Source organism: Corynebacterium sp. sy017, assembly GCF_017918135.1.
Lineage (GTDB): Bacteria > Actinomycetota > Actinomycetes > Mycobacteriales > Mycobacteriaceae > Corynebacterium.
Genome location: NZ_RZUE01000002.1, coordinates 403,701 through 519,043, shown reverse-complemented (window position 1 = coordinate 519,043; position 115,343 = coordinate 403,701). Strand labels below are relative to the sequence as shown.

Annotated in this window: 106 protein-coding genes and 1 tRNA gene (1 of these 107 only partly in view); 28 read left to right on the top strand and 79 right to left on the bottom strand. The window is 47.7% G+C overall.

The annotated features are described in order from the left end of the window. Positions 1-24: 24 nt before the first annotated feature. Entirely contained in the window at positions 25-3,870 is a 3,846-nt protein-coding gene (gene eccCa / locus EML15_RS05770; protein WP_185967190.1) for a type VII secretion protein EccCa, read from the bottom strand. Between the two features lie 281 nt (positions 3,871-4,151). Between eccCa and eccD the strand changes: the two genes are divergently transcribed. Both eccD and EML15_RS05760 read left to right on the top strand, forming a co-directional pair. Continuing rightward, positions 4,152-5,549: a type VII secretion integral membrane protein EccD gene (eccD, locus tag EML15_RS05765; RefSeq protein WP_144273892.1), complete on the top strand. Its 1,398-nt coding sequence runs from the start codon at positions 4,152-4,154 to the stop codon at positions 5,547-5,549. A gap of 17 nt (positions 5,550-5,566) precedes the next feature. Next, positions 5,567-6,808 (top strand): S8 family serine peptidase, encoded by a 1,242-nt coding sequence (locus EML15_RS05760; protein ID WP_185967189.1) that lies wholly within the window; start codon positions 5,567-5,569, stop codon positions 6,806-6,808. A 12-nt stretch (positions 6,809-6,820) separates the two neighbouring features. Here the strand turns inward: EML15_RS05760 and EML15_RS05755 are convergent, their stop codons facing one another. The 25 genes from EML15_RS05755 to EML15_RS05635 form a co-directional block, all read right to left on the bottom strand. Further along, entirely contained in the window at positions 6,821-7,240 is a 420-nt protein-coding gene (locus tag EML15_RS05755) for a TIGR02611 family protein (protein ID WP_144273890.1), read from the bottom strand. Between the two features lie 144 nt (positions 7,241-7,384). Further along, entirely contained in the window at positions 7,385-8,737 is a 1,353-nt protein-coding gene (gene eccB / locus EML15_RS05750; RefSeq protein ID WP_185967188.1) for a type VII secretion protein EccB, read from the bottom strand. Positions 8,738-8,972: 235 nt separating this feature from the next. Then, positions 8,973-9,824, bottom strand: a complete 852-nt coding sequence (gene truA, locus EML15_RS05745) for a tRNA pseudouridine(38-40) synthase TruA (protein ID WP_144273888.1) — start codon at positions 9,822-9,824, stop codon at positions 8,973-8,975. Next, on the bottom strand, positions 9,817-10,611 hold the full coding sequence (locus EML15_RS05740) for a hypothetical protein (RefSeq protein ID WP_144273887.1): 795 nt from the start codon (positions 10,609-10,611) through the stop codon (positions 9,817-9,819). Before EML15_RS05740 ends, truA begins: the two co-directional genes overlap by 8 nt. A 198-nt stretch (positions 10,612-10,809) precedes the next feature. After that, positions 10,810-11,331: a 50S ribosomal protein L17 gene (rplQ, locus tag EML15_RS05735; RefSeq protein ID WP_144273886.1), complete on the bottom strand. Its 522-nt coding sequence runs from the start codon at positions 11,329-11,331 to the stop codon at positions 10,810-10,812. 97 nt (positions 11,332-11,428) lie between these two features. Beyond that, a complete protein-coding gene (locus EML15_RS05730; RefSeq protein WP_144273885.1) occupies positions 11,429-12,445 on the bottom strand; it encodes a DNA-directed RNA polymerase subunit alpha in 1,017 nt (338 codons plus the stop codon). 120 nt (positions 12,446-12,565) lie between these two features. After that, entirely contained in the window at positions 12,566-13,171 is a 606-nt protein-coding gene (rpsD, locus tag EML15_RS05725; protein ID WP_144273884.1) for a 30S ribosomal protein S4, read from the bottom strand. A 21-nt stretch (positions 13,172-13,192) separates the two neighbouring features. After that, positions 13,193-13,597, bottom strand: a complete 405-nt coding sequence (gene rpsK / locus EML15_RS05720; RefSeq protein WP_144273883.1) for a 30S ribosomal protein S11 — start codon at positions 13,595-13,597, stop codon at positions 13,193-13,195. A gap of 3 nt (positions 13,598-13,600) precedes the next feature. Next, a complete protein-coding gene (gene rpsM, locus EML15_RS05715; RefSeq protein WP_144273882.1) occupies positions 13,601-13,969 on the bottom strand; it encodes a 30S ribosomal protein S13 in 369 nt (122 codons plus the stop codon). A 158-nt stretch (positions 13,970-14,127) separates the two neighbouring features. Beyond that, the gene (gene infA, locus EML15_RS05710; RefSeq protein WP_144273881.1) at positions 14,128-14,352 is read right to left on the bottom strand and encodes a translation initiation factor IF-1; all 225 of its coding nucleotides are present in this window, start codon (positions 14,350-14,352) and stop codon (positions 14,128-14,130) included. A 246-nt stretch (positions 14,353-14,598) separates the two neighbouring features. After that, the gene (locus tag EML15_RS05705) at positions 14,599-15,291 is read right to left on the bottom strand and encodes a L,D-transpeptidase (protein ID WP_144273880.1); all 693 of its coding nucleotides are present in this window, start codon (positions 15,289-15,291) and stop codon (positions 14,599-14,601) included. Between the two features lie 166 nt (positions 15,292-15,457). Continuing rightward, complete coding sequence (gene map, locus EML15_RS05700; protein ID WP_144273879.1) at positions 15,458-16,252, bottom strand: type I methionyl aminopeptidase; 795 nt, start codon at positions 16,250-16,252, stop codon at positions 15,458-15,460. A 104-nt stretch (positions 16,253-16,356) separates the two neighbouring features. Next, a complete protein-coding gene (locus EML15_RS05695; protein ID WP_144273878.1) occupies positions 16,357-16,902 on the bottom strand; it encodes an adenylate kinase in 546 nt (181 codons plus the stop codon). Beyond that, on the bottom strand, positions 16,902-18,224 hold the full coding sequence (gene secY / locus EML15_RS05690; RefSeq protein WP_144273877.1) for a preprotein translocase subunit SecY: 1,323 nt from the start codon (positions 18,222-18,224) through the stop codon (positions 16,902-16,904). Before secY ends, EML15_RS05695 begins: the two co-directional genes overlap by 1 nt. Positions 18,225-18,571: 347 nt before the next feature. Then, positions 18,572-19,018, bottom strand: a complete 447-nt coding sequence (gene rplO / locus EML15_RS05685; RefSeq protein WP_144273876.1) for a 50S ribosomal protein L15 — start codon at positions 19,016-19,018, stop codon at positions 18,572-18,574. A gap of 3 nt (positions 19,019-19,021) precedes the next feature. Beyond that, complete coding sequence (rpmD, locus tag EML15_RS05680; RefSeq protein ID WP_144273875.1) at positions 19,022-19,207, bottom strand: 50S ribosomal protein L30; 186 nt, start codon at positions 19,205-19,207, stop codon at positions 19,022-19,024. Between the two features lie 2 nt (positions 19,208-19,209). After that, complete coding sequence (rpsE, locus tag EML15_RS05675) at positions 19,210-19,836, bottom strand: 30S ribosomal protein S5 (RefSeq protein ID WP_144273874.1); 627 nt, start codon at positions 19,834-19,836, stop codon at positions 19,210-19,212. A 40-nt stretch (positions 19,837-19,876) separates the two neighbouring features. After that, positions 19,877-20,284: a 50S ribosomal protein L18 gene (rplR, locus tag EML15_RS05670; RefSeq protein ID WP_144273873.1), complete on the bottom strand. Its 408-nt coding sequence runs from the start codon at positions 20,282-20,284 to the stop codon at positions 19,877-19,879. Positions 20,285-20,287: 3 nt separating this feature from the next. Further along, positions 20,288-20,824: a 50S ribosomal protein L6 gene (rplF, locus tag EML15_RS05665; RefSeq protein ID WP_144273872.1), complete on the bottom strand. Its 537-nt coding sequence runs from the start codon at positions 20,822-20,824 to the stop codon at positions 20,288-20,290. Positions 20,825-20,837: 13 nt separating this feature from the next. Beyond that, positions 20,838-21,236, bottom strand: coding sequence for a 30S ribosomal protein S8 (gene rpsH / locus EML15_RS05660; RefSeq protein ID WP_144273871.1), 399 nt, complete (start codon positions 21,234-21,236; stop codon positions 20,838-20,840). 269 nt (positions 21,237-21,505) lie between these two features. Next, positions 21,506-22,282 carry a glucosamine-6-phosphate deaminase gene (gene nagB / locus EML15_RS05655; RefSeq protein WP_144273870.1) on the bottom strand — a complete coding sequence of 259 codons (777 nt, stop codon included), beginning with the start codon at positions 22,280-22,282 and terminating at the stop codon, positions 21,506-21,508. 166 nt (positions 22,283-22,448) lie between these two features. Beyond that, the gene (rplE, locus tag EML15_RS05650; protein WP_185967187.1) at positions 22,449-23,027 is read right to left on the bottom strand and encodes a 50S ribosomal protein L5; all 579 of its coding nucleotides are present in this window, start codon (positions 23,025-23,027) and stop codon (positions 22,449-22,451) included. A 2-nt stretch (positions 23,028-23,029) separates the two neighbouring features. Beyond that, positions 23,030-23,344 (bottom strand): 50S ribosomal protein L24, encoded by a 315-nt coding sequence (gene rplX / locus EML15_RS05645; RefSeq protein ID WP_144273868.1) that lies wholly within the window; start codon positions 23,342-23,344, stop codon positions 23,030-23,032. A gap of 3 nt (positions 23,345-23,347) precedes the next feature. Then, on the bottom strand, positions 23,348-23,716 hold the full coding sequence (gene rplN / locus EML15_RS05640; RefSeq protein WP_144273867.1) for a 50S ribosomal protein L14: 369 nt from the start codon (positions 23,714-23,716) through the stop codon (positions 23,348-23,350). A gap of 337 nt (positions 23,717-24,053) precedes the next feature. Beyond that, positions 24,054-26,042 (bottom strand): sucrose-specific PTS transporter subunit IIBC, encoded by a 1,989-nt coding sequence (locus EML15_RS05635; protein WP_144273866.1) that lies wholly within the window; start codon positions 26,040-26,042, stop codon positions 24,054-24,056. A 287-nt stretch (positions 26,043-26,329) separates the two neighbouring features. Between EML15_RS05635 and EML15_RS05630 the strand changes: the two genes are divergently transcribed. Beyond that, entirely contained in the window at positions 26,330-27,523 is a 1,194-nt protein-coding gene (locus tag EML15_RS05630; protein ID WP_144273865.1) for an acetyl-CoA C-acyltransferase, read from the top strand. Continuing rightward, positions 27,524-29,806, top strand: a complete 2,283-nt coding sequence (locus EML15_RS05625) for a 3-hydroxyacyl-CoA dehydrogenase/enoyl-CoA hydratase family protein (RefSeq protein ID WP_144273864.1) — start codon at positions 27,524-27,526, stop codon at positions 29,804-29,806. Positions 29,807-29,935: 129 nt separating this feature from the next. On the opposite strand, the gene EML15_RS05620 is transcribed toward EML15_RS05625, so the two are convergent. Continuing rightward, positions 29,936-31,111 (bottom strand): acyl-CoA dehydrogenase family protein, encoded by a 1,176-nt coding sequence (locus EML15_RS05620; RefSeq protein ID WP_144273863.1) that lies wholly within the window; start codon positions 31,109-31,111, stop codon positions 29,936-29,938. A gap of 397 nt (positions 31,112-31,508) precedes the next feature. On the opposite strand from EML15_RS05620, the gene EML15_RS05615 reads away from it, so the two are divergent. Next, on the top strand, positions 31,509-32,981 hold the full coding sequence (locus EML15_RS05615) for a 3-oxoacid CoA-transferase (RefSeq protein WP_144273862.1): 1,473 nt from the start codon (positions 31,509-31,511) through the stop codon (positions 32,979-32,981). A gap of 75 nt (positions 32,982-33,056) precedes the next feature. Here the strand turns inward: EML15_RS05615 and EML15_RS05610 are convergent, their stop codons facing one another. The 6 genes from EML15_RS05610 to EML15_RS05585 all read right to left on the bottom strand — a co-directional run bounded on the left by EML15_RS05610 (position 33,057) and on the right by EML15_RS05585 (position 39,827). Continuing rightward, a complete protein-coding gene (locus EML15_RS05610) occupies positions 33,057-33,380 on the bottom strand; it encodes a hypothetical protein (protein ID WP_144273861.1) in 324 nt (107 codons plus the stop codon). A gap of 179 nt (positions 33,381-33,559) precedes the next feature. Next, the gene (gene phoA / locus EML15_RS05605) at positions 33,560-35,167 is read right to left on the bottom strand and encodes an alkaline phosphatase (RefSeq protein WP_144273860.1); all 1,608 of its coding nucleotides are present in this window, start codon (positions 35,165-35,167) and stop codon (positions 33,560-33,562) included. 150 nt (positions 35,168-35,317) lie between these two features. Next, positions 35,318-36,691: a glycoside hydrolase family 32 protein gene (locus EML15_RS05600; protein ID WP_144273859.1), complete on the bottom strand. Its 1,374-nt coding sequence runs from the start codon at positions 36,689-36,691 to the stop codon at positions 35,318-35,320. Positions 36,692-36,704: 13 nt separating this feature from the next. Next, entirely contained in the window at positions 36,705-37,769 is a 1,065-nt protein-coding gene (purM, locus tag EML15_RS05595) for a phosphoribosylformylglycinamidine cyclo-ligase (RefSeq protein WP_144273858.1), read from the bottom strand. Between the two features lie 95 nt (positions 37,770-37,864). Continuing rightward, positions 37,865-39,394, bottom strand: coding sequence for an amidophosphoribosyltransferase (gene purF / locus EML15_RS05590; protein WP_144273857.1), 1,530 nt, complete (start codon positions 39,392-39,394; stop codon positions 37,865-37,867). Positions 39,395-39,440: 46 nt separating this feature from the next. Beyond that, complete coding sequence (locus EML15_RS05585) at positions 39,441-39,827, bottom strand: sterol carrier family protein (RefSeq protein WP_144273856.1); 387 nt, start codon at positions 39,825-39,827, stop codon at positions 39,441-39,443. A gap of 64 nt (positions 39,828-39,891) precedes the next feature. Between EML15_RS05585 and EML15_RS05580 the strand changes: the two genes are divergently transcribed. After that, a complete protein-coding gene (locus EML15_RS05580) occupies positions 39,892-40,878 on the top strand; it encodes an acyl-CoA thioesterase (RefSeq protein ID WP_144273855.1) in 987 nt (328 codons plus the stop codon). Positions 40,879-41,000: 122 nt separating this feature from the next. Here EML15_RS05580 and purL read toward each other — a convergent pair whose 3' ends face one another. The 7 genes from purL to purD form a co-directional block, all read right to left on the bottom strand. Continuing rightward, positions 41,001-43,292, bottom strand: a complete 2,292-nt coding sequence (gene purL, locus EML15_RS05575) for a phosphoribosylformylglycinamidine synthase subunit PurL (RefSeq protein ID WP_144273854.1) — start codon at positions 43,290-43,292, stop codon at positions 41,001-41,003. A gap of 8 nt (positions 43,293-43,300) precedes the next feature. Beyond that, positions 43,301-43,972, bottom strand: coding sequence for a phosphoribosylformylglycinamidine synthase subunit PurQ (gene purQ / locus EML15_RS05570; protein ID WP_144273853.1), 672 nt, complete (start codon positions 43,970-43,972; stop codon positions 43,301-43,303). Beyond that, positions 43,972-44,214, bottom strand: coding sequence for a phosphoribosylformylglycinamidine synthase subunit PurS (gene purS / locus EML15_RS05565; RefSeq protein ID WP_144273852.1), 243 nt, complete (start codon positions 44,212-44,214; stop codon positions 43,972-43,974). Before purS ends, purQ begins: the two co-directional genes overlap by 1 nt. A gap of 707 nt (positions 44,215-44,921) precedes the next feature. After that, a complete protein-coding gene (locus EML15_RS05560) occupies positions 44,922-47,051 on the bottom strand; it encodes a S9 family peptidase (protein ID WP_144273851.1) in 2,130 nt (709 codons plus the stop codon). Positions 47,052-47,150: 99 nt separating this feature from the next. Continuing rightward, a complete protein-coding gene (locus EML15_RS05555) occupies positions 47,151-48,044 on the bottom strand; it encodes a phosphoribosylaminoimidazolesuccinocarboxamide synthase (RefSeq protein WP_144273850.1) in 894 nt (297 codons plus the stop codon). Positions 48,045-48,137: 93 nt separating this feature from the next. Next, a complete protein-coding gene (gene purB / locus EML15_RS05550; RefSeq protein ID WP_168195017.1) occupies positions 48,138-49,577 on the bottom strand; it encodes an adenylosuccinate lyase in 1,440 nt (479 codons plus the stop codon). Between the two features lie 99 nt (positions 49,578-49,676). After that, positions 49,677-50,954 (bottom strand): phosphoribosylamine--glycine ligase, encoded by a 1,278-nt coding sequence (gene purD, locus EML15_RS05545; RefSeq protein WP_144273848.1) that lies wholly within the window; start codon positions 50,952-50,954, stop codon positions 49,677-49,679. 32 nt (positions 50,955-50,986) lie between these two features. Between purD and EML15_RS05540 the strand changes: the two genes are divergently transcribed. Next, on the top strand, positions 50,987-51,415 hold the full coding sequence (locus tag EML15_RS05540) for an HIT family protein (RefSeq protein ID WP_144273847.1): 429 nt from the start codon (positions 50,987-50,989) through the stop codon (positions 51,413-51,415). Positions 51,416-51,475: 60 nt separating this feature from the next. On the opposite strand, the gene EML15_RS05535 is transcribed toward EML15_RS05540, so the two are convergent. After that, positions 51,476-53,008 (bottom strand): HAMP domain-containing sensor histidine kinase, encoded by a 1,533-nt coding sequence (locus tag EML15_RS05535; RefSeq protein ID WP_246858137.1) that lies wholly within the window; start codon positions 53,006-53,008, stop codon positions 51,476-51,478. A gap of 49 nt (positions 53,009-53,057) precedes the next feature. Beyond that, entirely contained in the window at positions 53,058-53,771 is a 714-nt protein-coding gene (locus tag EML15_RS05530; protein WP_144273846.1) for a response regulator transcription factor, read from the bottom strand. Between the two features lie 184 nt (positions 53,772-53,955). Here EML15_RS05530 and EML15_RS05525 point away from each other — a divergent pair, with 184 nt between their 5' ends. The 4 genes from EML15_RS05525 to EML15_RS05510 all read left to right on the top strand — a co-directional run bounded on the left by EML15_RS05525 (position 53,956) and on the right by EML15_RS05510 (position 59,520). Further along, positions 53,956-55,401: an MFS transporter gene (locus tag EML15_RS05525; RefSeq protein ID WP_246858136.1), complete on the top strand. Its 1,446-nt coding sequence runs from the start codon at positions 53,956-53,958 to the stop codon at positions 55,399-55,401. Next, positions 55,388-55,924 (top strand): TetR family transcriptional regulator, encoded by a 537-nt coding sequence (locus EML15_RS05520; protein ID WP_185967186.1) that lies wholly within the window; start codon positions 55,388-55,390, stop codon positions 55,922-55,924. Before EML15_RS05525 ends, EML15_RS05520 begins: the two co-directional genes overlap by 14 nt. Before the next feature lie 87 nt (positions 55,925-56,011). Beyond that, positions 56,012-58,024, top strand: coding sequence for a gamma-glutamyltransferase (gene ggt / locus EML15_RS05515; RefSeq protein ID WP_144273844.1), 2,013 nt, complete (start codon positions 56,012-56,014; stop codon positions 58,022-58,024). Positions 58,025-58,110: 86 nt separating this feature from the next. Then, positions 58,111-59,520 (top strand): threonine/serine exporter family protein, encoded by a 1,410-nt coding sequence (locus EML15_RS05510; RefSeq protein ID WP_144273843.1) that lies wholly within the window; start codon positions 58,111-58,113, stop codon positions 59,518-59,520. Positions 59,521-59,564: 44 nt separating this feature from the next. Here the strand turns inward: EML15_RS05510 and EML15_RS05505 are convergent, their stop codons facing one another. Next, complete coding sequence (locus EML15_RS05505; protein WP_185967185.1) at positions 59,565-60,668, bottom strand: AIR synthase-related protein; 1,104 nt, start codon at positions 60,666-60,668, stop codon at positions 59,565-59,567. 373 nt (positions 60,669-61,041) lie between these two features. Here EML15_RS05505 and EML15_RS05500 point away from each other — a divergent pair, with 373 nt between their 5' ends. Further along, on the top strand, positions 61,042-63,516 hold the full coding sequence (locus EML15_RS05500) for a DUF2156 domain-containing protein (protein ID WP_144273841.1): 2,475 nt from the start codon (positions 61,042-61,044) through the stop codon (positions 63,514-63,516). A gap of 140 nt (positions 63,517-63,656) precedes the next feature. Here the strand turns inward: EML15_RS05500 and EML15_RS05495 are convergent. After that, a tRNA-Thr gene (locus tag EML15_RS05495) sits at positions 63,657-63,729 on the bottom strand. 277 nt (positions 63,730-64,006) lie between these two features. On the opposite strand from EML15_RS05495, the gene EML15_RS05490 reads away from it, so the two are divergent. The 5 genes from EML15_RS05490 to otsB all read left to right on the top strand — a co-directional run bounded on the left by EML15_RS05490 (position 64,007) and on the right by otsB (position 68,810). Next, entirely contained in the window at positions 64,007-65,566 is a 1,560-nt protein-coding gene (locus tag EML15_RS05490; protein ID WP_144273840.1) for a threonine/serine exporter family protein, read from the top strand. Positions 65,567-65,677: 111 nt separating this feature from the next. Then, positions 65,678-66,028: a hypothetical protein gene (locus tag EML15_RS05485; RefSeq protein WP_144273839.1), complete on the top strand. Its 351-nt coding sequence runs from the start codon at positions 65,678-65,680 to the stop codon at positions 66,026-66,028. A gap of 5 nt (positions 66,029-66,033) precedes the next feature. Then, a complete protein-coding gene (locus EML15_RS05480; protein WP_144273838.1) occupies positions 66,034-67,500 on the top strand; it encodes a trehalose-6-phosphate synthase in 1,467 nt (488 codons plus the stop codon). A gap of 12 nt (positions 67,501-67,512) precedes the next feature. Further along, positions 67,513-68,019 carry a hypothetical protein gene (locus EML15_RS05475; protein ID WP_144273837.1) on the top strand — a complete coding sequence of 169 codons (507 nt, stop codon included), beginning with the start codon at positions 67,513-67,515 and terminating at the stop codon, positions 68,017-68,019. A 17-nt stretch (positions 68,020-68,036) separates the two neighbouring features. Continuing rightward, positions 68,037-68,810 (top strand): trehalose-phosphatase, encoded by a 774-nt coding sequence (otsB, locus tag EML15_RS05470; RefSeq protein ID WP_144273836.1) that lies wholly within the window; start codon positions 68,037-68,039, stop codon positions 68,808-68,810. Here otsB and EML15_RS05465 read toward each other — a convergent pair. From EML15_RS05465 to EML15_RS05435, 7 genes are all read right to left on the bottom strand, one after another. Continuing rightward, positions 68,807-69,205, bottom strand: coding sequence for a hypothetical protein (locus EML15_RS05465; RefSeq protein ID WP_144273835.1), 399 nt, complete (start codon positions 69,203-69,205; stop codon positions 68,807-68,809). The two genes, otsB and EML15_RS05465, sit on opposite strands and share 4 nt — an antisense overlap. A gap of 10 nt (positions 69,206-69,215) precedes the next feature. After that, entirely contained in the window at positions 69,216-70,304 is a 1,089-nt protein-coding gene (locus EML15_RS05460) for a LacI family DNA-binding transcriptional regulator (protein WP_185967184.1), read from the bottom strand. Positions 70,305-70,368: 64 nt separating this feature from the next. Then, positions 70,369-71,310 carry a 23S rRNA (guanosine(2251)-2'-O)-methyltransferase RlmB gene (gene rlmB / locus EML15_RS05455; protein ID WP_144273834.1) on the bottom strand — a complete coding sequence of 314 codons (942 nt, stop codon included), beginning with the start codon at positions 71,308-71,310 and terminating at the stop codon, positions 70,369-70,371. Positions 71,311-71,435: 125 nt separating this feature from the next. After that, on the bottom strand, positions 71,436-72,824 hold the full coding sequence (gene cysS, locus EML15_RS05450) for a cysteine--tRNA ligase (protein ID WP_144273833.1): 1,389 nt from the start codon (positions 72,822-72,824) through the stop codon (positions 71,436-71,438). A gap of 4 nt (positions 72,825-72,828) precedes the next feature. Then, complete coding sequence (ispF, locus tag EML15_RS05445; RefSeq protein ID WP_144273832.1) at positions 72,829-73,341, bottom strand: 2-C-methyl-D-erythritol 2,4-cyclodiphosphate synthase; 513 nt, start codon at positions 73,339-73,341, stop codon at positions 72,829-72,831. Further along, positions 73,338-74,102 (bottom strand): 2-C-methyl-D-erythritol 4-phosphate cytidylyltransferase, encoded by a 765-nt coding sequence (gene ispD, locus EML15_RS05440; protein ID WP_246846935.1) that lies wholly within the window; start codon positions 74,100-74,102, stop codon positions 73,338-73,340. Before ispD ends, ispF begins: the two co-directional genes overlap by 4 nt. Further along, positions 74,089-74,673 (bottom strand): CarD family transcriptional regulator, encoded by a 585-nt coding sequence (locus EML15_RS05435; protein ID WP_144273830.1) that lies wholly within the window; start codon positions 74,671-74,673, stop codon positions 74,089-74,091. The genes ispD and EML15_RS05435 overlap by 14 nt, the downstream gene beginning before the upstream one ends. Positions 74,674-74,861: 188 nt before the next feature. On the opposite strand from EML15_RS05435, the gene EML15_RS05430 reads away from it, so the two are divergent. Next, complete coding sequence (locus EML15_RS05430; protein ID WP_144273829.1) at positions 74,862-75,458, top strand: hypothetical protein; 597 nt, start codon at positions 74,862-74,864, stop codon at positions 75,456-75,458. Between the two features lie 72 nt (positions 75,459-75,530). Here EML15_RS05430 and EML15_RS05425 read toward each other — a convergent pair whose 3' ends face one another. After that, the gene (locus EML15_RS05425) at positions 75,531-76,796 is read right to left on the bottom strand and encodes a hypothetical protein (protein ID WP_144273828.1); all 1,266 of its coding nucleotides are present in this window, start codon (positions 76,794-76,796) and stop codon (positions 75,531-75,533) included. A gap of 282 nt (positions 76,797-77,078) precedes the next feature. Here EML15_RS05425 and radA point away from each other — a divergent pair, with 282 nt between their 5' ends. After that, on the top strand, positions 77,079-78,500 hold the full coding sequence (gene radA / locus EML15_RS05420) for a DNA repair protein RadA (protein WP_144273827.1): 1,422 nt from the start codon (positions 77,079-77,081) through the stop codon (positions 78,498-78,500). Here the strand turns inward: radA and EML15_RS05415 are convergent, their stop codons facing one another. After that, positions 78,501-79,196: a hypothetical protein gene (locus tag EML15_RS05415; protein ID WP_144273826.1), complete on the bottom strand. Its 696-nt coding sequence runs from the start codon at positions 79,194-79,196 to the stop codon at positions 78,501-78,503. Positions 79,197-79,298: 102 nt separating this feature from the next. Next, complete coding sequence (locus EML15_RS05410; RefSeq protein ID WP_144273825.1) at positions 79,299-79,916, bottom strand: carbonic anhydrase; 618 nt, start codon at positions 79,914-79,916, stop codon at positions 79,299-79,301. 43 nt (positions 79,917-79,959) lie between these two features. Between EML15_RS05410 and EML15_RS05405 the strand changes: the two genes are divergently transcribed. Further along, positions 79,960-80,832, top strand: coding sequence for an A/G-specific adenine glycosylase (locus tag EML15_RS05405; RefSeq protein WP_144274156.1), 873 nt, complete (start codon positions 79,960-79,962; stop codon positions 80,830-80,832). A 45-nt stretch (positions 80,833-80,877) separates the two neighbouring features. Here EML15_RS05405 and EML15_RS05400 read toward each other — a convergent pair whose 3' ends face one another. From EML15_RS05400 to lysS, 4 genes are all read right to left on the bottom strand, one after another. Beyond that, a complete protein-coding gene (locus tag EML15_RS05400; protein WP_144274154.1) occupies positions 80,878-81,057 on the bottom strand; it encodes a DUF4236 domain-containing protein in 180 nt (59 codons plus the stop codon). A 137-nt stretch (positions 81,058-81,194) separates the two neighbouring features. Beyond that, positions 81,195-83,846 carry an ATP-dependent Clp protease ATP-binding subunit gene (locus tag EML15_RS05395; protein WP_144273824.1) on the bottom strand — a complete coding sequence of 884 codons (2,652 nt, stop codon included), beginning with the start codon at positions 83,844-83,846 and terminating at the stop codon, positions 81,195-81,197. A gap of 586 nt (positions 83,847-84,432) precedes the next feature. Next, entirely contained in the window at positions 84,433-84,894 is a 462-nt protein-coding gene (locus EML15_RS05390; protein ID WP_144273823.1) for a DIP1984 family protein, read from the bottom strand. 11 nt (positions 84,895-84,905) lie between these two features. Then, the gene (lysS, locus tag EML15_RS05385; protein ID WP_144273822.1) at positions 84,906-86,486 is read right to left on the bottom strand and encodes a lysine--tRNA ligase; all 1,581 of its coding nucleotides are present in this window, start codon (positions 86,484-86,486) and stop codon (positions 84,906-84,908) included. Positions 86,487-86,663: 177 nt separating this feature from the next. Between lysS and EML15_RS05380 the strand changes: the two genes are divergently transcribed. Beyond that, a complete protein-coding gene (locus tag EML15_RS05380) occupies positions 86,664-87,629 on the top strand; it encodes a carbohydrate kinase (protein WP_144273821.1) in 966 nt (321 codons plus the stop codon). Between the two features lie 121 nt (positions 87,630-87,750). Beyond that, positions 87,751-88,863, top strand: coding sequence for an alpha/beta hydrolase (locus tag EML15_RS05375; RefSeq protein ID WP_144273820.1), 1,113 nt, complete (start codon positions 87,751-87,753; stop codon positions 88,861-88,863). 8 nt (positions 88,864-88,871) lie between these two features. Here EML15_RS05375 and EML15_RS05370 read toward each other — a convergent pair whose 3' ends face one another. The 12 genes from EML15_RS05370 to dacB all read right to left on the bottom strand — a co-directional run bounded on the left by EML15_RS05370 (position 88,872) and on the right by dacB (position 100,059). Further along, complete coding sequence (locus tag EML15_RS05370) at positions 88,872-89,687, bottom strand: pantoate--beta-alanine ligase (RefSeq protein ID WP_144273819.1); 816 nt, start codon at positions 89,685-89,687, stop codon at positions 88,872-88,874. 2 nt (positions 89,688-89,689) lie between these two features. Continuing rightward, positions 89,690-90,415 carry a hypothetical protein gene (locus EML15_RS05365; RefSeq protein ID WP_144273818.1) on the bottom strand — a complete coding sequence of 242 codons (726 nt, stop codon included), beginning with the start codon at positions 90,413-90,415 and terminating at the stop codon, positions 89,690-89,692. Continuing rightward, positions 90,412-91,545, bottom strand: coding sequence for a DUF6779 domain-containing protein (locus tag EML15_RS05360; protein ID WP_144273817.1), 1,134 nt, complete (start codon positions 91,543-91,545; stop codon positions 90,412-90,414). Before EML15_RS05360 ends, EML15_RS05365 begins: the two co-directional genes overlap by 4 nt. Before the next feature lie 114 nt (positions 91,546-91,659). Continuing rightward, complete coding sequence (locus EML15_RS05355; RefSeq protein WP_144273816.1) at positions 91,660-92,124, bottom strand: DUF3180 domain-containing protein; 465 nt, start codon at positions 92,122-92,124, stop codon at positions 91,660-91,662. Continuing rightward, the gene (folK, locus tag EML15_RS05350) at positions 92,121-92,675 is read right to left on the bottom strand and encodes a 2-amino-4-hydroxy-6-hydroxymethyldihydropteridine diphosphokinase (RefSeq protein WP_185967199.1); all 555 of its coding nucleotides are present in this window, start codon (positions 92,673-92,675) and stop codon (positions 92,121-92,123) included. The genes EML15_RS05355 and folK overlap by 4 nt, the downstream gene beginning before the upstream one ends. Further along, entirely contained in the window at positions 92,675-93,046 is a 372-nt protein-coding gene (gene folB / locus EML15_RS05345) for a dihydroneopterin aldolase (protein WP_144273814.1), read from the bottom strand. Before folB ends, folK begins: the two co-directional genes overlap by 1 nt. Before the next feature lie 45 nt (positions 93,047-93,091). Beyond that, positions 93,092-93,967: a dihydropteroate synthase gene (gene folP, locus EML15_RS05340; RefSeq protein WP_144274152.1), complete on the bottom strand. Its 876-nt coding sequence runs from the start codon at positions 93,965-93,967 to the stop codon at positions 93,092-93,094. A gap of 46 nt (positions 93,968-94,013) precedes the next feature. Next, positions 94,014-94,604 carry a GTP cyclohydrolase I FolE gene (folE, locus tag EML15_RS05335; protein WP_144273813.1) on the bottom strand — a complete coding sequence of 197 codons (591 nt, stop codon included), beginning with the start codon at positions 94,602-94,604 and terminating at the stop codon, positions 94,014-94,016. Positions 94,605-94,613: 9 nt separating this feature from the next. Next, entirely contained in the window at positions 94,614-96,974 is a 2,361-nt protein-coding gene (ftsH, locus tag EML15_RS05330) for an ATP-dependent zinc metalloprotease FtsH (RefSeq protein ID WP_144273812.1), read from the bottom strand. Between the two features lie 187 nt (positions 96,975-97,161). Then, entirely contained in the window at positions 97,162-97,749 is a 588-nt protein-coding gene (gene hpt / locus EML15_RS05325; protein WP_144273811.1) for a hypoxanthine phosphoribosyltransferase, read from the bottom strand. 28 nt (positions 97,750-97,777) lie between these two features. Then, positions 97,778-98,752, bottom strand: coding sequence for a tRNA lysidine(34) synthetase TilS (gene tilS / locus EML15_RS05320; RefSeq protein ID WP_144273810.1), 975 nt, complete (start codon positions 98,750-98,752; stop codon positions 97,778-97,780). Between the two features lie 8 nt (positions 98,753-98,760). After that, on the bottom strand, positions 98,761-100,059 hold the full coding sequence (dacB, locus tag EML15_RS05315) for a D-alanyl-D-alanine carboxypeptidase/D-alanyl-D-alanine-endopeptidase (RefSeq protein WP_144274150.1): 1,299 nt from the start codon (positions 100,057-100,059) through the stop codon (positions 98,761-98,763). A gap of 102 nt (positions 100,060-100,161) precedes the next feature. Between dacB and EML15_RS05310 the strand changes: the two genes are divergently transcribed. Further along, positions 100,162-100,638, top strand: a complete 477-nt coding sequence (locus EML15_RS05310) for an inorganic diphosphatase (RefSeq protein WP_144273809.1) — start codon at positions 100,162-100,164, stop codon at positions 100,636-100,638. A gap of 152 nt (positions 100,639-100,790) precedes the next feature. Here EML15_RS05310 and EML15_RS05305 read toward each other — a convergent pair whose 3' ends face one another. Further along, on the bottom strand, positions 100,791-101,969 hold the full coding sequence (locus EML15_RS05305; protein WP_144273808.1) for an ATP-binding protein: 1,179 nt from the start codon (positions 101,967-101,969) through the stop codon (positions 100,791-100,793). Positions 101,970-102,142: 173 nt separating this feature from the next. Here EML15_RS05305 and EML15_RS05300 point away from each other — a divergent pair, with 173 nt between their 5' ends. Then, entirely contained in the window at positions 102,143-102,883 is a 741-nt protein-coding gene (locus tag EML15_RS05300) for a hypothetical protein (RefSeq protein ID WP_144273807.1), read from the top strand. On the opposite strand, the gene EML15_RS05295 is transcribed toward EML15_RS05300, so the two are convergent. Both EML15_RS05295 and EML15_RS05290 read right to left on the bottom strand, forming a co-directional pair. Then, complete coding sequence (locus EML15_RS05295; RefSeq protein WP_144273806.1) at positions 102,880-104,103, bottom strand: hypothetical protein; 1,224 nt, start codon at positions 104,101-104,103, stop codon at positions 102,880-102,882. The genes EML15_RS05300 and EML15_RS05295 overlap by 4 nt on opposite strands. A gap of 151 nt (positions 104,104-104,254) precedes the next feature. Continuing rightward, on the bottom strand, positions 104,255-105,358 hold the full coding sequence (locus EML15_RS05290; protein ID WP_185967182.1) for an FAD-binding protein: 1,104 nt from the start codon (positions 105,356-105,358) through the stop codon (positions 104,255-104,257). Positions 105,359-105,443: 85 nt separating this feature from the next. Between EML15_RS05290 and EML15_RS05285 the strand changes: the two genes are divergently transcribed. Then, on the top strand, positions 105,444-106,202 hold the full coding sequence (locus EML15_RS05285; RefSeq protein ID WP_185967181.1) for a TetR/AcrR family transcriptional regulator: 759 nt from the start codon (positions 105,444-105,446) through the stop codon (positions 106,200-106,202). After that, complete coding sequence (locus EML15_RS05280) at positions 106,199-107,626, top strand: MFS transporter (protein WP_144273803.1); 1,428 nt, start codon at positions 106,199-106,201, stop codon at positions 107,624-107,626. The genes EML15_RS05285 and EML15_RS05280 overlap by 4 nt, the downstream gene beginning before the upstream one ends. A gap of 32 nt (positions 107,627-107,658) precedes the next feature. On the opposite strand, the gene EML15_RS05275 is transcribed toward EML15_RS05280, so the two are convergent. From EML15_RS05275 to EML15_RS05250, 6 genes are all read right to left on the bottom strand, one after another. Next, positions 107,659-107,847 carry a hypothetical protein gene (locus EML15_RS05275; RefSeq protein WP_144273802.1) on the bottom strand — a complete coding sequence of 63 codons (189 nt, stop codon included), beginning with the start codon at positions 107,845-107,847 and terminating at the stop codon, positions 107,659-107,661. Continuing rightward, a complete protein-coding gene (locus tag EML15_RS05270) occupies positions 107,844-108,233 on the bottom strand; it encodes a Panacea domain-containing protein (RefSeq protein WP_144273801.1) in 390 nt (129 codons plus the stop codon). Before EML15_RS05270 ends, EML15_RS05275 begins: the two co-directional genes overlap by 4 nt. A gap of 164 nt (positions 108,234-108,397) precedes the next feature. Continuing rightward, positions 108,398-110,044 carry a VanW family protein gene (locus EML15_RS05265; protein ID WP_246846978.1) on the bottom strand — a complete coding sequence of 549 codons (1,647 nt, stop codon included), beginning with the start codon at positions 110,042-110,044 and terminating at the stop codon, positions 108,398-108,400. Positions 110,045-110,156: 112 nt separating this feature from the next. Continuing rightward, positions 110,157-111,353, bottom strand: coding sequence for a glycoside hydrolase family 3 N-terminal domain-containing protein (locus EML15_RS05260; RefSeq protein WP_144273800.1), 1,197 nt, complete (start codon positions 111,351-111,353; stop codon positions 110,157-110,159). Between the two features lie 75 nt (positions 111,354-111,428). Beyond that, positions 111,429-113,000: a phytoene desaturase family protein gene (crtI, locus tag EML15_RS05255; RefSeq protein WP_144273799.1), complete on the bottom strand. Its 1,572-nt coding sequence runs from the start codon at positions 112,998-113,000 to the stop codon at positions 111,429-111,431. Further along, a complete protein-coding gene (locus tag EML15_RS05250) occupies positions 112,997-113,818 on the bottom strand; it encodes a phytoene/squalene synthase family protein (RefSeq protein ID WP_144274146.1) in 822 nt (273 codons plus the stop codon). Before EML15_RS05250 ends, crtI begins: the two co-directional genes overlap by 4 nt. 473 nt (positions 113,819-114,291) lie before the next feature. On the opposite strand from EML15_RS05250, the gene EML15_RS05245 reads away from it, so the two are divergent. Both EML15_RS05245 and EML15_RS05240 read left to right on the top strand, forming a co-directional pair. Further along, positions 114,292-114,639 (top strand): hypothetical protein, encoded by a 348-nt coding sequence (locus tag EML15_RS05245; protein ID WP_144273798.1) that lies wholly within the window; start codon positions 114,292-114,294, stop codon positions 114,637-114,639. Positions 114,640-114,644: 5 nt separating this feature from the next. Further along, positions 114,645-115,343, top strand: the 5' portion of a protein-coding gene (locus EML15_RS05240) for a hypothetical protein (RefSeq protein ID WP_144273797.1). It continues 126 nt past the right edge of the window; 699 of the gene's 825 nt are visible here — the first part of the coding sequence; the start codon lies at positions 114,645-114,647; the stop codon falls past the right edge of the window.

The window sequence follows — 115,343 nt, the reverse complement described above, 5'->3', positions numbered from 1 at the left end:
GACGAGTAAGGATTTTGTTACTTACTATTCGGTGCTGTCATCTTGGTCAGCAGAATGGGAACCATCAGAAAATTCGCTATCGACGCCATCCATAGCATTATCTTGCGCACAAGCAATATGGATAGATCCCATATGAACTCCTCTTTGCACCCACTGTGCTCTGCCTGGTATTTGATGCACAGGACGCACTCCAAAAATGACTCCATCATCTTTATCAGCATCTAGTATCAGCACCATAGGTGATTGATCTTTGATCTGGGAAAGAAATGGTTGATACAGCGCCCTTTGTATGCCACCGACTTTGCGTGCTATAACAACGTGCAATCCAATATCACGACTATGTGCCATAAGTTGCAGAAGCGGATGCATAACACTGTCAGGTAACATATCAAGGTCGTCGATAAGCAAAAATAATTCTGGACCGGTCCACCAGGTTCGTTTCATCAGTTCTGCTGGAGTGATATCAGCAGGTGGCAATCGTTGCGTCAAAGTAGTTACTAAATCGCTTATGATTTTTTCTGATTGAGCAGTATTAGCAGAATAAGCAGCTAAAAACTCTTCAGGAATTTCTCCCAGGTGAGCACGTCGATGATCTAGCATAACGATACGCGATATGTTCCTATCGCCATTACAAATCCCTGCTATCACTGTAGATAGCAATGTGGTTTTTCCAGATCCCTGAGAGCCAAAACATAATAGGTGCTGATGAGTATTGTGGTCCCAACAAACCTGCTCCATTTCTTGCCCACCTAGACCAAGCACAATACCTTGTGGTTCATTTTCCGGAACCATATCTTTTTGTAATTGGTTCAGTGAAATTTTTTCTGGAAGTAGTTTAAGCTGAGGTACTTTTGCCTGCAGAGCAAGTTTTGCTGCGATATAACTAATATCCTGATTAGCAGAAAGTGCTATAAGCATATTTTCCCCATCAACTGTAAGACCTCTTCCAGGTAGAGCTACCAATTTTTGTTGCGCTTTTCGGTCAATGAGAGAATCTAGTGCTTCGCCTATTTTAAGTTCTATACGCTGAGAAATAAGATCCCGCACAACAGGTCGAATACTGCTCCACCGTGGGGTCGTAACAATCAAATGTACCCGAGCTGCCAATCCGTCGGAAGCAATATAGGCTAGTTTGTCAAGCATGTCATCATACTCACTATTGAGCACATGCCAACCATCTACTACTAGGAATGTATGACGAGATTCAGGTGACTCAATCAAACCAATGACTTCATCGACTGTCCTTCTGATCTTTTCTTCTTCATAACGATGCGCTATGCCCGCAATATGCGGTAGAGAATGCATTTGAGCTAAAGCTGTGCCGGCTAAGTCGAGAATATAGAATCGTATATCCTCTGTAGTATGCGTCAGACATAACCCAAGTAGCAGACTACGCACTGCAGTGGTTTTCCCAGTCTGCGGCCCTCCACAGATGGCTATGTGCCCATTTTGTCCCGTAAACGCAATAGTAAAAACATCTTGACTCTGATGGTATGGGCGATCAATAATTCCCAGATTTACGTGCAAAAATCCTTGTGCTTGTTTCACCTCAGCAAGTGCTAATTCTTTTGGCAATGGCGGCAACCAAATGGCACGAGCTAAGTATCCAGATTCCTTTGCCAAAGCGGTACTTGCCTCAACAAGAACGTCGACAAGCGTTCTTCCATGAGGATCCGCGATACGAGTCTGTTCTTCAGATATTATGAGGTCTTCCCAATTTTGCCATAGTTTTACTTTCTGTATTGTTTGCGATACTTCACCGTTGTATGAATCATAAGTATCACCCTGCTGTTCATTCTTGTGCAGAGTTTCAATTACCCCAGATACATAGGCAGTCTGAAATCGTATCAACTCATCAGAAGTTGTTTTACAGTACCCTGCTCCAGGTGTATTAGGAAGTTGATAGGCATCTGCAACGCCAAGCACTTGACGAGATTCCGCACTAGAAAACGTCTTTAAGCCAATCCGATAACTCAAGTGAGAATCAAGACCACGCAATCTTCCTTCATCAAGACGCTGCGAAGCTAGCAAAAGATGTATATGTAATGATCTCCCTAGTCTGCCCACAGCAACGAATAGATCCGCAAAATCTGGATGCTGACCCAATAGTTCAGAAAATTCATCAACCACAATAAACAATGCCGGAAGCGGTTCTAAATCTGTATGGTCATTGTGCGCGAGTTCCGTTTCTCGAGCCTTGGTATATTCACCGACATTGGCATAGTTGCCAGCATGACGCAGCAATTCTTGCCGTCGATGCAACTCGCCAGAGATAGCATCATACATACGCTCAACCAAGACTGATTCTTCTTCAAGGTTTGTGATAACCGCCGAAGTATGAGGCAGGTTTTCTAAGCCTAAGAATGTAGCTCCCCCCTTAAAATCAACGAGAACAAAATTAAGCTGTTCTGGACTATGAGCTGCAGCCATTGCAACAACCAGTGTCCTTAGCAACTCAGATTTTCCTGAACCAGTTGCCCCTACGCATAAACCATGTGGTCCCATTCCACCATGCGCTGATTCTTTAATATCAATGATGAGAGGTTTTCCATCAATATCCAGACCAATAGGTACAGCTAAGCGCTCCCGTTCAGAAGAGAACCACAACCTGCGAAGTTCCTTTGGGGAGCATTCATGTATCCCCAACAAAGAACATAACTCGTTTTTTAGACTTTCGTTTTGATCATTACGCCGATATTTTGTTAGCATCCGCGCAAAAAGTTCAGCCTCACCATGAGATATACAATCTGCTGTAGCAATTTCCTCTTCCCCCTGTTGCGTTTGCACTCTTATTTTTTCATCAACGCACAACACCAATCCTTCATCTTCTGCTTTAAGCAAAAATAAAGAATTTTGTTTCTTTTCACTAAAACATAAGACACTAGTCCACTGTTGCCCAGAGAGAACTATATGTATTTCGTCCGAGGATAAAGACATATTATCCATGTCCAAAATCAAAATTTTATAGCTCGCATTATCAACATCATAGGTATGCGGCAACCATTTGCACCACTGCAACTTAGTGCTATATACCGCTATAGCTACCGTTTGCGGATCATGGTGATAAGTGAGATTGATGATCATTGCCCGCATGAGATCTAACGCTTGTGCGCCATACAAAAACACTATAGGAAAAGCGCGCAGCTGAATCACAATTGGCAATTGCGTTACTGTTTCACCAGACCGGATAAGTCTACGCAAACCCACTGCGCATACCGGATCTAAATCTTCTATGGCTCCTATATTTTTAGGAGAAAGCGGAGTACACAGTGCTTTCATGCCAACCCCAACACGAATTGCCAATGCTCTATCCTCATGTGCACTTATCGCCCATAATCGAGGTTGCTCAGTCATAAGCCACAAATGCTGTGGCGCAGGATAATGATATAGCTCATGCTCACGTTGTGCTGCAGCATTGTTATTTATTTTTCCCCTTAACACGCTGAGGTGGCGCAAATATGTTCTGCGAACTTCATCAATATCTTCGCCGGGAGTTGAACCAAACATCATAATTGCACTCATCGCCATCATGAGCGGAAAAATCAGCATCATGGGGTTGATCGTGGTTCCTGAGGCTACCATAAGCCCTACCATGCCAATCACCATGACGACCATGATTAACGGCATAAATGCCCGCATAAAAGAAACCGGTTGAGACTTTGCTGCCTGTGGTACTGCTTCAGGAACAATAGGTGCACTGGGCAACTCAGGAAGATCATTAACATATGTGTAGGAATCAAGATCTACAATTCGGCTTAGTGAAAAAGAATCGTGCCTCTCTCGATATGCTTGTTGGCTTATTCCCTCCGAAGCGACAGGCATATTAGCACGTTTACGTGCCCTTATGCGCGCACTTGTTCCGGTATCCACCTTGAGATGGTGCGTCGTATTTTTTGCTTTACTTTTGTTCCGACTGCGCGAAAAAAGCCTCATTTTACTCCCCCAATGATCCCCTTGCGTATTTCCGCTTTAGTTCTCTTCTAGATAAAGAAGCCACATATCTGCAGTCAACCAAAGGGCTAATACATTTTTTATTCTAAAACAAATACATATTTTGTGCCAGCTTTTAACAAAATTTTTCTCCACGGAACCATTACAGAAATCCTCGCGTCTAAAAACACAACTGGCATTAGAACAACTATTGGAGAAAAATGATATCCGCTGATCACTATTTACGAGCGCATATTCGCTTTAATCTCGGTACCGATATTGAGGCAATACGAAAAGGACATGACTGTGCCCTTCCTGCCAGTTCTTCACTAGCAGAGGCACTACCTGAGATTCTTAGGTTATGCGACGCATTGGAATCTTCTACCCAATGGCAAGCACACACTGCAAGCGGGAAGCCTATTGATCTGTTCACACCCCTTGTTCACACAGGATTGGAGCACGGAGCAATCATTGTGCTTAGCCCACAAGAACAGTATTTCTCACCTATTTCCAAAGATGCTGCCGAGGCGCTAGCAGATTATGCCCAAACTATGAGCACAGCCCACTTACAACATACCCTTGTGACCGCACTATACGGTGGGTTCCTCGCTTTTGCACTCTTTGTTTTCTTGCTGCCTATCCCTATTGCCCCTTTTAGCCGATTACTTGCAGTGGGACTATGCGGCTTATCGCTGTGCAGCTGGAAACACACTTCATCACTGTTAACTTTTAGTTGCTTATCGACGGCAATCGGTGTCTTTTCCATTCTTATTCAAGAAAAAATATTTTTGATCAGTGCTCCTCATGCAGGATTGGCAGTACTCCTTGCCTCACTGAGCGCCCTATTGTGCATTGGCATTGCTATCGTCGCAGGAAAAATACACATTACCCATGCAGCAGCTGTTGCTAGTTTCTTTTTCCTCATGGCAGGATCTAGTCCTGCAGCTTTTTTAGTGCTCAGTCCGTTCGATGCTGCTCCTCACGCTTTGCCTTGGCTACGCAACATATGCGCTTTGGGGCTTGGGAATGCACTAATAACCACGATGTACACTCCAAATATCGCCATGCTAGTTGCAAAAATACGCATACCTCGTCTTCCTAGTGCTGGTCAGGACTTGTCTCTGAGTGATGAAGAAAACACCATAGACGATGCAAACAATTGTGCCAATGCAATCGATAACGCACACGCATTGGTTGCTGGCATCACTATCGGAACGTCAGTATTTATATGTATTTGTGCACTATCACTTAGTTTCTATGCTGATAGTTTCAGCCAAGCACTAACTACCACGCTCAGTCTTGCACTTTTACTTCATGCGCATCGTTTTATTAGCGCAATAACCACGTGGGCTATGTGGCTTAGCGGCCTTTCTTGCCTGCTTTCGTCAATTCACGCTACCCAATTCGAGAACCCTATTTCTATGGTTGCCGCAATAATACCAGTGCTAGTGATTATTTGTTTTTCACTATATTCCTTGAGGTCAAAGCAACGAGATCTTTATTTTCAACCCACTACTATTGTGTGGTTAGAACGCTGTGAATCTTTATCAATCGCAGCTTGCTTGCCATTATGCGCGCATTTAGCCGGAGTTTTTTCGTTCATTCGATCTCTCGGATAACAGGAGAAAATAGCATCATGGTTACATACCGCTACTTCTACATGGCACCCAAAAAGATCACATACTCGCTATATATTTTTCTTAGTTTCACCATCCTCACTTCCTGCTTATTTCTGCCATATGCCCCTCAAGCATTTGCTCAAGAACAAAAGTGCGCATCAACGCTCCAAGCATCAGACAATGATATTAGGCAGCAAGCACAATTAGCAGATTCATACCGGGCAGCTCATCGTTTTGCCACTGGTGTAGGAATACGAGTGGCAGTGATTGACACTGGTGTTTATGCGCATCCACGCCTTGGTGTGGTACAAGATGGGGGTGATTTCCTTGACGGTGAACAGAAGTTCTCTGCACTAGAGGATTGTGATGCACATGGCACCATCGTCGCAGGAATTATTGCAGCACGTGATTATGGTGATGCCGTCGTCGGTGTAGCACCGGATGTTGAATTATTATCTCTACGTCAAACAAGCGCCCTCATCCGTACTCATAAAGATGATTCTGATGAATCAGGTAGTGGTACTTTGGATTCATTAACCCAAGCGATTGTTGCAGCAGTGGAACAAGGCGCGCATATTATCAATATCTCTGTTGTAAGTTGTCTTCCTGCTGATGCTGATCCAGCGGTCACATATCAGCTAGATTCAGCACTTGCCTTAGCGGAGCAGCATAATGTTCTTATTGTGGCAGCTGCAGGCAATGAGTCAAGTGCATGCCCTCAAGGATCAGTAGCATTGCCAGCTCATAAACCAAATGTTATTAGGGTTTCTTCACTGAAAGATTCCAGAACAATCGCAGATTATTCACTACGCTCTCCCCTACCTTCTTTGAGCGTCCTTGGTCATGTTTATGCCGGTCTTGACATACATGACGGAGGCATGAGTGCGGGGATAGTCAATGGTAACTCGCTAACACCATTCGAGGGAACGAGCTTTGCGGCTCCGATAGTCACCGGTTTGGCAGCCTTGCTCAAACAAAGAATGCCCTATGCCTCCAATGCAGAAATTCGATCCTTATTATTTGATAGCGTAGATCCCGTTTCTGGTGCTGTTATTCCGGAACGAGTAATTAGTATGTTGCGCTCAACACCAGTACCCACGCACCACATAAGACTTTCGACGAAAAAAGATGAGCAAAAACATAATGAGGATCGATTATTCCATTCTTATACGCTCACTTCATGTGGTTTCCTCAGCGCAATCATCTGCTTTTCCCTATTTCTCGCAGGGCTGCGTAACAAAAGAATGAACAAGAATTAGCGCACTCGCTACTTAGAAAAATTTTGTCATGATTGGGTCTAATGCAGGGATTGCTCCGCATTTCCAACTTATGTACGCCGCCACTGCTACACAAATCCAAACGCATAAACAAGTAGTGAAGATGATCCCGTAGCGTATCTTTTTATTTTGGTTTTTATACCAAAGAAAAAACTGCTCGTATTTGTGAATTCCCCATTTCAATAGCCTCTGCGCCCAATGTGCTTCGAGCGATAAAATGCCTACTCCAATGAAGACAGTGAGCCACCCTGGTCCTGGAAAAGGGATAGTCACAATACCGATAATGGTAATAAGTGAGCCTAGAAACAGAGTCAGTGGACGCACCAAGAATCCAAAGCGTCGTGTTTTTAGAGCTGCATGATGTCGTTCAATCTTGTCGATTTTTTCGCTCACTGCATCACGCATTTTCCCCATGAGATTCCCAACTTTCAATTCGAGGTTGATATGAGCTTACAGTCGATTACAAGCATTTTCTATCTTTGCATTGCTTAACGCTATCTCCTCGAGCCTACTTGCTTCTACTCGCAAGAAGAGAATCTCTGCACAACATCAACAAAATCAGTAAATCGGCATCAGTGCTTTCTCTTTAGTCAATGGCGTTCCTTCTGGCAATAACCGTAGAAATAACCACGGAATATCATGAACCTCACCAATACCTAATGCCTCAAGCGTTCCCTGATCAGCAACTTGGTGCCTCAAGCCTGTCTCCGAAATAATGTGGGTGCCTTGCCCAGTATCAACTGCAATACTTGTACCTACCGATTGATAGTGTGTAGCAACACTACTGCCCGATAGCATTAAAGGCTGCGTATTTTCTTCAAGGAGCACAACCTGTGCCTGCTGAGTAACACAAACATTTTTCTTACTTGGATTCTCCATCTCAACTAGCTGAGATGGCAAAAGCACCTCATAGTTCAGATCCTCTTTATGCGCAATCTCTGCCGATTGCACTGTCTGAAGCACATATCCTAGTTCAACCAAAATCTCTGCTTGTAGTGCGCTAATTTCTGTGACCTTATCATCTAAATACAACCAAAATTGTTCCTGCAAAACCGACTTGCCTTCAGCAGATAGTTCTGTGCTGCGGGTTTCTTCCTCGAAAGAAGTAGATGTTTTCCAAACCTGTGCCCGAGGATCTGGCACAGCCATAGGAACAAGCTCTGTAATCGCACTAAATAACTCTGCAGGCGGTATCCACCTGGGCGTCTGGTGACTAATACCTAAGGAACGTCGAACGCTACGACCAAAAGGCGATTCTTCCGGAGGTAATAATTGACGACCAGCAGCTGTAACAAGATAATCTTCGTCAGCAACTCGTGCCAAAAATGCTGCTTGATGCCCTGAATCACCTATATCCGATAAAGCATACTGCTTGATGTTTTCACTTCTTTTATGAGCAATAAGGGTCAGCCTATCTGCTGCAACCTGCGTACGTGTTTCGGGTGTATCAGTGTAGTGGCACGCAAACCAATCTAACGCATAAGGGTGTCTCCTGGAATCAAAAATTCCTGGAGCGTCAATAATCCCAATAGGAACCGCTTTCGGAAAATCCGCTAATAGACTATCGGAAATGCGTTGAGGTTTTTCCGCTTCTCCAACCACCAAACGCGCTGACGCCAAATTATTTACCGGATGATACGCTTGGTCGATCTGCACAAAAAGCTGCCCAGATTGAGCTTCAATAATACGTGCGTCACCCGGATGCGCCTGTGGAGCAAAAAACGCTAGAGCCAATGAGCCAACCACCAACAATGCACTCGTTGCAAGCCCAAAGAACAAAGCTCTACGACGTCTAGCCAGTGGGTCATGAATCATCCGGATATCTCCCAAAGCTAGCCCGTGTTCAATGCGCCGCTTAAGAAACTTATGCCCAGATAATTGCGCTTTTGTTGTTGGATTAAACCTAACCACACTACCCCCTATTTTTATCCCTTATAGCCCCTGTTTCCTATGTTTCCTTCTGATACACAACATGACCGAAAGGAAACACAAAGATGTTAGCATTATAAAACAAAAAAGGAGATATGGCTAGGACGATATGGCTAGCTAGTGGTGAGTCCTGACTCAGCAATCATCATGGTGTAATAGATGATTGCAACGCTCAAACCCACCATCATCCCAACACCACCCCAAAAGCATTTCTACCCTAAATCACTTCGCGCTTAGCTCTTGTTTGCACTGCTCGCTGCGCCAATTGTTCCTCCTCTGGATAATCTACAGCGGTCAAGGTTAAACCTCGAGCTGGTGCTACAGGCACTAAAGAGGATCGAGCTTCTTGGGCTAAGAGAGAGGACGCAAAATCTGCTGGTCGTTTCCCTTCTCCTGCCACCAGACAGGCTCCTACCAGGGATCTCACCATTGACCAGCAAAAAGCATCTGCAACGACATGGGCTTCATAGAGTTGCGGTTCCTGTGGCGTTGATATATCTCGCCATGAAAAATGCTCAAGATGTCGAATTGTCGTTGCGCCTTCACGGTATTTACAAAAGGCAGCAAAATCATGTAGTCCTACTAAAGAATCAGCGATTGTTTGCATGACAAGCATATCCACATCGTGATTCCAGGTTGCAGTGTCTCGCAAACGCGTCGGTAAAGCACCGCGTTGAGCAGTGGTAATTCGATAGCGATAGTGTCGTCGTAAAGCAGAAAAACGAGCATCAAAGGTTTGAGGGACGCGTGTGCAGTTATTGACACGAACATCCTCAGGAAGTAGCCGTGCTAACCTGCGTACCAGTCGCTGAGGATCACCAGCAATACTACGAGTATCAAGCGCATGCGCAGGGACATCACAGTGCGCTACCTGCCCACTAGCATGCACCCCGGCATCAGTACGCCCAGCAACTGTCAGAGCAATCGGATACCGCAAAATAAGACTCAGATTATCCTCTAGGACACGTTGCACTGTCCGTAGTTCTTGATCCCCTTGACGTGCCCAACCATGAAAATCCGTGCCATCATAGGCAATGTCTAATCTCAGTCTTAAGATCTCATCACTCATTATTCATCTTTCCATTGCCGGCGCTACTTGATTGGGTTAATGCCTCTTGTGCTGCCACTATCGCAGCATCTTTATCTCTTTGCGCTTGCCGACGCAGCTGCCTATTCTTCGTCGATCCAAAGCCTAATGCTGCACCAAACATCAGCAGCCACAGCAATAAACTATCACAGCTCATATGCTGATAAGTGCCATAAGGAGCTGGAGATGTGGAAGAAATGAAAAGCCCAAAGCCAACAAGGGAAATGACTAATAATACAATCCCACACCATGCAATTATTGGGGTGATCAGATTCTCATACGCCGTGTCAACACTTTCGTGGCTGCTGAGCATTCGCGAGCGATGATGACGATACCGCAGTGCATGAATACATAAGCTCACTAAACAACCCCACAAAGAAAAAATAAAAATGCTCATTGCGGTAGTATGTGCAAAACTATGCGTGCTGGAGTCGATAAAAGCAATTCCTAGCGCACCAAAGCCAGCGACGATGAGTGCCCCTAACCCCGCATACACTAGTAATGGTCGCACCACTGTGACCACGTTCTTTGTTTTCTGCCCCATGATCAGCAGCAGCGCTGCACTAATGATTACTACCCCACCGATAGACAGTGCGGTAGTGAATATGCGATGCCCTGGGCTACAGATATAGCGCGGTACCCCTGGACCAGCAATCTCTACGCACGTCCGTGCCCCAAGATCACCCATGAGAAAATACTCCGGCATGTATATCCCCTGCCATAGCAGCATGGTAATAAATTGTCCGATCCATATGATGAATACGGCCATGATAAGTAGTATTCCAGGCAATCTCTTATGCATATTCTTCGCTTTCGACGCTCTTTCCTTGTGTTTTCTTGCGCGGTATATCCTGCATCTGAGTGATGTGAATAAGCAATTAACCTCACCAGCATAACTAATCGCCAACAAAAGGGAAAAGAAAAATGCCCACTAAATAGTGGGCATTGTGGCAGTAGAAAAGTTCTCTTACTTCTCTTCTGCTTCTTCCTTTTCTGCAGATTCTACAGTTTCTTCAGTTTCTACTGTGGCCTCTTCAACAGCGGTTTCTTCTGCTGCTGGAGCTTCCTCAGTTTCTTCTGCTTTTTTAGAAGCTGCTGCACGTGCTGCGCGAGTTGCTTCAGCACTAACAGTCTCTTCCAGAACAAGAGAAATCTGGCTCATAGGTGCATTGTCACCTTTACGGTTTTCAAGTTTAACAATGCGAGTGTAACCACCATTACGGTTCTCAAACTTTGGTGCAAGCTCGTTGAAGAGGTATGCAACGATCTCCTTGTTAGGGACAAGTTTGAGTACATTACGACGGTCAGCTACAGAACCGCTCTTCGCCTTTGTGATGAGCTTTTCTGCATATGGACGCAAAGCCTTTGCCTTAGCGTCGGTAGTTTTAATAGCACCATGCTCAAACAGTTGCGCTGCAAGATTCGACAGAATATGCTTCTGGTGGCTCGCAGAACCGCCTAAACGGGCACCTTTCTTAGGGGTAGGCATTTTTTACTCCTCGTGTACAGGATTGAAAAGTGAGCGTGAGATTTCTTCCGGCTTAGCAGCAATTTACTAAGCATGAAAGAAGAAATCCTAAGGACAATTACTCCGAGTCTTCCGCATCCAGGTCAATATAATCGCCAGTTTCGGCATCGTAGCCTTCAAGCTGAGTTGGATCGAAGTCCGCAGGTGCGTCTTTGAGGGTTAAACCAAGACCAGCAAGTTTGATCTTGACCTCGTTGATTGACTTCTGACCAAAGTTACGAATATCCAAAAGATCGGATTCAGTGCATTCAGCAAGCTCACCGACGTTGTGGATTTCTTGACGCTTCAGGCAATTATAAGAACGAACTGAGAAGTTCAGATCCTCAATTGGCATGCTATATGCAGCAATATATTCAGTCTCTTGCGGTGATGGGCCAATTTCGATGCCTTCAGCAGCGACATTGAGTTCACGTGCAAGACCAAATAGCTCAACCAATGTCTTACCCGCAGACGCAAGAGCGTCACGAGGAGCAATGGAGTTTTTGGTTTCTACGTCAATGATGAGCTTGTCAAAGTCGGTACGCTGCTCAACACGAGTAGCCTCAACCTTGTAGCTCACTTTGAGCACTGGTGAATAAATCTGATCAACAGGAATACGACCAATTTCATTGGCACCAGAATAGAGAGTAGCTGGCACATAGCCACGACCACGCTCTACAACCATTTCAATCTCCAAGCGACCCTGATCATTGAGGGTAGCTAAATGCGCATCAGGATTGTGAACCTCGACACCAGCAGGTGGCTCAATATCACCTGCTGTGACGACTCCTGGTCCCTCAGCGCGCAGATACATTACTACTGGCTCATCAGAGTCAGAAGAAAGAACAAGACTTTTAATGTTCAAGATGATGTCAGAAACATCCTCTTTTACACCATTGATTGTGGTGAACTCATGCAGCACACCATCAATTTTTACACTGGTAACAGCTGCACCCGGAATGGATGACAACAAAGTACGACGAAGTGAGTTACCGAGGGTGTAACCAAAACCAGGCTCCAATGGCTCAATAGTGAACCGAGAGCGTGCCTGATCGACAACCTCTTCACTTAGTGTTGGACGCTGAGAAATGAGCATTGAACTCTCCTTGTATGACGCCCGCTATTTGACGTCTGTGGGTGGAAAGGATGGATGGGAAAAGTTCTCGTAATTTTTCGGCTAATCGCTATGAGAATAGTTCTCGCTTTAGCCAAAGAATTACTTCGAGTAAAGCTCGACGATAAGCTGCTCTTGCAACGGAACGTCGATCTGAGCACGCTCGGGCAATTGGTGCACGAGGATGCGCAAGGTAGCTGGAACAACCTGAAGCCATGCAGGTACAACTGCATCGACAAGGTTCTCCTGTGCCTCTTCGAACCACACCATCTTCTGTGATTTTTCACGAACATCGATGATGTCATACTGAGAGACACGGTAAGAAGGAACGTTAACCTTCTTGCCATTTACGATGAAATGACCGTGGGAAACCAACTGACGTGCTTGGCGACGAGTACGTGCCAAACCAGAGCGGTAAACCACATTGTCAAGACGAGATTCAAGCAAAACAACCAAGTTCTCACCAGTCTTACCTGGTAGACGGTTAGCTTCCGCGTAGTAACGGCGGAACTGCTTCTCAAGCACACCGTAGGTGTACTTTGCTTTTTGCTTCTCTTGGAGCTGGAGCAAATACTCAGACTCCTTAATGCGAGCGCGTCCTGCTTGTCCCGGTGGGTATGGACGACGCTCAAACGCCATATCTCCGCCGACTAGATCGACGCGAAGGCGACGGGACTTACGAGTTGCTGGGCCTGTATAACGAGCCATAGTAAGTAACCTTTCCTTTTCTTAAACGCGACGACGCTTTGGTGGGCGGCAACCATTGAATGGTTGTGGTGTCACATCAGAGATAGATGTAACATCAAGACCTGCTGTTTGCAGCGAACGAATCGCAGTCTCACGACCAGAACCTGGTCCTTTGACAAAAACATCAACTTTCTTCATGCCATGATCCATTGCCTTGCGAGCAGCAGATTCTGCAGCAAGCTGAGCAGCGAATGGAGTGGACTTACGAGATCCCTTGAAACCAACGTGACCAGAGGAAGCCCAAGCAATAACAGCACCCTGAGGATCAGTGATAGACACGATGGTGTTATTGAAAGTTGATTTGATATATGCGTGGCCTGCAGCCACATTCTTTTTTACAACGCGACGACCAGTACGGCGTGCGCCACTACGTGCTTTAGGAGGCATAAATTACTTCTTCTTTCCTGCGATCGTCTTCTTAGGACCTTTACGAGTACGAGCGTTGGTCTTGGTACGCTGACCACGCACTGGAAGTCCACGACGATGACGCAGACCCTGGTAAGAACCAATTTCAATCTTGCGACGAATATCTGCTTGTACCTGACGGCGAAGGTCACCCTCTACCTTCCAGGTAGCTTCAATAACATCACGAAGTGCAGAAACCTGCTCGTCGGTGAGGTTATCGGTGCGCAGATCAGGAGAAATGCCAGTCTCCTCAAGCAACTTGGCAGCACGAGCTGGACCAATGCCATAAATATAGGTGAGTGCAACTTCCATACGCTTATTGCGCGGAAGATCGACTCCTGCTAGACGTGCCATAAGGCAGATACCTTTCCAGATATTGCGATGGTTTTCTCCTTACTCGTCCCAGCACAGAGCAATCTTCATAGAAGAAAGCACATACCAGGCTTCGGCCATCGCAGCCAAAGGTGAGAATGAATCCTTAGTGAATTCAGTGAAGTAAGGAGGCTTAAAAATTATTTATAACGATAAACAATGCGACCACGGGTGAGATCATAAGGAGACAACTCAACCACTACGCGATCTTCTGGGAGAATACGGATGTAATGCTGACGCATCTTGCCACTAATGTGTGCAAGTACCATGTGTCCTTTTTTATTATCAAGTTCAACACGGAATGTAGCATTTGGCAAAGCCTCAACAACTCTACCCTCTACTTCAATTGCGCCTTCTTTAGCCATAGCCTCCACTTTCTAACCCCGTATGCATATTTTCATGCAACAGAATCATTGATTTATGCATTGTTACCTGCAGATGCGCGAATTTGCCCACACACCAACTGATTAGGTTACCGCTTTTTATAAAAGAATGCAACTAGCACAAAAATATCTCGAACTGAAACTCAACACAGTGTAGTGCGGCAACAGAATTAAAAAATCCGACCCCCATCATAAGGATCGGATAGATGTTTTAGCAGTCTTTAAGAATTAGTAGATGAAAACATCATCGCCAGGCTGCAAGGTATCGAAGAATACTACGGAATCATCGTAGTTGAGATGAATACAACCATGAGAAAGCACTCCTACTTCACCAGCATGGAATGCGTGTCCATTGCGGGTAAAGTACACAGAGTTTGGCATCGGTGCATTACCGTAAGTACGAGATACTTCATTCTTAACCTTGTACTCAACCTTGAAGTTACCGGTTGGCGTCGCAGTGCTTGGGGCAGGAGCACCACCAGAAGAAGGTGCAACATGAACCACTTTTCCATCTTTCTGCAACCAAGAACGTCCGCCCTTAAGATCGACGCAGGCCTCCGCAGTAACTGGGCAAGGACCACGATCAAAAGTGTCACCAAGAACTGGGGCATCAGGTACAGCAGGAACCTCTGGTGCAGCAGGCACATTAAGGATCACAGGAGCACCGTTATTGAGAATTCCATTCACAATATCTGCCTGCTCTGGTGGCAAAACAGAATTAATCTGTTCGTTGAGATTCTCCTTAGCATTTTTCAGCTGCTCAGCACCACTATTGAGGAGATTATCCAAGCCAATTGGAGCCGCTGACGCAGTTCCAGGCTGCACGATGAGCAAAGCTGCAGCCGTGGTAGAAGTCCCAAGAACTGCATTCAACCGACGACGTAGTCGGGATGGTTTAGCATGGCGAGGTTTATATGACATGGGCATTACTATAACACCACTCCTGGGAAAATAAGAATCCTGAGAAGACATATGAATATTTTTCCTCATAAAAATGAGGTACATAATCTGTATTCTTATTTTTTATCAGTTTCCTGATATTCCTCCTAATGCTTCTCGTAACTCACAAATACTCATAGGCCAACCATCAATGCCGCTGAGTAAGAATTCGCGGTCCGTGCTCAGTAGCTGCAACAGTATGCTCCCAATGTGCTGCCCATGACCCATCCTCGGTAACAACAGTCCAATCGTCGTCAAGCACAATAGAATCCGTTGATCCTAAGGTCAGCATCGGCTCAATAGCTAAGACAGAGCCTGCCTGAATGATCGGTCCTCGACCTGGTTTACCTTCATTTTCCAGAAAAGGATCTTCATGCATAGTACGCCCAATGCCATGCCCGCCATAACCAGCAACAATACCGAGCTTTACCCCAAATTTTTGTTCAGCCTGTCGCGTTGCAACCTCTAGAGCATGAGAAATGTCTGTGAGATGATTGCCCGGTAGCATTGCTTTCAGCCCTTCGGAAAGCACATACTCAGTAGCAAGATTTAACGACTCCACTGATCGTTCCAGCTTGCCAATACCAAAGCTCCATGCAGAATCGCCCACCCAGCCGTCGTAGGTTGCACCACAATCAATAGAGACAAGGTCGCCTTCTTTCAGTACAACGCTCGCGCTAGGAATACCGTGCACAATTTCTTCATTTATTGAGGAACAAATCGATGCAGGAAAACCTTGATATCCCTTAAAGGTCGGCACTGCCCCATGCGAGCGGATAACCTCCTCAGCAATGCTGTCAAGATCCAAAGTGGTCATGCCTGCTTTTGCTTCAGCTTTTACCGCCTGGAGGGCTTTAGCAACAATTGTACCTGCAGCCTGCATAGCATCGAGTTCCCCAGAAGTTTTAGCGGGGATCATCTTGCGTTTCCTTCTAAAAACCATTTTTCCTCATAACGATTAGCAAAATATAAACCCAGGCAATTGGAAATACCAATGACCTGGGGTAGAAATTTTCTCAGCACGTTCATTGCTGAGTTTTATCCATTCTATTTATTCAATACCTCGAGCGTACGAGCATTAATATCCTCTACACTCCCCTCAGCAATGATATTGATAATGCGCTGTCCATAATGTGCAATCAATGGTGCTGTTTCATTTGCATAGACCTCAAGACGAGTACGAATCGTATCTTCATTATCGTCAGCACGACCTCGCGCAAGCATACGCTCGACGACAACATCCTCAGACACCTCGTAGTTAATAACAGCGTCAATCTTAAGACCATGTTCTGCAAGGAATTCTTCTAGAATATCCGCTTGCTCAACAGTACGCGGAAAACCATCAAGCAAAAATCCTTGCTGAGCATCATCCTGCTGCAGACGATCTTTAACCATATCGGCAGTAACATCAGTAGGAACCAATTTACCAGCGTCAATATACTCTTTCGCCTTCAGCCCTAGTGGTGTTCCTTGCCCAATGTTCGCGCGGAACAAATCACCAGTAGAGATATGCGGAATACCTAATTTTTCGGAAAGAATTGCTGCTTGAGTGCCTTTACCTGCACCAGGAGGACCGAGAAGTACCAATCGCATTATTTCAAGATTCCTTCGTAGTTGCTCTGAAGAAGTTGTGATTCAATTTGCTTTACAGTGGTCAATGCTACCGAAACCATAATCAAAATAGCAGTACCACCAAAAGGTGTTGCACTGGAAGAACTTCCGCTTACCCCTAAATCAAGTGCGATATTTGGCAACACAGCAATCACGCCTAAGTAGAGTGCACCAACAAAAAGCAAACGATTCATCACGTACTGCAAATACTCAGCAGTTGGGCGTCCCGGACGAATACCAGGAATAAAACCACCATACTTCTTCATATTTTCTGCTTGCTCTGTCGGATCATATTGCACAGAAACATAGAAATAGGAGAAGAAAATGATAAGGACAAAATACAGCACAATATATTGCCATGATGATGGTGCCTGCAGGTACTGAATGACATTACGCTGCCACCAGTTATTGGAAGCTCCATCAGAATTAGATTGAATAATCTGGGTAATGAGCACTGGCATATAAATAAGCGAAGACGCAAAGATCACTGGGATAACGCCAGCTTGATTCACCTTCAATGGAAGGTATGTGGAAGTGCCTCCATACTGGCGACGACCAACCATACGCTTTGCATACTGAACAGGAATACGACGCTGCCCTTGCTCAATAAAGATAATGCCAACCACAAGCACGATGACTGCAATCAACACAATAGCAAAGACCATTCCTCCAGATGTGTTGAGGATATTGGCACCGTCGGAAGGCAAACGTGTAGCAATACCTGCGAAGATGAGCAATGACATACCATTGCCTACGCCACGTTCAGTGATAATCTCGCCAAACCACATCACAAGCATTGCGCCAGCAGTCATAGTGAGCACCAAGACGATGAGGTCAAATAGACCAGCATCTTCTTTGAGCACACGAACACCTTGACCAAGCAGTTGCTCGCGATCAGCAAGTGCGACAATACCTGCAGACTGTAGTAGAGCTAAAGCGAGAGTCAGATAGCGAGTGTACTGATCCATCTTCGCCTGACCAGATTGTCCCTCTTTCTTTAATTCCTCAAAGCGAGGCACGACAACTGTCAATAGCTGCATAATGATAGAAGACGTAATGTACGGCATGACACCGATTGCAAAAATCGACAGCTGAAGTAAAGCGCCTCCTGAGAAAAGATTAATCAAAGAGTAAACGCTACCTGATTCTTCAGTAAGCTGACGGATTCGACCACTAATAAGGGCATAATCGACTCCAGGCGAAGGAATCTGCGCACCAACACGATAGAGAATGATGAGTGCGATCGAGATGAGGATTTTGCGTCGCAAATCCGCATCCTTAAAAGCCTGAATAATGGCGGACACTTTGCCTCCTGACTTCTCCTTTGGTAACAGTGTGCCTTGCACATTCTGACCAGGAAGAAGGCTTGTACTTATTACGTATTTTTTTCTTACTTATATTCTGATGTTCAGATATAACATCTAAACATAATTGACTTAGCTACTCTACCACTGAAAATCGTTTCCAACCACTTTACGAGGTTATTGGGGCAAAGCCTATGTTTTCTTCCGGTGAGAAATCTAGAAATACAGTATGTAACTAAGTTTTCTCAGAGTTGGCTGAACTTTGGGTTTTGGCATAAAAAATGTGGTGCGCCAAAGGCAAAACACCACATTTTCTTTGCTCATGCAATACAGAGCGTCACAGCATTTTAGGCTTCAGTAATGGAGCCACCAGCTGCTTCGATCTTTTCTTTTGCAGACTTAGAGAATTTATCTGCAGTAACGTTAAGTTTAACGTTAAGCTCACCGTCGCCAAGAACCTTAACTGGTTGCTTAGCACGAACAAGACCTGCTGCAACAATATCAGCAACTGCGACATCGCCCCCATTAGGGAATGCCTTTTCTAAGTCGGCTACATTAACAACCTGGAAGTAAACCTTGTTGTTGTTCTTGAAGCCTTTGAGCTTAGGTAGACGCATATGAATTGGCATCTGACCACCCTCGAAAGCAGCGGAAACTTGCTTACGAGCCTTGGTACCTTTGGTGCCTCGACCTGCGGTCTTACCTTTGGAAGCCTCACCGCGACCAACGCGGGTTTTAGCTTTGTGCGCACCTTTTGCTGGGCGCAAATCATGTAGTTTGATTGGATCACTCATTTATTACTCCCCTGCCACTTCTTCGACAGTAACCATGTGACGCACAATGTTAATCATGCCTCGCACAGCTGGGTTGTCTTCGCGGACGACGGAGTGGTTAATGCGCTTAAGACCAAGAGCAGCCATGTTCTTACGCTGCTTTGGGTTTGCACCAACCAAACCTTTTTTCTGGGTAATTTTCAGAGCCATGGTTAAGCCTCCTGTCCACTACGAGCGCGTAGCATACGAGCTGGAACAACTTCCTCCAGAGTCTTGCCACGACGAGCAGCGACTTCTTCAGGTCGTACCAATTGCTTAAGACCATCAACAGTAGCGTGAACTACGTTGATTGCGTTATCAGAACCAAGAGACTTAGAAAGAATATCCTGGATTCCGGCACATTCAAGCACTGGACGAGCAGCACCACCAGCAATAACACCGGTACCTGGTGCAGCTGGACGTAGCATAACTACACCGGCTGCAGCCTCACCTTGAACTGGGTGAGTAATGGTTCCGCCAACCATAGGAACACGGAAGAAGTTCTTACGTGCTTCTTCTGCACCCTTTTGGATAGCTGCTGGTACTTCTTTGGCCTTACCATAGCCAACACCAACAAGTCCTTTACCGTCACCAACGATGACCAAAGCGGTGAAGCTAAAGCGACGACCACCCTTAACCACCTTGGATACACGGTTAATGGTAACTACACGCTCAATGTATTGTGAGCGCTCATCTTGCTGTTGGTTACGACGATCGTCGCGACGTCCGCCGCGGCGTTCATTCTTGTTCTGGCTTTCGTCGGCGGAGCGCCCGCCGTCACGTCGTTCACGTCCCGACATTATGCGTTCCTTCCGTTGTTTATCATGTTTGCGGTAATCATTAGAACTTCAGACCACCTTCACGAGCTGCATCAGCAACCGCTGCAACGCGACCGTGATATTTATAACCAGCGCGGTCAAAAACGACCTTTGTGATTCCTGCTTCAAGAGCACGAGCAGCAATAAGTTCGCCTACCTTTGCGCTCTTGGTCTTCTTATCACCTTCAAGCTCACGCACCTGAGGTTCAATTGTAGAAGCAGCAGCCAAAGTATGACCAGCTACGTCATCAATAACCTGGACGTGCATATGGCGAGAAGAACGGTGCACAACAAGACGAGGTGCTTCAGGAGTACCACGCAAATTCTTGCGAACGCGAACATGACGACGGATACGTGCCTCACGACGGCGAGTAGAGATGTCCTTGCCTACTGGCACGCGCTTACCATTATTGTTTTCAGAGTTACTCATGCTTTACTTACCCGTCTTTCCGACCTTGCGACGGATCTGCTCACCTTCGTAACGAATACCCTTGCCCTTATAAGGATCATCCTTACGCAGACGACGGATAATGGCAGCGATCTGTCCAACTTTTTGCTTGTCGATACCTGAAACGGACAACTTGGTAGTTCCGTCTACAGCAAAGGTAATTCCTTCAGGTGCCTCAATAAGCACTGGGTGAGAATAACCAAGAGAGAACTCTAGGTTTTTACCTTTAGCCTGTACACGGTATCCAACACCGAAGATTTCCATTTTAATGGTGTAGCCTTCAGTAACACCAACAACCATGTTGTTGATCAAAGAACGAGACAAACCATGCATGGAGCGTGAACGGCGGTGGTCATCTGGACGAGTAACCACAATCTGACCATCTTCTTGTGCAACAGAAATTGGTTCAGGGATGGTGACGTTCAAGGTACCCTTTGGACCTTTAACCTCAACAAAACGACCATCAATTTTTGCTTCAACATTAGATGGGATAGCGATAGGAGCTTTACCTACACGTGACATTTTCGCCCCTCCCTTACCAGACGTAGGCGAGAACTTCTCCGCCTACGCCTTTCTGATATGCCTGACGATCAGTAAGCAAACCTTGTGAAGTGGAAATAATAGCCACACCAAGGCCGCCAAGTACCTTCGGCAAGTTATTGGACTTTGCATACACGCGAAGACCTGGCTTAGACACACGGCGTACACCAGCAATGGAACGCTCGCGAGATGGGCCGTACTTCAATTCGAGAGTCAAAGTCTTTGCAACCTTGCCCTGCTCAACTGTGTAGTTAGAAATGTATCCTTCACTCTTAAGAATCTCGGCAATGTTTACCTTGAGCTTTGAGGAAGGCATGGATACGGTGTCATGATGCGCATGGCTAGCATTACGCACGCGAGACAGCATATCCGCAATAGGATCTGTCATGGTCATGGATGTGACCTTTATGCCTTTCTCGTTGCGGTTCCTCACACCCCATAGCGTTACCGTGCTTTTTCTTTTGGCAACTTTACGCTTCCCTTATAACTCACAGAGCCGGGTTGCTCGCCACCTTAAACTATATTGTGCACGGTCGCACAGGGCACAGGGCCTACAACAAAGTAAGTTGAAAAATGTACTCTATGGATTATGTGCACAACAAAAGCGCACAAAAGTCCAAGGGACGAATTTACCAGAGCAAAGGCATAAAAAGCAAATAGAGTTTAGAAACTCTGCCATCCCGGTTTATGTTCTAACGCATGAACATAGTAATCTGCATACTCCAACTTTCCCGCAGCCGCTTCGTCGAGAAGCACTGTAGTGTGAGGATGCATTTGCAGAGCACTCGCAGGGCACATTGCAGATATAGAACCCTCAACCATGTCCCGGACTGCATCTGCCTTATTCTCGCCAAACGCCAGCACAAGAATATGCTCCGCTTGCATAATTGTGCCAACCCCCTGCGTAATGCAGTGGCGTGGCACTTGAGTTTCATCGTCATTAAAGAAACGTGAATTATCGCGAAGAGTCATCGGATGTAGCGTTTTTATTCGAGTACGCCCCGCTAATGACGACGTTGGCTCATTGAAACCAATATGACCGTCGCTACCAATGCCAAGAACTTGAATAGCAATCCCCGCCTTGGTCACTTGCTCATCATATGATTGCGCTGCTTGCTCAGGGTGCTCGGCGCACCCATCAGGACTATGCACATTCTCATCAGCAATATCAATGTGATCACACAACTCACGACGGATAGTCTGGTAGTAACTTTGTTCGTGTTCTTTAGGAAGACCTACATATTCGTCGAGAAGAAAAACTTGTGAATCGGCAAAAGATAATCCTTCTTCTTTATGCCTACGGATGAGCTCACGATAAAGCGGCAAGGGTGTTGAACCAGTGGCTAAACCTAGGTTTTTTCGCGCCCGAATATGTGGTTCATAAATATCTGCCGCAATCACACCTGCTTGTTCACGTTGTGAACAAATAACAATCTCCATCGCCGTTATACTCTCTTATCTTCTATTAGTGCGTACTCATACATCATTAATTTTTAATTATAGTTTTGTCTGTAACTGAGCACGAACTGCAAAAAGAAACAATCAAAGAAAAAGGCGTAACCCCTTGTTATGGGGTTACGCCTCTACAAATGAAACTAGAGTTTCATTATTTAACGCGCTGGATATTTCCATCTGCATCCTTGAATGGGAATCCAAGGTGAAGCAAAAGTGCGCGGCCTTCATCGTTATTGGTAGCAGTGGTTACCACGGTGATATCCATACCACGAGGACGATCAACCTTGTCTACGTCAATTTCGTAGAACATGGTTTGCTCACTAAGACCAAAGGTGTAGTTACCGTGTCCGTCGAACTGCTGGTCAGAAAGACCACGGAAGTCACGAATACGTGGTAGTGCTACAGTCAAGAGACGATCAAGGAATTCCCACATACGGTCGCCACGAAGGGTAACGCGTGCACCAATTGGCATACCTTCACGCAACTTGAAGTTAGCAATAGATTTCTTTGCACGGCGAAGCTCTGGTTTTTGACCAGTAATCGCACTCAAATCCGCAATTGCACCGTTGATAAGTTTGGAATCACGAGCCGCCTCACCGACACCCATGTTCACTACCACTTTTTCAACACCAGGGATTTGCATGATGTTCTCGTAAGCGAATTGTTCATTCATCTTAGAACGAATTTCTTCGCGGTAACGGGCCTTAAGACGTGGAGTGTAATCGCTCATTATTAAATGTCCTTCCCGTTACGACGTGAGATACGAACTTTCTTTCCGTTCTCATCGAAGCGGTAACCAACGCGAGTTGGGTTTCCATCAGAGTCCAAAACCATAACATTGGATACGTGGATTGGAGCTTCCTGGGTCACAATCCCACCGGATTCAGCACCACGCTCTGGCGCAGAGTTAGCCACGTGCTTCTTTACTCGGTTAACGCCCTCAACCAAAACCTTATCGAGCTTTGGGAAAGCCTTGATTACCTTGCCTTTTGCTCCTTTATCAGGACCAGAAATAACAAGTACCATATCACCCTTATGAATCTTCATAAGTTAGATCACCTCCGGTGCGAGAGAAACGATCTTCATGAAACGCTTTTCACGAAGCTCACGAGCAACTGGACCGAAGATACGAGTACCGCGAGGCTCATTATCATTCTTGATGATAACGGCTGCGTTCTCGTCGAAACGAATGTATGAACCGTCTGGACGACGAGTTTCTTTCTTCGCACGAACAATAACAGCTTTTACAATGTCGCCAGCTTTAACATTGCCACCTGGAGTTGCTTCCTTAACGGTAGCGACAATAACGTCACCAATGCCAGCAAAACGTCGAGTTGAGCCACCAAGAACACGAATGCACAAAATTTCACGTGCACCAGTGTTGTCAGCGACTTTCAGACGCGATTCCTGTTGAATCACTTGAGTCTCCTTGACCTGGATTATATGTACGGCAGATTTCCGAACTGACGTACGCGGTCTATGTACATTTACATGCCACTAAAGTTTTACGACAAGCACATAACCTGTAAAGGTATGAAATTATAGTCGAAAGGTCTTAGCTTAGGGGTTCGGAAACGCGCCACACCAAACCGACCGACTTTAGACAACCAAGGTATTAAAGCATACGCAGGAACTGAAGCGCAAGTTTGCACTTCAGCACCAAGTAAGGAACCACAATCAGCTGTGCAGTGCTTCCTCAGCAGCCTCAATACAGTTCTATTTATTTCTTAACCACACTTTTCCATACTTGCGCATACTACGCAGTAGCTGTGGGAGCAGGCGCTGGATCGACGCTTAGCAATCGCGCACCAAAATCAATTTTTTCACCGTCCCTAAAGTCAGCGCCAGCTAAGACAGCTCCTGTCTTTTTAGAGTTAGAAATAACAATTGGTGTCGTCACTGGATATCCGGCAGCTTTAATCGCCGCAATATCAAATTCCGCCAACACATCCCCTACTGTGACTTGATCCCCTTTATTCACAAAAGACTCGAAGTGCTTTCCTTCTAAGTTCACCGTGTCAAAACCAATATGCATGAGTACATCAACATTTTTCCCATCGCTGCCTTGAGTACGGATAGCATAGGCGTGTTTCGACGCGAAGGTGACTGTTACTTTTCCGGAAACAGGTGCTACTAATTTGCCTATTTCTGGTTCAATAGCCACACCAGCACCTAGTTTTCCGGCCGCAAACATAGGGTCAGCGACTTTTGATAATTCCACTGCTCGACCCGAAAGCGGCGCATATAATTGCACTGCATTGTCGGCAGCGTGAACGTGAGCACCGGGTTGCACTGCTTCAGCGCTAGACTGCCCTGCCGCCTCACTGGGATCAATGCCGCCTTTGCGAGCGATCAGGTAACGACCATATCCATATGCAGCAATCAGCGAAACTACAAACGAAATACCTGCGCATAAGAAAAACGTAGGCACGAATCGTGGCACCGAGACAAATCCAATAAAACCAGCCGCTCCTAAAGTGTCAGCCCGTACGTCGAAAAGCGCAATGAAAGCTGAAGACACCGCAGCCGCTCCCATACCGATATAGAATGGCCAGCGCAAGCGTAGATTCACCCCAAAGATTGCCGGTTCAGTAATGCCAAAGAGAGCTGAAATTCCTGAAGCGCCGGCAAGGGCTTTGAGCTTTTGAGAGCGGGCAAGGAAATACACCGCCAATGTGGCAGCACCTTGGGCGATATTAGCCATAGCTGCAATCGGAAAAATAAACGAGCCGCCTTGTTCCCAGAGCATCATTTCGATTGGCGGGAAAGACTGATGCAAACCAGTAAGAACTATAGGAGAATACACCAAACCAAAGAGCAAACCACCAAAGGGACCAGAGAATTCATAGAGATGAGCCAATCCCATGCCAAGCCACTCGCCAGCAGTGCGCAAGAATGGCCCAATGAGTACGAAAGTAATGAATCCAACGCTCAGCAAGGTAAGCACTGGGGTAACCAAAAAATCAACAGTCCCTTTGAGTACCTTATGCAGGGACTTTTCGATTGTGGCTAGGATCCAGGAAATCACCAAGATAGGCAGCACGGATCCTTGGTAACCGGCTTGAGCAACCGATAAGCCAAAGACATCCCAATAAGGCATTGTTCCTTCTTGGATTGCAGTAGCAGCATCGTAACCACTGACTAGACTAGGCATTACCATTGCCATGCCGATGCCGGCACCGAGGAACTCATTACCGCCAAAGCGCTTGGTGGCAGTAAACCCAACGAGAACAGGCAAGAAGGCAAAAGGAGCCGAGGCTAAGAGATTAACGAGTTCGGAGAAACCGGCAAGTACCGGCATCATCTCGATGACGGATTTTTCGCCAAAAAGCCCCTCGGAGGTTAGCACCGAGTAGAGCGCCATGAGTAGACCGCCGCCGACAAGAATCGGAATGAGTGGCACGAAAATATCTGCAAGTACTTTTACTGAACGGCTAAATGCGTTACCGGAATTTGCTGCAATATCTTTGAGTTGTTCAGTTGATACTGCGATATCTTTTGTGGTCAGGGTGTTTAATTCCTTAAATACAACATTGACATCTCCTGGACCGACGATCACCTGAAACATTCCGCCAGACTCAAAGATTCCTTTGAGGTCTGGATCGTCCTCCAAGGCTTGAGTATTGACTTTGCCTTTATCTTTGAGCACCATGCGTAGCCTTGTGGCACAATGAGCAGCACCAACGATATTTTCCTCACCACCTACGGCTGCCAACACGCGCTGCGCTACTTGCCGATGTTCCATATGCTTGTCCTCCTGATTGTGACTTATCGATGATTAGTTCTAGTTTTTTCTGGAATTGTTCTTGATTGTTAATGTCTATTAGCTCAATAACTCACCCCAGAATAACAACAGTCGACGACAAGCAGAAAAATTTATAGCTTTTGTCTATTTAAGTGACCATACCTATAAGGGGGCAATGCGTTAATTCATACAAAAAGACAATTGCAGCACACCACTACTTCACTTAGAATGTGACCTGTACTACTTTATAGTATGAAGTGTCGTGCACCCTAACTAATGGAGTAAAAATGACTGACGTCTATATTTTGTCTGCTGCTCGCCTTCCAATTGGAAAATTTGGTGGATCTCTCGCCCATTTCTCCCCCACAGAACTAGGCACATTCTCCGCCCAGGCAGCCATTGAACGTGCAGGAATATCACCAGAAGATATCCAAGCCTCCGTAGCTGGAAATGTGATCCCCACCGAACCATCAGATGCATATATCTCCCGAAAAATCGCCCGAGCAGTAGGAATGCCAGATTCAGCCATAGCGCTCAATGTCAATCGCCTCTGTGGTTCTGGCGTACAAGCAATCGTTTCCGCAGCACAAACTGTTCGCGATGGTGACAGCGACATAGCACTAGTCACAGGTGTGGAATCAATGTCCAATGCCCCTTACTCCGTAGAAAATATGCGCAAAGGCAAAAAAATGGGTGAAGGCCGTCTTCTCGATTGGCTCACCGGCACTCTAGAATGCCCCTTTGGAACAGGCCATATGGGAGTTACCGCAGAAAATATCGCTGGCGACTATGGCATTTCCCGCACCCGACAAGATGAATTTGCCGCACAATCACAAACACGCGCGGCAGCAGCACGAGAATCAGGTGCCCACAAAGAAGAAATCGTGCCAGTGACAATCCACTCACGCAAAGGAACCACCCAGTTCCACACTGATGAGCATCCACGTGAGACAACCGTCGAAAAGCTATCGGCACTACCACCCGCTTTTAGTAAAGACGGCACAGTGACCGCAGGTAATGCCTCCGGAATTAACGACGGTGCTGCATCATTGATTCTTGCTAATGCACAGACAGTGCAAGAACAAGGTCTGCGCCCGCTGGCAAAAATTATCAGTTGGGGCATTGCAGGTGTGGATCCAACGCGCATGGGGCTAGGGCCTATTGAAGCAGTACCAAAAGCACTAGCTAAAGCAGGATTAACTCTCGACGATATTGACCTCATTGAGTCCAATGAAGCCTTTGCTGCACAAGCACTCGCTGTCCAGGACAAACTCGGATTCGATCCGGAAAAAACAAATGTCTGGGGTGGCGCTATTGCACATGGTCATCCAGTAGGAGCTACGGGTGCCATTTTGACCACCAAAATTCTCTATGGACTTAAGCGATTGGGCAAGCGCTATGGCTTGGTAACCTTGTGCATCGGTGGTGGCCAAGGCATTGCACTTATCGTCGAAAATGCTACTGAGAGCAAGGAGGCATAAATGTCTACTATCAACTATGCACCTGCCACAGCACTACGCGCCCCCATTAAAAAAGCAGCGGTTCTGGGTGCCGGATCCATGGGCTCTGGTATTGCAGCGTTACTTGCTTCCACAGGTATTGATGTGGTTTTGCTGGATATGGTCGCCGAAGGTACCAATCGTAGCGAGCGAGCAGAAAAAGGCGTGGAAATCCAGCTCAAACGACGCGGTTTCTACCACCCCACGCTTGCACAGAATGTACGCACTGGTAACACTACCGACGACCTGGAATTACTGGAAGACTGCGATTGGGTTATTGAAGCAATTTTTGAGGATCTCGATGCCAAGCACGCGCTCTATCGCACAGTTGAGCCGCACCTCAAGGCAGAGGCAATTCTCAGTTCTAATACTTCTACCCTCAAACTTGCCGACTTGGTTGCCGGGGTACCGCAACAGCGTCGGGAGAAGTTTGCGATCACACACTTTTTTAATCCACCCAAGATTATGCGATTAGTGGAGCTCATTTGCAGCGAGCACACAGCTGCCACAACTGAGGAAACACTCAGGCTAGCTATTGAGCACCAGCTTGGGAAAGTAGCACTTGACTGCCGCGATACACCAGGGTTTATCGCTAATCGCGTCGGTTGTTTCTGGTTGGCAGCAGGTGCACATATTGCGCGCAATCAGGGTGTTTCCTATGAGCTTGCCGACGCTACCTTTGGTAAAGCATTCGGCATTCCTCGTACTGGTATTTTCGGATTGCTTGATTACATCGGGTTGCAATTAGTGCCACACGTATGGGGTAGCCTTGAAAAAACTTTGCCAGCACACGACGGTATTCATACATATCCGCTGGCACACGATGAGTTTATTGCAGCGCTCAATGAACGCGGCCTAACTGGCAGAACTGGCGATGGTGGTTTTTATCGCGGACGCGATGAAGTAATTAACGAAAATTACGAGTACGTCAAACGTACTGCGCCAAATGATCCTGCAGTGGGCTTAAAGAATCCTCGTGAAGTAGTTGAGACAGACTCTGCAGGTGGACGCTACGCAAAGGAATTATTCCTCACCACTCTTAAGTATTGCTGCGAAGTCGCACCAGAAATTGCTGATAACGTGGAACTCATCGACCAAGGACTGATTCTAGGTTTTGGGTGGAAATACGGTATTTTTGCTCTTGCCGATAGCATTGGCGTCTCCTGGTTAGAGCAGCAATATCCAGCCGATGAGGTGCCTGAGCTTTTGCGCGCTGCCGCCACACATGGTGGTTTTTATCACGGCGATAAAGTTGTCGATAGCACAGGAGCTATCGTGGCTCGGCCAAAACGTGCAGGTGCAGTGTCCATTGCGGAATTACTCAACAGCGGCCAGGCTACCACCATCATTGACGACGATGCAGCTTCTGTCCACAGACTCTCAGACGGCATTGCCCTGCTTGATTTGCATACTCCACTCAATTCACTTTCCCCTCAAGCACTTGAGGTCATAAGCCGCACCCTTGCTGAACGTGAGCAACACGACATTAAGGCTTTGGTCATTGGTAATGATGAGTCACGTGCTTTTTGTGCTGGTGCATTCCTGCAAGGAATTGCAGACGCAGGTGCTTCCGGGGATCAAGCACAGGCAGAAAAGCTATTGCGACAAGGTTCTAAAGTTATGCGTGCCCTACGTACCAGCCCAATTCCTATTGTTGGTGCAGTACGCGGCGTCGCCCTCGGTGGCGGAGCAGAATTATTAGTCTCTTGTGACCACGTTGTCGTTCATGCTGACACTAAAATTGGTTTCCCAGAGCGCAATGTAGGCCTATTCCCTGGTTGGACTGGCACTGTCGCAACCCTGGAGCGACTATATAACGCAGGGGTGAGCGAGTTCCACCACAAGGCATTTGATCTTGTTGCTGGTGCTCAGCAATTGCCTAATGCGTTTTATGCTCGAGAAGTAGAGCTGGTTCGCGCTGATGATGTGATTGTTTTCTCTAGCGATCTCGTATTGGCTCAAGCCATCGAGAGCGCTCGTGCCTTGCTTGCTCACTACTCGCCAAGGCAGAATACAATCATCCCGCTGTATCAAGGTGATACTGCGCTCGACAACAAGTGGCCCATTCCAGACACTACCGAGACTGACGCTGTCATTGTTCATGCTTTGGCACAACACTACACAGCAGAGGACGGCATCACAGAATTGAGCTTTGATGAGTTCTGCGAGCGAGAAATCGCTTTCGACGCTCCTCTCGTGGTTTTGCCAGCAAATGTTGAGCGTGCGCAGCATATGGCGCAGACTCGCAAACCGCTCAAGAATTAATTGAGAATTAATTGAGCTCCACGATCGAGTTAAGATTGGGCTAAGAGCGCTAAGGCGCAAAAACTCCCGCTATATCCGTGTGATGTGATATAGCGGGAGTACACATCTTATTATCCTGCTGCGCAAAAACTAGCGATATGCAGACATTCCGGTGAGTTGTTTACCGATAATCAGGCTTTGGATTGTATCGGTGCCTTCATAGGTATGCATTGTCTCGATATCAATGAAATGGCGAATAACGTGGTTTTCCAGCAAAATACCAACGCCACCCAGCATATCGCGAGCGTCGGCAGCAATGCGCCTAGCAGCACGCGTATTATGCAGTTTTGCAAAAGATGCTTGCTCGGCACGTAACTCGCCTCGCGCTTCACACTCAGTGACCTTACGTACTACCAACATCATTTGATTGAGATCAAGCAGCATATTGGTCAGACGCTGTTGAATGATCTGATTCTTTGCCAGCGGGCGACCAAATTGGTGCCGCTCGAGCGCGTACTCGCGTGCTTTTTCATAACAAGCAACAGCAGAGCCTAATGCCATCCATGCCACACCTATACGAGTTGCTGTCAAAACAGATGCAACATCCTTAAAAGATCGCGCGCCAGGTAGTTGTGCACTCAACGGCACACGGCAATCTGTCAGGGTAATTTCTGCTTGATAAATCGCACGTAATGCTGCTTTACCCGTTTGCGTCACGCCCTTGTAGCCAGGAGTGTTCTGTGGAACAACAAATCCAGAAACTTCACCATCTTCAGTGCGTGCCCAAATCACAGTAACGTCACCTACTGAGCCATTACCAATCCAGCGCTTCTTACCATTAAGTACGAATTCGTCGCCGTCCCGAACAGCGGTAGTCTCTAAAGCAATGGAGTCAGAGCCGTGGTCTGGTTCTGTCAGACCAAATGCGCCCAGTTTTTCTGCTTTTGCTAGACCATCGAGCCATTCTTTCTTTTGTTCGTCAGAACCAAGCATCGCGATAGAGCGCATTGCTAGGCCAGCTTGAACAGCGATAACAGTGCCCATAGATGGGTCAATGCGTGTAATCTCCATGAGAGCCAAACCGGCGGCAAGCGGAGACATTTTTTGGTGCCCCTCAATATCTAGGCCATCGGTAAGTAGGTCTAATTCTCCAAGGCGGCGTACGAGATCTAGCGGGTATTCGCCTTTATCCCAGCAATCATTAATTTTCGCGTGACATTCATCTTGGAATGAGCGAGCACGAGCCCAAATGGCTGCGTCTTCTTCGCTGATGTCATCAAAAACTCCAAGGAAATCTGTTGTTTTTTGGAAAAGATTATGACTCATTTCCTATCCCTTCGTCCCAGCATACGAGAAAAATATCTTCCAAGATAGTGACACACATCTCACTTACTGTCAAGGCGTGAGTTGAAATAAAAAATAATGCAAAAAGTTATACAGCTCCCAGAAGTTATCCTTGCACACAAAAGGGCTGCACAGCACCCCCTTCCCCACCCGAATAGGAAGTTACCCCTTTATAAAAGTTGGGTTCTCCGACAAGTAATGCCATTTTTGTGCTTGACATCACTATAGAGAGTGATTAGGGTAACAAATATGGTGCAAATAGTCACCAGTCTCAATATGCGCAATGACATATACAAGTCATATAAAACGCTTGGCCATATACTGCACTCCTATTATCCAGCCGTATCCAGGCCAGCCGCTTATATGTAAGGGAGAATTCATGTCACACAAAATTGTTAAAACACGCGAAGAAGCACTTGAGGGACTTGAAGACGGCATGAGCATTGCCGTCGGCGGTTTCGGTATCTGTGGTAATCCACTGCAGCTCATCGAAGGAATTGTAGATAAAGGAACAAAAGACCTTGTTATCTATTCCAATAATCCTGGAACTCAAATCAACAATAATGAGCACCTTGGTCTAGCAAGACTTTTTGACAAACACCGTGTCACAAAGTTTGCCGGATCATATATTGGATTCAATAAGGAATTTGAGCGCCAATTCTTCGCAGGTGAAATTGAAGTAGACATTATCCCCCAGGGCACGCTAGCAGAGAAAATGCGCGCTGGCGGTGCGGGTATTCCAGCTTTCTATACCGCAACCGGTGTCGATACCCCACGATCCGACGGTGGTCTACCGATTCTTCATGACAACGGTAAAGTCATCAAAGCATCTGACCCCTTAGAAACTCGTGAGTTTACTTTTAAGGGAGAGAAACAAAAATTCGTTCTCGAAGAAGCAATTACCACTGACTTCTCCTTGATTCGCGCATATAAAGCAGATCCAGAAGGCAACCTGGTTTTCCGCAAGAGTGCTGGTAACTTCAACGCCGACGCAGCTACTTGCGGAAAAATTTGCGTTGTTGAGGTTGAAGAAATGGTCGAAATCGGCGAACTCGACATGAATGAGATTGATGTCCCAGGCATTTACGTCAATCGCATTTTGCCCCTCACTCCAGAACAAGCAGCGAACAAAGAAATCGAGCGGCGCACAATTCGCCCACGCAGCACCGGTGGCGACGAACGCCCGCAAGACCCACAAAAGCCAGAGAAGGGCTGGTCACGACTACAAATAGCTGAACGTGCCGCACAAGAGCTTCACGACGGAGAATATGTCAACCTCGGTATCGGTATGCCCACAGCTGTATCAAACTACCTACCAACCGGCATTAACATCACGCTGCAATCAGAAAATGGTCTTCTCAAAACCGGTCCATATCCTTATGAAGAAGATGTAGACCCTGACCTCATCAATGCCGGCAAGGAATGTATCACCGTCCTACCTGGTGGCTCTGCTTTTAGTTCTTCGCAGAGCTTTGCCATGATTCGTGGCGGTCATCTTGATGCGGCTATTCTTGGCGCGTTGGAAGTATCCCAAAAAGGCGATATCGCAAACTGGGGTATCCCTGGCAAGAAGATGAATGGCATGGGTGGTGCAATGGATCTCGTTAAAGGCGCACGACGGGTAATCGCCATTATGGATCATGTTTCACCAGTTGATGGATCGTCACGCATTCTCAAAGAATGTTCATTGCCTTTGACCGCGAAACAAGCAATCAGCAGAATCATCACAAACTTGTGCGTGTTTGATGTGGCGGAACATGGGCTCATTCTGCGCGAATTAGCTCCTCATGTCACTCTCGACGATGTCGCAGCGGTTACCGACGCAGACTACACTGTTGAACTCGATAGTTAATCCACTGCTTGACGTCGTATAGCAAAAGGAGGCTGGCAAGTGACCAGCCTCCTTTTTGTTGTGCTTTTATGTGCACTACTTGTACACGTGGAACTCGCCGTTGTTGTCCTTGTAAACGATGTCGCCAGCGTAAGCAATTTCGCCACATGGCAAAGCAAGTGCAGTGAGATCCATGGTTTCGATCTCTGGCTGTACGAACTCTTCACCAGCGAACCACTTTTGGAATGCACTAACAGCAGTGCTAGAACCACTGAAGGTGTGGCGCTCCCACATGGTTACTCCAGAGATGACTTTTTTGTCAGCAGGCGCATTCTTCTCAGCAACAGCTGTAGCAAGTACAGGAGTAGCAGCTGCGAGGCATACTGCAGCAGAAGCTGCAACCATAACAAGTTTCTTCATTTTTTCTCCATTCGATACTCGAACACAACGCTATTCAGCATAACCCAAAAATAAGGTTTACACAAGAGATTCCTGAGAAAATAATAAGATTATTTTAGGGTAAAGAAAAATGTTCCAAGACGCGCTTGGAACATTTCTATATCAGGATAAACAAGCACCACTACATAGTGCTTAGTTCCTTACTTCTTCAACGCAGTCTTAGACTCATCAAGACCTAGCGCTTCAACAATAGTGAAGAAAAGATCAGTCTGGTCAGTCAAACCAGCAACATTAGCCGCATTAGGACCAAAAGCAGCAATACGCAACTGAGTACCAGTATGACCCTCATTTTCAACATCAACATTCTCAGAAGTTGCATAACCAATGGTCATTTCCCCACCGTCTTTAGTCTTCAAGACACTAGACAAACCTGGGTAAACAGTCGCACGAGCTTCTTCAACGCTAATGTTCTTAGCCTGAGCAATCTCCTCAATATCTTCCTGGCTCATACCATCAACAATCTGGCTGGTATGTGCATGGTCAGCAGTCACAACCACCAAAGTCTGTCCATCTTGCTTAGCGAACTCAAGTGCCTTTTGCACCGCTTCATCAAGATCAGCAGTCTCACCAATCTGACCACATGGATTTGCCATATGGTCCTGCTTATCAATCGATGCACCTTCTACCTGCAAGAAGAAGCCTTCTTCTTTGTCTTTAAGAAGATCAATTGCTTTTTGCGTCATATCTGCCAAGCGTGGGATATCAGCAGTACGCTCATCGTTTTCTGCACACTCTTGTGCTGGCTTGAGGTATCCCTCTTTAGTAGCCTGCTCGCCTTTCCAACGAACTGGCATATTTCCATCAGAGAACAAACCAAGAACAGGCGCATCCTGATCTGCCTTAGAAATTGCGTCTAGCTCTTCCTTGTTCTTAACAACCTGGTAACCACGCTCTTTTGCTTGATCAAGCAGAGTCTTATCTTTCCACTCACCAGCCTTAGCAGTCTGGTTGAAGCTCTTGAGTCCACCACCAAGGGTCACATCTGCACGAGTGTCCAAAATTTGCTCAGAGATTGAGCCACGTCCACCCTTTTCTAGCAGATCGTCGCCACACTTCTCAGCATCGTCAGGACCATAGCACTTACGCTTTGCCACGTGTGCTGCCTGCACAGCAGGAGTTGCATCTTGAATCTCTGCAGTAGAAACGTTACCTGTTGCTTTGCCATTGGCCTTAGCAATTTCCAGGATTGTAGAGTGTGGATTGCCATCAATATCAACTGAGATAGCACCGTCGTAGGTCTTGGTACCGGTAGACCAAGCAGTACCAGAAGCAGCAGAATCGGTAACATAATCAGGAGTACCGTCTTTGTGCAAGGAGTAGTGAGTGTACTGACCAGTCACTGGCAAAGCATCTAGTCCCTTAAAGCTGCCACCAGCCCCTTCAGCAACGTTACGAGCAGCAGTGATCTCAGAGTCGCCCATACCATCACCAATGAGCAAAATAACATTCTTAGCACCACTAGCGCTGATAGCTTCTTTGAGAGCTTCACTTTGATCTGCCTCTAAACGACGAGCACCACCATGTTCCTTGAGTGTGCCTTTTGCTGCACGATCAACAGTGTTACCCACAGATCCTGTGCTCTTGTCAGCCGAAGAATCAGAAGATGAAGATGATTTGGTTGTTTCTTTGCTTTTTGCTGCTGCAGTATCAGCACCAGTAGAACAAGCACCCAGCGCCAAGAGTGTACTTACACTGGTCACAGCAACCGCGCTGCGAATTGCAAGAGAACCAAATAATTTCTTAGACATATCCATACCTTTTCTTAGGGCATCCACTTCAGTATCCCTTAGTGGAGAAATAACTTTCCTCGGCAAGGCTAAAACATGGGAGTAAATGTTAAGTAAACCGTCAGTAGCTAAGGTATGAATCTTGGGCTAGTTTTATCTAGTTCTATGCATTCATATTTTATATGGTTCCACCCACGTTTCCCCTGGCGTTGGGAAAGCCGCAATAGAAAAAGTTCTGCGCCCAGACATCGCAGTAATTTCTACAGTAGCGCCATCGACGAACACCTCACACTGCCCTGGTTCACACGTGACACAACGAGTATCCCCTGCATAATGGACTCTTAAAAACCCTGGCTCATAAGAAATACTCACCCGGGCAGTACCCGAAGTATCAGCTAAAACTATCCTTTGCGCAACGTCGTTAAGCTGTGTCTGATAATGAAAAACACCATCTGCCGCCCCTTGAGGTAGGTCGGGGATGAGTAATTCTTGACGCACCACACCTTGATCAAGAATAAGGCGCCGCGGCAATGTCAAAGAATGAACCCAACCTTCAGCATCCACTGAAGGAGTATCATCATGGGCTGGCAATCCCATCCACCCAAGCATAATCAGCGAATCTGCTATGTCCTGCTCTGGCTGCTCATAGCACACCTGAGGAGCATAGAAATGATGACCATAATCAAGCTCACTGAAACCACGTAGCACCTCAAAACGATTCCCCCGAAGGTGCCCAATGACATAGCCACATTGGTCACTGCTGGCATAATGCGTCATACCACAGCTATCAGTATGGGACGCCAACCCCTGTGGGCAGAAAATGAGCACCTCATAAATTTGGCCATCATGCCTATCACGCATACTCACCAAATTCGGACATTCCCACATATATCCACCCGGAATAATATCTGGCGACGTACCCGGCTGGGCATTACTGAGATCAAAGTGCAATTCACCAGCGAAATCCCATGTGTCTAAATCATCAGAATGATAAAGAACAATTCCACCTGTTTCATTTTCCCGCTGCGCACCAAGAACCATGCGATACGTATGACCTCCATGAGGATCACGCGTAATCATAGGATCGCGATAGTGCTCGGTATAACCAGAAGCCGGACCGTCGATAAGCGGATTACCCGGATTACGCCGATATATTCCCCCATGAGCGCCAGCAACATCGTGTACTAGCACACTATTTTGACTTGTGAAACGAATGCGCTGCTGCTCCTGGTAGCGATAAAGATTGCCCGTGTAGAACAGACGAATGGCACCAGACTCATCACGAATAGCACCACCGGAATAACAACCGTTACTGTCATAGGCAGCATCGGGATAAAGCGCATCAGGATGATGTATCCATTGTGTGCGCGTACGCATATTCATGCTCACATGACCCCACCCAGTACGCTTAGGCGCAAAGGGAAACGCAGGATCTTTTTGGTAATACGCATGCAGGGTATCACCATCTATGAACATTCCATTGGGATCATTAAGCCTGCCGGTTGGTGCAGTGACATGATAACGCGGACGATAAAAAGCACACATAATTGGTCAACGATTACTCGGGGTGATTCTCACTCAAAATAACAGATTCAGTATCTTCTGGTCTGGCGTGTCGAATAGTGCCCAGCTCCCAGCAGTCAATATGCCGAGCAGTAAGCATAGCCAGAGCGCGCTCACGATCCTTGGCTGCCACCACAGCAACCATGCCAACCCCCATATTGAATGTTTTTTCCATTTCTTCCTGTGGTACCTGACCAACAGATTCAATAAAACGGAAAATCGGTCCTGGTGTCCATGTCCCCCGCGAGAGCTCTGCAACCAGACCCTCTGGAATCACACGCACCAAGTTACCTACTAAGCCACCACCTGTGACATGGCAGAAGGTATGCACATCACATTCGTCGGCAAGCGCTAAACAATCTTTAGCATAAATACGAGTAGGTTCTAGCAATTCTTCACCAAGAGTACGGTCTAGCTCCTCGACGTACCCTTCGAGCGGCAGACCTGCTTTCTCCAAGAGCACATGCCGAGCCAAAGAATAACCATTAGAATGCAATCCCGACGATGCCATCGCAATGACCACATCACCTGCACGTACCCGATCTGGACCAAGCAACTCATCTGCCTCGACCACACCCACTGCAGTAGCGGAGACATCATATTCACCTGGTTTCATTACACCAGGATGTTCTGCAGTTTCCCCACCTAAAAGCGCACAACCAGCTTGAATACAGCCCTGTGCAATTCCAGAAACAATCTGAGCCACATGCTCAGGCACAACCTTGCCGATAGCAATATAGTCTTGGAGGAATAACGGCTCTGCACCACACACCACAAGATCATCAACGCACATAGCAACAAGATCAATGCCGATAGTGTCGTGTTTATCCATCGCTTGCGCTACCGCAAGTTTTGTCCCCACCCCATCAGAACCTGCTGCAAGTAACGGCTCACGATACTTACCAAGCGCAAATAATCCAGCAAAACCGCCCAATCCCCCACGTACTTCTGGTCGGGTCGCTTTCTTTGCTAGTGGCGCAAAAAGTTCAACTGCACGATCGCCAGCTTCAATATCTACACCAGCAGCAGCATAAGAAACGTGTTCTTTTTCTTTAGTCATTTCCTCTTCCTCGCTTGTCAAGGTTGATCAAGGTTTTGTCAATACTTAACTTATTTTCATGTATTTATGTAGATGCACAATCGCATTATTGATTGCTATTCGACGCCCCCGCAGCTACCCCGCTGCAACGCCGACACCAACTCAGCATTGGCATTTCCTTCAGGCAAACCTAATGGATACACCCCGTCAAAACACGCACAACATAATTCCTCACGAGGTTGTTGCGTTGCTTCCACCATCGATTCTGTGGAGACATATCCTAAAGAATCAGCACCAATCGCGCTACATACGCTCGCCACCATCTCTGTTTCATTGTCCCCAGTAACCACATTTGCAATGAGTTCTCCAGGACTAGCAAAATCAATGCCATAGAAACAAGGCCACTTCACTGGCGGCGACGCAATACGCACATGAACTTCCGCTGCCCCTGCCTCACGCAACATCCGAATCAATGCCCGTTGTGTATTGCCTCGCACAATAGAATCATCAACCACAATAAGGCGTTTCCCCTGGATCACCTCACGTAATGGATTGAGTTTTAAGCGAATACCCAATTGACGCAAGGTTTGTGATGGCTGAATAAAAGTACGCCCCACATAGGCATTTTTGACCAACCCTTGCCCAAAAGGAATACCCGATTCTTGAGCAAAACCCACCGCTGCTGGATTACCCGACTCTGGCACAGGAATAACTAAATCGCCCTGAGCAGGCCACTCTTTTGCTAATCGACGACCAATCTCAAGCCTGGTGGAATTAACATTACGCTCTCGAATCACAGAATCTGGTCGAGCCAGATAAACATACTCAAAAACACATCCCTTACGCTGTGGTTGAGCAAAGCGCTCTGAATGAATACCTGATTCATCAATCGCAATGAGTTCGCCCGGCTCAATCTCACGAACAAAAGACGCACCCACAATATCCAAAGCACACGTTTCCGAGGCAACCACCCAACCACGATCAAGCCTACCCAAGCATAGTGGTCGAACTCCCTCGGGATCACGCGCTGCATACAGCGTATGCCCATCAGTGATAGTCAAACAAAAAGCACCTTTAATCCGCGGTAATAGTTGCCTCGCAGAATCAAGCAACGTACGCCCTGTGGTGATTTTCTCTGCAAGCAGTGCCGTCATAACATCGGAATCAGAAGGAAACTCAGCAGCGGAAACTAATTTTTTTTCCTCAGCTTCATTCATCAATTCCAAAAGATTGACAAGGTTACCATTATGGCACAACGCCACATCAGTACCATCTGGAGCGACCCGGAACATGGGCTGAGAATTCTCCCACGTCACACCACCAGCAGTGGAATAACGAGTATGCCCTACTGCAACATCACCGCTGAGAGATTCCAGAGTTGGCTCATCGAAAATCTGAGACACCAACCCTAGATCTTTATATACAACGACTTGATCGCCGTCGCCCACAGCAATACCTGCTGCTTCTTGCCCACGGTGTTGCAAAGCAAAAAGACCAAAATACGCCAGTTTTGCTACTTCTTCACCTGGTGCCCACACACCAAAAACGCCGCATTCCTCTCGTGGAGCTTGCTCGTTTTTATCATCATAACCACATACATCTAGTGGATTTTTTAGCTGGTTTTTCGGCTGCTCAATCTGTGCCACTCACCTAATCGTAGTAGGTAGACCGAGGATAAACAATGTAACAAAATTAATTGCGCGAAAAATCTACTACCGGCAACCAATGTGACACCTCTCGTGCACGTATTCCTGAGGTGCTGATCCTGGGATTGTCGTCGAAAAGCTCAATACCCATTGCTACCCTTAGCCAAGTCAAGGGTGACATTTCCACCACATTTGGTGGAGTGCCCCTGGTATGACTCGGGCCTTGAATACACTGCACAGCCACAAAAGGCGGCACCCGAACTTCCACGCTATTACCAGGAGCATCCTCAGCAAGCGCACGTACACTCAACCGAACCGCTTGGGCTAATGCAGCGCGATCTGGCTTGTCGACGCCATCCGGATCCTTCACCCACGCCTGCACTGCTTCTAGCGCATGACGTATGTGTTGTGGCTCAATTTTCTTTTTCCCCATGAGGATTATCCTAATGTAAGGGTCATAGTAGCCACTGCCGACTTTTCGAGGTATTGTCCATATCATGTCTGCGAGCTCAACTGATCGTTCACCAGAGATAACCCTGAGATTTCTTGCTGCACCAACCGACGTGCTCATGGCAGGTAGCCACGGCATTGGGGGCGGTAGAGTATTGGAATGGATAGATAAAGCTGCCTACGCTTGTGCAGTGCAATGGTCTGGTACCTATTGCGTTACCGCTTATGTTGGTCATATTCATTTCACTCGCCCCATTCCGTCTGGCCACCTTGTTGAAGTGCGCTCTCGTGTCGCTATGACTGGGCGCAGTTCCATGCACATCATCAATGAGGTTCTCTCAGCTGATCCGCGTGATGGTATCTTCACCCGAGCCTGCGATTGTCTAGTTATCTTTGTGGCAATGGATACCGAAACTGGAAAATCAGTCGAAGTACCACACTTTAAGCCACGCAGCGAAGACGAAAAACACGTCCAAGAAGCAGCGACCTCACGCATAGAATTGCGCAAGGCAATTGAGGCAGAAATGGAGCGTCAAACCTATTCTGGACCTTCTAGTGCACCTCGACTCATCACCCGCTTTTTGGCTAAACCAACCGATGTGAACTGGGGCGGAAAAGTCCACGGCGGTACCGCAATGGAGTGGATTGATGAAGCTGCTGCTGCATGCACTATGGAATGGTCAGGAGAATATACAGTCGCAGTGTACGCAGGCGGTATCCGTTTTTACCAGCCAATTCATATCGGTGATCTCATTGAAGTTGACGCACGAATGATGCGTACCGACGAACGCAGTATGCAAATGTCTGTGCATGTACGTTCTGGTAAACCACAAGGCGGCCGCACTAATTTAGAAACCGCTATTCACGCCACCATTACGTATATTGGCATTGACGCAGACGGAAATCCATTACCTGCTAGACAATTTGTACCAATCACCGAAGAAGATGTGCGTCTTGCTGGTCATGCACAGACGCTAAGAGAATTACGTGCAAAATACTCACCTCAACCACTGATCATCAATTCACAGCATTAATGAATTCTTTGTGTTGTGCGCGTTGTGCACGTTCTTCGTGCTTTCCGGCTTTTGCGCTGAGTAATTCTCATAATCACAGATAAAGGCATAGATGCACTACTAGCACCTATGCCTTTATTCTCTTATTCCACCACTGCATTCGCGCCCACTGCATGACCAAAAAGCTGAGGTAGAGTTGCTTGCCATGCCTCAGTCAATTCGGCAACGCCCACAGCAAAGTTAAGCTCACCACTGGTGACTGCAAAGATGTTATCGTCACGAGTAACACCAATTTTAGTAACCGGAATACCAAGCTCTTGAGCGCGAGCCACCACTGCCTCACCATGCTGAGTAGCAACCACTGCACGAGACGCAGATTCCGAAAATAGTGCAGTAAAAGCGTCCTCGTGCACCTGCGTAATATCAAGCTCCATGCCCTTTTGTGCCTGCATTGCAAGTTCTGCCAGAGCTTGAGCCAAACCACCCTCAGAAAGATCATGAGCAGCAGTCACAATACCTGGCTGTGCAAAAAACTCAACCAACTTCTGTTCATTGCGCAAATCAATGCGCGGTGGCATACCAGAAAGACCAGCTCCGGATACTTGTTGCCAAATGGAACCACCAAACTCATCAAAGGTTTCACCCAATAGATAAAGTTCTTCAACACCTGCCACAGTGCCTAATGCGGCTGGGATAGCATTATGAACATCCTCAATCACACCCAGCACTCCTACTACTGGAGTTGGCAAAATAGCCTCAGTGCCCGTCTGATTATAGAAAGAGACATTGCCGCCAGAAACTGGGATAGCAAGCTCCTGCGCGCCGTCGGCAAGCCCATGTACTGCCTCACGGAACTGCCACATCACACCTGGGTCTTCAGGGGAACCAAAGTTCAGACAGTTTGTCACCGCCACTGGACGTGCACCGCTGACCGCAACATTGCGATAGGCTTCTGCCAAAGCCAAACGCGCTCCAGTATTAGGGTCGAGTTTGGTATAGCGACCAGAGGCGTCGGCGGAAACAGCAACACCACGCTGCGTGTGTTCATCAATGCGCAATACACCTGCATCTGCGTCTTTAGCAGCCACAGTATTACCAAGTACATAGCGGTCATACTGGTTGGTAATATAAGCGCGAGAACATAATGCTGGCGAAGACACCATATCGAAAAGCGCCTGCTTGATACCTTGAGCATCACGTGGCTTTTCTACGCCCTGGAATTGTTGCAACTGATCTTGCCACTCTGGGCGCGCAACTGGACGCTCATATACTGGCCCCTCATTAGCGATGGTATGTGCTGGTGCATCAACAACAAGTTCGCCACGGTGACGAATAATGAGATGATCACCATCTGTGACCTCGCCAATTTCGGCACAGGTAACATCCCAGTGCGCACAAATTTCTTGGAAACGCGCAACATCCTCCGGGCGAACCACAGCACACATACGTTCCTGAGATTCTGAGGACAAAATCTCAGCAGCCGTCATATTTTCTGCGCGCAATGGCACTGCATCAAGGTTAATCTCCATACCGCCATCACCTGAGGCAGCTAGCTCAGACGTAGCACAAGCAAGACCTGCACCCCCAAGGTCTTGAATACCCACCACAACATTAGCTTTGTAGAGATCAAGGCAGCATTCAATCAAAACTTTCTCTGCGAATGGATCTCCCACCTGTACTGCAGGAAGTTTTCGTTCTGCACCTTCCTCGAAAGTATCGGAAGCTAGCACTGATACTCCACCAATGCCATCAAGACCAGTGCGAGAACCAAAAAGCATGACCTTATTGCCTAGACCAGAGGCAAAAGCTAGTTTGAGGTCTTCTACTTTGAGCGTACCAACGCACAGGGCGTTCACCAGTGGGTTTCCGGCATAGGACTCATCAAAAACGGTTTCACCACCGATATTTGGCAAACCAAGGCAATTTCCATAATGGGAAATACCACTGACGACGCCAGGCAATACGCGAGAAGTGTCTGGTGCATCTGCTGGACCAAATCGTAGCTGATCCATGACTGCGATAGGACGCGCACCCATTGCCATAATATCGCGCACAATACCGCCTACACCGGTGGCGGCTCCTTGGTGTGGCTCGACATAAGAAGGGTGATTATGAGATTCCACACGGAATGTCACTGCGTTGCCATCACCAATATCGACAACACCAGCGTTCTCGCCAATACCGGCGAGGATTTTAGCACCCATTTCTTCTGTGGTAGTTTCGCCGAAATAGCGTAAGTGCACTTTAGAAGATTTATAAGAGCAGTGCTCTGACCACATAACAGAATACATGGCTAGCTCTGCGTCGGTCGGGCGACGACCGAGAATATCTTTGATACGGGCGTATTCATCGTCTTTTAAGCCCAGTGACGCATAAGGCTGCTCGAGATCAGGGTGTGCCTGGGCTGCTTCAACGGTGTCATTAAAGGTAGTCATGTCTTTCCTTATGCTGCGATTGAGCCAATGGCGGAGAGGAATAATTCAAGACCGTCACAAGAAGGACCGGTCAATAGATCAATAGCGTGTTCAGGGTGTGGCATCAGCCCTACTACGCGACCATTTTCACTAGAAATTCCAGCTATTGCATTAACGGAACCATTGAAGTTTTCCGTGTAGCGAAATACCACACGACCTTCATCTTCTAGTTGGCGCACTGTGTTTTCATCGGCTTGGAAACGCCCTTCCATGTGTTTGGAAGGAATAAAAATCTCTTGTCCACTACTCAAGGTGTTTGTCCACGCAGTATCACTATTTTCTACTATCAGCTTCACATCTTCGCAATGAAAATGCAGCCCCTGGTTTCTTGTTAATGCACCAGGTAAAAGCCGTGCTTCGGTTAAAATCTGGAATCCATTACAAATACCCAGCACTGGCATGCCTTTGTGGGCGGCGTCGATAACTGAACGCATAATAGGAGCCAAGGCAGAAATTGCACCTGTCCTTAAGTAGTCACCATACGAAAAGCCACCAGGAACCACTACGGCATCCACACCGCTGAGATCATGATCTGCGTGCCAGAGCCGAACAGCTTGTGCTCCTGCACGCTCGACGGCACGCGCAGAATCAACATCATCAAGCGTGCCGGGGAACGTAATTACGCCAATTTTCGCACTCATTACTTTGCTTCCTCAATAACGACGCTAAAATCTTCAATCACTGTGTTAGCAAGGAGTGTTTCTGCCATTTTTTCCACATCTTCTTTAGTGACAGAATCATCTACTTCAATCTCGAAACGCTTTCCTTGCCGAACATCAGCAACCCCGCTGATACCAATGCGCCCAAGAGCACGCACAACTGCTTGCCCTTGAGGATCGAGAATCTCTGCTTTTGGCATTACATTGACTACTACACGCGCCACGATCTGTTTAGCTCCCTTTTTAGCAGGTGAATATAACTATCAATAGTTCCCCAGCATACTGCAAAAATAGCAACGCGAAAAGCTGGAAATATCCGACAAAATATCCTAAGAAATCTGAGCTGAAACCACGTAAGAACGCCCACCTCATATATCTGCTAGCAAACTTTGCTGAAATATACAGGAAACTCTCATTTTTCTACTTCTTTAACCCAAATCGCCACTACCATTATGAGCAAAACAACAAAGTGGCAGCTCAACATACCCAACCAAAGATATGTATTTCCTGTCAGCACCTCTCAGCCATCACAGCTACTTTTAATCTTATGCATTTATGCAGGTAGAGAGGTTTTTGTTCTTGGTTTGCCATGCTTGCCCAATAGCTCATCCAATGCTTTACTGGAACACATCAGGCAGGGAGTTACCACAACAACCTGCACCATCTTTTCGATTAGTTCATAGCAAGGAGTGATGATATGGCAGCTAGGATAACGAGTTGAAACCTTAAAATCAGCTCTTTCTTGATAAAGCGTTGACGTATTCAACAACATCAAGAAAAAAGTTGCACTGCCGCCAGTGACGTTGAGGGGCGCCACGCATAGGCTATGGGCAACAAAATTTTAAGATGCATGAGATTCCTTAGAAAACATCCTTTTCTCCTTTTACACAACAGGCTCCCAGTTCTAAAAACTGAGAGCCTGTTTTTTACGTTATGCCAATTTTCCAGTGGCTTGATGAATCAACCACGCATACTCAAAAGCAATCTGCCGCCACTTTTCATAGCGCCCAGATACCCCGCCATGACCAGCAACCATTTCTGTTTTGAGATAAAACTGACCACCAGTTGCCGTCGCACGCAATTGGGCAATCCATTTCGCAGGCTCCACATAGAGCACGCGAGTGTCATTTAACGAAGTAACAGCAAGGATATTGGGATATTTCTGAGCAGTAATGTTCTCATAAGGCGCATAGGATGCCATATATTCGTAGATTTCTTTATCATGCAGCGGATCACCCCACTCATCCCATTCCCCCACAGTAAGTGGCAATTCTGGTTTGAGCATACTGGTGAGTGGATCCACAAAAGGCACTGCCGCTTTAATCGCCTTAAACCGGTCAGGAGCCATATTCGCTACTGCTCCCATGAGCAAACCGCCCGCAGAACCCCCAACTGCCACCAAATGCTCTGAGGTAGTTATCCCCTGTGCAATCAGGTAATCAGCAACATCAATAAAATCAGTAAACGTATTCTTCTTCGTTGTGGTTTTCCCAGTGTCGTACCACAGTCGACCCATCTCGCCGCCACCACGCACATGCGCAACCAGCACAATCATATTGCGATCAAGATAAGACAACCACGGGATAGAAAACCCAGGGTCTATGGAAGACTCATAAGAACCATAACCAGTCAACAACGCAGGCTGTGGTTGGGATAAATCCAAATCTGTGCGATAAATCATGGATACGGGAATCTTTACTCCGTCTCGAGCACTTACCCATAATCTGCGAGCAGTATAGTTACTGCTATCGAAATCGCCCAGCACCTGTTGTTCTTTGAGCAAGGTGCGCGTAGCACTAGCTACCTCATAATCATATATTTGTGCTGGTGTGGTAAAGGACTCATAGCTGAGTCGAATAACTGGCGCATCCCATTCCGGATTGCCAAGAGCAGCTGCACTATAGAGCTCTTCTGGGAACTCCAACTGCTCAAAAACACCAAAGCCAGCGTCGTTAAGCTGCATAATGGCTAACCGACCAATCGCTCCAGAACGATAACCAAGCACTATGTGATCACGGTAGGTATCCACACCTTCAATACGCACATCATCACGATGCGGCACCAAAGAATGCAAATCTGCAATCCCCAAATCACCTTCTTCACGCCCGTCGACGGGCACCCAGCCCACGGCAAAATTTGGACCATCCGCGTTATGAGTCACAATCCATACATCTTGACCCGCTACCACTGCATGATCGATGTCGACTTCTAGATTTGGCTGACGCTTGTGCACACACCGGAACTGTGCTTCGGGAGTATCCTGAGCAAGAGCCCACAATTCCGTGCTCAGTCGAGAACCAGAGGAAATGATGAGATACTTATCGCTACGAACACCACCAATTCCTACATTGAATTTTTCATCTTCTTCATAAAAAACTCGAACATCCTCAGCCACCGGGGTACCAACTTTATGCCGCCACACTGAATCTGGGCGCCATGCCTGATCAACGCGCTGATAAAATAAATACTCCTCGCCAATCCAAGTAGCACCATAGAATACGTCTTCAATCACATCATCGAGATCTTGACCGGTTTCTAAATCTTTGATCCGCAAGGTAAACCGCTCATTGCCCTGAGTATCAAGCGAATAAGCAAGATAGCGCCCAGAATTAGTCACTGACGATGCGCCAAGAGACAAAAACTCATGTTGCTTAGCTAGCTCATTGAGATCAAGCAAAATCTGCTCACCAGCAACAGGCTCATTTTCTGGAATATGCGGTGGCACCCACGCATCGGCACCCTCACTAACAGGAATACGGCAAGAGTAGCCGTAGCTTTTTCCTTCTTCAGTTCTGCCGTAATACCAATAATTTCCCATCCGAGTGGGAACCGACATCTCTGTCTCTTTAACCCGCGACTTAATCTCTTGATAGATATTTTCTTTTAGCTCATCAAGCTCAGCTGTATGCTGCTGCACATACGCATTTTCTGCTTCAAGATAAGCACGAGTCTGTGGTGAGTCTTTCTCACGCAACCACTCATAATTATCCACAAAGTCAATACCATGCGTGGTTCTGGTGGTTGGGATAATTGGCGCCACAGGCGGGAAAGAATTAGTCATAACTGACCATAATAGCTTTTCTTTCCACCTAGCGCCTGCACACAGCTACGCAGCGGCACAGCTACTGTTTGGCGTCGAATAGCTCAAGCCGCCAACTTACTACACGCAACAACCGATCCAATGGCAGAATTTTTCACCAGTGATACGCTCAAACGCCTCAACATAACGATCTCTGGTTGCTTCAACCACAGAACCAGGCAATTCCGGCGGCGGCATATGAGAATCTACATCCCACCCAGACTTTGATCCAGTAAGCCAGTTACGCACATATTGCTTATCAAAACTTGCTTGCACCTTGCCAGGAACATAATCTTGCGCCGACCAATAGCGAGAAGAATCCGGAGTCAAAACCTCATCTGCCAGCACAAGATTATTATTCTCGTCTAAGCCGAACTCGAATTTGGTGTCAGCCAAAATAATGCCGCGTTCTAATGTCATCGCAGCGGCTTGCTTATAAATAGCAATGCTGGCATCACGCAATTCTTCTGCCCGCGCACTACCGAGCTTATCGACGACTGCCTCAAAGGAAACATTCTCATCATGGTCGCCGATTTCTGCCTTGGTCGCTGGAGTAAAAATAGGCTCAGGTAACTTATCTGCTTCGACAAGCCCCTCAGGTAATTCCACACCACACACAGCACCAGTGCTTTGATATTCTTTCATGCCAGAGCCAGTGAGATAGCCACGTACCACACACTCAAACGGCAACATCTTTAATTTTTTACACACCATCGCTCGCCCCAGCACCTCTTCTGGGATACGCTCATCGTCGATTGAGCCAGCCAGATGGTTAGGGAAATCGATATTGTCAAAGAAATACTTACTCATCGCAGTAAGCACACGACCCTTGTCTGGTATTTCTGGTTCCAGAATATGATCGTATGCCGAAATCCGATCGCTGACGACCATGAGCAACGTGTCATCGTCGATCTCATAGATCTCGCGGACTTTACCTGCGGATAGGTGACTGTACTGAGAAAGTTCAGGACGCATAAGGCAAAAGTCTAGACCGTTCCCAAGCTAGGTGGTAATCGAGAGCGGTCTAGACGACTAATCGTTATAGATTGTTAGGCAGAAAGTTACTTTCTAGAGGATCTCCCCAGGAGTATATTCCGCCGCGCGAGGATAACGATTTATCACATCATTAACTCGACTCAATACTCGTTTTACCTGCGAAGACGCCGCACCAACAAAGGCTTCACGATCTGCAACAGCAGCACGCAATTCTTCAAGACTCAATGGCAAACGTTCATCTGCACCAAGGCGCTCAATGAGATCTTGTTCACCACCATTCTCCCGCATATTTAAGGCAACAGCCACCGCATTTTCTTTAATAATCTCATGAGCGCTCTCTCGACCCAGCCCAGCACGTACCGCTGCCATAAGGATTTTAGTCGTAGCCAAGAAAGGCAGATAGCGTTCCAACTCACGCTCAATCATGGCAGGGAAAACCCCAAATTCATCAAGCACAGTTAAGAAAGTCTCAAACATACCGTCGAGAGCAAAAAACGCATCAGGCAAAGCTACACGACGAATAACAGAACAGAATACATCTCCCTCATTCCATTGCTGACCGGAAAGATCAGCAACCATCGTGAGATAACCACGCAAAATAACCTGCAACCCACCGACTCGCTCACAAGAACGCGCATTCATTTTATGCGGCATTGCAGAAGAACCAACCTGCCCCTCCTTAAAGCCCTCAGTAACTGTTTCATTACCAGCCATAAGGCGAATCGTATGCGCCAAAGAAGAAGGACCAGAACCCAGTTGTACTAGAGCAGAGATCACATCAAAATCTAAAGACCGCGGGTAAACCTGCCCCACAGAATCAAAAACACGGCTAATACCAAGATGATCCGCAATACGAGTTTCTAATGCAGCAAGTTTTGCTTCATTGCCCCCCATAAGGTCCAACATATCCTGTGCAGTTCCCATCGGACCTTTAATACCGCGCAGTGGATAACGCCCCAACAGCTGCTCAGTGCGTTCTAATGCAATAAGCATTTCCTCCGCAGCGGAAGCAAAACGCTTGCCTAAGGTAGTAGCTTGCGCTGCAACATTATGTGACCGTCCAGCCATCACAAGATTTTGGTAATTAGCAGCGTGCTGTGCAATCCGTGCCAAAACTGCCACAGACTTTCCATGCACTAACTCCAAAGAACGATAAATCTGTAGCTGCTCGACGTTTTCAGTAAGATCACGTGATGTCATGCCCTTATGCACGTGCTCATGCCCTGCAAGAGCATTAAACTCCTCAATACGCGCCTTGACATCATGGCGCGTTACCTTTTCGCGCTGAGCAATAGAATCCAAATCTACGTGCTCAACTACTGCTTCATAAGCGCTAATTGCTTCATCAGGAATCTCAACGCCCAGGTCTTTTTGCCCTTTTAAGACAGCAAGCCACAACTGGCGCTCCATAATAATTTTCGACTCAGGACTCCATAGTTGCGCTAATTCAGCAGAGGCATAGCGGGAGGATAAAACATTTGCGATCTTCTTTTTTTCAGCCACGTTGTCCATTATGGCATTTTTTGCGTACAAAAAAGCAACCAGCTTAATCACCCTGGTGAAAGGCGTCGATTAGGCGTCGATTAAGCTGGTTTGGTATCGGGAGATGATTTAGATTTTGATGCGTCCGTGCAAAGCTGGCAAGGCAATATCGCTGCGATAATGACTACCATCAAGATGTATTTTTTCTATTGCAGCATAGGCTTGGGCTCGGGCAGTCTCTAAATCCTGACCAACACCAATGACATTAAGTACGCGCCCACCAGCGGATACTAACTCTCCCTGTTCACTATGCGCAGTACCTGCATGGCGCACCATGCTTTCCACAGAGCTATCAATGCCACTGATAACATCACCTGTACGGGGCCGAGCAGGATAGTCCTGAGCAGCTAATACGACGGTCACCGCTGTACCTTCTTTCCATTGCAATGGCGCGAGCTCAGCTAATTTTCCTGTTGCAACTGCAGCTAGGGTTGTTGCCAACGGGGACTCCAATAGTGCCAACACTGCTTGTGTTTCTGGATCACCAAAGCGACAGTTAAATTCGACGACTGCTGGTCCTTCTTTACCCCATGCCAATCCAGCATAGAGCAAACCAGAGTAAGCGCACCCTCTTTTCACCATCTCTTTTGCCACCGGAACGCATATCTCATCGACAATACGTTGCACTTGTGTTTGGCTCAGCCACGGTAATGGAGTGTAAGCACCCATACCACCGGTATTAGGTCCCTCATCATTGTCATATGCACGCTTGTGGTCTTGAGCTGGCAAAAGTGGTACAACAGTCTCGCCATCAACCAGGCAGAACAAAGAAATTTCCGGACCATCAAGGAAAGACTCCAATAGCACTGGGTTTCCAGCTGCTAGGACACTGTTTATATGGGCGCGAGCTTGATCGATATCAGTAGTAACTACCACGCCTTTACCACCAGCAAGTCCATCATCTTTGACCACATAGTGTGGACCAAAATGTGCGAGTGTTTCCTCAATCTGCTCTGGTGTTGCCCCTGGTAGTAATTGTTCAGCGCGTGCGGTAGCCACCCCAGCGCTTTTCATAACATCCTTCGCGAATGCTTTGGAGCCTTCGATCTGAGCCGCTGCTTTATTCGGGCCAAAAACTGCAAAACCAGCATGGCGCAATGCATCACCTACTCCAGCTACCAATGGGTTTTCTGGACCAATGACCACAAGGTCAGCAGCAATCTTTTGCGCAAGGGCGACGATAACCTCAGGGTTTTCGATATCAGTTATGTCTGGGTGGCAGGTGGCAATGGACTGCATTCCAGGGTTTCCTGGTGCAATATGCAGTGCCGTTGTTGCTGGATCTTGTGCTAATCCAATAGCTAATGCGTGTTCGCGTGCGCCTGAACCAATAAGAAGTATGTGCATAGTCTTTTAGTCTACAGCTAGAATCTCATAGTATGAGTAGCGTCTTTACACAGATTATTGAAGGTAACCTTCCCGGTCGTTTTGTGTACCGTGATGACACTGTCGTGGCCTTTCTTACGATTGAGCCTCTCGCGTATGGGCATGTTCTTGTTGTTCCTATTGCTGAGGTCGATAAATGGACAGATTTACCGGCTGAAACTTGGGGTCACCTCAATGCGGTTGCTCAAAAAATTGGTAAGGCTATTATCGCAGCATTTCATAGCGATCGAGCGGGATATATTATTGCTGGCTTCGACGTCGCCCATACTCATATTCATGTGTTTCCTACCTCATCTATGGCTAACTATGACTTCGCCACTGCGATGTCTGCTGATAGCACTGACCAGCAACTTATGGATGAAGCAGCCCAGAAACTACGTGATCAACTAGGTACTGATAAAACTGGGCACCTTCTGAACTAGCTAACGCTAGTGCGTAGTTGCGTAAGTAGCGCACAGCGTTTATACGATGCTTAGATAAGCTTAGATAACTCGTGGGAGCACGACTCTAAACGTGGTTCCCACCCCAGGTTGACTGAGCACTGATATTTCCCCGTGCTGGGATTCCACGAGCGATTTCGTAATCGCAAGGCCCAGCCCAGATCCGCCGGTGGAGCGAGTACGCGATACATCAGCACGATAGAATCTCTCAAAAATATGAGCCGCGTCCTGCGCATTCATTCCCACACCATTATCAACGACATCTGCAACAATAGCTGGATTATCACCTAGGTTTCCTTCTCTGAGCACAACACGCACCTCAGCTTGTTCGCCGCCATGTTTGAGAGCATTGACAATCAAATTGCTAAACACTTGATGCAGCCGTGAGGCATCACCAAGAACAAGCGGAACCTCATTCATAGTGGTAGAAACATCTATACTGCGTTGTGGATAGGTCGCACGCAAAGAATTAGCCAATGCAAGATTAAGTTCTAATAGATCAACTGGTTTCTCCTCAAACTGCATTCCTTCTGCTCTAGTCAGCGCTAAAAGGTCTTCCACCAAAACGCTCATGCGACTGGCTTCTTTTTCAATTTTGTCCACTACAAGCTGTGCATCTGTGGTAGCACCAGTACGGTAGAGTTCAGCATAGCCTTTTACACTGGTCAGAGGGGTACGCAATTCATGAGAGGCATCACCGACGAATCTACGCATCTGCTCTTCTTTGTCCCGTAGTTCAATAATCAAGCGTTGTAGTTGCTCAATCATGATGTTGAGCGACGCAGATAGAGAACCAACCTCAGTATTGATGGGATATTCTGGCACGCGACGATCCAAGTTACCAGCCGCAATAGCTGTAGCTGTTGCTTCGACTTCTTTAAGCGGACGGAATGTGCGTTTGATGATATAAAACGCCGCAATCGCAATAAGCGCTAATACTATTGCCCCAATAATGAACTGCCCTAACGCTAAGCGCTGGAGAATCATCGTTTCTTGGGTGACATCTTTTGCTACCACGACGGTTATACCGTTGCGTTCCCTGGCAATGACACGCCATTGCACGGAATCTGCAGAATCTGCACTAGACGGTACATTAACTGGGGCACTGCCTACATGTATTTGTGACCAATCAGGTTTACTTTCCCCATTATGACCTTTGATTTCTGCACTTGAACCATCCGGATAAATCCAGGCAAGATAAAAATCATTGGGAGGATGTTTTACCTTTGCCACGGCTTGTTGTTGGAGATCGTGAAATATCTCTAAACTTACCGCCCAACTGTCCATTGATCGGTTGAGATCTTCATCAACACTGTTATAGATAACACCCTTGATAGTGGTTTGTACTGCTATAGCGCTAGCGCTTAAACCAATAGCAGAAATAGCAATAATAATGAGTACAAGAATGTTACTCATCGGCATACCCTTATTTTTGCCGAATCGATACTTTCTAAACTTAGAACGTCTAGTCCGTTTGGAGCTTATTTCAGGGGCAGACTGTGGTGAAGTGCGCTCAGGTTCATCAGCCACCACATCTGCAGTATCAACAGCACGGGAAAAGTGTTTATCAACCAAAGTCTATTGCCTTTTCTCAGTCTTGAATCACAGCCTAAGTAATATCGTCCTACCCACGTGGTTTACGCAGGACATAACCCACACCACGCACAGTGTGAATCAATGCTGGCTCTGAGGTATCGACTTTGCGGCGCAAATAAGAAATATAGGATTCCACCACGTTACCATCACCACCAAAATCATAATGCCACACGTTATCCAGGATTTTTGCTTTGCTAAGCACTACTTCCGCATTCAACATGAGGAAACGCAAGAGATTAAATTCTGTTGGTGACAGCTCCACCAATTGCCCCGCCTTGGTTACTTCATGAGTATCGTCGTTAAGCGTTAAATCTTCGTACACCAAGGTTGCTTCATCTTCTTGTGATTCTTCGACACTGGCACCGCGCCTTAAAATAACCCGCAGACGTGTAATAACTTCTTCCAGAGAAAAAGGTTTGGTGACGTAATCATCAGCACCAATAGTCAAACCATGAATACGGTTTTCTACTGCATCTTTTGCAGTGAGATATAAAACAGGACCATCAAGACCTTGTGCCCTTAATTTAGGTAATAACTCGAAACCATCCATACCAGGCATCATGACGTCTAGTATGAAAGCATCCGGCTGAAATGTTTGCGCTACCTCTAGTGCCTGGGTACCAGAATTAGCGGTAGCAACCTCAAAACCTTGAAACCTAAGACTAACAGTGAGCAGTTCTACGATATTAGGTTCATCGTCGACAACAAGTACCCGAGTTGATCTTTCATTCATGTTTTCCATTGTCCTCTAATTTCCTATAACTATAAATACTGCAAATGCTCAGCTAAAGCATTGACCATTGCGCTGGCGGAGTTTCCCCTTCATTCAACCCTCCCCCACTGCCGAAATACTTGTACCGTCCTGTCAAAATCCTGTGAATATTAAGACTTGAAAACTGTAACGTATGTTCGGTACAGTTCAATATATGCAGAAAACGTCACAATCGCAACGATGGATCTTCCTCCTCATCGTTTCCCTAGGACTATTCATGGTTTCTGCAGATAATTCCATTCTTTTTAGTGCACTGCCCACTTTAAGAGAATCCTTGAACACCACAGAACTCCAAGGATTATGGATTGTCAATGCCTACCCTCTGGTCCTAGCAGGTTTACTTATCGGTACCGGTACTTTAGGAGATAAAATTGGCCACCGACGGATGTTTGAGATTGGCCTCATCATCTTTGGCATCGCGTCACTCATTGCCGCTTTTTCTCCTAACGCACAACTGCTCATTACTGCACGGGCACTACTAGGCTTTGGCGCAGCCACACTCATGCCAGCCACCCTAGCCCTCATCCGTCTTACGTTCATCGACCCTAAAGAACGCAATACAGCAATTGGCATTTGGGGCTCTATCGCAACCATAGGAGCAGCCGCAGGCCCTGTTCTTGGTGGATTTCTATTAGAAAATTTCTGGTGGGGATCAGTATTTCTCATCAATATCCCCATCGTGGTACTTACCTTGTTTTCCACGCATATCTTCGCTCCTGAAAACCAAGCAGATCCACAACAATCATGGGACTTTTTATCTTCCATATGGGCAATGCTCGCTATGACCGGTTTCGTATTTTTCATTAAAGAACTTACCCATTTTCCACTTAATCTCCTATACATTACTGGCTCAGCATTACTGACTCTCGTCAGTTCATGGGCTTTCGTTCACAGACAGAAACACCTAGTAAACCCTTTACTTTCCTTTGATATTTTCCGTAATCGCCTTTTTAGTATCGGAGTATTAAGCGCAGCTCTTTCCATGTTTATTGTTGCCGGAACAGAGTTACTCACTACTCAGCGTTTCCAAATTGCTCTTGGGTTTAGTCCACTCCAAGCCGGACTCATTACCGCTGCCATTGCTCTAGCAGCTTTTCCTGCATCCATTTTGGGCGGAGCTAATCTCCACAGAATAGGCTTTAGACCAATCATCTCTGGTGGTTTTGCTCTGGTAGCACTTGGGCTTTTCCTTGGCGTTTATGCCATATGGAATAACCTTTTCGCTTTACTTATCTTTGGATTCATTACAGCTGGATTTGGTATTGGGCTGATTATGTCAGTTGCCTCCACTGCCATTATCGGCTCTGCACCAGCACATCAATCAGGGATGGCTTCCGCAATGGAAGAAGTCTCCTATGAACTCGGCACTGTATTATCAGTAGCTCTCATGGGCTCACTTATGTCCATGTTCTACACATTACGTGCACCTCAGTCCGTGGCTCATTCTATGGATGCAGGTGGTATGCAAGCAGCATCAGCCATTGACAGTGCCTACGCCACAACTCTCATCATCACAGCAATTATCGCAGCTACCACTGCTATTGGAACTTTCATCTTCTTCAATGGCAATCCCAAGGAGACAGAATATGCGCACGAGTAAAAAAGAACTTCTCATCACCACAGCCATCGACATCATCGAGCGAGAAGGGCTAGAAGCACTCACCTATGATTCGCTTTCCCAAGCCACAAAAATGTCAAAATCTGGTCTGATTTACCATTTCCCATCAAGGCACGCAATGCTGCAAGACATCAATGATTATCTAGCACATAGCTGGGAAGAACAACTTATTGATGCCTTAGACGTTCCTTTGCCAGAATCAACAGTAGAACAACGTGTTTTGGCAAGTCTAGAAGTTTTTTCCGAACACGCATCCTTAAGCGATTTGCTCCTTACTCTCGACGCCACCAACGTCCCTGAGTATCGAAAAACATGGGAGAAAATACTAGAGAAATGGGCATTTCCTCGTGATGTTATTGACAGTGAACCCAAAAAATACCTCATCCATCTCATTGCAGCTGGACTATGGATTCACGATTACATCAGCCCTTTTTCACTCAATGGTACAGAGCGCAAAAAACTCATTGATACAGCACAAGAATTACTTTCTGAAGAAACTCAGTAAGTCGAGTGCAATAACCACCCAGCAATTAGATTCAGGTTGTTATCCCTATCCCATATACCTATCACAGAATAGGTCTAAAATATGTGCATGAAAATACTCTCCCGCATTCTCTCGCCCACGCGCATAACACATACTGCGCAAATAGCATCCTCTCTAGGATGCCTTGTATCTTTGACAGTATCTTTGGCAGCCTGTAGCTCTCCTAGTTCCACAAATAGTGCTACACCAACAAATACTGCCAATAAGCAGGTTAATTATGTCAGCTGCCAAATCCCCGAATCAGCAAACTTTGCAGCAACTTCCATATCTGCAGAAAACACAACCGACAATGCAGCAAAAGGCAATGGTGCAACAACAGAAGTAGCAACCATGCCAGAAAGCGCTACAGGTTTTCGCACCAATCTCACCGCAACTCATGCCAAGAATTTCGCCGTTTCCACCGCTAACCCTCTGGCCACTAAAGCAGCTTGCGATGTACTAAGCAAAGGCGGAAGTGCAGCAGATGCACTGGTCGCAGCACAATTTACCCTAGGTTTAGTGGAACCACAATCCTCTGGAATTGGCGGAGGAGGATACATCCTCTATAGCGATGCAGCGAGCGGAAAACTCATCGCTATCGATGGCAGAGAAACAGCACCAGTAAATGCAACAGGCGACTACCTACTTAATGCGCAACCAGATGCACGCCGCTCAGGAAGATCAATAGGAGTACCAGGCATTGTCGCTGCTCTAGATAAATTGCACCAGCGATACGGTCAACAATCATGGGAATCCCTTACCCAACCAGCTCACGCTCTTGCTCAAGACGGCTTTGCCATTAGTCAACGAATGGCAACAAGCATTGCCGATAATGCACAAGACCTCGCCAGTGATCCTGAAGCAGCTGCTTATTTCCTACACGAGGATGGGAGCCCCAAAACCACAGGCGAAATATTAAAAAATCCAGCTTATGCCCACACTCTAGAAACATTGGCAACCCAGGGAGCTCAAGCACTCTATACCGGAGAATTAGCAAAGGATATCGTCGATAAAGCAACAAGTAATCAAGGTGGGAAAACTCCTTCCACACTCACTACTGCTGATCTCGCAGCTTATACTCCCATCGAACAGGAAGCAGTATGTGCACCATACCGCGATAAAATCATCTGCGGTGCACCACCATCAAGTTCAGGTGGCATTACGGTGCTAAGCGCACTAGGAATTTTAGAAAACGCGGATCTCGCAGCGCTTGCCCCAGAAAAAACTGGTCTAGATGGTGCATTACCTTCAGCACAAGCCCTACACCTTATCAGCGAAGCAGAGCGTCTTGCCTACGCAGATCGTGATGCGTATATAGCCGACCCAGCTTTTGCGCCACTGCCAGGTGGAAATGCCAATGCGCTACTCAATTCCGATTATCTTGCACAGCGTTATCAGCTCATCAATCCAGAAAAGTCAATGGGAACCGCCACAGCAGGTACCTTTGATAGTGAACTTGCCCCTACAGAGGATCTAGTAGAACATGGCACAAGCCATATCAGTGTCATCGATGCACAAGGCAATGCTGCTTCCATGACTACAAGCGTCGAAGCTGCTTTCGGGTCTTTCCACATGGTGGATGGGTTTCTACTAAACAACCAACTGACCGACTTTAGCGCACAGCCCCTCGACGAACAGGGCGTCCCCATTGCCAACCGAGTAGAAGGAGCAAAACGCCCACGGTCTTCCATGTCACCTACGATTATCTTCAATGCCAAGGACAATCATGATCGCGGTGAAGTGTACATGGTGGTTGGTTCACCAGGTGGTGCGGTTATCCCACAATTTGTTATTAAAACCATTATCAGTGTGCTCGACTGGAAAATGGATCCACAACAGGCAATCAGCTCACCAGACTTTGGTGCCCGCAATACTCCAGAAACAGGCATAGGCGGCGAACATCCACTACTTGCGACGAATAATCCAGAAGTAACAAAACTCATTAACGAGTTAGAACAACGCGGTCATAGCGTATCAACCAAAGAACAATCTAGTGGCCTATCTGCACTTATCCGTGATCCCGACGGCCATATCATTGGTGGTGCTGACCCACGGCGCGAAGGCATTGTGCTCGGAGGATAACTATACAATGACAAAACAATGCCAAAGCAGCATTACCGCCCCTCAAAAACACTGCGAAACCACAATGCGGTAAGGTGTGAGCTGCTATGTCTTTAATCAACAATGCACCAAGCAAACGCCCCGGGTTTATCGGAGCGCTACGTACCCTCTGGCGCAGAGGACACGACGATAAACCCAGCGTAGCGACGATTGACGTGGCTGCTGAAGCACCACTATCCCCCATCGCACCTGTTGATTATTCTGACCCCGCTCAAATCTCTGAAGTGCTAGAAATAGCCGCCCGCATCAGTGAAATACTCATTATATGCGGCACCACCAATAGTGATGCCGCAGCACAGGCTCGGGCTATCACAGAATCATATGGTCTTAGCGATGTTCATATCGATATGACCATGAAGAAAATCCACCTATACGCACATTTCAGCAACACAGAACAATATAAACCCATTGTTCATGTGCGCGTCATCGAACCTGAGGCGGAAAACTTTGACCGCCTCATTCAAGTCGATCGACTCATCAGAGACATTCACGCAGCAAAAGCCACACCTGCACAAGCTACCAAAAGGCTCGACGATATTGTTCGCACTCCACCACCACAAGGAATCCTCGGCGTGAGCACTTCCTGGGCTATCATGTGTGCATCAGTTGCCATGCTCATCGGTGGTGACGCACTCGTAGCAGCAATATCCATGTTTGCAGGAGCTATTATCGTCTACACCTTGGCAAAGCTCTCTGAAATCGGACTACCGCCTTTCTTTCAGAACACTGCTGGTGGCATCTTCGCCTCTTTAATAGCAGCAATATCCTACCGATATGCCGATGCTGCAGGTATATCTATTCGCCCCTCTATGATCATTGCAACCTCTATCGTCGCAATGCTCGCTGGGTTGACCATTGTTCAAGCACTCCAAAATGGTGTAAGCCATTCCCCCATTACTGCCAACGCAGGATTTTTCAACGCCGCTATAGCCACAGGCGGGCTCGTCGCAGGAGTAGGGATAGGCATCGCATTATCTAATTCCATTGGTTTTAGTCTTCCCCCAATGGAAACCATTGCCCCGCCCAATTTCTCCTCAACTTCGGTACGAGTGGCAGGAAGCGTCATCGCAACCGCAGCTTACGCCCGCGTCTGTCACGGCGACTTACCTTCAATAATGCTCTCTGGAGTAACAGCATTCTTGGGGTCAAGCCTCTACTACTTCTGCCTTATCCCCCTGGGTATCGACTCCATCTCCGCAACAGCAATCATGGCCGTACTCATCGGATTCTTTGGTGGCTTACTCGGGCGACGCTACCGCGTACCGCCGCTCATCATCACCATTGCAGGAATCACCCCACTATTACCTGGATTGACAATTTACCGCGGAATGTACGCGCTCTCGCACGAACAACTCATTGTCGGTTTCTCAAACCTCACTCTTGCTTTAGTAACAGCAACTGCCTTATCAGCAGGAACAGTCTTTGGCGAATGGCTGGCTCGCCAAGTGAGGGCGTAAGGGACTGCACAACCCTATGTTCGTGCGATGGTTTCCAATGTTTTCTAGGAAAACTTAAGATCTTCACCAAGATATTCGATATTAAATTTAGGCACAACTACACCTCGTTTTCCTTCTGCTACATATCCAGCATGGATAGCACCGTAACCATGAAGATCAGCTAGATGCAAAACTTGAGCAACACAATCCTCATCAACTGTCAATATGTATCCGATCCCCATATTGAGTGTGGAATATGCTTCCTGCTTTGATAATTGCAATACATCCACCATTGTTTCAAGTACCTCGGGTACTTCAGGCAAATCTTCAATCACAAACTTTACTTGGGACTTCCCTCTCATGACTTTCATCAACCCATGACCAGTAACAGCATTAAGGAAAGAAGGACGAATACCAGCAGCTAACACTTCCTTCACAAATTTCACATAAATAATGCTTGGATCCAACAAGGCAGAGCCAAAATCTCTACCACTGGGCAATGTAGTCAGTAATCCTTTAGGTAATTTCTTAGCGACGAGACGCGCTAATGATGCACCATTAGTATGTAATCCTGAACTTTTAAGCAGAATAATCTGTTGTCCTGGTTGAATAGCATCACCAAAAATAGGATCTATCCCTTCAGGAATAACCCCAATTGAACTTCCACCTAATTCCAAACCATCTTTGGCTACTAATCCAGGCAATGCAGGTGACTCTCCACCACCCCACGTTGCCTGTGATAACTCGCAAGCATGACGCCAACCTTTGAGTAATTCTAAAGATCTTCTTGAGTCTTCATACCAACTTGCGTCTCCTGTAGAAAAATACGCTGTCACAAGGGCAGGTAAAGCACCAACTGAAATAACATCATTCACAATGGCAGCAACTGCGTCGACAGCAATATCATGGAAACGAGACTGCCCCGTCTGTTGCAAGTATTGTTCTGCAATGACCGATTTTGTTCCGAGTCCTTCGGTAACAATCGCAAGATTAAGTCCTTGCATATTCATCACGTACGCGGATGCACCACGTGAAGCCCCATATTCGCTAGCGCCAAAAGCGCTCAAAGCGCCGACTGTACTTTTTGCAAAATTGATAGCATCGCTTTTCACCTGGTCAAGTACAGAATAATCCACACCAGATTGCTTGTAGTTCTTGAAATCACTCATAATTTTACTTCCGCTTTGCATGGTGCTCATCACTCGATGGAGAAATAGAAAAGGCAGAATGTTCAACAGGAAACAACTAAATGCCCTGTGCACAATCAAATCCAACACTTTTATTAGTGAGCATAATCTTGATTATCAACAATCATCAATGCTTTTTCTTTGCCCCCCCAAATAGGAATCAAATACCTTAGGTTCTAGTGATTATTGCAATCACAAAGCAGAAATAGCCTGGTTTTTTCCTCAAATGAAAGGACACTTTTTCTTTATCTCATTCCATCACCTAGACCAATTTGCATAGGGATAGGATTAGATGATTATCCATTTGATCTTTTATGTGAGGAGCATTCATTCACAGTGGGAGTAAAAGATTCTGATGTTCGCGTTTAGAAAGAACCCTGTTAGTTATACGTTCATCGGCATTATCTGGATTCTGTGGGCTGTAAATATTCTGAAGTTGCCGGAAAAGTATGCGGCTATTTTCTCTGGTCATCTGCTCGGTGATCTGCTGACACCTCTAGGGTTTGCGTCCACTTCTTTCGGTGGTGCGTTAGCACTGACATTGATGGCGTGTTTCGCGGCTCCTGCGGAGCGGTTGTTGGGTCCTGTGCGTTATTTTGTGACGGGGTGTGTGGCGCAGTTGGCGTCGATCCCTTTGACCTTGATGTTGGCGCGCGCTATTGAGCATATGGGACTGTGGACGTGGGGCGATATGCTACGCCAGCATCCGCATATCTCCCCCATTGGGTTTTTCGTTGGTGGCGCTGGAGTGGCATCGACGTTCATGCCTCGTTTATGGCGACGCCGCGTTCGCTTATCCCTCCTGTCCCTGACCCTCACACTGGTGTTTTATGGCGGTTCTTTCTCTGATTTGCTGGGGGCAACCACGGCACTGAGTTCCATTGCGGTGGGCATGATTGTGAATAAGGAACGTCCTACACTGACATCCTCGGTTCAGGAGAAACGCCTGCTGACGGCGTTGGTGATCAGCATTGTTGCCATTAGCCCTTTGTTGGTTGCGTTGAATCCTCATGCTGTGGGGCCGTTGAGTTCTGTCACTCGGCTGATGTGGACGGCTGATGCGTCTGCGTATCAGGAGGCTGCGGCGTGTTTCTCCGATAGAAATTCGGCGTTATGCCATGACATTATGGCGTTTAACCGTATTTATGGTTTTGGTCCTGCTGTGGCAGATCTTATTCCGCTGCTGCTGCAGTTGGTTTTGTGTTTTGGTTTGCTGCGTGGGCGGCGCCTGGCATGGGTACTGAGCACCATTGGCCAGGTGGTCATCATGGTGGTGCTGTTACTTCAGGTGATGTACCTGCATTGGGATGGGGTTAATTTGTATGGGGTTAGCCTCACAGCAACGGTACTGCCGTGGGTGGCGTGTTTGGGTATGTTGTGGTTTAACCGTTCGGCGTTTCAGATCCGTGAGCACCCGCGTTTGCTGCTTTCTGTAGTGACGCGTGTGAGTGCATTGCTGCTGGTGTTTGTGCTGTTGTGGGTGGTGGTGGGTTATCTGGTACGGGATTCTTTCCTGGATGGTGCCACTGTCATGGATCTTCTGTATGAAGCACCGTTGCGTTTCTTGCCGCCTGTGGTGGCTATTGTGCTCCCTTATATTCTGGTGCCGGATAGCACGCTGGGGTGGGTGCTATATGAGTGGACGGGGACGGTTTTTTGGCTGATTGCTGCCTGGATGTTGTATCGGTTGTTTGCTCAACCTGCTAACCCGAAGCATGATGAGGCGTTGGCGAAGGCTCGGGCAATTTTTGAGTCCGGTAGTGGCGATCATGTGTCTTTTATGACGTTGTGGGATGGGCATCGTTATTTTTTCAATACCGCGGGCAATACTTATGTGGCGTATCGAGCAAGTAATGGTGTGGCATTGACATTGGGGGAACCTGTTGGTGAGGATCCGATGGGATGTGCTGCGGAGTTTGAGGTTTTTGCGCGTGCTCAGGCACTGAAACCTGCGTGGTATTCGGTGCGTTCGTCGTTTATCCGCCCTGGTTTTAAGTATTTGGAGGTTGCGGAGGAGGCACTGCTGAGCACGGAGAATACGGAGTTCAAGGGTAAGAAATTCCAGAATGTGCGCACGGCACGCAATAAAGCGGCTAAGGAAGGAGTGCAGACGCAGTGGACATCCTGGGAGCAGTTGGATCTGACAATGCGGCAAAGAATTGCGGAATTGTCCGAGGAGTGGGTGAGCGAGAAGGCACTCCCGGAGATGGGGTTCACGTTGGGCGGTCTGGAGGAGATACAGGTTCCTGGGACGTGTTTGTTGCTGGCTGTGGGTGATGATGGCACGGTGCATGGTGTGACCTCGTGGATGCCGGTGTATGAGTCTGGTGTGTTGGCCGGGTACACGCTGGATATGATGCGCCGTGCTGACCACGGTTTCAAGGGGACTATTGAGTTGCTTATTTCCGAGGCGCTTCTTATTGCCAAGCAGCAGGGTTGCGGGTGGATTTCTTTGTCTGGTGCCCCGCTTGCGTCTACAACGCATAGCGCTGAGCGCGCCCGTCAAGCTACTGCCGGTGCGGCTGGTGATGGTGCCACATACCACGCCAAAGGCGCAGGTGATGCGGAACCCGCGGGTGCCAGTTCTGCCTTGTTGAGCAGTATTTTGGATCGGGTAGGCCAAGAACTGGAACCGTTGTATGGGTTCCGTACTCTTGCGGCAAGTAAGAAGAAATTTCAGCCGCAGGAGCAGTCATGGAATCTGGCGTATGAGGATGAGCTAGCGTTGCCTTCTATTGGTTTTGCGATTATTCATGCGTATCTTCCTTCTTTGCGAGCACGGGATGCGGCGCGAGTGGTGCGAATGTGGTTGGCGGCTCGTCATGCTTAGCGTCTTAAAATCTGTACGCAAATACCAGTAGATTCTGAGGTGCCTTCCCTTGGTATCCCTGAATAACCCCACTGTCTAATCTAACCCCGATATACAAATATACCCAGAAGAATCAGCAGACTTTTCTTCTGGGAATTTTGAGCTGGAGATGGGACTTGAACCCACAACCTACGGTTTACAAGACCGTTGCGCTACCGATTGCGCCACTCCAGCACATGCCGTTTAGAGCACGAAGAAGATAATAACCTACTTCATGCATATACAGCAACTGCCTTGTTAAAGCACTATTTTTGCCTTTTCTTTTCTCAAGGTATGTATCGAAACATGAGATAGCGAAAAAGAGCAATCATAGCTAGGTTAGTAGGCAGTAGTTTGATTTCCAGCCTTTTGTTGGTGGCTTTCATGGTCACGCCATAACACACTGGAATGCAAAAGAGACCAAGTCGGAATCATCAGATAGTTCAGATAACGCAGAGGAGGTTCAACGTCTGTGAAAATAAACTTTTTGGGCAATCGTCGTGGGCGGGTAGCTACGATCGACGCAGTTAAAGCGGCACCTCCACCATCACCTCTAGCACCTGTTGATCTTACCGACCCTCGTCAGGTGGCAGCTGTCATGGATCTTGCTGCTCGCATTGGTGATATTTTGCTTTCCTCTGGCACATCCAATCGCGATACCTTGGCGCATATTCGCGCAGTGACAGCCTCGTATGGTTTGCTCTATTGCCACGTGGACATCACCCTCAACACCATCACAATTTTCACCACCATTGGCGATGCTGACCTCACTCCAGTAAGTGTGTTCCGCGTGGTATCTAAGATGACCACAGATTTTTCCAAGCTCAGCGAGGTCGACCGCCTCATCCGATCTATTCACGCTGGTGCTACTCCACCGGATGTGGCAACCAAAATTCTCGACGAACTTTTTAGCTCACCGGCAAAATATGGTTTTGCAACCTCTACCCTGGGCTGGGGTGCTTTAGGAGCGTGCGTTTCTATTCTGCTTGGCGGCACTGCGCTTACTGCACTGGTGTCTTTTTTCATTTCGCTCTGTATCATTTCACTGAGCTCTTGGCTTTCCCGACGCTCCCTGCCACTGTTTTTCCAAAATATCTTTGGTGGTTTCATCGCTACTGTACCTGCTGCGCTTACCTACTCTATCGGTGTGCGTCATGGCATACAGATCATTCCCAGTCATATTATTGCTGCCGGTATCATCGTGATGCTTGCTGGATTAACTTTGGTACAAGCACTCCAAGACGGTATTACTGGTGCCCCAGTAACTGCTAGTGCTCGTTTCTTTGAGACTTTCCTCCTCACTGGCGCTATTGTCGCCGGTGTTGGTGCTGGTATTCAGTTTTCTGAGCTCATTGGCATTACCTTGCCGCCTCTAGAGACAATCGCGCATACAAATTATGCTACTGCTACTGCCAAAGCTCTGGCAGGAGCTGCTGCTTCGGCAGCTTTCGCTTTGGCGTGTTATGCCGAGATAAGTTCCGTCATTATTTCTGGTATGACGGCTTTGGCAGGTTCTCTGCTCTACTATTTCATTCTGATTCCTGCAGGTATCGGTGAGGTTACTGCTACCGCAATTGCTGCGAGTGTGATTGGTTTAGCTGGTGGCTTGCTTGCTAGGCGTTTTTTGATCCCCCCACTTATTACTGCTATCGCTGGTATTACGCCGATGATGCCGGGGCTGTCGATTTATCGCGGTATGTACACCGCTCTCAATGAGCAAATGCTGCTTGGGTTTACCAATATGAGCTTGGCGTTATCGATTTGTTGTGCCTTGGCTGCGGGTGTTGTTTTTGGTGAGTGGGTTGCGCGCCGTCTTAAGCGCCCTCCTCGAATCAATCTCTATGGTGTGCTTTCAGGCAGCTGGTATAAGGGGTTGCGTCGACGCCCTCGCTATAATTTTGCTGCTGCGGATAAACCCACCCACCCAGATACTCAGAGCTTTAAGGTGGTCACTGCTGATTCACTCCCGGTTGCAATTAGCGAGCCGCCTGGTAAAGAGAGTGAAGATGAAGATACGCCGGAGGATACTTAGTCAGATATGCACTGCCGACGCCCAGCCTTTCTAGCTGGGATAAGCGAAAAGGTTAATTTTAGAGTATAATTTTCCACCTAGACTGCATTTTCTTAATCTACAGGAGGACCCTTGCCCCCTAAGGTCACTGATACTCGCGCTGCCTCTGCAGAAACTCTCCATGCTGTCGAGGCGGAAACAGCCGCTGCTGCGCGTCGCATTGTTGCCACTTATGCAGAAGATTTCTTCGATGGTGTCACACTGATGTGTATGCTCGGAGTGGAACCAGAAGGTTTGCGCTACCGTAAAGTTGCAGCTGAGCACGAGGAAAAACAAGCCCCAAAGAAAGCTGCGAAAAAGACCTCTAAGAAGGCAAGCAAAAAGGCTACAAAGAAAGCCGCGAAGAAAACTACTAAAAAAGCTGCAAAAGCTACAAAGAAAACTACCAAGAAAACCACTAAAAAGAGCACCAAGAAGGCGTGATTCTCGTGAGCGGTGACAACACCTTCGTCGTAGTAGCTAATCGTCTACCCGTTGATATTTCTGTTACCGCTTCGGGAAATCGTGTTTTTTCCCCTAGCCCCGGTGGTTTAGTATCTGCCTTGAGCCCTGTTCTAGAAAAGCAACAGGGCTGTTGGGTTGGCTGGTCTGGTACCACTCAAGAGGTACCAGACCCTTTCTATACCGATGAAGGCATTTTGCTCTACCCTGTGGGGTTGAGCGAGCATGATTTCCAAAACTTCTATGAAGGTTTTTCTAATGCTACGCTGTGGCCTCTTTATCACGACCTCATCGTTCCTCCTATTTATCATCGCCATTGGTGGGCCTCCTACCGCGATGTCAATCTCAAGTTTGCGCATGCTGTTGCTGACGTCGCTGCTCATGGTGCTACCGTGTGGGTGCAAGATTATCAACTCCAACTTGTCCCAGGAATTTTGCGCCAAATACGCCCTGACCTCACCATTGGTTTCTTCCTCCATATTCCTTTTCCACCGGCAGATCTTTTCCGCCAACTGCCTTGGCGAGAAGAGATCATTCGCGGTTTGCTAGGCGCGGATCTTATTGGTTTCCATCTGCCTTCCAATGCTGCTAATTTTTTGGCGCTAACCAAGCAAGTCGCTGGTGGCGTTGGCTCGCACACTGGGCAGCCCGACGAGCTTGAAGTCACTGGTCAACCAAGTGTTCGTGAGATCACTGCCCATATCACTACCAGCGATAACCGCACGGTAGGTGTTGGCGCTTTCCCCATTTCTATCGACGTCGAGGCATTGCTTTCCACCAATGTCAGTCAAGAAGATAAGACATCATTGCGCGCTGAGCTAGGTAATCCTGAAACGCTTATCTTAGGCGTGGATCGACTCGACTACACCAAAGGTATTTTGCAGCGCCTGCTTGCTTTTGAGGAGCTTTTGGAAGCCGAGGCACTCGATCCGGAAAAAACTCTTTTTGTGCAGGTTGCCACTCCGTCGCGAGAACGAATTGAGCATTATAAAAAAACGCGCTCTGAGGTGGAGGAAGCAGTAGGGCGTATCAATGGTCGTTTTGGCAGTATCACAAAACAAGTGGTGCATTATTATCATCAATCTTTGCCAAAGAAACACCTGGTTAAACTCTATTCCACGGCGGATATTATGCTGGTCACACCGTTCAAGGATGGCATGAATCTGGTTGCCAAAGAATATGTTGCTTGCCATAGCGACGGTAGCGGTGCGTTAGTGCTCAGTGAGTTTGCTGGTGCAGCGCAGGAATTCTCGGAAGCATTCTTGTGTAATCCTTTTGATATGGAATCCGTCAAACGCCAGTTAGTCAATGCGGTTCATGCTCTCAAGCACAACCCGAGCAACGCCGTCGAACGCATGAAAGCGCTCAATAAACAAGTGCGCGAGCATGATGTCAACCTCTGGGCAACATCCTTTTTAGATTTACTCACCCCGGCACATACTCGCAGTAGCTAATGTAGGTAACTTATGCGTGTTCTTCGTTTTTCACAGCCACAATTACTCACCGCCATCAGTCTCATTGCGGGACTCGCGTTGAGCGCTTGCGCCGCGCCAGAGAAGAAAATCACTGACTCTACCTGGCAGGTCACGAATGTGTATACCACAGCCGATTATCCAAGCGAAATAGCAGATGAAGTAGCTGGTGCAGTGACCATGACCTTCGGCGGCACCACCGTACAAGGTTTCACCGGATGTGCTCCCTTTAATGCCATTGTGAGCTTCAACAACGACTCGCACAACACTCGTCCAGAGCAGGCACAACGCCTCAGCATTAGCGATATTAAGTTTCGCGACACTGATCCACAGCAATGTCAGGGAAAAGTGCAGTTCTTCCATGAGGCGATCGTCGAAATGCTCACCTATGGCAAGTTCACCATTAGCCACCCGCAACCAGATATTATGCTGCTTACTTCCACGAAGGAACCAGAAAATAAGCTCGACTCCCCCGCCATCAAACTCATCAATACACACTAAACCACCAAAGGAATGCTATGGCTCCCATAACTCTCGACGAACTGGCACGCACTAAACAACTGCTTGTGGTATCAGATTTCGATGGTACACTGGCAGGGTTTAGTACCGACCCTGCCACAGTACCAGTAAATCAACAGGCAGCAGCAGCATTACATCAGCTTGCTGAATTACCCAACACCACTGTGGCTATTTTGTCTGGGCGCGATCTTGATGGTTTGCGTGCTGCCAGTGGTTTTAGTGAAAAAAGTTTTGTCCTCGCGGGTTCTCATGGAGCCCAGACCAGCGAACCCTATGCAGATATTCTTGCCAGCCCCTGCCTTAACGACGCACAGCAGCAGGCTTTAGCTGCGGTTAGTGAAAAACTTGAGGAGTTGGCTCAAAAGTTAGAAGGTGCTTTTGTGGAGCATAAGCCATTCCATCGCGTGCTCCATACGCTTAAAGCGACTGACCAAAAGGGGGCGGCAGCGCTGCTGGCCGAGGCGCTTGAGCTTGATATTCCTGGTATCCATGCCAAACCTGGTAAAAGTATCGTGGAGTTTTCGGCAGTTACTATTACTAAAGGTAGTTGGATTAGCCAGGCACAATCCTATTTTGATGCAAGCGCTACTGTGTTTTTGGGTGATGATACTACCGATGAGGATGGTTTTGCGGTTCTTGGTGCTGGTGACCTTTCCGTTAAAGTGGGCAATCCACAGGTGGAAACCGCAGCGCGGCTTCGGGTAGCTGATATTGCTGGTGTTGCAGAGTTGCTCACGCAGTTGGCTGGGGTGCGTACTCAGGCACTGGGTTAATCGGCGTTGTCGGCATTGTCGGCGATGTCATAGCCCATTGCTTGTGCCCAGCGGATAAGTGCGCCGCGTATTTCTATCACGTCACCGACGGTTTTAGGTTCTAGGACTGGGTCATTGGGGAGCACTCGCCTAGGATCACCTACGGGAACAATGTCTAGTACATTTTTGTTTTCGCCTATGTGCAAGATAGCAAGACCGATCATTTCTACATTGGTTTGTTCGCAGATTGCCCAACTCAGCATGGTTTCTTCATGCCAGGCAGCTCGAAGTTCTGGCACACTCAGTGGGGTTAAACCGGTTGATATTAGGGCTAGTGCAGGGGTATCGTCAATGCGATCGTCGTCGTGTAGTGGGCGGGCGTAGAATCTTCCACCGTTGATTTCCATAGGTTCCATAATTGCTACTTTAGAGCACACGTGGCGCCGCGATAGTGCCGCCTGCATGGAATTGGGTGTCTAGTAGTTCTCGTTGGTGGTCCATGCCATGATGGAGCATATGGGCTAGTCGTTTTCCTGCATATGCGCCTTTGGCACGATTAGGTTGGATTATGGTGCTGAGATTGTGCAGTAGGGCGATATTGATACCGTCGAAGCCGGTGACAGACAAATCCTGCGGTACTACTAAACCTTTGTGTTGGGCGTATTCTAGTACGGCTAAGGCCATCGTGTCGGTGGTGCACAGCACTGCGCTGAGTTCAGGATGATTATCGAGCAGTTCTTGGGCAGCAGCTAAGTTGTTCTGCCGGTTATTGATATGGCGCTCAATAATCGGAATGTTCTCTATTGCTATCCCTGCCTGTGTGAATACCTCTAGGGCACCTAAAATACGAGCTTGCTGCACATGGTGTCTGGCGTTATAAACCCTGTCTAGGCTGACTCGACCATTGTTTTCACTGATATCTAACCGGATGCACAAGATACCAATTTTGCGGTGACCTGCATCAACGAGTGCTTGGGCTGCGGGGGCAATGGCTTTTTTGTCATCAATGCCTACAAAAGGCAATTCGGCTACGTTTGCTGGTTGGTCGCAAATGACAGTAGGCAAATTGCGCATTCTTACTGCAGCTAAAAATGGATCATCATGGGCTACTGAATAGACCACAAACCCATCCACCACTGCAGAATTGACTAATTGTATCGCATGGTTTTTGTCAGTTCCTTGGGGGTCGGCAGGTATTAAGGTGACTGAGGTTTGTAAATCAGAGGAAGCATCAGCTAATCCGGCTAGGAAATCAACCGAGGCTTTGTCCTCAAAGGCGTAGCTGAGGTGTTCGGTAAGGAGCACTCCGACGCTCCCCACTCGTTTGGTGCGTAAAGACCTTGCCATTGGGTCAGGTCCGGGATACCCTCGACGTTTTGCCGCCGCAAAAATTTTCTTTCTTAATTGTGGTGAGAGCTGTTCTGGATGGTTATAGGCATTAGAAACAGTGGTTCGGGAAACACCAATTTCCTCAGCAAGTGATGCCAAGGAAACTTTTTGTGTTTTTTTCGCCACGTATTGCTACTTTCTTATGCTGTACTGCTCTGCTGCCATTGTGGAATCGCGGGTTCGCTTGGGGTTAGTTTATTCTGCGTTGTCGAGCGAACTCGCTGAGCACTACTCCTGCGGCCACTGAAGCATTGAGCGATTCCACCCAGTCTGTCATCGGGATAGAGATGAGCGAATCACAGGTTTGGGACACAAGACGAGAAATGCCTTTGCCTTCTGAACCTACTACTACCACTACTGGTCCGCGACCATCATAAGTATCTAAGGTGTCTGTACCACCAGTATCTAGACCAACCACTTGATAGCCGTTTTGTTGGAATTCCTTGAGCGTTCTGGTGATATTTGTTGCCTTGGCGACAGGCAATCGTGCAGCAGTACCAGCAGAAGTACGCCATGCCACAGCAGTCACTGATGCGGAACGACGCTCTGGAATAACCACACCATGCCCACCAAAAGCAGCAACGGAACGAATAACTGCTCCTAAGTTACGTGGGTCGGTGATATTATCCAGCACGACAATTAAGCCATTTTCGCCACGCTCGGCAACCTGCTCGATAAGATCATGCACCTCAGCATATTTATAAGGCGGTATCTGCAGCCCAATACCTTGGTGCATTCCATTTCCAGTCATTTTATCAAGCTCAAACTTAGAAACCTCGATAAGTGGAATCGCACGTGAATGAGCAAGGTGTACCGCTTCACTGAGTCGGTCGTCGTGTGCTGTTCCTTCAGAAACAAACAAAGCACTGGCTGGGACTTTGGCGCGCAAGCACTCAACGACTGGGTTACGCCCTACCACAAGCTCATTTGTTTCAGCGCGCACATGGCGTCCGCTATTACGACGCTCTCGTTCAAGTTTGCGCTTATGCGCTGCGTGATAAACACGATCCTCTGCTTTAGGTGTTGGACCTTTCCCACGCAATCCACGTCTACGCAGCCCACCAGAGCCTTTTTGGGCTCCTTTTTTATTTGTCTTCCGCAACCCAGGACGATTTGTGTGATTACCTGCCATAATTATTTTCTCTCAATGCTATATCTGCTATAGGTCTGCTAACTCTATTTTTGTTATTGGTCTATTGGTGCGCACGTCCAGCTCGTCGAGAGCACTGTGCCAGCATAACCCAGTTCTTGCATGAATTACTCAGCAAATGACCACTGCGAGCCGTCGGCAGTATCAACTACCTGAATACCAGCTTGATGCAGACGATCACGAACCTCGTCGGCAGTTGCCCAATCCTTTTGCGCACGTGCCTGTGCGCGACGCGCTAACTCTGCTTGAACCAATACATCGAGTGCCTGCACAGCATGATCATCATGAGCATCTTTTAACCACTGTGCTGCGTGCGGATCGACGCCTAGAACATCAGTCATAGCACGCACACTAGCTGCATAAGCCCGAGCTTGCTCATAATCGCCCTTATCTAAGGCAGTATTACCAGCGCGCACCTCATTATGAATCTCAGCAAGAGCTTTGGGCACTGCGAAATCTTCATTCATAGCGGCAATAAACTCTGTGCTGCATTCCCCACGCTCTACGACGCCCACCTTATTCAGGAAAGTCTCAATGCGGCGATAACCCTGAGCAGCCTCTTTGAGCGCAGCCTCAGAATACTCGAGCACACTACGATAATGAGCAGAACCAAGATAATAACGCAATTCCACTGGACGCACAATCTCTAAAATTTTAGGCACGCTGAGCACATTCCCCAAAGACTTGCTCATCTTTTCCCCACTCATAGTAACCCAGTGGTTGTGCATCCAATAACGAGCAAAACCATCACCAGCGGCCTGGGATTGCGCAATCTCATTTTCATGGTGAGGAAATTGCAAATCTAAACCACCGCAATGAATATCAAATTCTCCACCTAAATACCAGGTTGCCATCGCAGAACATTCCAAATGCCAACCAGGGCGTCCCGCTCCCCACGGAGTAGGCCATGACGGCTCACCAGGTTTTGCGGCTTTCCATAAAGCGAAGTCACGCGCATTTTTCTTAGCTGAATTATCTTCTTCGCCCTGTTCCATCTCCTCTACCCGATTACCAGACAATGCACCATAATCAGAATTATGGGCGTTAACCCAGGCAGAGACATCAAAATATACTGACCCCTGAGCAGTATACGCAAAACCTGCATCAATAAGACGCTGCATATACTCGACCATCTGAGTGATATGGCCAGTTGCTCGTGGCTCCACACTTGGCGCAAGCACACCTAAAGTCTCGTAGGCCCAGCTAAACTCGCGCTCATATGTGGCTGCCCACTCCCACCACGGGCGATTATGCTCTTGTGCTTTGGTAAGTATTTTGTCGTCAATATCGGTGACATTGCGCACAAATGCCACATCATACCCTTGTACTTGCAGCCAACGGCGCACAATATCAAAAGCCACACCTGAACGAACATGACCGATATGAGGATAGGTCTGTGGCGTTGCTCCACACAGGTACATAGAAACATGACCTGGGCGCAATGGCTCAAATGGGCGCAGCGAACGGGTTGCAGTATCAAAAATACGTAGAGTCACGGTTTTAGTTTAGCTCATCATGAGCTTGTGTTTTCCATACCACAGCTGTTGCTACCGCAGCCCTACCCTCACCACGTCCAGTGAAACCTAAATGATCAGTGGTTGTTGCAGAAAGGGATACTGGTGCACCAATAATACTGGACATCGTTTCCTGAGCTTCCTCGCGTCGAGCAGCCATCTTAGGACTTTGCGCAATAAGCTGCACCGCCACATTACCGATCGCAAAACCTTCTTGGGTCAGCAGTGCTGCACATTCAGTTAAGAGACGGGTACCAGACACATTGTCATATTCTTTTCGCCCCACCCCAACAAAAGAACCCAAATCTCCTAATCCGGCAGCAGATAATAATGCGTCGACAACAGCATGAGCAACAACATCACCGTCCGAATGTCCTTCACAGCCGTCGACGTCGTCGAAAAGCATACAAGCAATCCAGCAGGGTTTTCCTGCCTCAATCTGGTGTGCGTCAGTGCCAATACCAACACGCGGCAATACAAAATTATGTGATGCGCTCATCTTATCTCTACCTCTTGTGAAGGGTCATTATCTTGCTGCACAATTATTTCCGCCAGCGCAAAATCAAGTGGAGTAGTAATTTTTAGCGCACGCGAATCCCCTGGTACACAGCTAATTCTGTGACCATGCCATTCCATGAGGCTGGCATCATCGGTGGGAATGAACTGGTGAGTGTGATCTCCCATATAATAGGCGCGGTTTGCTCGTCGTAAGTGTGAAAGCTGGAATCCCTGTGGGGTTTGGACTGCACGCAACTGTGCTCGATCAGGAGTATCTACTACGCAATCATCGTGGACAATTTTGATGGTATCGGATACCGGCAACACGGGGATAACTGCAGGTTTTCCTGCCAAAACCGCCTGAGCGACTCGCGTAATCATCTCTGGCGGGGTGAGAGCGCGCGCTGCATCATGAACCAGAACCACAGCTTCATCGCTGCTTATCTGTTGCAAACCAGCCCAAATAGAATCTGCTCGCTCTTTCCCACCCGATACGAGGGAAATAGGAATATGCTGTTCCAACAGACCTGCTTCTACGAGCAATTGTTGTGCATAATCACGCATATCTGCACTGACCACCACGATAATTTCATCAATAATCGCGCATTGAACCATAGTCCGCACGCTACGCACTAATAAAGATTCCCCTGCTAGCGGCACATATGCTTTGGGGAGATTGGCTCCCAGACGTGTCCCTTGACCTGCCGCAGCAAGAAGCGCTACGACTTTCACAGGTGCGGGAGTATCATCAGTCTTCGTCATCGAAGTTGAGATCATCCAAATCTACGTCAAAATCTTTTGGTGCCTTGGTTTCTTCTGGTTCTTCAATGCCTTGTGCCCGATGACGCTCAATGGTGGCATCCACCTCAGCAAGGAAAGAATCTGCTTTTGCATCATCAACATTATCCGCTAAGGAAAGCTCACCGACAAGAATCTGGCGCGCTTTCGCAAGCATACGCTTTTCACCTGCAGAAAGACCGCGGCCTTGGTCACGACGCCATAGATCACGTACAACCTCTGCAACTTTATTCACATCACCTGATGCCAAGCGTTCTTGGTTTGCCTTAAAGCGACGGGACCAGTTACCTGCTTCCTCAACATCTGTTTCACGTAAGAAACCAAAGACTTTACGCAATCCAGCATCATCGACGACATCACGCACGCCTACCAGCTCGGCATTTTTAGCAGGGACACGAACAACAAGGTCAGATTGATGTATTTGCAATACCAGAAAATCCAGGGTCTGCCCATTCATTTCTCTTTGCTCGATAGCTTCAACCACAGCTGCACCGTGATGTGGGTAAACAACAGTATCGCCGACCTTGAATTCCATCTACACTCCTCGCATGATTGTCAGACTAGCGAATGGTACCACATTATAGCCCCCTTATGCGCCTTTAGATTCCCCCCATTTGGCAAAGTCACTATGAGCAAGTATGTTCTTAGCCGGAAAAGCTACTAGAGTTAATACGGTAAAGTGCTTAAATCCCTCTGGGTTGCAAGTTGCAACCTGAATATCCAATGGAGGACGAACCTGTGAAGTCCCTGAAGGCTACCGCTCGTCGCGGTGCACTCATCTCTGTTTCCATTGCCGCCGGCTTGGCTCTCGCTTCTTGCTCTGCTGGTCAAATCACCCAGACATCCACTCAGGTAGCAGCTGTTGATGGATCTGAAGGAAACACCGAAGACGGAAAAATTGTTGTCCGCGATGTTACTGTGCATCTAGATAATGACGGCAATGCTGGTCTTAAGTTTGCTGTGGTAAACCAGGATCCAGCCGACCAAGCACATACATTGGAATCCGTTAGCGTGGGAGGCAAAGAAGTTGCTCTCGACGGTTCCGCCATCGTTGAATCAAATTGTTCCCTCTTGGGCGATCTCAAGTCTGAGCTTGATAAACTCCAAAAGCCTGGTGCAGGGGTATGTATTTCGCATATCGGCACCAAAGTAGATGGCGCTGAGTTTACCCCAAGCGGTAATCAACCAGTAAAGTTTACATTCGACAACGGCACAATTGAGATTAGCGCTACAGTGTCTGAGGCAATCCCTCAAGCTGGCACTAATGCTGAAGATGTTGAGAATGATATCAATTCCCAAAACTCTGGAGAGCACCACTAATTCCACTGCCGCTGCAGTTTTGCATTGCATCCACTAATGCCCCCTCACATTTTGTGACGGGGCATTATTTGTTTAGTTTTCTTTCGCACTGGTACGAAGGAGGAGAATCACTCCGCCAAGTAGCACTACTACTGCAAAAATGTTGAGCGCAATATCAATTGCAGGGATAGTGTTATTAAGACCTTCTGCAATGCGCACGCTATGGGTTTCTCCCCAAGCTGCTTCATCAGCGTGTAGCTCATTATCAACAGCATCAGCATCGGGACGCGAATCATGAGTATTAGCTGTTCCTGCTAAAGGAGATACTGTTTTAGTTTCTCTTGCAGGAGGAACTGCTTGATTATTACGAGCAATTGATGCCCCGCGTTCTGTACTACGATCCTCAGGAATTTGCTGATTGGCTCCGGAAAGAGCTTGTTGCTGCAACGGATTTTCCTGACTAAGGCGCACATTGCGTTCTTGATTCTGAGCATCAGGTTGAGTTCTATCCTGGCCAGCCACAGCATTAGAGCCCTTAGATACATTAGTATCCCTAGGGACTTGAACAGATTGATCAGTACCACTATTGCTTAGTGCAGCTTTTTGCGTGGTATTAGCCCCCGCGGGATTAGCACTCTGCAATGCAGGAGACTTTACTGCTTTAGCTGAACCATTAGTTCTTCGATCAACCGTGCGATCAGCACTACCCGCTTTATTTTCTGTACCCGTATCTCGATCTTGCGTCGCTTTAGAAACTTGACTACGTGGTTTTTCACTCTTAGCAGTCTCTTTGACCGGCACAGTTGAATGCGGCAACGATGGTGGCTTAGATTCAGAATCTACTTTCTGCGCATTGGTATCTGACACAGGAGCATAGTCCACGATTGTTTGTTCAGGCTGGGCTTGATTGTTATTCTTTTCCGGTTTGGTTTCTCGGCTTCGATCACTGCCCAATATCGGTGCACTACCAAGTAGGGGTGGACGTGGTTCTTGGGTTTGAGATTCGACGCCACTGACATCTGAAATTGGCTCGATAGCACTACCATCTACCGTTGGTTCAGGCTGCAAGGGTTCTAGCGTGATGATATCACTTGCCGAGGCCACTACCCTAGTATCCACTAAGGTACCAATGGGCTCAGCTTCTGCTTCGTCAATAACCTGAATATCATCTTCGTCTTGGATTTTCTCAGATACGACCGTAGTGGCAGATATGGGGGTCAACGACTGAAATTCCATCTCGTCATTTTCCATTGCATTTACTGCGGTATGGGCACAAGCATATACGGACATAGCACTGAGAGTCATATACGCAATACGCCCATACACTTTTTTCATATCTGCACCCCCTTTACTGGTCATATACCTATCGAGAATAATGCTCTAACTACTATTCTGAATTTTACCTTAAAAAAACCATATAATTGCTAAAGATTTTTATGGTATTTTTAACAATCTTCATCTAACTTTATACCCAATTTTGTTTTATAGGTCAAAGTAGTTTTACCTAAGTAACCGATTTTCTACCCCAACTCCCCAACAAGCAGATACACAATCACGAATAGAAAACAAGAAAAACATATCACTACCTGGCAAAACAATAAAATAAGTGCCGTGTCGCCGCTATGCTCTAGGGTAGGAAATATGACAAAGAAAACACAAAAAGCGCATATTTGTTCTCAGTGTGGTTACACCACGCGCAAATGGCTTGGTCGCTGCCCAGATTGCGGACAATGGGGTAGTTTAGAGGAAAAAATTATAGCTCCTCAATCCACTACTATTAGTTCCACATTAACCGAAGGTTCTACCTCCGCAGGAATAACTCCTACTAGCCCAGCACAACCAATTACTACCATAGCCGCTGATAACGCTAGTGCGCTCCCTACCGGAATACAGGAGTTAGACCGCGTGCTCGGCAGAGGCATCGTCCCAGGTTCCGTCATCTTACTTGCCGGTGAACCAGGAGTGGGCAAATCAACGCTCTTACTTGAAGTAGCACACCAGTGGGCTACTCAGAATCAAACAAATAATCCACAGAAAAAACGCACTGCACTATATATCACGGCAGAAGAATCAGCAGGGCAAGTTCGTATGCGAGCACAGCGTACTGGAGCTTTGGCACAAACTCTTTATCTTGCCTCAGAATCTAATCTCGATATTGTATTAGGCCACGTCGAAGCAATAAAACCTAGCCTGCTCATTATAGACTCAGTGCAAACAATGCACGCCCCAGACGTCGAAGGCGTCTCAGGTGGCATTGCACAATCACGAGCCGTAACCGCCACCTTGACCGCACTGGCAAAGAATAATAACCTTCCCGTCCTGCTCGTAGGGCACGTCACCAAAGATGGCAATGTGGCTGGTCCACGCACATTAGAGCATTTGGTAGATGTGGTACTTCATTTTGAGGGCGATAGACACACCAGCTTAAGAATGTTGCGTGGGATTAAAAATCGCTTTGGCGCTACTGATGAAGTTGGCTGTTTCGAGCAACAGACTGATGGCATCAAAGAAGTGCCAGACCCATCTGGGCTTTTCTTATCGCACCACGACCATACCGCAGATGGCACTGCTGTTACCGTGGCTATGGATGGCGTGCGTCCCCTACTAGCCGAAGTGCAAGCATTAGTCGTACCCACGGAATCAAAGAGTCCGCGGCGTGCCGTGACAGGATTAGACAGTACACGCGTCCCTATGGTGCTTGCTGTACTTGCTGCACGCGCACAAAAACCTACCCATAACCAAGAGGTCTATATCGCAACTGTAGGTGGAATGAAAATTGGGGAGCCTGCCACAGATTTGGCAGTGGCTATTGCCACCGCAAGCGCCATCAGCAAAAAACCGGTACGCAACCGCACAGTAATCATTGGCGAAGTAGGTTTAGCAGGAGAAATTCGTCGAGTGCCCAATATCGCACGACGGCTACTAGAAGCAGCACGCCTTGGATATCGTCATGCAATCGTCCCGCAGGGGAGCAAACGCTCAGCACAGACAGCTGGAGTAAATGGCATAGAGATTATCGAGGTAACCGATATTCGCGATGCGTTGCATCAAGCACAATGCTAATTACTGCATACTGAATGTGTAAGGGGCTGATGCATTCTCGCCAATAACGGTGTGTAGGAAATAATCTCCTGCTTCCACGGGAACTCGATCACCACATCGCTCAGGAGCAGAGGTCAAGCGTGACCACTTTGCCTCAAAATAACGCTCCTCACCAGCGGCAAAAGTTTCTACGTCAGTGCTAACTGCAGGATTGCAATCCACATCTGCCCACAATCGTGCATTAGTAGCAAGATCATAAACCTCAAAGCGCATTACATTTTTGCTCATATCAATAATGCAATCAGCAGCTGTAGGGTTTTTGACTGTCATATAGAACGTCGGTAAAGCATCAGGTGCATAGTCTGCCTGATCTGTCTGCGCTTCGACAATCAAATCAGAAAGCTCGCAAGTTCCTTTTACATTGTTTGCCTGTGCCTTTGTAGTCGATGACGCCACTTCACGCGAGGTAGACGGCTCAGCATCAGCTGACGCACTTGTCGTAGCCCGTTGTGTTGTTTCTTGCACCGAACTTGGCTGAGCTTGTTGAGTCGTACTTTGTGTTAGCGCAGCTTGAACACTAGGTTGCTCTTGGGATTTATCTTTATTCAGCAAACTTAAAATCAGAATAATAACTAACACACCTGCTACGAGTGCAACTGCAGCAGCTACTCGACGACGCTGATAATAGATTTCTGGCAATCGCTGAGATGTATTCATGCCCTGCCCTTTCAGCCGCCTATTGCGATTATTCTCTCGACGCTCCACCTTACCTAGCCTAAATGTCGAACCAAGTAGAGAATGGGAAATACGACGGTGTGTCTAAATCCCAAGGGCAGAAACTGTTTCTACCGCACCATCACTCATTCGGTAAAGAGCAGCAATAATAGCAGTATGACCGCGCTTTACCGCCTTATTAATTGCAGGTGAAGTTTGCAAAATGCGCTTTGCCGTAGCCGCTGCATGATAACGCTCAAAATCAGCGCTATCAGCCACTCCCTTACTCCGCGCCTCCAAAATTGATGGCGCAATCTGCTCCACCAATGTGCGTTGGTGCCCTCCTGGCACTTCCGCACCATCGAGCACATCTGCGGTGACTTTTACCGCACCACAAGACTCATGCCCCAACACAACCAACACTTCAACACCCAAACCAAGAACTGCAAACTCTAGTGATGCCATAACCCCAGAATCCACAACCTCCCCGGCAGTACGTACAACGAAAAGATCTCCAAGACCATGATCGAAGAGAATCTCTGCGGGCACGCGTGAATCTCCGCAGGTAAAAACCGCAACACGTGGACTTTGCCCTCGCGTAAGCGCTAAACGACGTTCTACATCTTGATTTGGGCGCGTAGGATTTCCAGAAGAAAACCGCTTATTTCCCTCTAGGAGTGATTCCCAAACTGCTTGAGGATCACGGGTGTTTTCACCAGTCATGGTGTAATTATTCCACTAAACTAACATGAAAAGAAAATTATTTATGGAAAACTTGCATAAGATTTTATTAGAGTGGTTCGCACAGAATGCGCGGAAAATTATCTGGCGCACTCCTCACACCAGCCCTTGGGGTATTCTGCTCAGCGAAGTAATGAGCCAACAAACTCCTGTTGCCCGTGTCGAACCGCTATGGCAAAAATGGATGCACACTTGGCCTACACCTGCGGCATTAGCTACCGCCGATAATGCACAAATCCTTCGCGCATGGGCAAACTTAGGATACCCGCGTAGAGCATTGCGGCTAAAAGAATGTGCACAAATGATCGTCGAAAAGCATGATGGTCATGTACCACAAGATGTGGAGCAACTGCTAGCACTACCAGGAATCGGTGACTATACAGCGCGAGCTGTCGCTGCTTTTGCTTTCGGGCATAATGTTGCGGTAGTTGATACGAATGTACGCCGAGTATATGCACGCCTTATCAAGGGGCAGTTCTTAGCCCAAGGAGCCCGAAAAGCAGAGTTAGCAGATATGCAACAGCTCCTACCCGAACACAATGGCCCAGAGTTTTCAGTAGCATTTATGGAGCTTGGCGCCCTCGTATGCACTCCAAAACCGCAATGCGACCAATGCCCGATTACAGCCATGTGTGCGTGGCACCGCGCCGGTTGTCCCGCACCTAGCGAACACGAACTAGCCCAAGCAAAAAAGCGAGTCCAGAAATTCGTGGGGACAGATCGCCAAGTTCGAGGCAAAATTATGGCGTTATTACGAGAAAGCACACAGCCTGTGGCAAAAGAACACATTGACCTCGTGTGGCCAGATTCCGTGCAACGAGAACGCGCGCTCAATTCGCTACTCGACGATGGACTAGCCGAGAAAACTCCTGCAGGTACTTTCCAACTACCGCACTAGCTTGCCAATACCTCTCGACGCTTCTGCTTTTGATTGCGCCAGTTTTTATTTATTCTTCTTCCAACGACCGCGATAATTTAATCCACCTGGTAGACGTACTGAAAAACCACCACGGCTATTAAAGGTAACTGGACCAATACGCTTACTCATCGACGCACCTGAGCCAGAGAGATTAATCCAGCTATCCTTGTCGATATTTTTTCTTTTTCGGAAAATGAGTCCCACGGTTTTTCTACTTTCTTTTTCTAGGATCAGACGCACAATGCATCCGCAATAACAGCACCAACGTACCTACAGAAGATGCTATAGAAAAAATGCGACCCACGCACACAGCATGAGTCGCTATAGATTATATTTTCTTCTTATTCAGCATCAGATGTGTTAGATTCGGGAACCAAATCCTCATCATCTGCCGCATCAATAACTGACTGCTGAGCTTGCTGCACTGCAGATAAATCTGGCTCACCAGGCAATGGTTTTGGCTGTGCACTAAAGCTAAAGGTTGCTTTTTCTAGATCCTTAGCTTGTGCGGATTCACCATCCCAGCCTTCGACATCAACATGAATGATCTCACCGGCACCAAACTCACCAAAGAGGATCTTCTCCGAGAGGGTGTCTTCAATCTCACGCTGAATAGTACGACGCAATGGTCGAGCACCCAGCACTGGATCGAAACCACGCTTAGCCAGCAAATTCTTAGCCTTAGCACTGAGCTCAATATTCATATCCTTTTGCTGCAGTGCCTTATCCACACGAGCAATGAGCAAATCAACCATCTGTACAATCTGCTCCTGATTAAGCTGATGGAATACCACAACATCGTCGATACGGTTGAGGAACTCAGGGCGGAAATGCTTCTTGAGCTCATCATGAACTTTTTGTTTCATGCGCTCATATTGCCCTGCTTCATCTTGCTCGCCAACATTACTAAAGCCCATGCCCACAGCCTTAGAAATATCTTTGGTACCAAGATTAGACGTAAAGATAATGACTGTGTTCTTAAAGTCCACCAAACGACCCTGACCATCAGTCAAGCGACCATCTTCTAGAACCTGCAACAAACTGTTGTAAATCTCTTTATGTGCCTTTTCGATTTCGTCGAAAAGCACCACAGAAAATGGCTTGCGGCGTACTTTCTCAGTGAGTTGTCCGCCTTCTTCATGCCCCACATAACCTGGAGGGGATCCGAAAAGACGAGTTGCAGTGAAGCGATCATGGAACTCGCTCATATCAACTTGGATCAAAGCATCATCGTCACCAAAGAGGAAGTTTGCCAGTGCTTTAGAAAGCTCAGTCTTACCAACTCCAGATGGGCCAGCAAAGATGAACGAACCAGAAGGACGACGTGGGTCTTTAAGACCTGCGCGAGTGCGTCGAATAGCTCGAGAAACTGCTTTCACAGCATCATCTTGGCCAATGATACGTTTGTGTAGTTCATCTTCCATGCGAAGTAGTCGAGAGGACTCTTCCTCGGTGAGCTTGAACACTGGGATACCAGTCCAATTGCCAAGTACCTCAGCAATCTGTTCCTCGCCTACTTCAGCAATATCATCTAGTTCACCAGCTCGCCACTGCTTTTCTTTTTCCGCACGCTCTTCGCCTAATTTGCGCTCTTGATCACGCAAAGCAGCTGCTTTCTCGAAATCTTGCTCGTCAATAGCTGCTTCTTTCTGACGACGTACTTCCGCAATGCGATCCTCAACTTTGCGAATACTATCAGGGGCTGTCATACGCTTAATGCGCATTCTTGCACCTGCTTCATCAATAAGATCAACAGCTTTATCAGGCAAGAAACGATCATTGATATAACGATCTGAAAGACGTGCCGCCGCAGCTAACGCCCCATCGGTAATAGAAACCCGATGATGTGCCTCATAGCGATCACGTAAACCTTTAAGAATTTCAATGGTGTGCTCTACTGAAGGCTCAGGCACTTGCACTGGTTGGAAACGACGCTCTAATGCTGCATCTTTTTCAATATGCTTGCGATACTCATCCAAAGTAGTAGCACCAATGGTCTGTAGTTCACCACGCGCCAACTTGGGTTTAAGCAAACTAGCAGCGTCAATAGCTCCCTCGGCAGCACCAGCACCAACAAGGGTGTGGATCTCGTCGATAAAGAGGATGATGTCACCACGCTGGTGGATTTCCTTGAGAACCTTCTTGAGACGTTCCTCGAAATCACCGCGATAACGAGAACCTGCAACCAAAGAACCTAAGTCGAGAGAATAAAGCTGCTTTTCCCGCAAAGTCTCGGGAACTTTACCATTGACAATAGCAAGTGCCAAACCTTCAACTACGGCTGTTTTACCTACACCAGGCTCACCGATAAGCACGGGGTTATTCTTAGTACGACGACTAAGCACCTGCATGATACGTTCAATTTCTTGATCCCGACCTACTACTGGATCAAGTTTGCCGTCTTTGGCAGCTTGAGTAAGGTTACGGCCAAATTGATCAAGAACTAAAGAGTTAGAACGCTCCCCGACGCCACCTGAGCGCCCACCTCGACCAGCGCCCGCACCGGCACCGACTGCTTCGCCATTATCGCGATTTTCTGGACTGCTTTGCCCCCCTTCATAACCAGAAAGCAACTGAATAACTTGCTGGCGCACACGCGGCAAATCAGCACCGAGCTTGACCAAAACTTGGGCAGCAACACCCTCCCCCTCACGGATAAGCCCAAGCAAAAGGAACTCAGTACCGATGTACTTATGCCCCATCTGTAGCCCTTCGCGCAAAGAAAGCTCCAATACCTTCTTAGCTCGGGTGGTAAAAGGAATATGCCCAACTGGTGGTTCAGCACCATGACCAATAATCTCTTCTACTTCCTGACGGACTGCTTCAAGGGAAATACCCATTGACTCTAATGCTTTAGCAGCGACACCTTCACCCTCGTGAATGAGCCCAAGCAAAATATGCTCTGTACCGATGTAATTATGGTTTAAGCCACGAGCTTCTTCCTGTGCCAACACAATAACGCGACGAGCACGGTCGGTAAATCTCTCAAACATTATCTACTTCCCCTTGAATGTAGCTAATACAATTTTTATTCATATAACGTTAATGCACCTACTCTAACGCCCTTGGGGACTAATTCATTGCACTAAGGAGAAGTATTTGCCCGAACAGAGAAAAAATGAAGGAATAATAGCAGCTAGAGAGGCATATATCTGATTGTACGCCAGTAGCGAACACTCGAGAAAAATGCAAAAAATCGCCAATACTAAACCCACTTGGTGTGGTGCCACTATTGCGTCATGAAAGCCATCTGACTCATGGCAGGTGCTTCCGTGCGCACGAGAATTCGTGCCGCCGATGATTCTCAGAAAAGAACAAGATCCCCTGACCCAACCCTCATCCCTAGCGACCACATGGATTACTTTTTCTTGTATTGCGGTGGTGAACTATAACAGTGACGCCTTTCGGCAATAACATGTGCACCATATAGCGAATTTCTGTGCAGGTAAGGATTCGAACCTTACGGCCTTCAACACTCGCTAGAAGGCGCCATGATCCTTCTGTCTACCGTGAAGGTCCGGCCAATACACACCAAAAAGAACCCACAAGCCACATAAGAACTACCAACTTGTTCTTGCGTTATAGCTCGATTAGCTCTGTATTCCAATTGAGCTGTTGGATTTTAGTGTCCAACAAACGATATTCCTTAGAGGCTTGATCAGCCTGTGTACGCAACCACGCGACGTCCATCGTCGCAATAAACTTAATCTCAGAACGGCTATAGCGATCTTGACGACGCGTTGCCGCATCTGCCAATTGCGTGTAGAAACGACGCTGCTGCAAAGCAGAGTCACGCTTGGCAATGGCATCAGTAAGCGTGAGATTTTCGTCGAAAGGCGTAGCTGCATTAGTCGCATTGATGCGACGCACTAAATCCTCAATATGCTCGAAAAGTCGTTGCGCATCTTCCAGCAGCTTCCGTGGATCTTCCTCGGGCACATCACCATCTTGAACACGAGCAACTACCACAAGGCGTTCTGCCAATTTTTTAAGATGGTTCTGAGATTCTGCTCGATCTGCAAGTGCTTCAGCAAGCAACATATGTTATCTCCTTACGAGGTCTTTTCCGGTTTTACGATTGGGAAAAGCACTGTTTCTCTAATTCCTAATCCAGTCAGTGCCATAAGCAGGCGATCAATACCCATACCTGTTCCGGCTGTCGGTGGCATACCCTGTTCCATTGCGGCCAGGAAGTCCTCATCAAGCACCATTGCCTCATCATCACCACCAGCAGCAAGACGCGCCTGATCCTCAAACCGTTCACGCTGTACAACTGGGTCTACCAGCTCAGAATAACCAGTTGCCAGCTCAAAACCACGAACATACAGATCCCACTTCTCAGTAACACCTGCTTGTTGCCTATGCTGGCGAGTCAGTGGAGATGTCTCCACAGGGAAATTGCGCACGAAAATCGGACCATAAAGTTGATCCTCGCACAATACTTCCCAAATTTCTTCGACGAGCTTTCCATGCCCCCAACCACCATCAGCAGGCACTTTTAGTCCGATAACCGCTGCAATCTCTTTGAGTTCTTCCACAGTAGAGTCAATAGTTACCTCCGGTTGCCCTGGGTATTTGCGGGCAAGCGCCTCATTGAGCGAAGGATACATTTCAATTGTTTTCCACTGCCCACCAAAATCATAGGTAGTGCCGTCGGCAAGCGTTACTGTAGTGCTGCCAAAAACTTCCTGCGCAACAGATTGAATGAGGTTTTGGATCATTGCAGCGCAATCGTCATAAGTACCCCATGCTTGATATGTTTCGAGCATGGCAAATTCTGGACTATGGGAAGAATCCACTCCCTCATTGCGGAAATTACGATTCACCTCAAAAACACGTTCAAGCCCACCGACCACACAACGCTTGAGGTAAAGCTCTGGCGCGATACGCAGGTATAAGTCCATATCAAGCGCATTTGAGTGTGTAATAAAGGGGCGCGCAGCAGCTCCACCATGCAAAGTCTGCAACATGGGGGTTTCTACCTCTAAGAACCCTTGGTCTTCGAGATAACGTCGCAAAGCACGCATGACTTTAATGCGAGTAAGAGCATTGGTGCGCGCCTGTTCACGCATAATGAGATCGGTATAGCGCTGACGAACACGCGTGTCTTCATTCATATCCACGAACGCCACTGGCAATGGTCGGAGTGCTTTCGACGCCATGTGCCAGCTGCTTGCCAATACGGAAAGCTCGCCACGTTTGGAGGAAATAACCTTACCGCGCACCGAGACTATATCGCCAAGGTCTACATTAGCTTTCCAATCCGCCAACGACTGCTCACCTACCCCATTGAGCGAAATCATGGCTTGAATATGGGTGCCATCGCCTTCCTGGAGTGCCGCGAAACAGAGTTTTCCGGTATTGCGCACAAAAAGGACACGACCAGCAATTGCTACTTCTTGGTCTGTTTCTTCCCCGATATTGAGGTAAGTTACCCCAGGATCAGTGCCTGGTTGCTCGTCTTCACCTAGCACAATGAAACGCTGACGTAGCTCCTTAATCGACGTAGTGCGATCGACCTCAACTGGGTAGGGATCATGGCCTGCGTCGATAAGCGTTTGCCGCTTTTGCTTCCTAATTCTTACCTGTTCTGGTTGCTCAGCTGCCTGTGGAGTCTTTTTTACATCAGTCACGTCTTTCAAGGGTAGTCGAAGAACTCTTTTCGCGTATAACCACAGGTTTATTTTCTGCAAAAAGAAGACTCATTTTGGCATGAAATAGGCACGAAAGTAGGAATTCACCTGCGCTATGGCCGTTCTCTGACCTGGCCGACACAGCCGACATAACTGACATAGCTAGAATAGGATGCCATGATTACTGTTTGCGGCGAAGGCCTTATTGATCTCGTACCTCAACATACAGATAAAACACAAAAATCTGAGCACACTATGAGCCAGGATAGCGGTGGAAGTTTAGCCGCTTTACAACCAGTTCCAGGAGGCGGCCCGTTTAATGTAGCCATAGCCGCTAGCCGCATGGGGGCACGCACTCAATTCTTATCGCAACTATCTACCGACCCTTTTGGACAAGCCTTGGTAGATACTCTCAACAAAGAGGGCGTAAATACCCACTATGTAACGCGCAGTGACCTTCCCACATCCTTGGCGTTGAGCAGCATTGGCGCAGATGGTAGCGCGCAGTATTCCTTTTACTTAGAGCAGACAGCGGATCGTTTTGTTACCCCTCCCACACACCTTGACACTGACATTGCTTGTTTCGGTACTGTATCGCTTGCTTTAGAACCAGGTGCTAGCCGCTATAGTAAGTTACTTAAAAACCTAGCTGCACAGGGTACTTTCATAGCGCTCGACCCTAATATCCGTTCTTTTTATGCCACCCCAGAGCACCGTGAGTTTTTATTATCATTGCTTGACGACGTTACCCTACTCAAATTATCTGCTGAGGAAGATGAATTCCTTGGACATCCGCGCACACCCATCACTGTAATCACACATGGTGCAGGTGGGCTTGAAGTTATTATCAACCAAACATCGGCAGACCTAGAGGCTACAGCAGTGACGGTGCCTGCACCGACAATTACCGTTTCAGATACGATTGGTGCAGGCGATACTGTCATGGGGGCATTATTAGCAGAACTGGATCGTAGAATCCCAGCAGGATCACCACGGGGTACCTGTGACATTCTTGACATCTTTGACATCAATGTATGGACCGAAATCGCCTCATATGCGGCATATGCTGCTGCAATTACTTGTTCCCGTACTGGCGCACAACCGCCAACCCGCCAGGAAGTCTTAGAGTTCATGGAAAGATAATCATGCCTATGTGACCCAGCGCACTACACCCACCATTAAGCGATCTTGCATACTCTCCGCATATAAGGCTATCCTGACAAACATCTGGACAGAAAACCAGAAATAGTGTTTTGGAGGAAATATGCATATTCGCAAGAAGATCCTAAGCATAGCCCTCGCCGCCGCCACAACTGGCAGCATGGCATATGCAGATATTCCCGCTCAAGCAGCAGATATTACTGGCAGCACCGCAGTAGCCATTAACGCACGCACAGAAGAAGGCTACCTCACCAGTACCGACAATAAAGGCACCCGCATCTACTGGAAGTCACAAACCATCCCAGGTGCCAAAGGTAATGTCGTCGTCGTTCATGGTGCAGCTGAACACTCTGGTCGCTATGACTACGTTGCCGATCGCTTGCTTGCAGCTGGCTACAATGTCTATCGCCTCGACCACCGTGGACACGGCAAATCTGCCCTACCAGAGCTTGGCAACCAAGTAGTACGCGGCCACATCGACGATTTCCACTTCCTCGTCGATGACATCAACCAAGTAGTGCAAAAAGCAAAGGCACAGCACCCAGAAGTAAAGACATATATGCTTGGGCACTCTATGGGAGCGCTGGCAGCGCAATTCTATGGCATCAAATACAACGGTGAAGTAGCAGGAATCATCAGCAATGGTGGTGGCACTCCGCTTAATTTCTCCGGTCGCAAAGACTCCGGCAATACCATCACTCCGCGCGATATGTCCGAAGCTCAAAAAGCACTCGGTCCCACTCTTTCCGAGCGCCTCCCCCTTGACCTTTTGACCACTACCCCAGTTAATACTCAAGCACTGACTGGGCTTATTCCAGGTGCGATCAATTTCCACTGGGCATCTGCACCATTGACCGATCAACTGCAAGTACCTAACGCATTTACCGACGGTGTCGCAAGTGACCCAGCTGTGACTGCACAATATCAAACCGATCCTTTGGTCAATAAAAAACTATCCATAGGTATGGCACAGCAAATGGTTTTTGCTGCACTATACGACGGCGTTAATGCGCAGAACTTCACCACCCCAACCTTGATTACCCACGGCACCAAAGATGGCATTGTGCCTAGCTACTTTGCAAAAGACTGGTACAACAGCATTGCCTCTACCGATAAGGAATTGGTGTACTGGGAAAACCAAATGCACGAGGTATTCAATGAACCTGCCAAGCATGAAGCAATGGACAAGGTTATTGACTGGCTAGCCAAACACTAAAAATGTGCCTATTGGTCGAGGTTTCTAAACCCAATCCCAATAGGCACCCCTACATTATCTAACAGACGCACCCCGGCGACGACAGCTGCAACCAGGAGCCTGCCGTCGCCAGTGTCTGGTGCATCCCCAAAAGAAACTGAACGCAACTGCACATACTCTGGTGTTACCCCTGCTGCAGCAAGTACATCTTCACACGCACGAATAATCGCTTCCTTGCCTTGCTCTGCAACATGAGCACCCGCAGTAAGCGCGGCAGAAAGCGCCAAAACTTTAGCTCGCTCCGATTCTGCAACAGCAGCATTACGCAAAGACATCGCAACTCCCTCATGAGTACGCACAATGGGAATTGAATGAACCTTTACCCCGAGATGAAAATCACTAATCATGCGTTGAACCAGCAACAGCAATTCATAGTCTTTTTCTCCCAAAAAAATATCGCTAGGGCGAATAATGTTCAGCAACGTCACTATGCTAGTAAGCTCAGTTTCTAACTCGACGCGAGGCTCTAAACAATCATGAGTAACGCGTATCATTGTGCGCAGTCCATTTTCCCAGAGAGTATCCGTCGAAAAGCGAAACACTACATCAACTTTTTCTTCTCTCAATAGCTCATGATCTTGAGTATCATCACTTGTGATACTGACAAAGACTACAGCGCCAGGAATGGTTTTAGCTGCACGAATAAGTGCACGATGACCAGCATGAAGTGCTTTACCTAGGGGGACAAACACCACAGGACGTCCTTGTTTGGCAAACACTCGGGCGCACATGGAAATATGCTGTGGGTCGCTAAAAGTTTGTGCCGCACCAAATACAAAAGCCATTGTTATTCCCACTCCTTAACCCACAATTGAATACGTGACAACCTTTCTCCATACATATTCTGGTTATTTTGCTCCACATAACGGGCAACAGCCAGGCACAATATCTTTTGATGATATGTGTCAGGTAAAAGTTCCAGGAGGGAATCCAAAATTTCCGGGTACAGGAATTGCTCAATTCGCCATAATGGTGTTGATCCCAGCCACGACGTATCCATACCCGCTAGGCTCAAGGGAGATACGGTCACTTCTAAAAAGCCATATAGCGTTGCTAGCGCAATATGTTCTGCAACTTCGCGGGGGCTAGTACCAATGTCAGGACGTATGTACTCGACGATGTTGGGAAATAATAATTCACCTATTGCCGTACATAACTCATCATCAACTGTATGCACAATCCAATGAAAAAACACTGGTGTGACTGACATAATCACAGCGCCATAATTTTGTAGTGGCGCTAAGATATCCCGATCATGGCACACACTGGTGTGCATAACAATAGTGCCAAACCTGATACATTCTGTGCACTGAGCTACGAGATCTGGTAGCTGCCCTGGGTCGCTGGGACTGAGAATTATCAAGTCAAAATTACTGTGGTCGGTCAGTGTTGGATGATAGTCAATGTGGTGACCTTCGCTAGCGAAGAATTCACCCAGTTCTAGACCTGCCATATGAATATCAGGTGTGCCAAGGATGGCGACATTCATTTGCGGCGGGCGCTGTTCGCTCATGAATTATCCTTAGAATTTTCTTGAGCTTTTCGCTTGAGTAAATCAGCAACAGAAATAGCCTGACTATGCTCATCCTGTCGCCGTTTACCATGCCGACCCTGATAACCAGATTCTTGCACCCCAGGCTCAGCTACTCGGGCACTGCCCGATTGTGTACTTGGCGCACTAGGCGTAGCAGATGCACTGGGTACTGTCTCAGAAGACGCAGGGCGCTGAGGTGGCGTCCACGGTACCTGTGCAAAAGAACCAGTATCAAAAGCAGGACGAGCCTTATCGAACGCATAAGGATTTTTTGGCTCTCGACGCCCCTCAGTAGCAATATGAGCCTTTGTGGTGGCTTTCAGGTTTGTGCGCTGGCTCTGTGGTTCACTTCCTGAGGTTGTATGCGCATCCGTATCCTTAACGACACCAAGCACGAGCGTCTCGTCGAGCGCATTATTCTGCTTTTTATTCTCAGCAGTTACCGCAGGAACAACATTCTTTCTTTCCTGCTGCGGCACTAGCGGCGCATTATGCGCTGTAGCAGCATGGATCGGTGTGGCTACGCCTTGTTGCGTCGCTTCTGGAGATTCGGCAGAATCGGTGGATTCGGCGGCTATTGCGCCCTCTGGTTTTTCAATCTCTCGAATCCGCTGTGCTTTGGCACGCAACATCGTTGGCTCTACAATACTATGCCCGGTAAGGTACTCGAGCTGTTGTTTTAGTTCCGCAAGCTGCTGTTTAATCTGCGCCAGGGCAGCTGTCTCTTGATCGTGCAGCTTCTTCTCAATGTCACGCTCCATGTGAGCCTGCGTAACTTCCAGATTTTTCTGCGCTTGTTCTAGCTGCTTATCATGCTCCACGCGTTGACGCTCTAATTCTAGGCGAGAGCGTTCTACTTGCCCACGATAACGAATTGTGAGAAAGAACCCGATCACGGCAGACCATAATGCGGCTAAGAGCGCTAATTTTAAGGCGCCAGCGTCGCCAGTAAAAAGCATGATAACACTGGCGATCAATGCTAAAACAACAAGGATACTCAGCAGGAATTGACCACGATCAACCGACGTATTGGCGAGAGAATTACCCGATTCCATGTCAGTGACGATGCTACCTGTACCCTTATTTTGTTCAGCATTGTGCTCACTCATAAAAACCAAAATACCCCACTACGAGAATCAAGGTAAGCTGCCACGACAAAAAGCCTCACTGCCTTCGACCAGTCGCGGCTACGTCATTGCGCTTTATTATTCTTCATTGTTCTTTTATGCAGGTTCTGCATCATGCGGTGGCGGCACTGAGCAGCTTTTCTCCAAAAATACCCCTGCTGCTGCCATCGCCAGGGCACCACACATGGTAATAATTGCGCGAGGCATATCTTCTTGCGCCGCAGCCAATTGGGGATAGCGCAATAATACATATGCGCTAATCCCAGCATAGAACCCGGAGAAAATTGCCCCTGTCCAAGCAGAAGCCTTCCCGACGACCATGCATTGCGCTACATTGAGTGGATTTAATTGACTACGATCGAGCCCTATTTCTTGCTGCTGAATTTTTTTGCGAACTTTAAGAGCTAATAATGCGCATAGGGTCGCCATCGTCCATAGCATAAGTGCCACTGACACGGGGATATTACTCATCACGCCATAAAAGCGCATAACGACGATGAAAGAAGCCAAAGCACAAAATACTGCTGTTGCAATCAGATTAGCAATGGGCGTTCTTTTCATCTGTCCGACTCCCTAGATTCCCTAGATTCTTTCTGAGGTTCTTCACTGGCGAAATACGCGCATGGTGTTATGGCAGCCATATCCTCTGGTGCGCTGCTACGTAATTGTGCGATGATCTCACGCAAAGGGCGCTGCGCAAGATGAGCTTCGGGATCAAGTTCATACCAGGGCACAATCACAAATGCGCGCTGGGCTGCCCAAGGATGAGGCAATACTAATTCTTCATCGTCACTATAGACATAGTGCCGTGTGTCTACATCGGTAACTTGAATCAGATCAATATCGAGAGTACGTGGTCCCCAATGTTGGGTACGTCGTCGTTTAGCGTGCTGCTCAAGTTCTTGACAACGATGTAAAAGCTCTCGTGCTGTCTGTGCAACTTCAACAATCATAATTGCATTGAGAAAATCACTCTGATCCGTCACTCCCCACGCGGGTGTGCTATAAATGCGCGAGGCACACACCAGCTCCTGGCGAAAGTGCTGATAAACACTCTCGAGATGCCCATAGCGGTCTTCCATATTGGAGCCAAGGGATAGCACTGCTCGAATCATGAGTGGGTATTCCGTTCTCGTTGTATCACAACTGCCACATCGGCAAAATCGAGTGGAATTGGTGCTTGGGGTTTATGCACGCTTACTTCTACTTTATCTAAAATGAGAAACTCACCCATGAGATTATCTGCAATAGTGCCGGCTACTTTTTCAATCAAATCATATGCTTGACCGGTAATAACCTCGTGAGCAATCGAAGCAATCCGCGCGTAGTTTATGGTATCTGCAAGGTCATCACTATGAGCAGCACGTGCTAAATCTACCCAGCACACCACATCCACTACAAAGGTTTGACCTTCGCGTTTTTCATGCTCAAAGACCCCGTGAAAGCCTTGTGCCTGCAATCCGCGTAATTCGATTCGATCCACTTAAGTTTCTCCTTATTGTCGCTGCTCTATCGCATATTACGCATATTAAGAGGTATCTGCCTGACGCCATCGCGCGGCAACATCAACTGCGTCACGCGAAGGTGCCACATCATGAACACGAACACACCATGCCCCCATCTGTGCGGCAATAGCAGTCACAGCAGCTGTGGCAGGATCAGTGGTACTTGCAATATCTTGCTGCGCCTCGCCCCCGACGCCACGTTCAGCACGAATCTGTGCCAAAAACCTTTTTCGAGAAGCGCCCACAAGAATCGGATAATCGCCAGCGATAAACTCAGGCAGAGCATGAAGTAACTGCCAATTATCCTCCGCTGTTTTTGCAAAGCCCAGACCAGGATCAAGGGTAATTGCGTCGGCTTTGACACCAGCAGCTAGTGCATTATCAACCAATCTGCGCAAGGTAGTATGTACGTCTGCTACCACTCCGCCCTCATGTATGGCACGCCCAGCTGCATCACCAAATCGTACTGTTTTCCAGTGCATTAGGCACACGGGCAATCCAGTATCTGCCATAACGCGGTACATATGCGTGTCTGCTAAACCACCAGATACATCGTTAATCATGTGCACCCCAGCCTCTGCCGCAGCTGCAGCTACCTGTGCGCGCATGGTGTCTACTGAAGTAATGATGCCTTCTTGTGCAAGGGCTTGGATTACTGGCACTACTCGTTGTTGTTCTTCTTGTGCGTCTACTCGTGTAGCACCTGGTCGGGTTGATTCGCCCCCCACGTCGATAATGTCTGCCCCAGCAGCAACTAATTCATGTGCATGTTTGATAGCTGCGTCAATATCGAGATATTTTCCGCCATCTGAAAAGGAATCCTTGGTCACGTTAACGATCCCCATCACTAAGCAGCGCTGTGCGGGAGTCGTCGCAATGCCAAAGATCGGATCATGCATATCTGGCTGCGTATCAGGCACGGTGTATTCCTTAAATGATAAACAATTAGTTTTTTAACAAACTCAATGCTTCTGCACGAGAAGCTGCATTTTTTTGGAACCCGCCTCTTACCGCCGAGGTGGTTGTACGTGCACCTGGCTTACGAATACCGCGCATAGCCATGCACAGATGTTCACATTCAATCACAACGATTACTGAATGTGCCTGTAATTTTTCGACTAATGCGTCTGCTACTTGTGTGGTGAGGCGTTCTTGTATCTGCGGGCGTTTAGCATAGAGATCCACTAAACGCGCTAATTTACTCAACCCAGTAACTTTGCCAGATTCACCTGGGATGTATCCGATATGCGCCTTGCCAAAAAATGGAACTAAATGGTGTTCGCAGGTGGAGTAAATGGGAATGTCGCGCACCAAGACTAATTCTCGATGATCCTCTGCAAAAGTTTTCTCTAAAACTGTGGTCGGATCAACTCTTAGACCAGCAAAAACCTCCTCGTAGGCGCGTGCCACTCGCGCAGGAGTTTCTTGCAAACCATCACGGTCAGGATTTTCCCCAACGGCAATGAGCAGTTCTCTAATAGCGGCTTCTGCTCGTGCGCGGTCAAACCCTTGGGTACCTTGTGCCTCAACAGTCATCAATAGTCCTTAGTTGTCGCCCTGTGGCTTAGCATCTGCAGAATCATCATGCTTTTCGACGCTATCCCATGAGTGTTCAGTGCGCTCATTTTCTGGCAACCGGAAACCAATTTCTTTTTCCGGTGGCACTGGGGTCTGAGCTTGTTGTTCCTGCACGGGCTGCTCATTATTAGCTGCACCAAGAGGGCGTGCTGGAGCTGGTGCTTGCTGCGCCTGTGGTTGTTGCGGTTGCTGAGCGTTACCAGGAACTACCCATCCTTGTGGCGGTGGTGTTCCCCCATACTGTGGTGACTGTGGTGGAGCTACCTGTTGTGCAGCAGACCCACCTGGTGCAGGAGGATTGTGTTGCGTGTTTTTTTGTTGAGCTTCCAACTCTGCGGCGCGCTTTGCACGGGCTGCCTTTGAGGCTTCTAGCAAACTAAAAGGTTTTGGTGGTTCCTCGCCACGTTCTAATGCGCGCTCGGTAGGAGTTTGTACTGGCTCCCGACCTGCTTGGCGTGGGAAACGAGCATCCTCATCTGGGAATACATCTCCTACTTCACGCGGAGTAATACCCTCAAAGAGCGCTTCTAAGTCAGGACGGCGCAGGGTTTCTTTCTCCAAGAGTTTTTCAGCGAGTTTATCAAGATAATCACGATGTTCCGCCAAAATCTGATAAGCGTGCTCATGAGCTTTATCCATGAGATACTTCATCTCTTGGTCGATTTGTGCCGCTGTTGCTGGCGAATACTCTAAGGTACCTTGACCACCACGACCACTGAATGGGTCGCCTTGTTCTTCACCATACTTCACCATTCCCAAGGTAGGACTCATGCCATACTCAGTGAGCATTGCTTTGGCAGTTTTCGTCGCCATCTCAATATCTGCCGACGCCCCTGTGGTTGGTTCGCCAAAGACGAGTTCCTCTGCAGCGCGACCACCCATTGCAAATACTAAACGAGCATAGAGTTCATCGCGGTTATACATACCTTTATCGTCTTCTGGAGCAGTCATGGCATGACCACCTGTACGACCTCGAGCCAGAATGGTTACCTTATAGACGCGCTCGATATTAGCCAGCGCCCACGCAGCCAGAGTATGTCCACCTTCATGGTAGGCAGTGATTTTCTTTTCTTTTTCGGAAATAACTTTGGATGAGCGTCGAGGGCCACCAATAACACGGTCAGTTGCTTCTTCTAAAGCATCAGCAGTAATCACATTGCCGCCGATACGTGCAGTAAGCAATGCTGCTTCATTGAGAACATTCGCCAAATCCGCACCTGACATACCAGGGGTGCGTCGGGCAAGTGCTTTGAGGTCAGCATCTTGAGCAAAAGGTTTACCTTTGGCATGAACCTGCAAAATCTGTTCTCTACCTTTAAGGTCTGGGTTTCCTACAGGTATTTGTCGATCAAAACGACCTGGACGCAAGAGCGCAGGGTCAAGAATATCTGGACGGTTCGTTGCCGCCATAAGAATAACGCCCTCGCGGTCGCCAAAACCATCCATTTCCACGAGCAATTGGTTCAAGGTTTGTTCGCGCTCATCATGACCGCCGCCCATTCCAGAACCACGCTGACGACCCACGGCATCAATCTCGTCGACGAAAATGATACAAGGGCTATTTTCACGTGCTTGCTTGAACAAATCACGAACACGAGAAGCACCCACACCAACAAACATCTCCACAAAATCTGAACCAGAAATGGAATAGAATGGCACCCCTGCTTCACCAGCAACTGCACGTGCTAATAGCGTTTTACCAGTACCCGGTGGGCCATAGAGTAAAACACCGCGAGGTATTTTTGCGCCTAATTCTTCATAGCGCGTAGGGTCTTGCAAAAAGTCTTTGATTTCATGCAGCTCGTCGACGGCTTCATCTGCACCAGCAACGTCAGCAAAGGTATTGGTTGGCATATCTTTGGTCAGTTCCTTGGCGCGACTAGCAGCAAACCCAAACATTCCGCCGCCCTGCATCCGAGAGAACATGAACATGATGAGCCCAAAGACAATAACCACTGGCAAAATATAGCCCAGCATGGACATCAAGAAACTGTCTTGGGTGACATTGGTCGTGTATTTATCTGCCTGCGCAGATTCCACTTTTTGGAAAATATCTGCCGAGCTGCGCGCTGGATACTTTGCCATGATCTCTTTGAGATCATCTGCGCCCTCATACGAGATGCCTTCTTTAAGAGTGAGCTTTAGTCGCTGTTCGCGATCGTCGATCTCAGCCTGAGCAACATTGTTTTTGTCTAATTGGGTGATCGCCACCGAGGTGTCTACCTCTTTGTACCCTCTAGTGTCACTGCTAAATAGGGTAATGAGATAAAGACCAACCAGGATAAGAGCTGCGATTGCACCAAATCGAATTATCTTATTTTTTTTCATGCAGTATTGCACCAGCGCGACTAACGCGAGGCGTCCTTTCTCAGTTTTGGCTCTTAGACTTAAAGTTTATTAGGCACCCAAGCGCAAAAGGCGCAAAGGCTTATGTATCTCTAACGTATCGACAATAGAAAAACGTTCCCGAAGAAAAAATTTTCTCTCCGGGCGTCGATAAGCTGGTTTATGAGTATTATGCCTCTGGGTAGAGTCGTGGGTGCAAGGTACCCACGAATGGCAGGTCACGGTAGCGCTCTGCGAAGTCAAGACCATAGCCGATCACGAACTCATTAGGAATGTCAAAGCCCACATCGAGCAAATCTACTTTGGCAGTTACCGCCTCTGGTTTACGCAACAAACTCACAATTTCTAGCGACTTTGGTTTGCGGTTCTTCAGATTGCGAATCAGCCATGACAGGGTAAGACCAGAGTCGATAATATCTTCGACGATGAGCACATCGCGCCCTTCAATATCACGATCGAGATCTTTGAGAATACGCACGACGCCAGAGGAAGAAACAGAGTTTCCATAGGAACTTACTGCCATGAACTCGCACTGTGAGGGGATAGACAATGCACGTGCAAAGTCAGTAATGAAAAACACAGCACCTTTGAGGATACATACTAAGACTAGATCGTCTTCAGCGTCCTTATATTTTTCGGAAACTTTATCAGCAAGTTGTTGGATACGTGTTTGCAGTTCTTCTTCAGTAATGAGCACTGCTTCCACGTCATCACCATAGCGATGTGCTGGAACATCAAAGTTCTTCTTGTCATGCATGAGCTACTGTGCCTTCCCTATTGTTGCCCTATTGTTGGCTTTTCGTTCCATTAAATTTTTGTTCTATCAAAAGTTTGCCATTTTTGCGCACGACTTCCAACCTGTACTGCTTATTTCCACCAACTGCTACCCCACCTTGTCCATGCCAATTGATAATAAGCTGCTCAATCGCCGTGGTAGCAGCAGCCGTAACCTTTGTCTCATGCTCATGCAAAAATGCAATAATTCGCTGTCGACGCACTGCCTGATCCAATGCTGCCAATTCAGCAATAGCAAGACTCTTTAGGTCATCTGCTGCACCAGCAACGCTAGCCGCCTCGGCAGCGCTATCAATATAATGCTGCTGAGCTGCTATATTCTCAGCAGCTTGAGCAAAAGCAATCACCGGATCACTATGGGTGTACTGGGCGATATGAGGCAAAATTTCTGTGCGCAGAGCAACGCGTAGGAATCGAGTATCGTCATTCATTGGATCATCCCAATACTCAAGTCCGAGTTCTTGGCAGGCCATGCGAGTATCTTGGCGCCTTACCTGTAAGAATGGACGCTTAAGATTCTCATTTTCTTTATCAATCACCATGCCAGTTGCATGACCACGCAATGCAGATAATAAGAAAGTTTCTGCCTGATCATCCATCGTGTGCCCTACCCATAGCGCTCTGCCGTACTGGCGTGCTATCTCGTGCAAAGCTGCATAACGCACTTTCCGTGCCATTGCCTCGATATTTCCCTGCGGTACTGTTACCGTGATGATCTGTGTTGTAGCACCAAGATGTGCTGCGCGTTCGGCACTGCGTCGAGCGATTTCGGCAGAACCAGGCTGCAAAACGTGATCAATAATGACTGCATGAACGCATCGATTCTCGGCAATAGCAGCGGCAACAAGTGCTAAAGAATCTGCACCCCCAGATAAACCGATCACAGGATCCCCAGCAACTGCACGTACAGCACGACGTAATCGAAGGAAATGTGGAGACTTGCGTGGCCAAAATGGAGTAACCATACGCGGTGTTACCCTTGCTTTAATGCTGAGGCCACCAAGTCTAGCGCTCCCCTAGCAGCTTGAATATCTGAATCATTTGAGATAATCCCAAAAGCATAAATATGCCCATTATCACTGGGTACTACACCAGCTAAAGCAGAAGTAGCACTCAGCGTACCAGTTTTGGCGCGCACCCAGCCCCGACCTGCTTGTTCGTTATACCGTGTAGCTAATGTACCTGTACCACCGGCAACTGGCAGAGCGCTAATTAACGCACTCAACTGCGCTGTATTAGCTGATTGGTCTGCGTGTACTGCGGCAGCCATAATCTCACCCAATAATTGTGGTGTAATCCGATTGCGGTCAGATAACCCAGAATTATCAAATAGTGCTACTTCTTCAGTGTTAAAACCAGCGTTTTTTAGCACATCAAGAGTATGTTGTGCCGGGTTCTGCGGATCTAATTCTCGAGCGATTGCCTCCGCCATCACATTGTCTGAGTTGGTCATCATCTGGGTAAGCCGCCACTCCAGTGTCGGCGATTGACTGCTTGCTATGGGCTGCTCGGCTGCCACGCTATAGTCACCAGCAATGTCATAATGCGTCGCCCCGACACGTTGAGCAATGGCAGCAGCTACGTCGAGTGCGGGGCTATGGCTTCGCGGTACGTCTCCCTCGGTGGCATCAATCCTGGCACCATACAGCATTATTGGTTCCATTGGGGCGATATAGCCAGCGTCTATATCTACCGGATCCCAACTCTGAGCAAAAGCTGGTGCTTGCCATACCGATGTATCCACCAGCACCGTATCTACCTCTGGCACAGCAGCAGCAATATCTGCAGCTAGCTGGTCGACGCGCTGGGCGTTAAACCAGACGTCACCACTTGCTTTGATAACAACGGTTGCGTTATCAATGCGATAGACGTTCGTCGTAAGTGTATCTGTGATGTTTTTCTCTAATAAACTTGCTGCAGCAGTGAGCACTTTTGTGGAGGACGCAGGACGCAATGCAGTACCAGCATCTTTATTGATAAGCGACTCATTAGTTGCAGTATCGACGATATACGCCCCAGAAACCCCTAGCGCTGGATCTGCTAATAATTGTTCTACTTTGGCAGTCAAAGCTGCGTTATCCACCACTATTTGCGCGTTATTATCCCAGGTAGTAGCAGCACGAGCAGGTGGTGCCGCTGTGGGAGCAGGGTCATGATATAAGCGGAGATTGTGATTATAGAGTGCACCGGCGCCAAGCCCTCCGGCTACCAATACGGTTGTTAGACCTGTCGCCATCCACCATTTCTTTGTGCTTTTGATCCCGCTCATCATCACAAGAGTAACGTGTTCTGCACAAAACTGGGGCATGAAACGACAAACTAGATAGACTATTATCTTTGGTGGTATTCATTAAAAGTTATTGAAGGAGTTCGCATGAGCCTTGAGATCACTGTTGAGATTCCAAAGGGATCTCGCAATAAATACGAAGTAGACCACGAGAGCGGAAAAGTGTACCTCGACCGTTATCTCTTTACCCCTATGGCATACCCACTCGACTATGGGTTCATTGATCACACTCTCGGTGAAGATGGCGATCCACTCGACGCACTGGTCATTCTTCCGGAACCAGTTTTCCCAGGTGTTATCGTTAAGGCTCGACCACTTGGCGTATTCAAGATGACTGATGAAGCAGGTGGCGACGATAAACTCCTATGCGTTATCGACGATCCTCGCTGGGAGCACCTCCAGGATATTTCCGATGTCAGCCAATTCCTTAAAGATGAGATCGAGCACTTCTTTGTGCACTACAAGGATCTTGAGCCTAATAAGGAAGTGACTGGTTCTGGCTGGGGTGATAAAGCAGAAGCAGAAAAAATCCATGCTGAGGCTATTGAGCGTTACCAGGCTTAACCTAAACCGGGTTTTAATCTCATAAAGCACTAATCCACCTACTATGCGCTGTGTGCTGTGCGCACCACAATATGCAGTAGGTGGATTTTTGCGACTGAATGGCTTTTATACTTCTTTATATTTCAGCCAAATATAAAGAAGTATAAAGAGTGTTACTCTGTGCCTACCATCGTTCTGATGTACTGGGCAAAACCAGGCGCAGTAAACCCCATATACCCATGAGCTGTGGATTCAATAAGACCTTTATCCATGAGCGAACGCCTAGCCATACTAATTGCAGACGTTGGCACGCCAAGTTGTGCAGCCACGTCGGAGCGCTTTACTGGCTGCTGTTTATGAGAGGCAATGACGATCATAAGCTCTATTTCTTTTTCCGATGCTTTCATCCATCGTGCTCGGAAAAATGCGTCACGAGAAGTCTGAAAATCAACGAGTGCTTTATCGACATGAGTCTCAAGCACCATTGCGCCTGGATCAGGATTTCCAGCATATTCCCACGCTAAATCACCGATAAGCTGGAGAAAATAGGGGTAGCCGCCTGCATGGCTAAGTGCTTTCGCCACAGCTTGCTCTTCCCAACGCACATTTTTGTTCATCGCTAGGCGTTCAATCACTTCCCTAGAATCTTCCGCGGAAAGATTATCTAAATGAACGTATCGGAATCGCTCTGCAAAACTCACTGCATCAGTAATTACATCTTGTGTGTGCGACAAACCAGCAGTCATAGCGATCATCGGTAACTCTTTGGCTTCAGACTGCATATGCTGCCAGGCATAAGCAAAAGCACGCAGCCCTTGAGTATCAGCCGCCTGGATCTCGTCGATAAAAATTGCTAATCCTTTTTTCTTCTGGGCTTTAGCTGCTTCTGAGGCTTTTTCTAAAACCTCCTGCAGCTGCCTCCCCAAGCCACCAGTTGCAATGCCATCAGCATTATGAGCTGAATTTGTTGCCTCACCTACCCCAGCCCCGTGAAAAGATATACCTGCGATAGAAACGGATAAAGACTGCAACATTACTTTCAGAGCTTTTGCCGCTTGCGACGTCCATCCGTGCATATATTTCTGCAATGAGGCAATCACCTCTGCAATAAATGGGCTATCACCTGCTGTTACCCATACAGTGTGAAACCCTAATTCTTCTGCGTAGTGCTGCGCGCGACGCAGAAGTGATGTCTTCCCTACTCCACGAGAACCAACATATACCTCGATGCGTCCCATGAAACGAGGAAATGTAGCCAGTAAAGCCAACTGTTGTTGGATCTGTTCAATCTGTGAATCGCGACCGATAATATCGTGAGCAATGGTTCCAGGGGTATAAGGACTCGTCTGCATAACTATCTTTATACCATTTATACTTCTTTATATTTCAGCCAAATATAAAGAAGTATAAAGACTGCTCTTGCGCTTTGGTGTCATGCCTCAAATGATGTTTGTTAGAATCAAGGGCACGATTAGTGTCTAAACATGGCACCGCAAAGCCCCTATAACCTGCAAAGGAATCGCCCATGACCGAGGGACACGAGGCACCACACGAGTCCAAGAATGCTAATAGCCCAGAGCAAATATGGGAAAACTTCAGTAAATATGATGCCATTTTGCTAGGTGTTATGGCTTTCACACTCATCTATAGTTTGGCGCTTTTACCAGCAAAAGTCTGGCTCATCAATCACCCGTGGATTTATGCTATGACGCATGGCGGTTATATTTCGGCAACGATTCTTGGCGCAGAGGCTGGAAAAAATCACACTTCCCTTCTGTTTCCCATTGTGCTGAGCTCAGTGTTTGGTATTAAATTTTTGCCTGTATGGTTTTTTGCCGGCAAACGTTGGGGAATGAATTTCATCAAACAGTCTGCCTCTGGGTCAATGATCGCAAAGAAATTCTTAGCGGTGCTCAGTTCTGAAGAAAAACGTACCCGGTCTATCGTCATTATGTTGGGACTGTGTCTTATTGCCTTTGTACCGGTTCTCCCTATTCCGATTACTCTTTTGCTCATGCTGCTTGGCGTATTCCATGTACCTTTTTTGCTGGTACTGGCAGCGATATTCGTCGGCAAGCTCCTCACCAATTCTGCGATGGCGTTTTTTGGTTATCAGCATGGCGAAGCTGTGCTTGAGGTGATCGACCAGATAAACAAATACTCCAATTGGGTTTTCTTTGCACTGCTTGCTTTTGCTTTCATTCAGATATTTTTTCAACAGCGCAAAGCGCAACATATCAAACCACAATCAAAGAAGAACTCCTAGTGTGATGAGTCAGAAAGGGATGTCCATGCGGTAATCAGCTTACTGGGAAGCAGGAAAAGCGCCACCCCCGTTAATGTCAAGATGGTAACGGTCATCCAGTTTCCAAGGAAAACCCCGGGCGTTAACCATGCGGCTATGGTCATCGCTACTGCGGAACTGAGTCGCGTGTAAGACGCAATCCGACCACGGTGTTCTTGGGCACCGAATCCAAATTGTATCTCCATAGCCAACATTGCTGAGATGGAAAAGACGAGTGTTGCGCAAACCATAGAGAATAATAATATCGCCAGCTGTAAGATGTGTTCTTTTGTATTGACAGCTACTGTGGTTCCCAGGATAGCGAAAATCATCAATGTTCCACCGACTCGGTGGATAATTTTCCACAGTTCTGGGCGCTTTTCAAGGGTGGTGCTCAAAAGTCGAATGAAGAAGAAATCGACTGTAAGATCGATGAGTCCAACCACGGTGACCAGCCACGGGCCAAATACATCCCTCGTCGAGATCCATGCTGAAAGACCTATCGTAGGCAAAGCAGACGAAAGCCCAAGAATACCCACCACTACCAGACCCATTACTAATGGTAACCGCACATTTTTGCCGATCTTTTGTGGCATGGATGACCTCGCCATCATTTGCTGAGCCGACTTCATCTTGAGAGATGCCGCAACCGATATCGACATGACTATACAAACGAAAGACACGAGAAACAGCAGTGGCCAGTAGTGTGAGGGGATAGCGGTCATCGTAATTGTGCACAGCGCACCTGCAATTTCGTTTGCAACTAAAAAGTAGCGACGAATCTGACCATTAAATAAAGTCCGCCGCCCAGAACTGATGTACTCGGATCGAATCTTGTCTTTTGCTGGACCAACCGAACGAGAAAACGCCAGTGCAAGCATTCCAAAAAGAGCAAGTACGAAAAAATGTCCAGCAAGTGCACTGACGATAGTTCCTACTAAGAAAAGTGCTTGAAATACTTGCAGAACCTGAAGAACGGTCAGTGCAGATCGCCTATCAACTTGTCTGCCGACGAGGAGGGCGCCAAGTATTCCCAACGCAAATCCAGCACTAATAGGAGTTACCCCAAGAAACCACAGTTCCAGACTGTGAGTGCTACCGAATATGACAAAGGGAAGAACGATAATCAAAACAGTTGTTTGGATACCATCCAGCAGCACAAGCGACGCAATGCTGATTTCTCTACTCTGATTACGAATCATAGCCCGAAAAGCACAAATTACACGAGGAAAACTGTCAATTAAATCAACAGCAAACCTTTTCGGTGATTGTGGTCAGCGTATTGTTCTTTACAGTCATTGCTTTCCCCTTACCTTTCGTGGTTATTTCGGTAAGACCCATTTTCCACCAAGATTAACACGCAGTGGCATACAACCGTGAAAAATTGGGCAATAGCCTGGTGTTTTCTTTGCCTAGCAGTTCAGTAATCTCATGGTTAACGTCGTGAGCTATATGTGCCAGGCTACCGTGTTGGAGCACAAACTTTATCCCTGCCCACACTTGCGACGGTAATGAAGTGTCCAGTAGGGCTGGATCAAGTTCACAATGACGCAACTCAAAACCAAAGAAAGGACTGCGCTCTCCTATATGGCACAGTTGAGCTACAGCAGCACCTAATTGCTCTTCATTAACGGTGTTGGTAATGCCCAGACCATCCATAAAACTAGCTGGTGAGTGCTCAGATTCTTGATGTAATTGCGCTAATTCGCTACCGGCTAAAGTAGTTATCTCAGCATGAACTCCCAAGGTTGTTAAAAACTCTACGACGCGAACCCGTGATTGTTTTCTAGCCACAATCCGCAACGACACTGTACTTTCTTTCTGCATAAACATGATTTGTATGCTGGAACCGATCTCGGGAAACTGTGGGCATAGTTGTGCCCAGCGCATGATCCATTGAACAAGGTCAGGGGTGTGTACTGGGCACTTGATGGCAATAAAGGTTTCATCAGGAATGGTTGCTATTACTGCCTGGGCAATGACTGTGTGCGTAGCTTTTGTTGTTAATGCTTGTTCCCATAGCTCCACGTTATGTGTAGGTGAGCAGGACAGACACTGCCCTGTACGATCAACAAGTTCTAGTTCTTGCACATAGTTTGTAGCAGGCCCAACCAAACGCACATCAGGACCAATACCTGCACCTGAGAGAAAGCCGCAGATACCAACACCACTAAAAGAACCTGTCACACAGCGTCTGCCTGCGGGTATGCTGCTGGCTATATCTTTCCATCTCGTTGCTGCTGATACTTTTACTAAGTTTTCCTGCCACGTGTGAGAGCGCAGGTGAGATAGATCAAGCACATGAGGTGCATGAGCTGCGTCAGGGTGGAACCCATGTCCGGTATTGCACACTGGTATCTTCTTGTATTTCTTGAGTGCTTGTTGCAATTCTTTCTTGGTGCAGGGGCTTATCACCTGTGCTTTGTGGTAATTATTTGCTGGGTTGTATAGGTGCATATTCTTACCTTCTTTCTTCGTTTCTGAATAGATCCCTGGACTAACCCTACACAGAAAAATAGACACTTGTCTACAGAATAGACAGGTGTCTATAATTGAGGCATGGAAGAACACAACCACCAAGAAAAGAGTCATCATGGATGATCGCTATAGCAACCGTCGTCAAAGAGAACAATCCCAACGGGAAGAACTGCTGCTTGACATAGCACTCACTATCGCCAAAACAGAAGGATTACATAAAGTATCCCCTGGGGAGATAGCCAAAAATGCAGAATACTCACGCGCAACCATCTATAAAATATGGTCCTCACGCGAAGATGTCCTCGCAGCTTGCACAATCCGCAGCATAGAAAAACAACTAACAATGTACCGTCACATACTCCCCGCATGGGAACATAAAGACCCGGTATCAGTCCTCGTCATTTTCTGTCTTGCATATTTGTGGTACATACAGCACAACCCCACCCTATTCAACCTCAGCCTTATCGGCCGCGCAGAAGAAAATCTATCCGCATGCAGCCCAGACATCAAACAACGCCTATCAGATACCGAAGCAGAATTAGCGCACCTTGTTTTTCAACTCGCTCATGCAACTAGCGGAAGCGACGAAAAGCATATCGCAGATTCCATCAACGCCATGCGCGCAATGCTAACTGGTCTGGGACTATTCAGTAACAACATCACCACCTCACCGTGGCATGAAGGCATAACCAATCAACAAACCGCCCACACCATAGTCCAAGTCCTCCACGGATTAGGCTGGGACACCACACATATCCAGGTTAACCAACTCACCACAGAACTCCACCAACAATTGGAAGGACTTGAAAGGACCCAGCCATGACTAAAAACTACAACCCCTGGCGAATACTCAGCGCACTCTGCATAGGATTTTTCCTCGTCATGGTGGATCAAACCATCGTTGCCGTTGCCACTCCCGATATAAAAACCGCCCTCGACGCCGACTACAACCAAACAATCTGGTTCACCAGCGCATACCTACTCACCTTCTGCGCGCCACTGCTACTCTCCGGCAGACTCGGCTCATATCTAGGGCTAAGAAAACTCTTTATCAGCGGAGTCAGCATATTCACCCTAGGGTCACTACTCTGCGCCCTTTCCCATACTCCCCTACAACTCATTCTTGCCCGAGCAATCCAAGGACTAGGCGCGGCATTGATCCTCCCCCAATCCATGACCATCATCGCACACGTCTTCCCAGCTCACCAACGCGGAAAAGCGATGGGAATCTGGGGCGCCGTCGCTGGTGTCGGTTCTTTGATTGGCCCTTTAGCAGGTGGTGCCATTCTAGAGTGGGCTTCCTGGCACTGGATTTTCCTGGTTAATGTTCCCGTCGGTATTATTGCCGTTATTCTCACAGCCAGATGGGTTCCCGCATTGACCCCCGACCTCACACACTCATCTCAAGCTATGGACATACCAGGTTCCCTACTATCTATCTTCGGATTAGGGTTGACCGTTTACGGTCTACAGGAAGGTGAAGTTCGAGACTGGGACAGCACCACTGCCCTAATCATTGCTAGCGGTATTGCAATCCTTGGTCTATTCATCTACACGGAAACCAAAGTTTCTCACCCACTACTACCTCTGCGTCTGTTCAGATATAAAAACTTTGGCAAAACCGCCATTGCCATCACCACCATGGGCTTTGGTATTACCGGATTTGCTGTCCCCTTTATGCTCTACGCCCAATCCATACGCCACTGGTCACCCATAGAATCAGGATTGCTGTTACTCCCTATGGCTCTTGCTGCGGCAATTCTAGCGCCGGTCGTCGGAAAGCTAATCGACGCACGCCACCCAGCTCTGATCACGCTTATCGGATACAGCGCAATGTCTCTTGGATCCTTTGCGCTTGGTGCCCTACTAGATATTGATACTTCACTGGTATTGCTCATCGGGGTGCTCGTAGTACTGGGGATTGGTAATGCCTTTGTGTGGGCTCCTACCTCGGCAGTAGCGCTACGCAATGTGCCACAGGAAGATGCGGGCATTGGCTCTGGAGTATATAACACCTTCCGGCAGCTAGGTGCCGTTATAGGGTCAGCCGCCACTGGTGCTCTCATGCAAAATAGGCTTGCCCATGTGGCTGACACACCTCAGGGCACGCCACCGGACATAGCACCTGATATGGCAATTATTATCCATAACTCAGCGCGTGCTTTTGGTGAATCTATCTATTTATCTGCGGCAGTATTTCTGATTGGTATTGCTGCTGCGGCATTGTTGCGTAAAAGCAGTGCCTAGCAGAGCACGTGCCGCTACAGCAATCGCACAAACTAACCGATACTTAGTTTTTCTCCCACGTTTTCTTGGCGTGGGGAATTTTCTTTCGGTTGGTCTTGAGTTTTAGCGAACACGAACCCTAAGGCGGTTGTTGTTACGAGTTTTAATAGTTCAACAGCAACATCGATTTCTTCCTTAAATTTGGGGGCTGCCTTACGCCACCGTTCATTGTTCATCGTCATGCTGCTTCGAGAAAACCAAGAGGAGTGCGATATGTTGTATCGTTAGCAATATCAGAGAAAGCTAGCACTGGTTGATCTGTTTGATAGGCCTTGTCCCATGCCGAATCAGGTATATGAGTAATTTCAGATAATTCAGTAGCCGTTTTATTTTTGGCTTTATCCCAAACCCGGTCAAGGGCAATTTTGAGTTCTAAATCTTCTTCATCGATAATAAGAGTTTGCCCTCGAGCATCACGAGCATAACGTTTAATATCATTCTTCCCAAAACTACGAAACTCATCATGCACCGAATAGAGAACTGGACCGTAAGCCCAGGTAGAGAACAATTCCTCAACTAGAGGATAACCTGTTACTTTTTGATACTCACTTGCGACGAAATAAAGGATTTTTGTAGTTTCATCGAGTGGATATCTGCTCTTATCAGAGGGTTTTCCACAACTTTTTTACAAAATGAATAGTAACTGTGCAACAAAAACAAAAAGGGTGCTAATCTGCACCCTTATCTGTTGCGTTAAGCCCCAGCCTCGCTAAGAACCCCAGCAAGACCCCACTAAGAACAACGCACAATCGGCTGTGGATCGTACACGGTGGTTTGGGTTTCTCGGGATAATTCCTGACCACCCAAATCGCGAATAATGCGAGTATCTGAGGTGGTAAACCCTTGTGCCCCTGAGGAAGGTGAGCATTTTTCATCAGATACATTCATTGTCTGTGGATCGGTATAAGCCCAGCGCCCACCATTGATCGACTCTACTTCTACGGTCTTTACCCCCATGAGCTTTACGGTGACACTGCCTCCACCTACAGAGGTCACAATGCGCACTGGGAAAGGCGAGGTATTTCTGAATTGCAAATCAATTGCGCCCTCAAATACAGTTGCCTCTCGACCAGCTGGATAACGGGAAATGTAATAAGAATGTGGTGTATGCGCCACATCTTCCATACCAGCGAAATACGCCGCGTTATACAAGGTAGTAGCAAATTGTGAAATACCACCACCGACGGCAGTATCGGCACGGCCATTGAGAATAATTCCAGACTCCACATAGCCTTGGGCACTACCTCTAGCGCCGGTGTAATTGTTAAGAGAGAAAATATCACCTGGTGCTACTACTGCATCATTGACTGTTTGTGCCACAGTTGCGATATTCACACCCGAGGCTTGGGAGTATCCGCTGGTGGTAAACTCGCCAATCACGTCGTCGAAAGTAGCGGTCTTTGCCATTTCTGTAGTGAAAGTAGCTGGTTGAGGCACATACACTGCGTCGAAAGTGCGCTCTGCGGAACCAACTACCCGCCCAGCAAAACCATCCATGGTTTTTTCCCAGTCGATGCTAATTCCGTCAGTATGCGGAGTAATGGTACGACTATCCCCATCAAAGGCAATCCGCGCATTTTTCTTGGCAACTTCTGTTTGCTCAAGGTTTTCTTTCAAGATATTTTGTGCAGCAGCCGCATTGATCTCAGTGAGGAATGTATGCCCCTCAGGCTTAAAACTGACGACCTCACCCATACGAGAGGTAGGAATAATGCCATCGATACCGTCTTGCCCATGCACCACAATATCTCCTGCTACCGCAGCAGTGGCATCACCAGCAAGCACTTTATCTACTGCTTCCTGACCAATCTCAGGCTCGGTAACAGCAGCCTCGACAGTCACCCCCTCAGGGTTGAGCCAATTAGCAGCAATTGCCTCCTTGAGTACCTCGCCTTCCACAATCTGACCATTGTGTGGTTGCGGGTCAACATTAACTTTTCCACCATTGAGGTTTATGCCAGCGTCGACAGGTGCCGGGGAAAGTTCCTCACTAATCCGGGACACTACCGACTCTAGCTGGGCTTCATCCACACTTGAGGCGGTTTCGATCTCGTGCGTGTGGAAGAAACTACCCAAGCGTGTCAATGGGTTCATTGATTGCTTACCAGCACCATCAACGGTGGCATCCCAATCAATGTTCAGCCCCGACTCGGCAGGAATAAGATTGCTTTCTAGCTCGCCCGCATGAATAATCACCGGTTTTTGGGTGACATCACCAAGTTCTTGCTGTAGCTTTTCGACGGCAGCCGCATGCTCCATACCACCAATTTCCACGCCACCGACAGTCACCCCGCGAGGTACTTTGTCTTTATTTATCAGGCAATCAGCAGTATAGGCACCACCACAAATGACTACTAACCCAAGGGCAGCACCGAGCACAAAGCGCAAAGCAGAACGCTTTTTCTTCTTGCCTTGAGTATTTGTTTCTGTATCCGAGCTAGTCACCTTTATAAATCTAGTTGATTTTCCCCATGAGTTCACAACTAAAGAATTAGGAATTTTTCGCTAAATGTCGCTCTACCTGCGCAAATTGCTTCTCAAACATTGTGCGTGGATAGCGCTGTGATTCAATAGCCGCCGCCACTTGCTCAATAGCGGAGTCTAAACCTTGGGTGCTAATCCACAATGCTTGGTTCGCTCCTGCTTGTAGCGCACCAAGAACAGCTTGTTCAATCGGATAATAATTGGTGATCGCTTTCATCCCAGAGAGGTCATCAGTGTAGATAATTCCGTCGAACGGCACACCACCTGGATAACGCCCAGAACGCAATAACTCATACACAGCAGCGCTCTGCGACGCTGGCGCATTATCACTCAGCTCTGGAACAATCATATGCCCGATCATCACACCGCAATCAGAATCAGCAAGGACTTTGCCATAAGGCAACAGATCCAATTCTTCTAACTGCACCAATGGTGGACTCTGCACTGCACCAGTATGCGTATCCCCGCTTGCCCGACCATGCCCGGGAAAATGCTTAAACACAGGCATAACACCAGCGTCCTTCATGCCCGTGGCAAAGGCAGTAGCGTATTTCACTGCTACTGCTGGATCATCATCGGAAAAGGCGCGGTCACCGATAATGTCTAGTCCGGCACCATCTAAATCAACCACTGGGGCAAAATTGACGGTAATACCATGTGATGCAAGGGATTTTCCCATGTCATAGGCAAGTCCGCGTACTTGCTCAGGCGACATTGTTTCCGCCATTACTTGAGGTGCTTGATAATAACCGAGGATCTGCCCGTGCCGAAGCACTCTGCCTCCCTCAAAATCAATACTCACATCAAATGGGCGGTGTATTTTTTCGCGTAGTGCAGCAATATCCCGACCGGGTTGGGTAAGCAAAGTTGGGTCAGTATTCGAGGAGATGAATATGCCACCGACCCCCTGCTCTAGTGCCCACAGTGCGTCGTCGAAACCGCGAACTCCTACCATCATCAATCGAGCGACACGCTGACGCAACTGCGCAGGAGTTTCGTCGACTGGCTTAGCTTCTGAGGGCAAAGAATACGCAGGAGCTACAGAAGAAGTGGCAGTAGAAGTATGCCGAGGCGACTCTGCTGAATCTGAACTACAAGAACTCAACAAGAAGGGTGTGCACAATACAACAGTTACACTCAGCAATGTACTGCGTAACGCACTATGTCTACTACCCAATTGTGCTGGTAACACAGTATGAGTCATCCCCTTTTTGTATTCTTGTATTCTTTTGCTTGTTCTACTATCGCGTTCTCGCCTTACCATTGTGCCATGAATTTTTCAGTATGAAAAAGGACGAGATGAGCTGTCACCATGAATACGTTTGAGCACGTTTTCTGCCGAAATCAAACACAACGGCACGCCTACTCCAGGTACCGTCGACGCCCCGGCATAGTACAACCCATCCACTTTTGCAGACACATTCTTCCCTCTTAAAAATGCCGACTGCCTTAGAGTATGCGCCCGCCCAATCGCGCCAGCCGACCAAGAATGATAGCGCTGAGCATAATCAGCTGGACCAATGGTTTTTTGCACCACAATGCGCTGGGCAAGATCTGGGATATTCGCCCAATGTGCCAAACGCGCAATAGTGTTGCGCACAACATGAGATACCCACTCAGATTCTTGCTCACCAAAAGCACTGCCGTGTCCATAACATTCCTCGGCTGGTGCAGGCACGAGGATGAAGAGATTTTCATGTCCTGCTGGCGCTACCGTTGGATCAGTGTGGGAAGGTTTACACACATACAATGATTCTGAGATGCGATCTGGACGCTCAGGGTGTGCCCCAGTGTAAATTGCGTGGAAATCAGGTTCCCAATCAGGGGAAAATAATAAATTATGGTGCACAAGTTGGGGTAACTCACCGCGCACCCCAAGCATAATGATCACCGCAGAAACCCCAGGGTGTGCGCGTTGCCAATAGCGTTCCGGATAGCTGCGCTGCTCAGGTTGCAACAGTTCTAGTTCGCAGTGCCGAATATCACCGGCGTGTACCACTAGGTCGGCGTCGAAAAGCTCACCACGAATGCTACGAACACCACGCACCTGTTTGTGCGCGGTTTCGATGGCAGTAACCTCGGTATTAAAAGAAAACTCCACGCCGTTTTCTTGGGCAATCCGCCACAGTGCCGCACTAATAGCAGCGAATCCGCCTTGAGGATAGCGAGGCCCTTCCACCAGATCGGTATGGCTCATCAAAGCATATAGTGCAGGTGTCTGGGCTGGCTGCGAGGAAAGAAATACTGCTGGATATTGCAGGATTTGCCGAAGCAGCGGGTGGGCGACAATGCGGTTTGTTTTGTGCTCGATACTGCGACTGATCCCTGCTACCAACCAATGCACCCTGCTGAGGATTTTGAGACGCAATAGTGGCGCTATGCTGCTGAAAGTGGTGTAGAGGAAAGTCTCGAGCGCAAGCTGATATACCTGAGTTGCCTGAGCCAAATAAGCGCGTATTTTTGCCCCAGCACCAGGTTCTATATTCTCGAAAAGCTCGGCAATATTATCCACCCCAGCATGGACATCACAGCTGCGCTCAGCCCCGGAAAACACTCGATACGCTGGGGATAATTCCACAAGCTCACATTCGTTGGCAATATCAGTGCCGCACAGTCGGAAAAAATGCTCATAGGCCTCGGGCATGAGATACCACGATGGCCCGGTATCCCACCGAAACCCTTGCTCACTGATACTTTCTGCTCGCCCACCAGGCTGCGCCAGCTTCTCGACGACCCGCACCGCATAACCATCTTGTGCCAGCAAAATAGCACTAGCAAGCCCTGCGTATCCTGCACCAATGACGACTGCCCTTGCCTGATGTTTCTGATGCTCCTGACGTGCATTCGTCATGCCCGCCTGCTTCCCCGACGCATTGCTGTACCCACCACCGACCGAGCAATGATGAGCACTTTACGCACTGAACCTAGCCGCACGCGTGTTGTGCGCAACTGCGCCACAGTAGTATCCGCGAGCAATTGCGCAAGCTCGCTAAAAAGATCCGCACTGGCTTGTACCCCGAAGCGGGAGGAATAAGGCAGAAGAGCGATCATAGGCTGTGCAGCTGCTAAATCAGCCTGAATCTCTGCAATAATTTTCGCCTTCGACGCCTCGCTGAGCATACCCCCACCTTGGGTGGTATTAGTATCAGGGAAATAATGGCGACCACGCTCATAAATATCTTCGCGGATATCGCGGAGAAAATTGATTTTCTGAAAAGCTGCGCCGAGGCGTCGAGCGCCTGCTTCAAGTTCAATACGGTGTGGGTGCTCCCCTGGCTGCTCGGCAAGGAAAATGCGCAAACATAATAAGCCGATTACCTCAGCGGAACCATAAATATAGTGCTCATATTCTTGCTGAGTGTAACTCGTGTGCGTAAGGTCGCTACGCATAGAAGTGAAAAAGGCACGGAGATATTCCGCAGGAAACTGGCATCTACGCGCAGTATCTGCATAGGCGTGAATGATTGGATCAGGGTGAAAGGGCTGCTGAGGTGCATGAAGAATACTGTGCTCATAATCAGATAATTGCTGTTCGATATTGCCCTCGGCAGCACCGTCGACGATCTCATCTGCAATACGCACCACAGCATAAAGGTGCGCGATATCACTGCGAACCCGTGGGCTAAAGAGCATACTTGCCAAAGAAAAGCTGGTGGAATATGCCCGCATCACTTTTTTACTCAGCGCATGGGCAATGGCAGTGTAATGCGCATTATGCTCATTATTGCACTGTGCCGCGTGCGCAGTTGCGTGCACAACCCTGTGCTCATTGTCCACAGTATTCGCGTGATTCGTATTATTGGTGCTGTTCGTGCTGTTCACGAGCGTGTGCCTACCTCACTTTCTCGCTTTTATCTTAGCGGCGAAGATAGCATTTGTCTGATACTTAACTGATACCTGCCTGTTACTTGTCCAATGCGCAGCGGTTGATGGATAACAATGGTGCATAGCGGTGGTGTATAGCGGTGGTGTATAGCGGTATAACGCAAAAAGGGGTGAGCAGATCTTGGTATTGCGATATACGCTTGTACTCTAATGACACAAGGAGGTGACAGGTGCCCACACCCATTGAACTGATGCCAGAGAGAATCAAGAGGGTATTATCCACTGCCACTTTTCTTGGGAGTCTGGGAGGAAGCCTCATGCCGTTTCTTTTCAGCTTCTCCTTGATTACAGAGCGGAATTTCTCGCTCAATGCGGTGTCCATTATTTTGTTAGCAGGACCATTGGGACTACTAACAGGCAACAGAGTGCTTGTCCCGAGAACAGCTCGCTTTAGCCCCAAAACCCTCATGCGCATTGCCCACACAGGTTTTGCCGTATCTCTAAGCCCAATCATTGTTTTCCAGGCAATTGTGCAGCAATTAGCCTTTGCTTATTTCTTTCTTTCCTCTTTAATTCGCTCTATCTGCCTGCACGTTCAGAATATATTTTCTTCTTGGGAGAAAAAGAAACTCAGGGTGAGGTCGCTAAGTACAGAGGTACCCTAAGATTTTTGTCCTATGCTGCGACTGGGGCAGCTTCAATTCTTGCGGTGCTGATTATTTCTTTCTGTGCGGGTTACGTCCAACTATGGGCACTATGTTCAGCGATAGCAGCCAGACTCATCTGCGCCGCACTAATCGCCAGGCTCCCTGCTATTGACAGCAGAGGTATTAGTCCTCAAGGTATGAGCGCCCGAGCCCCCGTCGGCAAAGATGGCTCTGCAATTGATAATCCAAAGAGCTTGACAGAAACAAGAAATAAGGTATCAACTGGCTATATTTTCATCACAATCTGTTTATTCCTCATATCGTCACTGTGCGGCAGTTTCACTTTTCTGTTGCCACTGATCGCTGCAAAGTTCTCAATCACAGGTGACAAGCTCTACCCCATACTTTTGGGCGCAATGACCATATTCGCGGGGATTCTCCATCGCAATAAAACAGTGCGGAATCTCGCGCTGCATAAAGGAAGAAAAGCAGTCACGTATTGCCTCTTGGGTGCAGGAATAGCCTTCGGCGCACTCTATTACTCATTGCGTACCGACACAGCAATCTCTCTCTTGTTATCTGCAAGTGCAATCATAGCTCTCACCTTTTGCAATGTGGTGGTCATGAGCGTGCAGTGGGAATACAGCTACAGAATACGACACCAAGAAACAACGAGAATGTATGAAGCCACAGACAGTTTGCTCCAAACCAGCATTGGGCTG

Bases quoted from the DNA above. Each gene is read 5' to 3' on its own strand.
- eccD (WP_144273892.1), top strand. From the start codon at position 4,152: ATGATATCCGCTGATCACTATTTACGAGCGCATATTCGCTTTAATCTC.
- EML15_RS05760 (WP_185967189.1), top strand. From the start codon at position 5,567: ATGGTTACATACCGCTACTTCTACATGGCACCCAAAAAGATCACATAC.
- EML15_RS05755 (WP_144273890.1), bottom strand. From the start codon at position 7,240: ATGGGGAAAATGCGTGATGCAGTGAGCGAAAAAATCGACAAGATTGAA.
- truA (WP_144273888.1), bottom strand. From the start codon at position 9,824: ATGAGTGATGAGATCTTAAGACTGAGATTAGACATTGCCTATGATGGC.
- EML15_RS05740 (WP_144273887.1), bottom strand. From the start codon at position 10,611: ATGGCCGTATTCATCATATGGATCGGACAATTTATTACCATGCTGCTA.
- rplQ (WP_144273886.1), bottom strand. From the start codon at position 11,331: ATGCCTACCCCTAAGAAAGGTGCCCGTTTAGGCGGTTCTGCGAGCCAC.
- EML15_RS05730 (WP_144273885.1), bottom strand. From the start codon at position 12,445: ATGCTCATTTCTCAGCGTCCAACACTAAGTGAAGAGGTTGTCGATCAG.
- rpsD (WP_144273884.1), bottom strand. From the start codon at position 13,171: ATGGCTCGTTATACAGGCCCAGCAACTCGTAAGTCCCGTCGCCTTCGC.
- rpsK (WP_144273883.1), bottom strand. From the start codon at position 13,597: ATGCCTCCTAAAGCACGTAGTGGCGCACGCCGTACTGGTCGTCGCGTT.
- rpsM (WP_144273882.1), bottom strand. From the start codon at position 13,969: ATGGCACGTCTAGCAGGAGTCGATCTTCCGCGCAATAAGCGTATGGAA.
- infA (WP_144273881.1), bottom strand. From the start codon at position 14,352: ATGGCTAAAGAAGGCGCAATTGAAGTAGAGGGTAGAGTTGTTGAGGCT.
- EML15_RS05705 (WP_144273880.1), bottom strand. From the start codon at position 15,291: ATGTCATATAAACCTCGCCATGCTAAACCATCCCGACTACGTCGTCGG.
- map (WP_144273879.1), bottom strand. From the start codon at position 16,252: ATGGTTTTTAGAAGGAAACGCAAGATGATCCCCGCTAAAACTTCTGGG.
- EML15_RS05695 (WP_144273878.1), bottom strand. From the start codon at position 16,902: ATGCGATTGGTACTTCTCGGTCCTCCTGGTGCAGGTAAAGGCACTCAA.
- rplO (WP_144273876.1), bottom strand. From the start codon at position 19,018: ATGAGTGATCCAATCAAACTACATGATTTGCGCCCAGCAAAAGGTGCG.
- rpmD (WP_144273875.1), bottom strand. From the start codon at position 19,207: ATGGCTCTGAAAATTACCCAGAAAAAAGGTTTGGTTGGTGCAAACCCA.
- rpsE (WP_144273874.1), bottom strand. From the start codon at position 19,836: ATGTCGGGACGTGAACGACGTGACGGCGGGCGCTCCGCCGACGAAAGC.
- rplR (WP_144273873.1), bottom strand. From the start codon at position 20,284: ATGAGTAACTCTGAAAACAATAATGGTAAGCGCGTGCCAGTAGGCAAG.
- rplF (WP_144273872.1), bottom strand. From the start codon at position 20,824: ATGTCACGTGTAGGTAAAGCTCCTATCGCTATCCCATCTAATGTTGAA.
- rpsH (WP_144273871.1), bottom strand. From the start codon at position 21,236: ATGACCATGACAGATCCTATTGCGGATATGCTGTCTCGCGTGCGTAAT.
- nagB (WP_144273870.1), bottom strand. From the start codon at position 22,282: ATGGAGATTGTTATTTGTTCACAACGTGAACAAGCAGGTGTGATTGCG.
- rplE (WP_185967187.1), bottom strand. From the start codon at position 23,027: ATGAGCGATTACACTCCACGTCTTAAGGCCCGTTACCGCGAAGAAATT.
- rplX (WP_144273868.1), bottom strand. From the start codon at position 23,344: ATGAAGATTCATAAGGGTGATATGGTACTTGTTATTTCTGGTCCTGAT.
- EML15_RS05635 (WP_144273866.1), bottom strand. From the start codon at position 26,042: ATGGAACATCGGCAAGTAGCGCAGCGCGTGTTGGCAGCCGTAGGTGGT.
- EML15_RS05630 (WP_144273865.1), top strand. From the start codon at position 26,330: ATGACTGACGTCTATATTTTGTCTGCTGCTCGCCTTCCAATTGGAAAA.
- EML15_RS05625 (WP_144273864.1), top strand. From the start codon at position 27,524: ATGTCTACTATCAACTATGCACCTGCCACAGCACTACGCGCCCCCATT.
- EML15_RS05620 (WP_144273863.1), bottom strand. From the start codon at position 31,111: ATGAGTCATAATCTTTTCCAAAAAACAACAGATTTCCTTGGAGTTTTT.
- EML15_RS05615 (WP_144273862.1), top strand. From the start codon at position 31,509: ATGTCACACAAAATTGTTAAAACACGCGAAGAAGCACTTGAGGGACTT.
- EML15_RS05610 (WP_144273861.1), bottom strand. From the start codon at position 33,380: ATGAAGAAACTTGTTATGGTTGCAGCTTCTGCTGCAGTATGCCTCGCA.
- phoA (WP_144273860.1), bottom strand. From the start codon at position 35,167: ATGTCTAAGAAATTATTTGGTTCTCTTGCAATTCGCAGCGCGGTTGCT.
- EML15_RS05600 (WP_144273859.1), bottom strand. From the start codon at position 36,691: ATGTGTGCTTTTTATCGTCCGCGTTATCATGTCACTGCACCAACCGGC.
- purM (WP_144273858.1), bottom strand. From the start codon at position 37,769: ATGACTAAAGAAAAAGAACACGTTTCTTATGCTGCTGCTGGTGTAGAT.
- EML15_RS05585 (WP_144273856.1), bottom strand. From the start codon at position 39,827: ATGGGGAAAAAGAAAATTGAGCCACAACACATACGTCATGCGCTAGAA.
- EML15_RS05580 (WP_144273855.1), top strand. From the start codon at position 39,892: ATGTCTGCGAGCTCAACTGATCGTTCACCAGAGATAACCCTGAGATTT.
- purL (WP_144273854.1), bottom strand. From the start codon at position 43,292: ATGACTACCTTTAATGACACCGTTGAAGCAGCCCAGGCACACCCTGAT.
- purQ (WP_144273853.1), bottom strand. From the start codon at position 43,972: ATGAGTGCGAAAATTGGCGTAATTACGTTCCCCGGCACGCTTGATGAT.
- EML15_RS05560 (WP_144273851.1), bottom strand. From the start codon at position 47,051: ATGACTAATTCTTTCCCGCCTGTGGCGCCAATTATCCCAACCACCAGA.
- EML15_RS05555 (WP_144273850.1), bottom strand. From the start codon at position 48,044: ATGCGTCCTGAACTTTCTCAGTACAGTCACCTATCCGCAGGTAAAGTC.
- purB (WP_168195017.1), bottom strand. From the start codon at position 49,577: ATGGACAACGTGGCTGAAAAAAAGAAGATCGCAAATGTTTTATCCTCC.
- purD (WP_144273848.1), bottom strand. From the start codon at position 50,954: ATGCACATACTTCTTATTGGTTCAGGCGCACGCGAACACGCATTAGCT.
- EML15_RS05540 (WP_144273847.1), top strand. From the start codon at position 50,987: ATGAGTAGCGTCTTTACACAGATTATTGAAGGTAACCTTCCCGGTCGT.
- EML15_RS05530 (WP_144273846.1), bottom strand. From the start codon at position 53,771: ATGGAAAACATGAATGAAAGATCAACTCGGGTACTTGTTGTCGACGAT.
- EML15_RS05525 (WP_246858136.1), top strand. From the start codon at position 53,956: ATGCAGAAAACGTCACAATCGCAACGATGGATCTTCCTCCTCATCGTT.
- EML15_RS05520 (WP_185967186.1), top strand. From the start codon at position 55,388: ATGCGCACGAGTAAAAAAGAACTTCTCATCACCACAGCCATCGACATC.
- ggt (WP_144273844.1), top strand. From the start codon at position 56,012: ATGAAAATACTCTCCCGCATTCTCTCGCCCACGCGCATAACACATACT.
- EML15_RS05510 (WP_144273843.1), top strand. From the start codon at position 58,111: ATGTCTTTAATCAACAATGCACCAAGCAAACGCCCCGGGTTTATCGGA.
- EML15_RS05505 (WP_185967185.1), bottom strand. From the start codon at position 60,668: ATGAGTGATTTCAAGAACTACAAGCAATCTGGTGTGGATTATTCTGTA.
- EML15_RS05500 (WP_144273841.1), top strand. From the start codon at position 61,042: ATGTTCGCGTTTAGAAAGAACCCTGTTAGTTATACGTTCATCGGCATT.
- EML15_RS05475 (WP_144273837.1), top strand. From the start codon at position 67,513: ATGCGTGTTCTTCGTTTTTCACAGCCACAATTACTCACCGCCATCAGT.
- otsB (WP_144273836.1), top strand. From the start codon at position 68,037: ATGGCTCCCATAACTCTCGACGAACTGGCACGCACTAAACAACTGCTT.
- EML15_RS05465 (WP_144273835.1), bottom strand. From the start codon at position 69,205: ATGGAACCTATGGAAATCAACGGTGGAAGATTCTACGCCCGCCCACTA.
- rlmB (WP_144273834.1), bottom strand. From the start codon at position 71,310: ATGGCAGGTAATCACACAAATCGTCCTGGGTTGCGGAAGACAAATAAA.
- ispF (WP_144273832.1), bottom strand. From the start codon at position 73,341: ATGAGCGCATCACATAATTTTGTATTGCCGCGTGTTGGTATTGGCACT.
- ispD (WP_246846935.1), bottom strand. From the start codon at position 74,102: ATGACGAAGACTGATGATACTCCCGCACCTGTGAAAGTCGTAGCGCTT.
- EML15_RS05435 (WP_144273830.1), bottom strand. From the start codon at position 74,673: ATGGAATTCAAGGTCGGCGATACTGTTGTTTACCCACATCACGGTGCA.
- EML15_RS05430 (WP_144273829.1), top strand. From the start codon at position 74,862: ATGGAGGACGAACCTGTGAAGTCCCTGAAGGCTACCGCTCGTCGCGGT.
- EML15_RS05425 (WP_144273828.1), bottom strand. From the start codon at position 76,796: ATGACCAGTAAAGGGGGTGCAGATATGAAAAAAGTGTATGGGCGTATT.
- radA (WP_144273827.1), top strand. From the start codon at position 77,079: ATGACAAAGAAAACACAAAAAGCGCATATTTGTTCTCAGTGTGGTTAC.
- EML15_RS05415 (WP_144273826.1), bottom strand. From the start codon at position 79,196: ATGAATACATCTCAGCGATTGCCAGAAATCTATTATCAGCGTCGTCGA.
- EML15_RS05410 (WP_144273825.1), bottom strand. From the start codon at position 79,916: ATGACTGGTGAAAACACCCGTGATCCTCAAGCAGTTTGGGAATCACTC.
- EML15_RS05405 (WP_144274156.1), top strand. From the start codon at position 79,960: ATGGAAAACTTGCATAAGATTTTATTAGAGTGGTTCGCACAGAATGCG.
- EML15_RS05395 (WP_144273824.1), bottom strand. From the start codon at position 83,846: ATGTTTGAGAGATTTACCGACCGTGCTCGTCGCGTTATTGTGTTGGCA.
- EML15_RS05390 (WP_144273823.1), bottom strand. From the start codon at position 84,894: ATGTTGCTTGCTGAAGCACTTGCAGATCGAGCAGAATCTCAGAACCAT.
- EML15_RS05380 (WP_144273821.1), top strand. From the start codon at position 86,664: ATGATTACTGTTTGCGGCGAAGGCCTTATTGATCTCGTACCTCAACAT.
- EML15_RS05375 (WP_144273820.1), top strand. From the start codon at position 87,751: ATGCATATTCGCAAGAAGATCCTAAGCATAGCCCTCGCCGCCGCCACA.
- EML15_RS05370 (WP_144273819.1), bottom strand. From the start codon at position 89,687: ATGGCTTTTGTATTTGGTGCGGCACAAACTTTTAGCGACCCACAGCAT.
- EML15_RS05365 (WP_144273818.1), bottom strand. From the start codon at position 90,415: ATGAGCGAACAGCGCCCGCCGCAAATGAATGTCGCCATCCTTGGCACA.
- EML15_RS05360 (WP_144273817.1), bottom strand. From the start codon at position 91,545: ATGAGTGAGCACAATGCTGAACAAAATAAGGGTACAGGTAGCATCGTC.
- EML15_RS05355 (WP_144273816.1), bottom strand. From the start codon at position 92,124: ATGAAAAGAACGCCCATTGCTAATCTGATTGCAACAGCAGTATTTTGT.
- folP (WP_144274152.1), bottom strand. From the start codon at position 93,967: ATGCATGATCCGATCTTTGGCATTGCGACGACTCCCGCACAGCGCTGC.
- folE (WP_144273813.1), bottom strand. From the start codon at position 94,604: ATGACTGTTGAGGCACAAGGTACCCAAGGGTTTGACCGCGCACGAGCA.
- ftsH (WP_144273812.1), bottom strand. From the start codon at position 96,974: ATGAAAAAAAATAAGATAATTCGATTTGGTGCAATCGCAGCTCTTATC.
- hpt (WP_144273811.1), bottom strand. From the start codon at position 97,749: ATGCATGACAAGAAGAACTTTGATGTTCCAGCACATCGCTATGGTGAT.
- tilS (WP_144273810.1), bottom strand. From the start codon at position 98,752: ATGGTTACTCCATTTTGGCCACGCAAGTCTCCACATTTCCTTCGATTA.
- dacB (WP_144274150.1), bottom strand. From the start codon at position 100,059: ATGATGAGCGGGATCAAAAGCACAAAGAAATGGTGGATGGCGACAGGT.
- EML15_RS05310 (WP_144273809.1), top strand. From the start codon at position 100,162: ATGAGCCTTGAGATCACTGTTGAGATTCCAAAGGGATCTCGCAATAAA.
- EML15_RS05305 (WP_144273808.1), bottom strand. From the start codon at position 101,969: ATGCAGACGAGTCCTTATACCCCTGGAACCATTGCTCACGATATTATC.
- EML15_RS05300 (WP_144273807.1), top strand. From the start codon at position 102,143: ATGACCGAGGGACACGAGGCACCACACGAGTCCAAGAATGCTAATAGC.
- EML15_RS05295 (WP_144273806.1), bottom strand. From the start codon at position 104,103: ATGATTCGTAATCAGAGTAGAGAAATCAGCATTGCGTCGCTTGTGCTG.
- EML15_RS05290 (WP_185967182.1), bottom strand. From the start codon at position 105,358: ATGCACCTATACAACCCAGCAAATAATTACCACAAAGCACAGGTGATA.
- EML15_RS05280 (WP_144273803.1), top strand. From the start codon at position 106,199: ATGACTAAAAACTACAACCCCTGGCGAATACTCAGCGCACTCTGCATA.
- EML15_RS05275 (WP_144273802.1), bottom strand. From the start codon at position 107,847: ATGACGATGAACAATGAACGGTGGCGTAAGGCAGCCCCCAAATTTAAG.
- EML15_RS05260 (WP_144273800.1), bottom strand. From the start codon at position 111,353: ATGACTCATACTGTGTTACCAGCACAATTGGGTAGTAGACATAGTGCG.
- crtI (WP_144273799.1), bottom strand. From the start codon at position 113,000: ATGACGAATGCACGTCAGGAGCATCAGAAACATCAGGCAAGGGCAGTC.
- EML15_RS05250 (WP_144274146.1), bottom strand. From the start codon at position 113,818: ATGCGGGCATATTCCACCAGCTTTTCTTTGGCAAGTATGCTCTTTAGC.
- EML15_RS05245 (WP_144273798.1), top strand. From the start codon at position 114,292: ATGCCGTTTCTTTTCAGCTTCTCCTTGATTACAGAGCGGAATTTCTCG.